This is a genomic window from Carboxylicivirga agarovorans, from assembly GCF_050589845.1.
Taxonomy (GTDB): Bacteria; Bacteroidota; Bacteroidia; order Bacteroidales; family Marinilabiliaceae; genus Carboxylicivirga; species Carboxylicivirga agarovorans.
Genome location: NZ_JBNGPA010000011.1, coordinates 1 through 115,343, shown reverse-complemented (window position 1 = coordinate 115,343; position 115,343 = coordinate 1). Strand labels below are relative to the sequence as shown.

Annotated in this window: 93 protein-coding genes and 1 other RNA gene (1 of these 94 running past the window's edge); 43 read left to right on the top strand and 51 right to left on the bottom strand. The window is 39.5% G+C overall.

Annotation, left to right across the window (positions count from 1 at the left end; translation table 11 throughout):
- Positions 1-259, top strand: partial view of a glutathione peroxidase gene (locus ACRD69_RS13220; protein WP_430815573.1) — the end only. It extends 278 nt beyond the left edge of the window; only the last 259 of its 537 coding nucleotides appear in the window; its start codon lies beyond the left edge, outside the window; its stop codon occupies positions 257-259.
- Positions 260-403: 144 nt separating this feature from the next.
- Here ACRD69_RS13220 and ACRD69_RS13215 read toward each other — a convergent pair whose 3' ends face one another.
- The 4 genes from ACRD69_RS13215 to ACRD69_RS13200 form a co-directional block, all read right to left on the bottom strand.
- On the bottom strand, positions 404-2,524 hold the full coding sequence (locus ACRD69_RS13215) for a M3 family metallopeptidase (protein ID WP_430815572.1): 2,121 nt from the start codon (positions 2,522-2,524) through the stop codon (positions 404-406).
- A 119-nt stretch (positions 2,525-2,643) separates the two neighbouring features.
- Positions 2,644-4,071 carry a chromosomal replication initiator protein DnaA gene (gene dnaA, locus ACRD69_RS13210; protein ID WP_430815571.1) on the bottom strand — a complete coding sequence of 476 codons (1,428 nt, stop codon included), beginning with the start codon at positions 4,069-4,071 and terminating at the stop codon, positions 2,644-2,646.
- Positions 4,072-4,383: 312 nt separating this feature from the next.
- The gene (locus tag ACRD69_RS13205) at positions 4,384-5,622 is read right to left on the bottom strand and encodes an MlaD family protein (protein WP_430815570.1); all 1,239 of its coding nucleotides are present in this window, start codon (positions 5,620-5,622) and stop codon (positions 4,384-4,386) included.
- An 80-nt stretch (positions 5,623-5,702) separates the two neighbouring features.
- Positions 5,703-6,812, bottom strand: coding sequence for an N-acetylmuramoyl-L-alanine amidase family protein (locus tag ACRD69_RS13200; protein WP_430815569.1), 1,110 nt, complete (start codon positions 6,810-6,812; stop codon positions 5,703-5,705).
- A gap of 201 nt (positions 6,813-7,013) precedes the next feature.
- On the opposite strand from ACRD69_RS13200, the gene ACRD69_RS13195 reads away from it, so the two are divergent.
- Together ACRD69_RS13195 and ACRD69_RS13190 are read left to right on the top strand one after the other, a co-directional pair.
- Positions 7,014-9,686 (top strand): putative LPS assembly protein LptD, encoded by a 2,673-nt coding sequence (locus ACRD69_RS13195; protein WP_430815568.1) that lies wholly within the window; start codon positions 7,014-7,016, stop codon positions 9,684-9,686.
- Positions 9,687-9,721: 35 nt separating this feature from the next.
- Entirely contained in the window at positions 9,722-10,099 is a 378-nt protein-coding gene (locus tag ACRD69_RS13190; RefSeq protein ID WP_430815567.1) for a RidA family protein, read from the top strand.
- A gap of 1,105 nt (positions 10,100-11,204) precedes the next feature.
- Here the strand turns inward: ACRD69_RS13190 and rplI are convergent.
- The 6 genes from rplI to ACRD69_RS13160 form a co-directional block, all read right to left on the bottom strand.
- Positions 11,205-11,648, bottom strand: a complete 444-nt coding sequence (gene rplI / locus ACRD69_RS13185; protein ID WP_430815566.1) for a 50S ribosomal protein L9 — start codon at positions 11,646-11,648, stop codon at positions 11,205-11,207.
- Positions 11,649-11,666: 18 nt separating this feature from the next.
- Positions 11,667-11,936, bottom strand: coding sequence for a 30S ribosomal protein S18 (rpsR, locus tag ACRD69_RS13180; RefSeq protein WP_143302667.1), 270 nt, complete (start codon positions 11,934-11,936; stop codon positions 11,667-11,669).
- A 3-nt stretch (positions 11,937-11,939) separates the two neighbouring features.
- Positions 11,940-12,287 (bottom strand): 30S ribosomal protein S6, encoded by a 348-nt coding sequence (gene rpsF / locus ACRD69_RS13175; protein ID WP_430815565.1) that lies wholly within the window; start codon positions 12,285-12,287, stop codon positions 11,940-11,942.
- Positions 12,288-12,444: 157 nt separating this feature from the next.
- Positions 12,445-13,437: a dihydroorotate dehydrogenase-like protein gene (locus ACRD69_RS13170; protein ID WP_430815564.1), complete on the bottom strand. Its 993-nt coding sequence runs from the start codon at positions 13,435-13,437 to the stop codon at positions 12,445-12,447.
- Between the two features lie 11 nt (positions 13,438-13,448).
- Positions 13,449-14,933: an NADPH-dependent glutamate synthase gene (gltA, locus tag ACRD69_RS13165; protein ID WP_430815563.1), complete on the bottom strand. Its 1,485-nt coding sequence runs from the start codon at positions 14,931-14,933 to the stop codon at positions 13,449-13,451.
- Positions 14,934-14,935: 2 nt separating this feature from the next.
- The gene (locus ACRD69_RS13160) at positions 14,936-15,769 is read right to left on the bottom strand and encodes a sulfide/dihydroorotate dehydrogenase-like FAD/NAD-binding protein (RefSeq protein ID WP_430815561.1); all 834 of its coding nucleotides are present in this window, start codon (positions 15,767-15,769) and stop codon (positions 14,936-14,938) included.
- Between the two features lie 267 nt (positions 15,770-16,036).
- Here ACRD69_RS13160 and ACRD69_RS13155 point away from each other — a divergent pair, with 267 nt between their 5' ends.
- Together ACRD69_RS13155 and rbr are read left to right on the top strand one after the other, a co-directional pair.
- Positions 16,037-16,738, top strand: coding sequence for a flavin reductase (locus ACRD69_RS13155; RefSeq protein WP_430815560.1), 702 nt, complete (start codon positions 16,037-16,039; stop codon positions 16,736-16,738).
- Between the two features lie 138 nt (positions 16,739-16,876).
- Positions 16,877-17,452: a rubrerythrin gene (gene rbr, locus ACRD69_RS13150; RefSeq protein WP_430815559.1), complete on the top strand. Its 576-nt coding sequence runs from the start codon at positions 16,877-16,879 to the stop codon at positions 17,450-17,452.
- 217 nt (positions 17,453-17,669) lie between these two features.
- On the opposite strand, the gene ACRD69_RS13145 is transcribed toward rbr, so the two are convergent.
- The gene (locus tag ACRD69_RS13145; RefSeq protein WP_430815558.1) at positions 17,670-18,137 is read right to left on the bottom strand and encodes a MaoC family dehydratase; all 468 of its coding nucleotides are present in this window, start codon (positions 18,135-18,137) and stop codon (positions 17,670-17,672) included.
- A gap of 447 nt (positions 18,138-18,584) precedes the next feature.
- On the opposite strand from ACRD69_RS13145, the gene ACRD69_RS13140 reads away from it, so the two are divergent.
- From ACRD69_RS13140 to trhA, 3 genes are all read left to right on the top strand, one after another.
- Entirely contained in the window at positions 18,585-21,008 is a 2,424-nt protein-coding gene (locus ACRD69_RS13140) for a glycoside hydrolase family 31 protein (protein WP_430815557.1), read from the top strand.
- A gap of 34 nt (positions 21,009-21,042) precedes the next feature.
- Positions 21,043-22,899, top strand: coding sequence for an alpha-amylase family protein (locus tag ACRD69_RS13135; RefSeq protein ID WP_430815556.1), 1,857 nt, complete (start codon positions 21,043-21,045; stop codon positions 22,897-22,899).
- Between the two features lie 182 nt (positions 22,900-23,081).
- Complete coding sequence (gene trhA, locus ACRD69_RS13130) at positions 23,082-23,711, top strand: PAQR family membrane homeostasis protein TrhA (protein WP_430815555.1); 630 nt, start codon at positions 23,082-23,084, stop codon at positions 23,709-23,711.
- 191 nt (positions 23,712-23,902) lie between these two features.
- Here trhA and ACRD69_RS13125 read toward each other — a convergent pair whose 3' ends face one another.
- From ACRD69_RS13125 to folP, 3 genes are read right to left on the bottom strand one after another with little or no spacing between them, the layout of a single operon-like run.
- Positions 23,903-24,787, bottom strand: coding sequence for a TIGR01777 family oxidoreductase (locus ACRD69_RS13125; RefSeq protein ID WP_430815554.1), 885 nt, complete (start codon positions 24,785-24,787; stop codon positions 23,903-23,905).
- 34 nt (positions 24,788-24,821) lie between these two features.
- Positions 24,822-25,589, bottom strand: coding sequence for a diadenylate cyclase CdaA (gene cdaA, locus ACRD69_RS13120; RefSeq protein ID WP_430815553.1), 768 nt, complete (start codon positions 25,587-25,589; stop codon positions 24,822-24,824).
- 7 nt (positions 25,590-25,596) lie between these two features.
- On the bottom strand, positions 25,597-26,430 hold the full coding sequence (gene folP / locus ACRD69_RS13115; RefSeq protein ID WP_430815552.1) for a dihydropteroate synthase: 834 nt from the start codon (positions 26,428-26,430) through the stop codon (positions 25,597-25,599).
- 433 nt (positions 26,431-26,863) lie between these two features.
- Here folP and mdh point away from each other — a divergent pair, with 433 nt between their 5' ends.
- Together mdh and ACRD69_RS13105 are read left to right on the top strand one after the other, a co-directional pair.
- Positions 26,864-27,790 carry a malate dehydrogenase gene (gene mdh / locus ACRD69_RS13110; RefSeq protein WP_430815551.1) on the top strand — a complete coding sequence of 309 codons (927 nt, stop codon included), beginning with the start codon at positions 26,864-26,866 and terminating at the stop codon, positions 27,788-27,790.
- Between the two features lie 267 nt (positions 27,791-28,057).
- On the top strand, positions 28,058-28,738 hold the full coding sequence (locus tag ACRD69_RS13105) for a hypothetical protein (protein WP_430815550.1): 681 nt from the start codon (positions 28,058-28,060) through the stop codon (positions 28,736-28,738).
- Between the two features lie 186 nt (positions 28,739-28,924).
- On the opposite strand, the gene ACRD69_RS13100 is transcribed toward ACRD69_RS13105, so the two are convergent.
- On the bottom strand, positions 28,925-29,518 hold the full coding sequence (locus ACRD69_RS13100; protein WP_430815549.1) for a hypothetical protein: 594 nt from the start codon (positions 29,516-29,518) through the stop codon (positions 28,925-28,927).
- A 167-nt stretch (positions 29,519-29,685) separates the two neighbouring features.
- Positions 29,686-30,084 carry a hypothetical protein gene (locus ACRD69_RS13095; protein ID WP_430815548.1) on the bottom strand — a complete coding sequence of 133 codons (399 nt, stop codon included), beginning with the start codon at positions 30,082-30,084 and terminating at the stop codon, positions 29,686-29,688.
- Positions 30,085-30,953: 869 nt separating this feature from the next.
- On the opposite strand from ACRD69_RS13095, the gene ACRD69_RS13090 reads away from it, so the two are divergent.
- The 4 genes from ACRD69_RS13090 to ACRD69_RS13075 all read left to right on the top strand — a co-directional run bounded on the left by ACRD69_RS13090 (position 30,954) and on the right by ACRD69_RS13075 (position 35,350).
- Positions 30,954-32,438 (top strand): alpha/beta fold hydrolase, encoded by a 1,485-nt coding sequence (locus tag ACRD69_RS13090; RefSeq protein ID WP_430815547.1) that lies wholly within the window; start codon positions 30,954-30,956, stop codon positions 32,436-32,438.
- A gap of 597 nt (positions 32,439-33,035) precedes the next feature.
- Positions 33,036-33,674, top strand: a complete 639-nt coding sequence (locus ACRD69_RS13085; protein WP_430815546.1) for an SRPBCC family protein — start codon at positions 33,036-33,038, stop codon at positions 33,672-33,674.
- Positions 33,675-33,702: 28 nt separating this feature from the next.
- Positions 33,703-34,512: an SDR family NAD(P)-dependent oxidoreductase gene (locus tag ACRD69_RS13080; RefSeq protein WP_430815545.1), complete on the top strand. Its 810-nt coding sequence runs from the start codon at positions 33,703-33,705 to the stop codon at positions 34,510-34,512.
- A gap of 10 nt (positions 34,513-34,522) precedes the next feature.
- On the top strand, positions 34,523-35,350 hold the full coding sequence (locus ACRD69_RS13075; protein ID WP_430815544.1) for an SDR family NAD(P)-dependent oxidoreductase: 828 nt from the start codon (positions 34,523-34,525) through the stop codon (positions 35,348-35,350).
- Here ACRD69_RS13075 and ACRD69_RS13070 read toward each other — a convergent pair.
- Positions 35,319-35,522, bottom strand: a complete 204-nt coding sequence (locus ACRD69_RS13070; RefSeq protein ID WP_430815543.1) for a hypothetical protein — start codon at positions 35,520-35,522, stop codon at positions 35,319-35,321. The two genes, ACRD69_RS13075 and ACRD69_RS13070, sit on opposite strands and share 32 nt — an antisense overlap.
- Before the next feature lie 36 nt (positions 35,523-35,558).
- Positions 35,559-36,437 (bottom strand): hypothetical protein, encoded by an 879-nt coding sequence (locus tag ACRD69_RS13065; RefSeq protein WP_430815542.1) that lies wholly within the window; start codon positions 36,435-36,437, stop codon positions 35,559-35,561.
- 865 nt (positions 36,438-37,302) lie between these two features.
- Here ACRD69_RS13065 and ACRD69_RS13060 point away from each other — a divergent pair.
- The 6 genes from ACRD69_RS13060 to ACRD69_RS13035 all read left to right on the top strand — a co-directional run bounded on the left by ACRD69_RS13060 (position 37,303) and on the right by ACRD69_RS13035 (position 42,653).
- Positions 37,303-38,877: a tetrathionate reductase family octaheme c-type cytochrome gene (locus ACRD69_RS13060; RefSeq protein ID WP_430815541.1), complete on the top strand. Its 1,575-nt coding sequence runs from the start codon at positions 37,303-37,305 to the stop codon at positions 38,875-38,877.
- A 7-nt stretch (positions 38,878-38,884) separates the two neighbouring features.
- A complete protein-coding gene (locus ACRD69_RS13055) occupies positions 38,885-39,544 on the top strand; it encodes a cytochrome b/b6 domain-containing protein (RefSeq protein ID WP_430815540.1) in 660 nt (219 codons plus the stop codon).
- Between the two features lie 20 nt (positions 39,545-39,564).
- The gene (locus ACRD69_RS13050) at positions 39,565-40,074 is read left to right on the top strand and encodes a YeeE/YedE thiosulfate transporter family protein (protein ID WP_430815539.1); all 510 of its coding nucleotides are present in this window, start codon (positions 39,565-39,567) and stop codon (positions 40,072-40,074) included.
- Positions 40,075-40,076: 2 nt separating this feature from the next.
- Complete coding sequence (locus ACRD69_RS13045; protein WP_430815538.1) at positions 40,077-41,273, top strand: rhodanese-like domain-containing protein; 1,197 nt, start codon at positions 40,077-40,079, stop codon at positions 41,271-41,273.
- A 160-nt stretch (positions 41,274-41,433) separates the two neighbouring features.
- Positions 41,434-41,793, top strand: a complete 360-nt coding sequence (locus ACRD69_RS13040) for a VOC family protein (protein WP_430815537.1) — start codon at positions 41,434-41,436, stop codon at positions 41,791-41,793.
- 50 nt (positions 41,794-41,843) lie between these two features.
- Positions 41,844-42,653 carry a DUF6597 domain-containing transcriptional factor gene (locus ACRD69_RS13035; protein WP_430815536.1) on the top strand — a complete coding sequence of 270 codons (810 nt, stop codon included), beginning with the start codon at positions 41,844-41,846 and terminating at the stop codon, positions 42,651-42,653.
- Between the two features lie 287 nt (positions 42,654-42,940).
- On the opposite strand, the gene ACRD69_RS13030 is transcribed toward ACRD69_RS13035, so the two are convergent.
- From ACRD69_RS13030 to ACRD69_RS13015, 4 genes are all read right to left on the bottom strand, one after another.
- Positions 42,941-45,067: a methyltransferase domain-containing protein gene (locus ACRD69_RS13030; RefSeq protein ID WP_430815535.1), complete on the bottom strand. Its 2,127-nt coding sequence runs from the start codon at positions 45,065-45,067 to the stop codon at positions 42,941-42,943.
- Positions 45,068-45,092: 25 nt separating this feature from the next.
- Entirely contained in the window at positions 45,093-46,034 is a 942-nt protein-coding gene (locus tag ACRD69_RS13025) for a diacylglycerol kinase catalytic domain-containing protein (protein ID WP_430815534.1), read from the bottom strand.
- On the bottom strand, positions 46,035-47,048 hold the full coding sequence (locus tag ACRD69_RS13020) for an SPFH domain-containing protein (RefSeq protein WP_430815533.1): 1,014 nt from the start codon (positions 47,046-47,048) through the stop codon (positions 46,035-46,037).
- Positions 47,049-47,226: 178 nt separating this feature from the next.
- A complete protein-coding gene (locus ACRD69_RS13015; RefSeq protein ID WP_430815532.1) occupies positions 47,227-47,928 on the bottom strand; it encodes an NUDIX hydrolase in 702 nt (233 codons plus the stop codon).
- 335 nt (positions 47,929-48,263) lie between these two features.
- On the opposite strand from ACRD69_RS13015, the gene ACRD69_RS13010 reads away from it, so the two are divergent.
- The 3 genes from ACRD69_RS13010 to ACRD69_RS13000 are packed head-to-tail and all read left to right on the top strand — an operon-like array spanning position 48,264 to position 51,921.
- Positions 48,264-48,653, top strand: coding sequence for a hypothetical protein (locus ACRD69_RS13010; protein ID WP_430815531.1), 390 nt, complete (start codon positions 48,264-48,266; stop codon positions 48,651-48,653).
- 2 nt (positions 48,654-48,655) lie between these two features.
- Entirely contained in the window at positions 48,656-51,226 is a 2,571-nt protein-coding gene (locus ACRD69_RS13005) for a DUF4132 domain-containing protein (protein ID WP_430815530.1), read from the top strand.
- Positions 51,223-51,921, top strand: coding sequence for a HesA/MoeB/ThiF family protein (locus ACRD69_RS13000; RefSeq protein WP_430815529.1), 699 nt, complete (start codon positions 51,223-51,225; stop codon positions 51,919-51,921). The genes ACRD69_RS13005 and ACRD69_RS13000 overlap by 4 nt, the downstream gene beginning before the upstream one ends.
- 122 nt (positions 51,922-52,043) lie before the next feature.
- Here the strand turns inward: ACRD69_RS13000 and ACRD69_RS12995 are convergent, their stop codons facing one another.
- Both ACRD69_RS12995 and ssrA read right to left on the bottom strand, forming a co-directional pair.
- Positions 52,044-52,853 (bottom strand): hypothetical protein, encoded by an 810-nt coding sequence (locus ACRD69_RS12995; protein ID WP_430815528.1) that lies wholly within the window; start codon positions 52,851-52,853, stop codon positions 52,044-52,046.
- Positions 52,854-53,266: 413 nt separating this feature from the next.
- Positions 53,267-53,667: a transfer-messenger RNA gene (gene ssrA / locus ACRD69_RS12990) on the bottom strand.
- A 271-nt stretch (positions 53,668-53,938) separates the two neighbouring features.
- On the opposite strand from ssrA, the gene ACRD69_RS12985 reads away from it, so the two are divergent.
- The 5 genes from ACRD69_RS12985 (at position 53,939) to ACRD69_RS12965 (ending at position 57,641) form a co-directional block, all read left to right on the top strand.
- On the top strand, positions 53,939-54,520 hold the full coding sequence (locus ACRD69_RS12985; RefSeq protein WP_430815527.1) for an FMN-binding protein: 582 nt from the start codon (positions 53,939-53,941) through the stop codon (positions 54,518-54,520).
- Between the two features lie 64 nt (positions 54,521-54,584).
- On the top strand, positions 54,585-55,013 hold the full coding sequence (locus tag ACRD69_RS12980; protein WP_430815526.1) for a hypothetical protein: 429 nt from the start codon (positions 54,585-54,587) through the stop codon (positions 55,011-55,013).
- A gap of 243 nt (positions 55,014-55,256) precedes the next feature.
- Complete coding sequence (locus tag ACRD69_RS12975; protein WP_430815525.1) at positions 55,257-55,934, top strand: cobalamin B12-binding domain-containing protein; 678 nt, start codon at positions 55,257-55,259, stop codon at positions 55,932-55,934.
- Between the two features lie 12 nt (positions 55,935-55,946).
- A complete protein-coding gene (locus ACRD69_RS12970) occupies positions 55,947-57,128 on the top strand; it encodes a sensor histidine kinase (protein ID WP_430815524.1) in 1,182 nt (393 codons plus the stop codon).
- A gap of 51 nt (positions 57,129-57,179) precedes the next feature.
- Positions 57,180-57,641 (top strand): hypothetical protein, encoded by a 462-nt coding sequence (locus ACRD69_RS12965; RefSeq protein WP_430815523.1) that lies wholly within the window; start codon positions 57,180-57,182, stop codon positions 57,639-57,641.
- Between the two features lie 60 nt (positions 57,642-57,701).
- Here ACRD69_RS12965 and ACRD69_RS12960 read toward each other — a convergent pair whose 3' ends face one another.
- The 4 genes from ACRD69_RS12960 to ACRD69_RS12945 form a co-directional block, all read right to left on the bottom strand.
- A complete protein-coding gene (locus ACRD69_RS12960) occupies positions 57,702-58,241 on the bottom strand; it encodes a YceI family protein (RefSeq protein ID WP_430815522.1) in 540 nt (179 codons plus the stop codon).
- A 258-nt stretch (positions 58,242-58,499) separates the two neighbouring features.
- Positions 58,500-59,063, bottom strand: a complete 564-nt coding sequence (locus ACRD69_RS12955; protein WP_430815521.1) for a hypothetical protein — start codon at positions 59,061-59,063, stop codon at positions 58,500-58,502.
- Complete coding sequence (locus ACRD69_RS12950; protein WP_430815520.1) at positions 59,050-59,544, bottom strand: RNA polymerase sigma factor; 495 nt, start codon at positions 59,542-59,544, stop codon at positions 59,050-59,052. Before ACRD69_RS12950 ends, ACRD69_RS12955 begins: the two co-directional genes overlap by 14 nt.
- A 2-nt stretch (positions 59,545-59,546) precedes the next feature.
- Entirely contained in the window at positions 59,547-60,389 is an 843-nt protein-coding gene (locus ACRD69_RS12945; protein WP_430815519.1) for an alpha/beta fold hydrolase, read from the bottom strand.
- A gap of 208 nt (positions 60,390-60,597) precedes the next feature.
- On the opposite strand from ACRD69_RS12945, the gene ACRD69_RS12940 reads away from it, so the two are divergent.
- Positions 60,598-61,041, top strand: a complete 444-nt coding sequence (locus ACRD69_RS12940) for a hypothetical protein (RefSeq protein WP_430815518.1) — start codon at positions 60,598-60,600, stop codon at positions 61,039-61,041.
- 214 nt (positions 61,042-61,255) lie between these two features.
- Entirely contained in the window at positions 61,256-63,145 is a 1,890-nt protein-coding gene (locus ACRD69_RS12935; RefSeq protein ID WP_430815517.1) for a sensor histidine kinase, read from the top strand.
- 76 nt (positions 63,146-63,221) lie between these two features.
- Here the strand turns inward: ACRD69_RS12935 and ACRD69_RS12930 are convergent, their stop codons facing one another.
- The 3 genes from ACRD69_RS12930 to ACRD69_RS12920 form a co-directional block, all read right to left on the bottom strand.
- A complete protein-coding gene (locus tag ACRD69_RS12930) occupies positions 63,222-64,004 on the bottom strand; it encodes a GNAT family N-acetyltransferase (protein ID WP_430815516.1) in 783 nt (260 codons plus the stop codon).
- Between the two features lie 133 nt (positions 64,005-64,137).
- Entirely contained in the window at positions 64,138-65,046 is a 909-nt protein-coding gene (locus tag ACRD69_RS12925; protein WP_430815515.1) for a hypothetical protein, read from the bottom strand.
- Positions 65,047-65,096: 50 nt separating this feature from the next.
- Positions 65,097-66,095, bottom strand: coding sequence for a DUF3179 domain-containing (seleno)protein (locus ACRD69_RS12920; protein WP_430815514.1), 999 nt, complete (start codon positions 66,093-66,095; stop codon positions 65,097-65,099).
- 246 nt (positions 66,096-66,341) lie between these two features.
- Here ACRD69_RS12920 and ACRD69_RS12915 point away from each other — a divergent pair, with 246 nt between their 5' ends.
- Positions 66,342-67,001: a hypothetical protein gene (locus ACRD69_RS12915; protein ID WP_430815513.1), complete on the top strand. Its 660-nt coding sequence runs from the start codon at positions 66,342-66,344 to the stop codon at positions 66,999-67,001.
- Positions 67,002-67,109: 108 nt separating this feature from the next.
- Here ACRD69_RS12915 and ACRD69_RS12910 read toward each other — a convergent pair whose 3' ends face one another.
- The 3 genes from ACRD69_RS12910 to ACRD69_RS12900 all read right to left on the bottom strand — a co-directional run bounded on the left by ACRD69_RS12910 (position 67,110) and on the right by ACRD69_RS12900 (position 69,382).
- Positions 67,110-67,934 (bottom strand): MBL fold metallo-hydrolase, encoded by an 825-nt coding sequence (locus tag ACRD69_RS12910; RefSeq protein WP_430815512.1) that lies wholly within the window; start codon positions 67,932-67,934, stop codon positions 67,110-67,112.
- A 65-nt stretch (positions 67,935-67,999) separates the two neighbouring features.
- The gene (locus ACRD69_RS12905) at positions 68,000-68,866 is read right to left on the bottom strand and encodes a helix-turn-helix domain-containing protein (RefSeq protein ID WP_430815511.1); all 867 of its coding nucleotides are present in this window, start codon (positions 68,864-68,866) and stop codon (positions 68,000-68,002) included.
- Between the two features lie 318 nt (positions 68,867-69,184).
- Positions 69,185-69,382: a hypothetical protein gene (locus tag ACRD69_RS12900; RefSeq protein ID WP_430815510.1), complete on the bottom strand. Its 198-nt coding sequence runs from the start codon at positions 69,380-69,382 to the stop codon at positions 69,185-69,187.
- 340 nt (positions 69,383-69,722) lie between these two features.
- On the opposite strand from ACRD69_RS12900, the gene ACRD69_RS12895 reads away from it, so the two are divergent.
- On the top strand, positions 69,723-70,169 hold the full coding sequence (locus ACRD69_RS12895; RefSeq protein WP_430815509.1) for a cold-shock protein: 447 nt from the start codon (positions 69,723-69,725) through the stop codon (positions 70,167-70,169).
- Between the two features lie 195 nt (positions 70,170-70,364).
- The gene (locus ACRD69_RS12890; RefSeq protein ID WP_430815508.1) at positions 70,365-71,639 is read left to right on the top strand and encodes a DEAD/DEAH box helicase; all 1,275 of its coding nucleotides are present in this window, start codon (positions 70,365-70,367) and stop codon (positions 71,637-71,639) included.
- Positions 71,640-71,871: 232 nt separating this feature from the next.
- On the opposite strand, the gene ACRD69_RS12885 is transcribed toward ACRD69_RS12890, so the two are convergent.
- Positions 71,872-72,447, bottom strand: a complete 576-nt coding sequence (locus ACRD69_RS12885) for a Crp/Fnr family transcriptional regulator (protein ID WP_430815507.1) — start codon at positions 72,445-72,447, stop codon at positions 71,872-71,874.
- Positions 72,448-72,555: 108 nt separating this feature from the next.
- Between ACRD69_RS12885 and ACRD69_RS12880 the strand changes: the two genes are divergently transcribed.
- Together ACRD69_RS12880 and ACRD69_RS12875 are read left to right on the top strand one after the other, a co-directional pair.
- Positions 72,556-73,962 carry an MATE family efflux transporter gene (locus ACRD69_RS12880; protein WP_430815506.1) on the top strand — a complete coding sequence of 469 codons (1,407 nt, stop codon included), beginning with the start codon at positions 72,556-72,558 and terminating at the stop codon, positions 73,960-73,962.
- A gap of 263 nt (positions 73,963-74,225) precedes the next feature.
- Positions 74,226-74,984 carry an energy transducer TonB gene (locus ACRD69_RS12875; protein WP_430815505.1) on the top strand — a complete coding sequence of 253 codons (759 nt, stop codon included), beginning with the start codon at positions 74,226-74,228 and terminating at the stop codon, positions 74,982-74,984.
- Between the two features lie 164 nt (positions 74,985-75,148).
- Here the strand turns inward: ACRD69_RS12875 and ACRD69_RS12870 are convergent, their stop codons facing one another.
- From ACRD69_RS12870 to def, 8 genes are all read right to left on the bottom strand, one after another.
- A complete protein-coding gene (locus tag ACRD69_RS12870; protein ID WP_430815504.1) occupies positions 75,149-76,030 on the bottom strand; it encodes a DUF6268 family outer membrane beta-barrel protein in 882 nt (293 codons plus the stop codon).
- 164 nt (positions 76,031-76,194) lie between these two features.
- Positions 76,195-77,271 carry a methyl-accepting chemotaxis protein gene (locus ACRD69_RS12865; protein WP_430815503.1) on the bottom strand — a complete coding sequence of 359 codons (1,077 nt, stop codon included), beginning with the start codon at positions 77,269-77,271 and terminating at the stop codon, positions 76,195-76,197.
- A 204-nt stretch (positions 77,272-77,475) separates the two neighbouring features.
- On the bottom strand, positions 77,476-78,276 hold the full coding sequence (locus ACRD69_RS12860; protein WP_430815502.1) for a LytR/AlgR family response regulator transcription factor: 801 nt from the start codon (positions 78,274-78,276) through the stop codon (positions 77,476-77,478).
- A gap of 1 nt (position 78,277) precedes the next feature.
- A complete protein-coding gene (locus tag ACRD69_RS12855; RefSeq protein WP_430815501.1) occupies positions 78,278-79,363 on the bottom strand; it encodes a sensor histidine kinase in 1,086 nt (361 codons plus the stop codon).
- A gap of 87 nt (positions 79,364-79,450) precedes the next feature.
- Entirely contained in the window at positions 79,451-80,815 is a 1,365-nt protein-coding gene (locus tag ACRD69_RS12850; RefSeq protein ID WP_430815500.1) for a TolC family protein, read from the bottom strand.
- A gap of 164 nt (positions 80,816-80,979) precedes the next feature.
- Positions 80,980-84,060, bottom strand: a complete 3,081-nt coding sequence (locus tag ACRD69_RS12845; RefSeq protein WP_430815499.1) for an efflux RND transporter permease subunit — start codon at positions 84,058-84,060, stop codon at positions 80,980-80,982.
- Positions 84,061-84,073: 13 nt separating this feature from the next.
- Positions 84,074-85,129 (bottom strand): efflux RND transporter periplasmic adaptor subunit, encoded by a 1,056-nt coding sequence (locus tag ACRD69_RS12840; RefSeq protein ID WP_430815498.1) that lies wholly within the window; start codon positions 85,127-85,129, stop codon positions 84,074-84,076.
- Between the two features lie 215 nt (positions 85,130-85,344).
- Positions 85,345-85,926 (bottom strand): peptide deformylase, encoded by a 582-nt coding sequence (def, locus tag ACRD69_RS12835; protein ID WP_430815497.1) that lies wholly within the window; start codon positions 85,924-85,926, stop codon positions 85,345-85,347.
- 403 nt (positions 85,927-86,329) lie between these two features.
- On the opposite strand from def, the gene ACRD69_RS12830 reads away from it, so the two are divergent.
- From ACRD69_RS12830 to ACRD69_RS12815, 4 genes are all read left to right on the top strand, one after another.
- On the top strand, positions 86,330-87,193 hold the full coding sequence (locus ACRD69_RS12830; RefSeq protein WP_430815496.1) for a helix-turn-helix domain-containing protein: 864 nt from the start codon (positions 86,330-86,332) through the stop codon (positions 87,191-87,193).
- Between the two features lie 158 nt (positions 87,194-87,351).
- A complete protein-coding gene (locus tag ACRD69_RS12825; protein ID WP_430815495.1) occupies positions 87,352-87,903 on the top strand; it encodes a carboxymuconolactone decarboxylase family protein in 552 nt (183 codons plus the stop codon).
- Between the two features lie 114 nt (positions 87,904-88,017).
- Positions 88,018-88,908: a hypothetical protein gene (locus ACRD69_RS12820; RefSeq protein WP_430815494.1), complete on the top strand. Its 891-nt coding sequence runs from the start codon at positions 88,018-88,020 to the stop codon at positions 88,906-88,908.
- A 238-nt stretch (positions 88,909-89,146) separates the two neighbouring features.
- Positions 89,147-90,427 carry a hypothetical protein gene (locus tag ACRD69_RS12815; RefSeq protein ID WP_430815493.1) on the top strand — a complete coding sequence of 427 codons (1,281 nt, stop codon included), beginning with the start codon at positions 89,147-89,149 and terminating at the stop codon, positions 90,425-90,427.
- 310 nt (positions 90,428-90,737) lie between these two features.
- Here the strand turns inward: ACRD69_RS12815 and ACRD69_RS12810 are convergent, their stop codons facing one another.
- From ACRD69_RS12810 to ACRD69_RS12790, 5 genes are all read right to left on the bottom strand, one after another.
- Positions 90,738-91,847, bottom strand: coding sequence for a proline and serine-rich protein 1 family protein (locus ACRD69_RS12810; protein WP_430815492.1), 1,110 nt, complete (start codon positions 91,845-91,847; stop codon positions 90,738-90,740).
- Positions 91,848-92,004: 157 nt separating this feature from the next.
- Positions 92,005-95,349, bottom strand: coding sequence for a two-component regulator propeller domain-containing protein (locus tag ACRD69_RS12805; RefSeq protein WP_430815491.1), 3,345 nt, complete (start codon positions 95,347-95,349; stop codon positions 92,005-92,007).
- Positions 95,350-95,543: 194 nt separating this feature from the next.
- Positions 95,544-96,332, bottom strand: coding sequence for a PhzF family phenazine biosynthesis protein (locus ACRD69_RS12800; RefSeq protein WP_430815490.1), 789 nt, complete (start codon positions 96,330-96,332; stop codon positions 95,544-95,546).
- Between the two features lie 20 nt (positions 96,333-96,352).
- Positions 96,353-96,853, bottom strand: coding sequence for a hypothetical protein (locus ACRD69_RS12795; RefSeq protein ID WP_430815489.1), 501 nt, complete (start codon positions 96,851-96,853; stop codon positions 96,353-96,355).
- Between the two features lie 39 nt (positions 96,854-96,892).
- Positions 96,893-99,142, bottom strand: a complete 2,250-nt coding sequence (locus tag ACRD69_RS12790) for a spermine/spermidine synthase domain-containing protein (RefSeq protein ID WP_430815488.1) — start codon at positions 99,140-99,142, stop codon at positions 96,893-96,895.
- A 281-nt stretch (positions 99,143-99,423) separates the two neighbouring features.
- On the opposite strand from ACRD69_RS12790, the gene ACRD69_RS12785 reads away from it, so the two are divergent.
- Together ACRD69_RS12785 and ACRD69_RS12780 are read left to right on the top strand one after the other, a co-directional pair.
- Positions 99,424-101,763, top strand: coding sequence for a S9 family peptidase (locus ACRD69_RS12785; protein WP_430815486.1), 2,340 nt, complete (start codon positions 99,424-99,426; stop codon positions 101,761-101,763).
- Positions 101,764-101,965: 202 nt separating this feature from the next.
- Positions 101,966-105,226, top strand: coding sequence for a VPS10 domain-containing protein (locus tag ACRD69_RS12780; protein ID WP_430815485.1), 3,261 nt, complete (start codon positions 101,966-101,968; stop codon positions 105,224-105,226).
- 81 nt (positions 105,227-105,307) lie between these two features.
- Here the strand turns inward: ACRD69_RS12780 and ACRD69_RS12775 are convergent, their stop codons facing one another.
- The gene (locus tag ACRD69_RS12775; protein ID WP_430815484.1) at positions 105,308-105,433 is read right to left on the bottom strand and encodes a hypothetical protein; all 126 of its coding nucleotides are present in this window, start codon (positions 105,431-105,433) and stop codon (positions 105,308-105,310) included.
- A gap of 865 nt (positions 105,434-106,298) precedes the next feature.
- Positions 106,299-108,137 (bottom strand): spermine/spermidine synthase domain-containing protein, encoded by a 1,839-nt coding sequence (locus ACRD69_RS12770; RefSeq protein ID WP_430815487.1) that lies wholly within the window; start codon positions 108,135-108,137, stop codon positions 106,299-106,301.
- A 281-nt stretch (positions 108,138-108,418) separates the two neighbouring features.
- Here ACRD69_RS12770 and ACRD69_RS12765 point away from each other — a divergent pair, with 281 nt between their 5' ends.
- On the top strand, positions 108,419-110,758 hold the full coding sequence (locus tag ACRD69_RS12765; protein WP_430815486.1) for a S9 family peptidase: 2,340 nt from the start codon (positions 108,419-108,421) through the stop codon (positions 110,756-110,758).
- Positions 110,759-110,960: 202 nt separating this feature from the next.
- On the top strand, positions 110,961-114,221 hold the full coding sequence (locus ACRD69_RS12760; protein ID WP_430815485.1) for a VPS10 domain-containing protein: 3,261 nt from the start codon (positions 110,961-110,963) through the stop codon (positions 114,219-114,221).
- Positions 114,222-114,302: 81 nt separating this feature from the next.
- On the opposite strand, the gene ACRD69_RS12755 is transcribed toward ACRD69_RS12760, so the two are convergent.
- Positions 114,303-114,428 (bottom strand): hypothetical protein, encoded by a 126-nt coding sequence (locus ACRD69_RS12755; protein WP_430815484.1) that lies wholly within the window; start codon positions 114,426-114,428, stop codon positions 114,303-114,305.
- Positions 114,429-115,343: the final 915 nt, after the last annotated feature.

The following is a 115,343-nucleotide window of genomic DNA, read 5'->3' as shown; positions in this document are numbered from 1 at the left end:
AGATGAGGAAATTGCAACATTCTGCGAGAAAAATTACGGCGTTACCTTTTTGATGATGAGTAAAATATCGGTTAAAGGCGACGACATTCACCCGCTCTACAAATGGCTGACAACAGGTTCACTTAACAACTTCGAAGACAGTAAGGTTAAATGGAACTTTCAAAAATACCTGATTAACGAAAAAGGTGAAATTGTAAAAGTAATATCTCCTAAAACCAAACCTGACGATAAGGAAATAATTGACTGGATTACATCATAAAAACTTGTATGATTGGGAAAGTTACCGGCTTCAGATCTCTACTATCTCAAATGCATTCTTTCTGTTATCCCGGTAGCTTTTCTTCAAAAACTAAAAAAGGTCGATGCGCATGCATCGACCTTTAATTTTATATTAAAACCAGGCTTAGTTTAAACCACGTTTATTTAATAAAGGCTGAAGTGAAGGATCCTGTCCCCTGAACTTACGGTACTGAACCATTCCTTCATCATCACCACACTCCGACAAGCAATGCTGACGGAACTTAGCAGCTAATTCTTTATTGAAAATATCACCACTTTGCTTAAAGGCATCAAAAGCATCCGAATCAAGAACAGCTGCCCAGATATACACATAATACCCAGCCGCATAGTAATCGCTGCTAAAGATATGACCAAAGTATGTTGAACGATATCTTGGAATAATTTCATCAATCAAACCAATATTATCCATCGCTTCTTTTTCAAAAGCAACCGTATTCTCAACTGTCTCCCCGGCTTTTAATTTATGCCAGTTAAGGTCAAGCAACGAAGCCGCCAGGTATTCAACCGTTGCAAACCCCTGGTTAAAGTGACCGCTTTTCTGAATTTTCTCAATTAAGTTATCAGGAATCACTTCACCGGTCTTGTAATGACGCGCATAATGGCGCATTACTGCTGGCTCAGCAGCCCAGTTTTCCATAATCTGCGATGGCAACTCAACATAGTCCTGAGGCACCACACCTGCTGTTCGGCTATATTCCCCAGCTGTGAATAAAGCATGTAATCCGTGTCCGAACTCATGGAACAGGGTACTCACTTCATCAAATGTTAATAATGCCGGCATATCACCCGTAGGTTTGGTAAAGTTACAAACCAATGACACCAAAGGTGAAATCTTCTTACCATCCTTTGTAATTGATTCACGGAAACTCGTTTGCCACGCACCAGGACGCTTACTGCTACGTGGATGATAATCAAGATATAACAAACCAATGTGCTTATCATCAGCCTCTTTGACTTCAAAAACCTCTACTTCAGGATTATAAATCTGAATATCATTGATTTTAGTAAATGTCACGCCATAAAGCTGATTAGCTACCCAGAACATTCCATCGCGCACATTCTCCAACTTAAAATATGGTGTAATTTCAGACTCATCAAGGTCATATTTCTCTTTTCTCAACTTTTCGGCATAATACCACCAGTCCCATGATTGCAATTCAAATTTTCCACCTTCACGGTCGATTATCTGCTGCATCTCTTTCAACTCTTGTTTAGCTACTTTTAGAGCTGGTTCCCAAAGCCCCATCAAAAACTCCTCTACATTTTCAGGTGTTTTAGCCATATTAACGTTAATGGCATAATCAGCATGCGTATCATAGCCCAATAACTTAACCCGCTCACTGCGCAACATTGCCATTTTACGGGCAATTTCCTTATTGTCAAATTCATTATCATTATTACCTCTCATGAAGTAACCACGATAGATCTTCTCACGCAGATCACGATTTTCCGCATACTGTAAAAATGGAATCCAACTAGGCTTCTGCAATGTAAACACCCACTTACCTTCCATATCATTTTCTTTAGCGGCTTCAGCAGCTGCCGATTTAACACCTTCCGGCAAGCCTGCCAGGTCAGCTTCATTATCAATGATTAATTTAAAGTTATTGTTTGTCTCATTAAGCTGGTTTTCACTAAATGAAAGCTGCAAATTCGACAACTCCTCATTTAGCTTCTTTAGCTTGGTCTGATCATCAGCCGATAATTCAGCACCATTGCGAACGAAGTCATTATAATATTTCTCTGTAACCCGCTTTTGTGCAGGCGTCAGATTCATTTCCTCACGCTGCTCATAAACTGCTTTAACCCTTTTAAAAAGCCCCATGTTCATGGAAATATTATCAGAGTGCTTGGTCAACAAAGGCGTAATTGTTCTTGCAATATTCTGTATCTCGTCATTATTGTCAGTACCCTGCACATTAAAAAACACAGCTCCGACTTTATCAAGCAATTCTCCTGAACGATCATAAGCCAGAATAGTATTTTCAAAATCAGGCGCAGCGGAGTTATTGACGATTGCATCAATTTCCTCAACCTGCTCCTGCATACCCTTTTCGAAAGCAGGCATATAGTGCTCAACCTTAATTATATCAAAAGGAGGTGTTTGAAACGGCGTTTCATACTCAGTAAAGAATGGATTCATACTTTCTGTAGTCTTTGTCTTGGTTTGACATGCACTTACCAGCACCAGTAAGGCCATCAAAACACTAAATAATTTATTCATTGTTACTAGATTTTGATTGGATTTCATTATAGCTTTCAATTAAGCTCGAAAGCCAAAAGTATAAAAAAAAGACATCCCTAAATGAGATGTCTTTATGTTTTGCAACTTATTAATTCGAGTTATGATTTCAATTGCGCCTCAATTTCTTTGATCTGTCCTTTGAAATCCTTATCAGTTTCAATCAGATTATTAATGGCCTTACAGGCATGCAGCACAGTGGCATGATCTTTCTTACCGATTTTTGCACCGATAGTTGACAGTGATGAGTTAGTTAAGCCCTTACTAAAGAACATGGCAATCTGACGGGCCTGCACTATTTCGCGCTTGCGCGTTTTGGATTGTAAAATATCCAGATCCAGACCAAAGTAATCACATACTGTCTGGGAAATAGAATCAATAGAAATCTCTTTAGTCGTCTTTTTAACCAGCTTATCAATGATCTGCTTAGCTGTTTCGAAGGTTATCTCTTTCTTGTTCAGCGTCGCCTGTGCTAATAAAGAGATCAATGCTCCCTCCAGTTCACGAACATTATTTACCACATTACTGGCAATATAATAGATCACCTCCTCCGGAACCGATAATCCATCTTTATATATCTTCTTGTTAAGAATAGAAACTCTTGTCTCAAAATCAGGAATCTGCAAGTCAGCAGACAAACCCCATTTAAAACGTGACAACAATCGGTCTTCCATTCCCTGAAGTTCAACCGGAGCCTTATCACATGTTAAAATCAATTGTTTACCTGATTGGTGCAAATGATTAAAAATGTGGAAGAAGGTATTTTGTGTTTTTGTCTTGCCTGCAAACTCCTGCACATCATCAATGATCAAAACATCAATCATCTGATAAAAATTGAGGAAGTCATTTTGAGAGTTATTTCTTACCGAGTCGGTAAACTGGGTTTGAAACTTGTTAGCATTAACATATAAAACGGTTTTCTCAGGCATATTACGCTTAACATCAATTCCAATTGACTGCGCCAGGTGAGTTTTACCTAAACCTGAGTTCCCATACAAGAACAAGGGGTTAAATGCTGTTTTACCAGGATTTTTAGCTACCGCTAAACTGGCACTACGCGCCAACCTGTTACATTCACCTTCAACAAAATTCTCGAAGTTATAATCACCATTAAGCTGCGGATCTACGCTTAATCGCTTAATTCCTGGTATTACAAAAGGATTACGAATATCGGGCTTTTCCTGATTATTAACACTCACAGGTCGATTACGAAGGTCTGTTTTGTTACTTGTCGGAAAATTTAAGGTATATGGACGTTGATTAGCCACATGTGCATTATCCATTACCACATTATATTCTAACTTGGCATTACTACCAAGTTCCTTTCTGAGCGTCTTGCTTAATAAGTCAATATACTGCTCTTCCAGGTACTCATAAAAGAAAAGACTAGGCACCTGTATCGTTAAAACGTCTTTATCGATTTTGACAGGTACAATAGGTTCAAACCAGGTTTGGTAACTAATCTGAGGTATATTATCCTTAATCACATTCAGGCAATTACCCCAAATTCTTTTGTAATCGACTTCCATTCTTTCTGTTTCCTTTATAGAATTATGTTTGCTAACTATCTCAAATGCGAAAACAAAAATTGTGAAAAAATAAATGAAAAAAAAACATACTAAAGCTTGACATTTTAAAATGGAAGATTTGGTGCCTAGAAATCAAGCAATTAAAACTAAATACAGCAAGCCGTTGATTTATTGACACTTATATTCTTCAGGAAACTTTTAGTTAACATACCAAATGCCCTGTTTTTAAACCTTTTGTGTGTTTATTGAAGATGCCTTGATTTTTTTTGAAAAAAAATTCAAGCCCCTACTACTTAACAGTATGAACATTTATTATCGCCTCTTTTTCAGGGCTTTTTTCAGGCTGATCGGCACGCCATCTTCCAACGCGACAATTTTAGATTCGTCATAGAATTGCTTCACTTCATCTAATATTTTTTGAGCTTCGTCAAAATCAGTTGTCTGTCCACAAGTATAAATATACTTCGATTTGCGATAATCTTCGTAGATTTTAATTCCACTATTTGGTATTTCATTACCCAATCCAAGAGGCTGTTTGGACTCTTTAATGACCACTTCAAAAACAATTCCTCCAACCCCATATGCCTGATCACTCACAACGACCTTTTTTCCCATATTTATGGCAGAAAAAGACACGTACCGGTTTGGATTATGCCGCACATCAATCAACAGGCGATTAAGGTTGTTACTGGCCTCTGATAAGGAAGCATACAACTCTTCATCATGCATAAGCTTACCCAGGGAACCTTTTCCGGCATTAATACTGTCGATTAACAGGTTCACACTTTGCAGGGTGGCACTTAACTGCCCTACCGTTTTGTCAATATTGGCAGCTTCCAACTGACTTGTAAACTTCTCAAGATTAGAGAAAGTAGAATCAATATGAGGACGCTGGGCAGATAGCATGGCTATGAGGGAATCCGTTCGCTGCAGCATGACAGTAACATCACCATCATCTTCCATCTTCTTAGCCAGGTTGCGACTTATTGACTCAAAGTTGCGCATAGAGCGCTCCAGGTTATACATACTGGAGCTAAAACGTCCCTTTTCCTGACCAAACATCTCACCAATATTTGTCAATACAGTATCCAGCTTAACAATCAAACGCTCTGTTTTGTCTTTTAAAGGCAATACTTCCATGCTCATTTTATCGGCCAGATCGCCCATTACCGATGTATTCATAGTATCTCCTACAGCCAACATATCCCGACTTGAGCCACCGATGAACTGCACACCTTTAGAACCCATTAAATCCAGGCTATAGATCTGCGCTTTTGAATCAGCAGGAATTGGAATCTCCTCAAATAAAGAAAATGTTACTAAAAATCGATTGGGCTGATAGGGATGAAATTCAATATCACGAACCGAACCAATTTTAAACCCTCTGAAAAAAACAGGGCTGGCCTTGGTAAGTCCGTCAATGCGATCATAAACGCCGTAATAAGACTTGCCAACTTCTATAATATTACGCCCCTTGAGAAAGTTAAATCCCCATACAACGATCAGAAAAGCAATAAATACTGTTACTCCTATCTTAACTTCTTTCTTCATTATTGAGTTATTTGGTTTCATTTGTAATGGATTGCCTTACCACAGCAATATACCAAAAATGCAAGTAAAATGACGGTTTCTTAGTTTTGTTCCTTCTGGTAGGCGCGAGCTTCTGTTAAACCGATCTTTGTATCACCCTTAAAGGCAATAATAAAAGCATCAGAAACCTGATCTCTTACTTCTTCAAGGGACTTTAAGATCGCAGAATAATCAGAACTGCACCGGGTAGTATATTTGTAGCGTTCACCATCTTTAAATTCCCACACATCATCAAACTTTTTATAGATATGTGTACCTTCTTTGATCTTCTTTTTAGATGAAGCCACCTGTATTCTGTAATTAACCTGCTGCGCTTCTTTTTCATCAGCCCTTCGTGCAATGTCTTCCATTGTACTTTTAGCGTCAAACTCCTCTTTATAGGCCCTAACTGCCCTAAATATAGCTGAAGCCATGTAGGTTTGTCCTTTTTCTGAAGCAATAAATTTCTCCTCGGTACTATTGGTTAAGAAACCAAGCTCTACCAGAACACTGGGCATGGTAGCCTTTCTTAAAACCAAAAAACCGGCTTGTTTAACACCCCGGTCACGACGTCCTACTCTTTCTTTAAATTGATTTTGAACCAAAGACGCCATTTGAATACTTTGATCAATGTGTATATTCTGCATCAACTCAAATATAATATATGACTCTGCCGAATTAGGATCAAAGCCTTCATAGGTTGTGGTATAATCTTCCTCCAACACAATTACCGCATTTTCCATTTTGGCAACCTCCAGGTTTTCTTTAGTCCTGTGAAGTCCAAGAACAAATGTTTCAGCACCATATATCTTTGGCGTTGAAATGGCATTGGCATGTATTGATATAAATAAATCCGCTTTGCTTTTATTGGCAATTTCAGCACGCTTATTTAATGGTACGAATACATCTTTGTCGCGGGTATACACCACCTTCACATCGGGTAAATATTCATTTATATATGAGCCAAGTTTTAAAGCAACATTTAAAACAATGTCTTTTTCCCTTGACGTTTTACCAACAGCTCCAGGATCTTTCCCTCCATGTCCGGCATCAATCACAACAGTCCTGAACTGCATAGCCTCCTGTCCCTCACTAACGAAAGTGTTAAAAAGAGCTAAAACACTTATACAGACAAAAAATTTCAGGCGTGTATTTAGTAAATAAATTGTCATACTTTTACATTATTACTGTTCAAAAATAGGAAAATTATACACACTTAAAAAAGCAATGCTTAAGGCATATTTTACAGAGAGAGCCTGCATGTGCGCAATTTTTGACTATTTTTGTGAACGCTTGAAAAAAATACCACTTTGACACTAATTAGACTTAAGGCATACAAGACGCTCAAAACTATCGCATTAACAGTTGCATTAATGAGTCTCTCCCACTTATACGCTTTTGTAAATGCACAAGAGAATAACCTACAGCGGGTTGATCAACAGCAACCAGAAGCTGCTGATACAACTAAAAAAGAATCCGGTTCATTTATAATTGATGCAGAAGTTCAATACAGCGCTAAGGATTCTATACGACTGGATAATGAGAATCAAAAAACATATATGTATGGCGATGCCCAGGTCAGTTACCAGGATGTTTTACTAAAAGCACATACCATTGTACTGGATATGGACAGCAGTACTGCACTGGCATACGGAACCGTTGACTCATTGGGCAATGAGATAGGATTACCAGTATTTACCGATCCCAGTGGCGAGTATACGATGCGCCGCATGAAATATAATTTCAAAACAGAAAAAGCCATTATTGAGCATATTGTAACCGAACAGGGCGAAGGGTTTGTTGTTGGTAACAAAGCAAAAAAAATAGAAGACAACTCCTATTGCATGAAGGATGCCAAGTACACAACCTGTGATCATCATGACCATCCTCACTTTTACCTCAATTTAACCAAGGCTAAGGTTATTCCGGGTAAGAAAACAGTTACAGGGCCCGCCTACCTGGTTGTTGAAGACGTCAAGCTTCCCATACTGGTTCCATTTGCAATCATACCAACAACCAGCTCCTATAGCTCCGGTTTCCTGTTTCCATCATACCGCGATGAGCAAGTGAGGGGATTTGGTTTGACCGATGGAGGATATTACTGGGCTGCCAGTGATTATTTCGACTTTATGGTTAAAGGTGATATTTTTACCAATGGCTCCTGGGCAATCAGAACTGGCACCAACTATAAAGTCCGGTATAAATACGGCGGACGTTTTAATTTCCAGTATATAACCAATATTTTTAGTGAGAAAGACCTGCCTGATTACAGCAAAACAAAGGACATGGCCATTAACTGGACGCACCGACAGGACGCCAAAGCCAATCCCTATCAAACGTTCTCGGCAAGTGTAAATTTCTCAACCAGTTCATTTGACCAGAATAACATCAACAACCTTTATAACCCGGCCAATAATAATATATCAACCAACACCAAGCGATCTAGTATTTCATACAGCAAAAGATGGGCGGGTAAACCCTATAACTTTTCTGCCAACTTGCTACACTCGCAAAACAGCAGGGATACAACTATTGACTTGACCATTCCTGATTTAACATTCACAGTTAACCGATTCTATCCTTTTAAAAAGAAAGATAAGGTCGGCACCAAGGAAAATATGCTGGAGAAGATCAGCCTTTCTTACACCGGTAACCTGAAAAACTACGTTCACGCGAAAGAATCTGAACTTGGCTTAGATGGCGAAAGTCTGGCCAATCAATGGCAAAACGGGGTCAGACACAGCATCCCTGTTGCCATGAACCTTAAATTTCTGAAGCATTTTACCGTAACGCCATCATTCAACTATACCGAACGCTGGTATTTGAAGAAAATAGAACAAGGTTACGACGAAGAATCTCAAAGCATTGTTAATACCGATACCATTAATGGTTTTAATCGTGTGTATGACTATAGCTTAAGTGCCGGAACTTCGACCAAGATATACACGTTCTTCAAACCATGGAGAAAACTATTTGGTGATAAGGTTGATGCCATCCGACACGTGGCCACACCATCTGTTTCCATGTCTTACCGTCCTGACTTTGGCGATTCACGCTACGGCTATTACGATTGGTTTGAATACTACGATGAAGAACGCGACGAAATTGTTCGACACGACTACTCGTACTATGAAGGCTCTTTATATGGAACGCCGGGACGGGGCAAATCAGGTTCAATGAGTGTTAGCTTAGGTAATACACTTGAAATGAAAGTAAAAAGCGACAAGGATACAACCGGTTTTAAGAAGTTAAAAATACTGGAAAGCTTAAACTTTAGTACCAGCTACAACTTCCTGGCCGATTCACTGAAATGGCAACCAGTTAACATGACCGGTCGAACAAAACTGTTTGGTACGAATGTCAACTTTGGGGCTCAATTTGATCCTTATGCTCTTGATACGCTCAACGGACAGGTGATCCGTGTTAATGAGTCAGTATTTTCGCAGCAAAAGAAGCTGTTTCGTATGACAAGTGCCAATCTGAGCTTTGGTCTTAACTTTGGTTCAGACACCTTTAAGAAGAAGGACAGGCAAGACGGCACCACTGATCCGAATGCAACCCAGGACGACCCCAACGACTTGCCACCCGATCCCTTAAACGACCAGGAGTTTGATCCGCGTGCCGCCTTCCAGGGAGCCAATGCGAGTTTTGTTGAGGGAGATGACGGTTATGCCAAATTTGAAATACCATGGAACATATCCATTAATTATTCGTTTCGACTGACCGAAGACAGGCAGAAGTTTGATCCTAAAAAGATGGCCTACGATTACAAGATCACTTCCGATATTAACCTGAACGGAAACCTGTCATTAACACCCAAGTGGAGGATCAACTTCGCATCGGGTTATAGTTTTGACCTAAAAGAGATAGCTCACACCAACATTGGTATCAGTCGCGATCTGCACTGTTGGAGCATGAATTTCAACCTCGTTCCGGTTGGCCGGTATAAATCATACTTCTTCACCATCAGGGTGAATTCAAGCATGCTGCAGGACCTTAAATACGAAAAACGCAATCACCCGCGTGATAACGATAGTTTCTATTAATAAGACATGATTAATCCTTAAATAAACTAATAAAAATGAAAAATGTAATTTCAACAACAAATGCTCCCGGAGCAATTGGCCCATACAGCCAGGCTATTGAAGCCAACGGTACTTTATACATATCTGGCCAGGTTCCTGTAGATCCGGCAACCGGTAAAGTTGTAAAAGGTGGCATCAAAGAACAAACAGAGCAGGTAATGAAAAACATTGCTGCTATTCTTGAGGAAGCTGGCTATTCTTTTGCCGATGTTGTAAAATCAACTTGCCTGCTTAGCGATATGAGCAACTTTGCAGCTATGAATGAAGTATATGGTTCTTACTACAAGGAGAACCCTCCTGCTCGCGCAGCTTTCGCTGTCAAAGAGCTACCATTGAGCGTAATGGTTGAGATTGAAACTATTGCAGTAAAATAAGCAGTATTTTAAATCATACAATAAGCGGATAACAAAATTGTTATTCGCTTTTTTTGTGCCTTATTTTTTAGCCGGATCAATAAGAAGTAAGAAGATGAGTCGAGAACCGGCAATGCACCCGGAAGAAGTTCTTCGGGATCAGAACCAAATTCTGGGTCCAGGCATAAATTTTACAAAGTCTGTAAAGAAAAAACTTCACATCTGACACACCTCTAAATTGGCTTCTGTTTTTATTATTTTAGGTTTAGGGTGATTAACTGAAATTTCAGTTTCTCCGTTGATGAAAAATTTAATAATATTATAGCTGCATGTCAGGCTGAAAGCCTGATACATCAAAACTTGGGGCAACGCCCCAAGCACATATATACAATGACAATCCAGGCTGTAGGTCTGGAACATTTATAATACGCTTATCCATAAACTATGGGACAATCATTATCACAACTTTATGTCCATCTGGCATTTGGCATAAAAGAAAGATACCCTTTTATTATCCAAATTAGTTCAAAACCAGAAACCATAAATAGATATATAATCAACCAATAAGAACATCATAAGCATTTATCCTATCAAGAGGAGCTTGAGATGTTTTTTAAGGAGTATAACCTGGAATATAAGCCTGAATATTATTAGCGATAGTTTCAGACTTACAGCCTGACAGTTAATCGATTAATCTTGCAAGGTGCGTTGCCCCTTGTTATGATGTTTTAGGCTTTCAGCCTAAGAAATATCTTAGATACAAGCTGGTGTATTATGCTTATAGAAAAAAGCTGATAACTTCCTTAATAAGCTCTTTAGTTTAATTCTAATTTACCACAAAATTAAACATTTTCAGATTAGACCCCACTTTTGCATATGATCCGTTCTTCGTTGTTCATGGCACATACAAAGCCCACATGCCTGCTTATTAAAATCCTCACGGAAACTTTTAATTATGCTCGCGGAAGCTATTAGAAATCCTCGCGGAAACTTTTACAACAGAACTCCGCATCATAAAAAAATGAATGGACCAGATAACAGGACACAAAAAAACCACCATGTCCCCATGGTGGTTTATGTCTGTTTGAAAAATGTTTTTTTAATCTATCCGAGATTAATAAAAGTGTTACTCGGCAACTACCTCAATTGAGATGTCTACCTTAACTTCACGGTGTAATTTTACAGTTGCATTGTAAGTACCTAATTCTTTAGCATCTTCTTTCATAGAAATGTTCTTACGCTCTACGTTAAAACCTTCCTTAGTTAAAGCTTCTGCAATTTGAATAGTGTTTACTGAACCGAAAATCTTACCGGTTGATGAAGCCTTAGCACCGATAGTAAATGACTTACCTTCAAGTGTCTTAGCGACTTCAAGAGCTTCATTTTTGATTTTCTCTTCTTTATGAGCTCTCTGACGCAAGTTTTCTGCGTGAACTTTCTTAGCCGAAGGAGTTGCCAAAATAGCAAGTCCCTGAGGGATTAAATAGTTACGTCCGTAACCATTCTTTACCGTCACAATGTCGTTCTTATGGCCAAGATTCTGAATATCTTCTTTTAAAATAATTTCCATCGTAAATCCTCCTTTTTCTTATTTCATCAAATCGGTTACGTATGGCAACAAGGCCAAGTGACGTGCACGCTTAACTGCTTGCGAAACTTTTCTTTGATACTTTAAAGATGTACCAGTCAGACGACGAGGTAAAATCTTACCTTGCTCGTTCAAGAATTTCTTTAAGAACTCAGGATCTTTGTAATCGATATACTTGATCTTGTTCTTTTTGAAACGACAGTACTTCTTTTTCTTAATCTCTACTGACGGAGGAGTCAAATACCTGATTTCTGATTGATTCTGTGCCATGGTCTAGTTCTCCTTTTGTTCTTTTTTAGTTGATCTTCTTTTCTCTGCATACGCCATTGCGTATTTGTCTAATCTGAATGACAAGAAACGTAGAACTCGCTCATCACGACGGAAAGCGGTTTCGAACTTGGCAATGAATTCAGGATTAGCGTCGAATTCGAACAACTGGTAAAATCCTGTTGACTTCTTTTGAATTGGGTAAGCAAGCTTACGAAGTCCCCAATTTTCTTCATTTACCATTTTACCTCCGGCCTCAACAATCAAACCTTTGAATTTGTCGACCGCTTCCTTCATCTGAGCATCAGACAAAACGGGAGTTAAAATGAAAACGGTTTCATAACGATTTAACATATCTTCTTAATTTTAGAAGGTTTAAATAATCAGGGCGCAAAGATAGAAATAAAAAAGTAAGAAACAAAGCAGTAAATTAGCGATTTAGTGAAAACACTGAAGGCAGAAGTTATCTTTCTAACTTCTGCCCTCTGCATTTATATCTTAATAGCCGAATTTAATGCTTATGACCTGAAAAATAGCGCATAAACTGCACACGCTCAAACACCTCTGGATTGGCCGATTTCCCTTGACTTAAGCGTCCTTTAAAATCAGCAATCGCATCAACATTGCGGCGCTCCATCCAGTTTTCCAACTCCTTCAACATGGCACCAATCACTTCAGCCCCTTCTTTATAAATGGCTGATACAATTTCAACCGACGATGCTCCTGCCAGCAACATTTTAACCAATGTACGATAGTCATGAACACCATTGGAAGCAATTAAATCACATCCTGCCTCTGACGATGATATGGATATCCATCGCAATGTATTAACATAGTCATCAGCTCCCGAATATACTTTTCCGGTTATTACCTGATCATTTTCAATATCGTAATCAACCGATGTGAATCTGTTAAACAGTATCAGACCATTGACACCGGTGTGCGACAAGCGATTAATAATATTACCCAGATTCGTAAAATATGGTGCCAGCTTAATACCAACAGGAATTGAAATGCGCTCTTCTATTTTTCTGACAATATCAAAATACACTTTTTCAATGTCAGCAGCTTCATCATGAATACCAAATGGTAATTTGAAAATATTCAGCTCAATGGCATCGGCTCCCGCATCTTCAATTTTATTGGCAAACGACACCCATTCACTGTAGCTACTGCAGTTAATACTGGCTATAATTGGAATATCAACCACTTCTTTGGCTTCACGAATCAAAGAAACATAGTTTTCGAGCACTTCATTTTTCACCTGGTAATCATAGTAATCGTAAAACTCCAGGTTGTTCTCATCCATCCCAAGTTGCTGCCCTACTGTCTGCTCTGCTTCAGCCTTAATCTCTTCTTCAAAAACAGACTTCAGAACAATAGCGGCCGCACCTGCATTGGCAAGCTTTTTAATACCACCAATAGTTGATGCTAGTCCTGAACTCCCCACCACAATCGGGTTTTTAATAGGAAGCCCTAAATATGTTGTTTTTAAATCTTTCATGGTAAGGGTATTTAAGCGTTTAGTTTATCCTGTAAATACTTATGCATGGCAGCTGCAGCATTGCGCCCATCGCCCATAGCCAGAATTACGGTTGCGCCACCGCGCACAATATCTCCTCCGGCAAACATTTCCGGAATAGAGGTCTGCAGCTTTTCCTCATCAACCACTATGGTTCCCCAACGGGTGGTTTCAAGCTGAGGCAATGAACTTGGAATTAGCGGGTTTGGCGACACACCAACACTCACCACCACCGTATCAACATCAATATCGTACTCAGAACCTTCCATTGGCACCGGACGGCGACGACCTGATGAGTCAGGCTCGCCCAACTCCATTTTCTGCACACGTACTTTATTAACGCGACCATTTTCATCGGCAAAGTACTCAACCGGGTTGGTTAAGTTCAAAAACTCTATACCTTCTTCCTGGGCATGCTTAACCTCCTCAACGCGGGCAGGCATCTCTTCCATTGATCGACGGTAAATGATCATGGCACGTTTAGCCCCCAAACGCTTGGCTGTACGCACAGAGTCCATGGCTGTATTACCACCGCCAATTACAGCTACATTTTTTCCACTGATGATAGGAGTATCTGTTCTCGGATTGGCTGCATCCATCAGGTTAATACGAGTCAGATACTCATTGGAACTCAAAATACCAATATAGTTCTCTCCCGGTATATTCATAAAGCGAGGTAAACCGGCTCCGCTACCTGTAAAGAAACCTTCAAATCCTTCCTCCTTCAGGTCATCAATAGTGGCTGTTCGTCCGACAATAAAGTTGTTTTCAAACTTAACCCCCATTTTCTCAAGGTTTTTGATCTCCACATCAACAATACTGTTGGGTAAACGAAACTCTGGAATACCATATTTCAATACTCCGCCAATTTCGTGTAAGGCCTCAAAAACAGTGACATCATAACCATTTTTTGCCATGTCACCGGCAAAAGTCAATCCAGCAGGGCCACTACCTATAACAGCAATTTTAATACCATTGGATGTAGCTACTTCAGGCACTGAAATCTGTCCTGACTCACGCTCATAATCAGCAGCAAAACGCTCCAGATGACCAATCGCCACCGGCTCTTTCTTCATTTTAAGCTGATAAAAACACTTGGCCTCGCATTGTTTTTCCTGCGGACATACACGACCGCAAACAGCCGGCAATGCACTGGTTTCCTTTAAGACCCTGGCAGCCTCTAAAAACTCCCCCTGTTCAATTCGTTTGACAAACTTTGGAATATTGATCTCAACCGGACACCCCGTTATACAAGTCGGGTCTGGACAATCCAGACAACGACGCGCTTCATTGATCGCTTCCTCCCGGGTAAGACCTGTATTAACCTCAATATTTGATTTGATACGTTCTGCCGGCTCAACTTCGCCCATATGAACACGTGTTAAACCGGTACGCTCTTTATTTTTTAGCAGTTTGCGGATATCAGCTCGCCATGCCTGCTCTCTTTCTTCTTTTAAATACTCTTTTGAAACAGCCATAACTACTTATTGTCTTTCGATTTTAGATATTCATTTTCTGCTCCTTTTTCAATTTCCTTGTAACCATTTAATCGAAGCAGCATCTCATCAAAGTCAACCTGGTGAGCATCAAACTCTGGTCCGTCAACACAAACGAACTTGGTTTTACCACCAACAGTAATACGACAGGCTCCACACATACCAGTGCCATCTACCATAATAGTGTTTAAACTGGCAACGGTTGGCACATTGTATTCTTTAGTAGTCAGAGCGGCAAATTTCATCATAATGGCAGGCCCGATAATGACCGACTGATCCACTTTTTCGCGCTCCATTACTTCCTTCATACCATCGGTTACCAATCCTTTTTTACCATATGATCCATCATCGGTCATCACTATAACTTCATCAGAATATTGACTGATCTGGTCTTCCAGGATAATCAAATCTTTAGTTCGTGCTGCCAATATAGTTATCACTTTGTTTCCTGCTTTTTTAAGAGCTTCCACAATTGGCAATAACGGAGCTACTCCTACTCCACCCCCACAGGCCAAAACGGTACCAACTTTTTCAATGTGAGTAGCCTCGCCTAAAGGTCCAACAAGGTCGGTTACTTCATCACCAACTTCCAGCTCGGTAATGCGGCGTGAAGAAACGCCTACTCGCTGAATAACAAGTGTGATGGTTCCCTTTTCAGGGTTAGAAGAGGCGATTGTCAGTGGTATACGTTCACCCGTATCACCAACTTTTACAATTACAAAATGTCCCGCTCTCCGGGCTTTTGCAATACGTGGAGCTTCAATTTCCAGACGAACTACATTCTCTGAAAAAAACTCCTTTTCAACAATTCTGTTCATTATTACAAACAATTACTTAGTTAAAGTACCTGAGACCAAAAGGTAGGCTGAGCGTTTAAACGCTTGCCGTTTTTAGAATTTCCAAAGGTAAATATACCGATTGAATAATCCTGAAATAATGATATTAGTTATTCATTTATTATTTACACCCATTCTAAATTAAAGCAATATTTCCACAAATCAAAAATTCACCCCTGCACGATTTCCATCTCGAATATGTTATTAGTAAATTGACTATCAGACAAAATAACAAACGAACCAACTCTTATGAATATTGAAGCCTTCTTTAAAATAACCTATGGCTTGTATATTATTGCCACAAAAAGTGGCGATAAACTTAACGGTTATGTGGCTAATACAGCTTTTCAGGTAACGGCTGAACCTGCCCAGATTGCCATTAGCTGCAGTAAAGACAACCACAGCTGCCAAATGATCAGGGACAGCAGAGTTTTTTCAATATCGATCTTAAGCCAGGATGCAAGATCTGAAACCATTGGGCTGTTTGGCTATAACAGTGGTGAGTCAGTAAATAAATTTGAAAGTATAACTTATTCTACAGCATCTACCGGTGCCCCGATCGTTACTGAAGATTGTATTGCCTGGTTCGATTGCAAAGTCAACAACATGCTTGATGTTGGCTCGCACATGTTGTTTATTGCAACTATCGAAGATGGTGATGTATTGAACAACGATGCCAACCCGCTTACATACGCCTACTACCAGGCGGTTAAAAAAGGAAAAGCGCCTAAAAACGCACCCACCTACATTGATGAAGCAAAGCTAACAAGCTCCCATGAAGATTCATCTCCCCATGAAAAACACAAGTGTTTAGCATGTGGATATATTTATGATCCTGCTGTGGGTGATCCTGATAATGGCATACCTCCCGGAACATTATTTGAAGACCTGCCCGATGATTGGACTTGTCCGACATGCAGCTCGCCCAAAGAGATGTTTGACAAGCTGTGATGAGACAGATATATATTTAGAAAGATCCTAAATTAGGACATACGCCTATAAAGAGTAATTGTTTAAAACTATGATCAATTATCTTTACGAGACCTAGCAAAAATGAATCGTATTATTAATCCTTAAAATGAACAAACAATGGCAAGCTTAAAAGGAACACAAACTGAGCAAAACTTACTTAAAGCGTTTGCAGGAGAATCGCAGGCGCGCAACCGCTATACATATTTCGCCAAACAGGCAAAGAAAGAAGGTTTAGAGCAAATTTCAGCTATCTTTCTTGAAACAGCCGAACAGGAAAGAGAGCATGCTAAACGCTTTTTCAAGTTTTTAGAAGGTGGAATGGTTGAGATAACAGCCAGCTATCCTGCAGGTATCATTGGCGATACCAAGGACAATCTTCAGGCAGCTGCCGATGGCGAAAAAGAAGAATGGGCTGAATTATACCCTGAATTTGCAAGAATAGCAGAAGAAGAAGGATTTAAAGAAGTTGCTGTTGCCTTTAAAATGATTGCTAAGGTCGAAGCTCACCATGAGTCGAGATACCGCAAATTATACAACAACCTGATGGAAGGCAAAGTATTTGAAAAAGATGGTAAAGTGACATGGATGTGCCGTAACTGTGGTTTTATTCACGAAGGAACAAAAGCACCTAACACATGTCCGGCGTGTTTACACTCACAAGCATATTTCGAAGTACACGAATGCAATTTCTAGACCGCAGAGTTAAGTAATGGCATTCCGGAGGGCATCGTTTCGTTGCCCTCTTTTTTTGATCTTGTAACAGGGCAAAAAAAGAGCCACCAGTCTTACAAGGCTTAAACTTTGTAAGACTGGTGGCTTTTATGTGTGTTGTGGTTATAAAATTACAAAACCTGGTGTATCAATTTTTGTTACCAGTATTGAATTTTATTACACCGAAACCGCTTTGCTATTAAGCATTAAAATGATACAAGAAAACAATCTCCCCTTCATATGCTGGTTTTCTGCTTCCTTCTATCTCTAGTTTAATACCAATGTTTGCACGTGTCACACCTCTTAAGTTGACAGCATTGTTAACTTTCGCATGCAAACGCACTTTACTTCCAACAATCACCGGGGCATTGAATTTTAGTTTTTCAATACCATAGTTAACCTGCATTTTAAGGTTCTGCACGTCAACAATCTGATTCCATAAATGAGGAAGAATTGAAACTGTCAGGTAACCATGAGCAATGGTATTACCGAAAGGTGATTCATTTTTTGCTTTCTCAACATCAGTATGAATCCACTGATGGTCTAAAGTTGCATCTGCAAAAAGGTTGATTTGCTCTTGAGTAAATTCATGATAATCAGAAATTCCAAGGTCACTACCGATTAATTTTTCTAATTCATCAAAACTCTTAATTACTACCTTACTCATAGTATATTCTTTAATTATTTGTCAAATATTTTGCGGCGCTAATATACAATAGTTCATTAGTTTTTATTCAGATGATGGGTGATAATTTCGTTTTTAACTCTCAGTACACTTAATACACTCCCTCTTTTACAGGCATATTAATCCCCATTGAACAAGATACTTAAACCACATCAAAGACCACCTCATCACCGAAAACGTTTGCAAATAAAGTTCATAAAAAAAACAATGGAAATTAAAACTTCCATTTACACCTGCTGAACTCATGCGCACCACCATTAAACACCTGTATATATGACTATTAACCATTTTAAAACTGCAAAAAACATAAAGTTACCAGTCACAAGAGCATCGCTTATACATTAATAAAACACTCCTATTTCGTAAATTGGCTAGTCAAAATTGCACCTCTACCTAAGTTTTAGGATATTATTATAAAATTTCATTTTTATGACCAATCGATTATCATCCATTCTGGCATTACTACTGCTGTTTATCAGCTTCCTGGTAGTTGCACAGAATGAAAATCGCCAATTTAACGCTGCTAACTTCAACAATAACAAACTAAGCATTGAGGTTTCTGACGGAACAATCGTTATTACACCCTACTCAGATTCAAACCTTGAAGTTCTTTTTCTCGCAGACACAATTCCCCCTTTTCCTGCCAATGCTATTATTGACAAACCATACGATGGAAAGGTAACTTTTAATGATGCAGATGAGCAAATTCGTCTGTCAACAGGCAAGCTTTCAGTTGTCATCGATAAGCAACCTTTTAAAATAAGCTATTTTCATATCGACAAATACCTCTTTTCTGAGGAAGAAGGTTACTTTGCCAATGATAGTATTTCTGGCTTCAGGTTTAACATTAATAAAACTGAACACCTGTTTGGAGCAGGTGAAAGAGCTTTGGGGATGAACCGTCGCGGGCATCGCCTGCAGCTTTACAACCGCGCTTCATATGGCTACCAGACATATGCTGAATTGATGTATTATTCCATGCCACTGCTTATCTCATCCGAAAAATACATGCTGGGATTCGACAATGGTGCGAGTGGCTGGCTCGATCTGGGCAAAACAGAACCGGACATCCTGCAGTTTGAATGTGTTGGTGGACGTAAGAGCTATTTTGTTGTGACATCAGACTCATGGCCGGGTCTGATGAGTAATTTTACCGAACTAACAGGACGCCAGCCCTTGTTGCCTCGCTGGGCCCTGGGCAATATCTCCTCACGCATGGGTTATCACTCACAGCAGGAAGTAGAGTCGATCATTGACAAATATGCCCAGGACAACATACCCCTGGACGGCATTGTACTTGACCTATATTGGTTTGGACCTGATGTACAGGGGCACATGGGTAACCTGGAGTGGGACCGCGACTCGTTCCCCGAGCCTGAATTAATGCTGCAACGTAACAAAGAAAAAGGTATCAAAACCGTATTGATAACCGAACCTTTTATACTCAAAAGCAGTGGCAAGTACAAAGAGTGCGCCGAACAAGGACTATTGGGCACAAGCGACGATGGTGAACCATATATCTTCGACTTCTTTTTTGGTACCACCGCATTACTGGATATATTCAAGCCCGAAGCTCGGGATTGGTTTTGGAATATCTATAAAAAGCACACGCTGAGTGGTGTGGACGGATGGTGGGGCGACCTGGGAGAACCCGAAGTGCACCCCGATGATTTGCTACATGTAAATGGTCGGGCCGATGAAGTTCATAATCTATATGGTCATGAGTGGGCCAAAGTAATCTATAAAGGTTTTAAAAAGGATTTCCCGGAACGACGCCCTGTCACATTGATGCGTGCAGGATTTATCGGCTCTCAGCGTTATGGTATGATCCCCTGGTCGGGCGATGTCAGTCGTTCATGGGGAGGTTTACAATCGCAAGTCGAAATATCATTGCAAATGGGTATGCAGGGCCTTGCCTATATGCATTCTGACCTGGGTGGATTCGCAGGTAATTACAGAGACGATGAGTTATATACGCGATGGTTACAATACGGTGTTTTTCAACCCGTTTACCGAACGCATGCACAGGAAGATGTACCACCCGAACCGGTATTCTGGCCTGACAGCACTAAAAACATAGTAAGGTATTTTATCAACCTGCGCTACCAGCTCCTGCCCTACAACTATACGCTAATGCATGAAAACAGCACAACAGGCATGCCTATGATGCGCCCCTTGTTTTTCTACGATAACAAACCTGAACTGCTGGACTATACAGATGCCTACACATGGGGGGAGTCTTTTCTTGTTTCTCCAGTCATAGAGAAGGGCATTAAAAAGCAAAGTGTATACCTACCTGCCGGCTACATATGGTACGATTTCTTTAATGGTAAAAGGTATGAAGGAGGGCAAACAATTGAAGCTAGTGTCGACATGGAGACCATTCCTGTTTTTGTACGTGCTGGCTCATTTATACCAATGATTCCCTTGATTCAGAATACCGAAGCATATAGCTCTGAAAAGTTAATACTGCACTACTATCATGATGATACTGTCCTTCATGGCAATGGCTATTTATATGACGATGACGGGAAAAGCAGAAAAGATCAACTATCCAGTCATTCGGAAACATTAACGTTTAATTGTATCAATGATGGTAAGCTTACCTTCAGGTTGACTCCGGAACAAGATCAATACGAAGGAATGCCTGAAGAGAGAGAGATCGAATTAGTCGTGCACAACTTCAAGCGCAGCACAAAACACATAAGCATTGGTGAAGCCAGGTACAAAATAGCTAACTCAACAACCAGGTTTAAAAAACTGGATGAAGGAGCTGCTTACTGTAAAGAGACAGGAGTGCTTCATGTTAAATTCAAACTAGGCAACACTGCCAAAACGATCATAGCGGAATAGATAAACAAATAACACACTTTAGATAATTAAATTCATGAGAAGATTCTTATCATTAACAGCAGTGCTGGTCGCTTTAATTGCCTGCCAGCAGCAAAAACCACAGGAGGTGGTAAGCCAAACAAAACAGAAGGCTGTCGTTTACCAGGTATTCACACGCCTGTTTGGAAACACCAACACGACCAACAAAGCCTGGGGAACCATTGAAGAAAATGGCGTAGGTAAATTTAATGACTTCAACGACAAAGCATTAACAGGAATAAAAGAGCTGGGTGTGACACACATTTGGTATACAGGTGTCCCTCACCATGCTGTTATCAATGATTATACACAATATGGTATTTCCAACGACGATCCGGATGTTGTAAAAGGGCGTGCAGGTTCGCCGTATGCCGTAAAGGATTATTACAATGTAAACCCTGATTTAGCAGTTGACCCGGCCAATCGTTTAGCTGAGTTTAAAGCGTTGGTGGAACGAACACATAAACATGGCATGAAGGTATTGATTGATATTGTGCCTAACCACGTTGCCCGTCATTACGAAGGCAAAAACAACCCGGAAGGCGTCGTTGACTTTGGTGCCAATGATGATACATCAGTTGAATATGCCATTAATAACAACTTCTATTATATTCCTGGAGAATCGTTTAAAGTACCAGCTCCTGAAAACAACTACAAACCACTGGGTGGAGAAGAGCACCCCTTAGCCGATGGTCAATTTGATGAAAACCCGGCTAAATGGACAGGTAACGGTTCCCGATTGGCCCAACCGGGCTTTTACGATTGGTATGAAACAGTAAAGATCAATTACGGTGTTCGTCCTGATGGTACAAAAGACTTTCCGGAATTACCGCAAGGTTATGACAAAATGGACTGGAAAGCTCATTTTGATTATTGGCAAGACAAAACATTACCCGACTCATGGATAAAATTTCGTGACATTGCCCTTTACTGGGTGGACTTTGGGGTTGACGGATTTCGCTTTGATATGGCAGAGATGGTACCTGTTGAATTCTGGAGTTTCATGAACTCATCGATCAAGAATGCCAATCCCGAAGCTTTCTTACTGGCTGAAGTATATAATCCAAGCTTATACCGCGATTATATTCACAAGGGTAAAATGGACTACCTGTATGATAAAGTGGAGCTTTATGATACCTTAAAACACATTATGCAAGGGCACGGATTGACCGATAACCTGCCGGCCATCCAGGAAGGACTAAAAGATATAGAACACCACATGCTTCACTTCCTTGAAAATCATGATGAGCAGCGAATTGCAAGCCCTGAGTTTGTTGGAGACGCGCAAAAAGGCAAACCGGCAATGGTCGTTTCAACAACCATCAGTACAGCTCCGACTATGATCTACTTTGGACAGGAAGTTGGTGAGCCGGGAGCTGAAGATGCCGGCTTTGGCAGCAACAGTCGCACAAGCATCTTTGACTACATCGGCGTACCTCATCATCAGCGATGGGTCAATAATGGGGCTTTTGATGGTGGTCAATTGTCAGCTGAAGAAAAAGAATTAAGGGATTTCTACAAGCGCTTATTAAACTTCTCGACAACAAGCTCAGCTTTGATGGGTGAATATGCCGAAATCCACAGTTTTAACAGGGCTAACACTGAAGGCTACAGTGATAAAGTATTCAGTTTTGTTCGCTGGAGCAATGACGAAAAACTAATTGTACTATCAAGCTTTAAGCCTGCTGATGTGGCTTCATTTGCTTTAAAAGTTCCAGCTGAAGTCATTCAGGCCTGGGGTTTAGCTGATGGTGAATATGCGCTTGAGGATGCCATGTATGGTTCATCCAATACCTTGATAGTAAAAGAAGGTACCGGATTCGTAAAAACGTCATTACAACCATTACAATCCTTTGTTTATCAAATAAAGTAAGCTTTACCGAACAGCAATCAAACACCTTACAGGTGGCGTGTTTGATTAATCACAATATTTTCGGGGAACATAATTCAAGGCTAAGGCTTCAAAAATGAAGTTTTAGCCTTTTATATTTTTGTTGAAAACACCACCATAAGCAGGCTGAATCAATATTATTAATTTACTTTTGAAAGAAAAAAATGCAGTTGAAACCTAACACCTACAGCCCAACTGAAGAAAAACTAAACATATACAGTCACCTTACAGGAATTCCTCTTGGCATTATTGCACTGATCTTTCTGCTCTTTAAGGCATCCGGCCCACTATCTTTTACGGTTTACCTCATTTATGGATTATGCATCATTGCCATGTTTACCGCATCTACTTTATATCATTCGGCTAAAGAAGAATCAAAAAGGGTTAAGCTGAAGGTTTTTGATCATTGCGCCATCTACCTGATGATCGCCGGTTCATATATACCTTTTTTAGCACTGGGAATTGGCAACAAACTAGCTTATTGGATGCTCGCGGCTGTTTGGTTTCTGGCTATCGCCGGCATCATCCTCAAACTATTCTTCACCGGACGTTTTAAGCTGGTATCAACCATCAGTTATGTATTACTTGGCTGGATAGTAGTTGTGGCCAGCAAATCGCTTATTGGCGCTCTGTCTTCATCAGCCTTACTTTGGCTATCAATTGGTGGTGCATTTTACACCCTGGGGGCTGTCCTTTACCAGATCAAACGTATACCTATGAATCATGCCATCTTTCACTTCTTTGTGCTGGCAGGCGCGTATGCGCATTTCCATGCGGTTTATTGGTATATTTAGGGATGTTAAGATGTGAGATGTTCGATGTGGGGATGTGAGGTGTTGAGATGTTGGGATGTTCAGTTCGACGATTCAACAATTAGATTGCCACTTACCCTCCAGTTGAAATTCAGGCTGACCTGAACAACAACCAAACAATAATAAAATGAATAAGTAATAACAGTGCCGCATTATCAATAATGTGAGAAAAACTATAAAAGAAGATCGTCCAGCACTGACTTAAAATCAGGAAAGGCAAAATGAAAGCCTTCCCTTTCCAGTCGCTTGGGCACTACTTTTTGTCCCACCAGTAAGATCTCTGCTCCCTCGCCATACAGCAACCTGAGGGCAGCTTTAGGCACTGATGGTAAAAGTGATTTACGCGTTCTTTTCTGCATTGCTTCAGTTATCTCCAGATTGGAAATCATCTGCGGGGCAACCAGGTTATAAATACCGTGCGATTCTTTTCGTTTGATCAGATACCAGAATGCACTTAATACATCGTTTAAATGAATAAAAGGAAATACCTGATGTCCGTCCCCCAGTTTGCATCCCAGGCCAAATTTAAAAGGTCTGGCCATGCGCGTGAAGGCTCCTCCTTCATTACCAAGAACAACACCCATCCTTACTATACACAAACGCACCTTATCCATCGTTTGAGCTCTAAACGCCCTTGCTTCCCATTGCTGACATACCTGTCCTAAAAAGTCATCGGCATAATTAGTCGAGAACTCATCATGCACCTCGTAACTATCATAAATTCCAACTGCTGAGCATGAGATGAATACATCGGGTTTCGTGGTCATATTATGAATGGCCTTCACCAATCGTTCCGTTGTGTGAATACGGCTGTTTAAAATCTCAGACTTGTAGGCACGGGTCCACTTCTTCGCTGCTACAGGGGCTCCGGCAAGATTAATGATTACAGAACAGTCAGCTATCAGGCGATCCAGTTGTCCACTACCCCTTCCAAAATGATGCCGCTTAAGTCGCACAACCTCAAAACCATTGCACTCCAAAAAATTAGACAATGCTGTCCCTATAAAACCTGTTGCTCCGCTTATCGCAACTTTATTATGTATAAGCCCTTGAGGCATAAGTATTGTACCTTTTATAATTCACACTCCAACATCAGGATTTATTCAATAGTTCCTGTAACTCTTCATCTGTCACACCCATTTCCATTTGCCCTTTACTAAAAAAAGAAATTCGTCCGGTTTCCTCAGAAACAACAATGGCGTGCGCGTCAGTGGACTCGGTAATACCCATGGCAGCGCGATGACGCAATCCAACACGCTTGGGCAGATCCGTATTTTGAGAAACTGGCAGAATACATCCTGCTGCTTTAATTTTATTCCCGGTTATTATCACAGCTCCATCATGCAAGGGACTGTTCTTAAAAAATATATTTTCCAATAGCTGGGTTGATATCACTCCGTTGATCAGCTCTCCTGTTTGCACATAATCAAGCAGTTCTGAATCTTTTGTAATAACAATCAACGCCCCTGTTTTGGTTTTTGCCAGAGAGACACAGGCCCTTACTACAGGCTTATTATAAATAGACATCATTCCTTTTGATTGCGACATAAAGACTTTATCCATTGAAAAGCGATTGGTCACATTATAGCGCGATCCCAGTAAGAGCAGAAATCGTCTGATCTCCTGCTGAAAAACCACGATAAAAGCAATAACTCCAACATTTACAATATGATCAAGGATGGTCGAAGACAGCTCCATCCCAAAGGTTTTGATCAAGACCCAGAAAATAACAAAGGCAAAGATACCCAGCATGATATACAGCGCCACCGTTCCTTTAATGAGCTTATAGACGCGAAACATCAGATAAGCCACCAAAACGATGTCGACTAAATCAATAAATCGTATATCCAGAAATGTCATTTAGTAATCAGGCTTTTTTAAGTTGACGCACTAAATTAATACATTCTACGGCTTCTTTGACATCATGCACCCTTAAAATATCAGCGCCATTCAATAAAGCAACCGTATTTAAGGCAGTAGTTCCGTTCAAGGCCTCTTTCGGAACAACATCGAGTAACCTATATATCATTGACTTACGCGACACACCAACCAACATGGGCAAGTCAAACAGATCAAATTGATTTAATTCGCGCAAAAGTTCATAATTATGTTCTAATGTTTTACCAAAACCAAAACCGAGGTCTAAAATGATGTCTTTGGCCCCATAGGCTCTCAGCTTTTTTAACTGTTCAGCAAAAAACAAACTGATATCACCAATCAGATTATTATATACCGGATTTTGTTGCATGTTCTGAGGAGTCCCCTGCATGTGCATTAAAACATATGGCACGCCCAGCCTGCCAATCATTTCAAACATGCGATCATCCATCATCCCCCCTGATATATCGTTGATTATATCAACTTCAAAGTCATTAACAACTAATTCGCTAACCGAAGCGCGAAAGGTATCAACCGATAAAATGGCATCAGGGTGTCGCTTTCGAATCCATGTTAAAGCCTGAGTGAGGCGCTGCACTTCTTCCTCTTCTGAAATATGGATGGCTCCAGGCCGTGATGAATAAGCACCAATATCAATAACTTTAGCGCCCTCAATCAATATTTGCTCACACCGTTCCTCTATATCTTTTTGTAACTGATATTTTCCTCCGTCAAAAAAAGAATCGGGAGTAATATTCAATATACCCATCGCTATGGGATCTGTTAATTCAACCAGCTTTCCTTTTATATTGATTGTATGCATTTTACTACTTTTTAGAAGCCCAGGCAAAAATTTATTTAAACATGATGTGCCTGAAATTGTTAATTCTCATACAAAGCTAAAACAAAATATTAGCTCAACACCAGACAAATAAATTTTGGTTGAAGATTCAACCGTATGTGAAATTAAGTATTAGTCAGATTTATTAACAATTATCGCTGTTTTTACTAAATAGAGAATTTTTTCATTAAATAGAATCAATTAGATGTTTTTAATATTCAGATACATACAACCTCAACCTCATTTACTAACAAACGTTAAAGCCCCAAATTTTCAATGTAGGGCTAAATAAAGTTTTATATTTGCGTGTGCAAAAAATTAAACACTAAACAGGGGAAGTGTTAAGTGTTGTCCACATGCACTTTATCTGGATTTATAGAAATTTGATATAACACTAAATTAATACCTTTTTATTATGAAAGTAACTGTAGTTGGAGCAGGTAATGTAGGTGCAACTTGTGCTGATGTTCTCGCTTATAGAGAAATTGCAAATGAAGTTGTACTAGTTGACATTAAAGAAGGCGTTGCTGAGGGAAAGGCGCTTGACATTTGGCAAAAAGCTCCGATTAACTTGTATGATACAAGAACAATTGGATCAACTAACGATTATGAGAAAACAGCTGGTTCTGATGTAGTAGTAATTACATCTGGTCTTCCACGTAAACCAGGGATGACTCGTGACGACCTGATCTCAACTAACGCAGGTATTGTTAAATCAGTAACTGAGCAGGTTGTAAAACATTCACCTGAAGCGATTATTATTATCGTATCAAACCCATTGGATGTAATGACTTACCAGGCTCATTTAACATCTAAATTTCCACGTACAAAAGTAATGGGTATGGCAGGTATTTTAGATACAGCCCGCTACCGCGCTTTCTTAGCTGAAGAGTTAAATGTATCTCCAAAAGATATTCAGGCAGTATTAATGGGTGGACACGGTGACACCATGGTACCGCTTCCACGTTACACTACTGTTGGTGGTATTCCTGTAACTGAACTTATCGATAGCGAAAAACTGGACGCAATCATCGAGCGCACTAAGTTTGGTGGTGGTGAGTTGGTTAAATTGATGGGTACTTCTGCATGGTATGCCCCTGGTTCTGCTGCTGCACAAATGGTTGAGGCTATTGTAAGGGATCAGAAGCGTGTATTCCCTGTGTGTATTAAATTAGAAGGTGAGTACGGTATCGATGACTGTTACCTTGGTGTTCCTGTAATTCTTGGTAAAAATGGTGTTGAGAAAGTGATTGAACTGGATCTTAATGCCGATGAGAAAGAATTGCTGGAAACAAGCCGTAAGCACGTTCTTGAAGTAATGAGCGTACTGGATAAAGCTTAATTATCTGCTAAGGAAGAATAAGACCGACGGCAGAAGTGAAGCTCTGTTCAACACGTTCTTATTTTAGCACTTATTAAGCTACAAAATATAAAGTTCTGTCATTGATTTGGCAGAACTTTTTTTGTTTGTTCGAATCCGAACAGCCTCTTGTTGCAATACCGTTCAAAATTTAGCAGATAAAAAACTCTTAAATACACCTATTAATCTATATATCTGTTACTTATAAAGTGTGGCACACATTCTGATATACCATTGACGTAACAAACAATGGAGGATTTAGAGATGAAAACTACAGTTAACCATAGCCACAAGAACTCAGTAATTAACTACCTGTTTTTCGGTATTGCAGCAAGCATTTTTACTTTGAGTATATTCTTTTCATATTTCCAGAAAGACGAAAACGTAAATCTTATTAAAGATATGTCATACGTGATTAATTCACGATTAACCAAGCCGGTAGCAACAGCGCCAATTACAGAAACATATGCAACAAACCTGAAAGAGTTATTTGCTGACACAGAAGCTCCTTTAGAAATTGAAGCCTGGATGACACAACCTTTTGAAGTAGCCTCAAGCACTTCAACAGAAGCTGCAGTTGCCACTACAACAGCAATGACTATACCAACTACATTCACTGAGAACCCTATCGTTGTTGAAGAATGGATGACCGATATAAACAGCTGGACTGTAGCTTCATCAAACACTTTTGAAGAAGAAGCTTTAAGAATTGAAAGCTGGATGTTAAACACAAGCGACTGGGCTGGATTAAACGACAACAGCGGATTTGCTTCTAACGAATTTGTTAACGAACAACTTCACATCGAAGCCTGGATGCTTAACCTGGACAGTTGGTCATCAGTATTCAATGATGCTGATTTTGACGAAGCTCCACTAGTAATTGAAAGCTGGATGCTTAGCACAGATGACTGGATGGCAAACGCTAAATAACCATTAATATACGTTCCTTCATTAAGCCGGACTTTATAGTTCGGCTTTTTTGTGTCTTAAATCTCATGATCAATGAAAGAGCCACTATCTCCCCTCACCCATCACTCCTTGTTTAAACATGGCACTGTATGTCCTATTTGTGCTGATATCCGTTTATTTACCTAAAGAATACCAATTAACAAGCATCTACACGGCACCAGACTTTCTTTTCTTCAGGTATACAAAGCCAAGGCACACCAGCACTATCAATAAGATTACGAAATATACACTTGTGGAAATGCTCTTGATCATTGAGAAACTACTTACCATAGCAACCGAAGAACTTGTTAAATCAGGATAGCTATTCAACATCGTTATTATTCCAATATTTTCTATATAATCTGAAATTCCCGCAATTAATGGAATCAGACATAAATACCGGAGTGGTGACTTAAGTGTGTTCAACTTCTTTAAGAAATAGCCCAAAAGCAAACAGTATGAAAGACCGAAAAGTACAGGGTAAATAAAATCGACCGGGATCTGTTTAGTCAGGTAAAACTCACGTCCTTCTTCACCAAGAGAACTGAACAATTCAACGACATAATCCATATCATACCCTCCAGGCATCATATCCAACAGTTTCAGACCGTTTGAATAGTCCATGGTTTTGGGAATTGTAACAGCCAACATAAAAACGTAAACAACATTTGTAAATAGGAATAGCCACAATACCTTTTTCCCTGTACTGTTCTTTTCAATAAAATTTGAGAATAGCTTCATGTCTTTTTGTATACGTGTCACTACAAGGCAAATTAAAACAAAGCAAAGATTGCTCTTTCTAAAATACATTCAACCGGACTGTCCTAAATAACAGCTCGCAAAGTACAGAATAACAAAACTATACTTTGCGGCCTTTTTTATTTCCTGGCGTCCTTTGCCTGGACTAATATCTGAATTAGCTCAATTGCTTACTCTGAGTAGTCGTTCTGAAAGTTCATTAACTTATCGGCATCTCTTTGAAATCTATCCAACAAGTCTTTGGAGAATGAATCAATTATTTTTGCTTCTCCTTCATTAATGCCTTCGCTTGCCTCTGCAATAATTTTCATCGCTTTAATAAATTCTTCATACTGAGGAGCAGGACCATAGCTATGACAAAAGTTTATTACCTTATTATAGATTTCATCAATAGGCATTGATTTTGACTCCTCGTATTCAAACGACCAAAGGACCTCCGATCCAAAACCGTGATTTTTAAATAATTCCTTAAGCTTTTCCTTTTCTTCCTCCTGTATAACCCCATCGGCTTTTGCAACAGCATAAAGCAGTTCTCCTAAAACTTCATAAAGTCTCTCTATTTTCTTCATGGTACTATTATATCAATTTTAAAACGTGTCTTTACCAACCACAATTGCTAAAAAACAATCAGTTTTTAAACTTAAGAATTTTAATCGTAAGGTGGTGCATTCTATAAAATCAAAACCTTACTACTTCTCGTAATAAATAACACAGCTTGCAGATAATTGAAGACATGGAATGCTGATTTAAAAAGTTCATACACATTTTCCAATGCAGTTAAATAACAATGAATCATTATCATCCTACTTTACAATAATGTATGTGTAAAGTAAGAAAAATGAGGATTCCATCAAAAAAAGCCCCCAAAGTGGCTTCGGTAATTCTTTGAGGTTTCTTCGGGGCCGCTTCGGTATTTGTTCGGTACCGCTTCGGATCAACCTCGCTGGCAGCGAGGTTGATCCCGAAGAAGGCCCGTGTTTGGCAGGAGACAGGCACTTTTATGACTGGAGGCTGTCTAGTGTGTTGACTTTCTATTATTTTGATAAATACAAACTAAAAATCAAGGCCTTGGATATCGTAATATATAAGCGATTTATATCATCCTGTATCATTTAAGTTACCTGGCATTAATTGAGGCTAAAATATCCGATGCTTTAATGGACCACCCTATTGTAGAGCCTGATGTGATTTTCGTTGATGCACAAAGTGGGTAAACCCACTTGACAGGACGATTATTACAGTTGTTGAATCCTGAAAACATGGTCTTGCCTCTCATTTATTAAAAAAGATCAAACAATCAACGTTTTTTTTTGTAACCGTTTGAATAACAATGCAGTCAAATACACAGCGGTTTATGTTTTTCTGATTGAAATGAATGACCATTCGTCCAGGACATTGATGATTAACAGTGACCAATAACCATATAATACAACCAGACATGAAAGAATTAAAATTATTAAGCATTGCTTTTGTCATATGCATTGCAATGGCTTGCTCAAGCAAAGAATCGGCTCCTTTTTTAGTTGAAGAAACATGCCCTATTGAGGTACCGGAAGACCTGATCGCCTCAGGAAAATTTAAGTATGGCTACGTTAAAGTTCCTGAGTTTCATAACAAGCCCAATGGCAGACAACTGGAATTAGCTGTGGCTGTGTTTAAATGCCTTGGCGATTCTGCAACTCACCCACCCTTTGTTTTAAATACCGGGGGGCCTGGTTTATCCAACATTGATAATTTCGTGCCTCTTTTTGCCGACGCCGGACAACTGTTTCTGAATAACAGGGACGTGGTGATCATTGAACTACGGGGTTTGAAATATTCAAAACCTTATTTAAATACACCTGAAATAGTAAACCTTCAAAACTACCTTGTTGATAAGCACCTGACGGCCGATGAAACATTGACATTGTATTGTGATAGCATTAAAAGCGCCTATCTGCGATTTAACAAACAGGGAATTAATCTATCAGCGTTCAATTACAAAGAAACAGTCAGTGATATCGTATATGTAATGAATCATTTAGATTATGACACATTCTCATTATTTGGTTCTTCAGCCGGGACAATCGTCGCACAACAATTAATGATGGATTATCCTGAAAAACTGGAAGCTGTCATGTTAAATGCAGTCGTAGATATGAATTTTGCCCTGAACGGGATGTATGCCAATACCATCAACATGCTGGAAAAGATCTTTGATGAAGTAGAAAACAACGAGCAGTATGCCTCTGCTTACCCCAACCTGAAACAGCGTTTTTTAGCAACACTTGAAAAGCTGAATACAGGGCCAGTCACAATTTTGACTAAACGGCCAGGAACAGAAGAGGAATGCAGAGTTGTAATCAACGGCGACAGAGTCAGCCTTTGGCTATTTATGGAAATGTACTGGAATACCCAATTACCATTATCCATGCATAAGATCATTGAGGGAGATTATTCTGAATTGATAAATAACCCAAGGGCATTTTTTCCTATTGAAGACTTTAGTAATGGATTATCATTTAGTTCAATAATAGCTGGCTGGCCAAAGGCGGATGATAGTCAGTTGTTTTTAGATAGCGAATACAGTGGCTTTATCAATGGCTTGAAAACATTAATGTTCGGCCCTTTATTTATGGATGAAATCCGTAAGTTCTGGCATGTTAATGATATATCAGAACAATACCAGACGATGGCAACCAATGTACCAACCCTAATACTTAACGGAAAATGCGATCATGTTTGCCCTTATGGCTATGCCGAAAAACTGGCATCACAATTTGAGCATGCTCAGTGCTTTGTTTTTGACGGAATTGCGCATTCCCCTGTTGATTACGGTGATTGTGGTATTATGCTGATAAAACAGTTTATTGACAATCCTTACAGCGAGTTGAATGGTGCCTGCGTGCAAGCTTTTAAAGCAGGTTATCAGTTACCTGAATAGATCGTCTGATTACTTAAGAACCATTACCCTGTATACAAACATAAACACCCATCAGTTTCACCTGTTCATTGACTTAGAGCAGGTGAAACGACTCAACCCGTAAAGAGGATACGGCCGTTGGGGCATGTTGCAGCCGGTCACAGCATCAAGCTATAACTAAAAAGAGATGCCGGTTAACAACAGGGCCGGTCAACTTCAAGACCATGTCGTTTTATCGTTAAATTTGGAGAAGGCAACTAAAATCGCTTCAGCAATTCATCATTAAACCTGCAAGGGTATCCTTCCTAAATTATCCATTGCAATTTTCTCTTTGAAACACTGGCATAATTCGCAACTTTTACCATTTCAGAACAACCTGCATTGTTATTCACTAAATAATTGCCTGCTCCCAACAGGCTTTATTCCTTTTTGCAAAAAAACAGTCCCCTATCCACATCAATAGGACTATTTACCACTAAGCATCCACATATGATATGCGAATGTATATAAATGCAAAAACGCTTCAACCGACTGATACATATCCATTCGTACTCCGCATAGACAGCACTTAACTTTACCATAGAATAGCAAAAGGTATAACACTTAAAACTCGGAAAAATGATCTTACTAGTCCTATTGGTTGTCAAATTGTTTTCTCTTAATCTGATCTTTGAGAAATCAATAGCTCCCTCGCTCCCAACCGCCAATGAGAGTGAGTGGGTCTGTGTTAAAAGAAGCAATGGCTTCAGGCTGTTTGAAAGATGGGTAAAAGTCAACGACACCCTCTTTGTACGAGAACGAAAAGGTGAAATTATTGCAGGATGTTCCTTAAGTGAGGCAGAACACTATTTAAGTGATTACACGATGATAAGTGACTGGATGAAAGGAATCAAATCAGTAAAAAACATTTCGGAAGATTCCAGTCAACTGGTGCATATTATTATTCATCTTCCCTGGCCATTCGCCAATCGTGACCTGATTGCACGCTATCATTTTTACAAACTGACTCCTGGAAAAAGCATTGTTCGCCTGCAAAGTGATGAACACATGGAGAACCCAGCCTCCAAATGCATACGCATTACTCACTATGAGGCTTCCTGGTCAATGGAACAAATAGGTGATGAACAAACTAAAATAGTCTTCATAACCCAATCCAACGAACCACCAATGTTCCCCGAATGGATACAGGAACCTGTTATTAAGAAACTTTTCACAAAAAACCTTTTACGTTTAAAGGAACGATTATCAGAGATATAAATCAGATCATCCGGCAAATAACCAAATCATGTGCAGTAAATTAGCCATAATAACAGGAGCCACAAGCGGATTAGGTAAAGCCTTTGCTTATCATCTGGCGAGAGAAGGATGGCACCTCATTCTTACCGGCCGCCGTATGAATTGTTTGCGCAGCATCCAATCAGATCTTGAGATCAGGTTCATGGTTCGTGTTCGTGTTTACGGTGTTGATTTTTTTAACTCCGAAGAGCTCAATGAGTTTACACAATATATTTCTCAACTCCCCCGGATTGATATGCTTATTAACAATGCCGGCTTTGGTAACCGAAAAGACTTTTATGAGGAATCCTTCGCTGACCAGAATAAGATGCTAAAAGTTCATATTACGGCTACCTCACAAATTATACATGAAGTTGTTCCGGTAATGAAGCGACAGAATAATGGCATCATTATCAACGTGTCGTCGCTTTGTGCATATCTTCCGGCTCCGCTTAGTTATTTCTATTGCGCCAGCAAAGCCTTTATCGTGAGTTTGTCTGAATGTATGCACATTGACTTAAAAAGATTCAATATCAAAGTGCAGGCCCTTTGTCCCGGATTTATCAAAACCGAATTCCACAAACGAATGGGATTATGCACACATAATTCCTGGTTGGAAGAAAAAATACTTTACATGGATAAAAGGGCGGTTGTCAATACCAGTCTCAAAATGTTGTCATCGAGCAGAGTGATATGCATTCCAGGTCTTGTGAATAAGTTTATCTATCAGATAGCCCAGGTGCTTCCGAAGACATTGTATTACAAATTAACGACTCTGCAGACCAACAAATATAAAAACAGAGAACTATTAAGCACCTAAACCACCTACCATGAAAACACTATTAAAATATGCACTTGTTACCGGTGCCGGCATGGGATTAGGAAAAGCCATGGCCATTCACCTGGCCTCCCTGGGGCATAACCTGCTTCTTATCGCCCGACATGGTGAAGGGCTGGTTCAGCTATGCGATAAGCTGTCGAGGCTCTATGAGATTAAAGTACATTGTATGGAGGCGGATTTTACCAATGAAAAAACCTTTGGGCGATTAGAACAGTGGCTTAAGAGCTATTCCGTCAATATTCTTGTTAATAATGCCGGTATTGGCGGGTCAAATTACTTTCTTGATGCCAAAATTGAAAGCATTGATGCCATTATAAAAGTCAATATCAGGGCAACTGTTTTACTAACCCGCCTTTTGATTGAAAACCTGCATAAAAATACACCTGCATATATCTTAAATATCGCGAGCATGGCCTCTTGTTGTCCAATTGCTTTTAAAACCGTTTATCCAGCCTCCAAATCATTTATCTACTCCTTTTCGAGAGGATTACATCAGGAACTAAAAAGTTTGAATATCCATATCAGCGTATTGATGCCCGGTCCTATTAAAACCAATATGGAAATTAGTTCTCGAATTGATAAACAAGGTTGGTGGGTGAAAGCCGGGTTACAGAAACCGCATGAAATAGCAGAAATAGCCATTAAAAAAATGTTTAAACAGCAAAGCGTCATTATCCCTGGATATATCAACAAAATTAACTGGCTACTCTTGAAATTATTACCCAAAAACGTCAGTATTCCAATGGTTTCGAATGCTATTAAAAACGAACTTCCGGAAGTGGCTGCTAAATTAAACGCTCATGCTTTAGCCAATTAATTGTCGCCATCAGCCCATCACTGAATGGCGTTGAAACATATCCAAGTTCCTTTGTGGCTTTCGCTATTGAAATATGCCAGTCAGAGAATAACTTTTGGATCAAGCCTATGGTCAACAATGGAGGTGACGACCCTAATCGGGCAAAACCCTGAGCATTACTATGATAGTCCATACCTTCATATAACCAATAAATTATCCTTTTAACGGATTATTTCAGCCCTTTTGATTTTCTCAGGTTTTCGACGGCCAGATATAATTTGTTAAAGAACCTGTTGCGCTCCTTTTCGCCTACCTGACTAATAAGGTTAGCTTTGGATATCAGAATTTTTTGAAACTCCTGTATATTTTTACAGAAAGTTTCATCAGTGGACTGCAGAAGTCCAAGTACATTATAGGTCATGAATACACTGCTCCTGTTATCCTGAATAACAGATATGGTGTTGTCATTCAATACAATTTCATTCTCATATAGGGTGTATGAATTTTCTATTCCATGAGGCTTATGACCATACAGATACTTGATTCCCAGCTCAGCTTGTTTCTTATTGTGATTGAGCCAGGTTTCAATACTATCAATAAGACTGATAAAATCAGTCTCACTCTCAAAATAGCCTGAAATCCAATAATATTCTATCTGCCTTAGTAATATTCTGAAAGTGTCCTCATTCCATATTTCAATCGTTGGAATTTGCAATGCACAGGATGATATAGCTTTACAGGTGGTAACTATTTCGGGCTCAAGCCAATCAACCCTAAACTTTTTCCCTTCCAAATCCCGTGCATGGAAAAGAGTTTTTTCCCAAAAGAAAAACTTAAAAGCGCTAATCTCCGAAAACTGAAGATACTGGAAAATCGGCGGATCCTTTGCAGCATAGATGATCTGCTTCTCTTTCGACTTGCTAATCTGCTGAAGCCTGGCATCAATAAAACTCAACCACAACTTTTTATCAAAAGCCCCCGGCCCTACATAAAAATGCTTGAACGTCATAAAGCGCTTGTCCTCATCCACCAGGTTATCCAAAGAACAATTGAAATGTTTGCACAACAGAAAAGCCTCGTCAATTGTCAGTGGCTTTTCATTTCTCATTCTTCTGTATGCACTGTCATAGCTAATCCCTAGCAACTCCGAAACTTCATGAACAAGTGACAGATTTGAAGGTAATTTTTCTTTTATCTGTTTAAAGAGGACTTCTTGTATACAATATTGGGCGTTCATACCTTAAAGTTAGCCCTATAACATCAATAAATCAACGAATAATTAACTCACTCAAAGACAAATAACCTATTCGTTGACAGTCAGATTTCTAATAAGTATGCAGGTTTGCATTCATAAGCAGCAACGATCAGGTCCCCGAACTTACTTGCCTATTTTTTTCAATACCTTCAATAGCACCTCTTGTGGTCATAATACCAAGGTCTGTATTACTACATCATGCGAGATGCTGTATTTTAACGGGCGTTGAATCCAGTTATATTAATTCATTATGCAAATCATATAAATCTGGAAATAAGTTGAGATTTAGACATTCAAGAAGTTTAATGGATTTTGCCTAAAAAACTGAAGTAAAACATTTTGAACTTCTTTATTTCAAGCTCTTTTACTTTCCGATGGAGCTGCGGGGCCTTGTAAAACATTTTAATTAAAAAAAATACGCAGGCGTATCAGAAGATGCCGTGGGTTGAATTGAAACGTTTCTGTGCTTTATTTTCCATGAAACCAGCAATCAGATATGAGAAGATTACATCTGATCAATTAGCTCATTCTTACAATCGACCTGGATTATTAATAAGACTCATTCTAAACTATCTAAATATCTACATACTTTTATGTCATATCTAATTATCTATATATTTTTGTTTCTGGATTATTCGATGTGAGAGGTATATTGATACACGATTAGGATTTCCACGTATTAATATGAATTAATTTAAGTCATTTAAAAAAAAGAAGAATGAATAAAACGATAACCTATTCTGTTTTATTAACGGTGATTGTTTTGTTACTGGTGAATTTCTTTCATCGTGATAAACCGCTTAATTTATCGCAATACGAGCTAAAGCAACAATACGCAAGTAAGCATGAACAAGCGGTTGATCACAGCCAGTTTAAAATTCTAAAACAAAACTTTGAAACGCCCCAAGATGTAACAGAGGCTTGTTTAACATGCCACAATCAACGGCATGAAGAAATAATGCAATCCAATCATTGGAACTGGGAACGTGTTGCCTACGTTGAAGGAAAAGGTATCTCTAAAATGGGTAAGAAAAATGTGTTGAATAATTTCTGTATCGGTGCCAGCACCAACGAACAGGCATGCGCTAAATGTCATATTGGTTTCGGCATGTCGCACAACACGTTTGATTTCAACAATGCCAGAAACGTGGATTGCATGGTATGCCACGATCAGAGTGAAGAATACATTAAAGGTGCCGCTTTAGCAGGTTATCCCGATAGAAATGTCAATCTGAATAAAGTGGCACAAAGCGTTGGACGTCCTAATAAAATCAACTGTGGAGCCTGTCATTTCTATAGTGGTGGTGGTAACAATGTGAAGCATGGTGATTTGGAAGAAGCCCTTCTTTCCTGCGACAGAGAAATGGATGTTCACATGGCAGCCAATGGCATTAACATGGACTGCGTTGACTGTCACACAGCAGATAAGCATCAAATAAAAGGTAAGCTATATTCGGTATCTTCAACCAATGTTAATCGTTTGCGATGCGAAGACTGCCATACAGCGAAGCCTCACCTGGATGATGTATTGAATCGTCACTTCTCCAAAGTTTCTTGTCAGACTTGTCACATTCCGACCTATGCCAAAGAAAATTCTACTAAAATGACATGGAAATGGTCAGAAGCGGGAAAAATGGACAGCAATGGACAACCCTATCATGAAGAAGATTCATTGGGTAACCACACTTACTTATCTATTAAAGGAGAGTTTGATTGGGCAAATAATATAGAGCCGGAATATAAATGGTTTAATGGTAATGCTCAGCATTATGCTCTGGGTGATACTGTTTCAATTGCTCCGGTGCAGGTGAATAAATTATTGGGCTCGGCCGGCGACATCAATTCTAAGATCTATCCTGTAAAAATTCACCGAGGCGATCAGATTTATGACCCCAATACGAAAATGCTCATACAGCCTAAGGTTTATTCTGCAACAAAAGGTGACAGCGCCTATTGGATGGATTTTGACTGGCACCTGGCAGCTGAAGCAGGTATGAAAGGTGTTGGATTGACATACAGTGGCGAATATGAGTTTATTGAAACAGAAATGTACTGGCCAATAAACCATATGGTCGCCCCTAAAGATAAAGCCTTATCATGCGATGAATGTCATGTGAGAGACAATGGTCGACTGGCTTCACTTAATGATTTCTATTTGCCGGGTCGTGATAAGAATGATTGGATTGACTTAATTGGCAGCATGCTACTATGGGGAGCCTTAGCTGGTGTTATTATCCACTCTTTAGCGCGAATAATCAACGCATATAAACGAAAAGAACTTGAATCAAAATAAATTAACAATGCGACAAGTATATATCTATAGAAAATTTGAGCGCTTCTGGCACTGGAGTCAGGCAGCTCTTATCCTGTTCCTGGCACTAACAGGATTCGAAATTCATGGTTCTTTTGCTTTGCTTGGATTTGAAAAGGCAGTCAGCTTTCATCGAATAGCATCCTACCTACTGTTAGCATTAATTGCATTTTCCATATTCTGGCACTTTACAACCGGAGAATGGAAACAATATATTCCAACCATTTCGAAACTAAAAGAGCAAATACAATACTATACAGCAGGCATCTTCAAAAATGCCCCTCACCCTACAATTAAGTCTGTACGTAAAAAACTAAATCCGTTGCAGGCCATCACATACCTGGGATTTAAAGTCCTGATGGCGCCGGTAATGATACTGACAGGTTTATTATACCTCTATTACAAAACGTTTGATGTTAACGACATTATTATTGTTAGTGACATTCCATTGGAATGGATAGCCTGGTTGCACACATTTGGAGCCTGGCTATTATTAGCATTTGTTATAGTACACGTTTATATGACAACAACAGGTCACACCATTACTTCTAACATAAAAGCAATGCTAACTGGTTGGGAATTGCTGGAGGAGGAAGATAAGACAAGTGAGAAGAAAGAAGGTGAGGAACAAAAAAAAGAATTACAATGAAAGAAGCACCTAAGAAATACATGAATCCGTATCTAGCCGGTTTTTTCCTGGGCTTTGTGTTATTAACAACAATCTATGTAACAGGACGTGGGCTGGGCGCCAGTGGCGCTATTAAGAGTTTTGTTGTTCAAACTGTAGAAACAGTCGCTCCGGAGCACGCAGCAACAACCGATTATTATATTACCCAAAAACAAAATAATCCTGGAGGACCTTTGAAGTCATGGCTGGTTTTCGAGGTAATAGGTGTCGTTATCGGCGCTTTCTTATCTGCGGTAATGTCGAACAGAGTAGCTGTGAAAATTGAAAAAGGTCCAGGCGTCCGTAATGGCGTTCGGATAGCAGCGGCCATTTTTGGAGGTGCCCTTTTTGGTTTTGGCAGCCAACTGGCCCGAGGTTGTACCAGTGGTGCGGCACTAAGTGGAATGGCCGTTATGTCATTTGGTGGAATTATAACCATGATGGCCATCTTCGGTATGGCCTATGCTATGGCATGGTTTTTCAGAAAATTATGGATTAATAAAGGAAATTAGTTATGGGACCATTAGTACCAGATATTATCAGTAATGAATTTAATTTTATAATCGCCATTATTGTAGGAATGGGATTTGGCTTTGCGCTTGAACAGGCCGGATTTGGCTCTACACGTAAACTGGTGGGACTATTTTACGGATATGACTTTACAGTTTTAAAGGTGTTTTTTACTGCCGGTGTAACGGCAATGGTAGGTATCAGCTTACTGAATCATCTAGAGCTATTAAATGTTGACATCATTTTTATTAATCCAACATTTTTGTGGGCTGCCATTATTGGCGGTGTCATAATGGGAGGTGGTTTCATTATCGGAGGCTTTTGTCCCGGAACCAGTGTCGTAGCTGCTGCCAGCGGTAAGGTTGATGGCTGGGCTTTTGTTTTCGGCGCAGGCATTGGAATTTTTGCTTTTGTGGAAGGATATCCTTTAATAAAAGACTTAATGATAGCAGAAAACTTAGGTGATCTGCTGGTTTTCGAATTGATGGGTATTTCGCGTGAAGTCTTTGCCCTTATGATGGTATTCGTAGCTACAGGTGCATTTATCGGCGTTACAATCATTGAAAACAAGGTGAATAATAAAGCCACCCAATGGCTTAAAAAAGATATCACCAAGTACAGTATAGGTATTGGCTTAGCAGCGCTCATCGTTGTGATAACCATGATAACGCCAACACGCAGTGAACTGATGACCCAACGTATCGATGCGAAACTCGCTTCGGGTAATTGCGAACTACAACAAATGGAAGGGGATAAACTGGCATATGAGCTAATGCACCAATATTATCAATTCAATGTTATTGATGTTCGTTCTGCTGAGGAATTTAATAAATTCCATATTCCAACAGCTATCAATATTCCATTGGACAAACTACACCAGCCCGAAAACAGGAGCCTGATTGTTCAAAACATTAAAACCAACGTTTTTTATGGTGCATCAACTAATGAAGCACAACGTGCCTGCCTTATTGCGCAATACCTTGGCAAAGCCAACAATTTTGCATTAGGCAGCTCTGCCGATGAATTTAATACAAACTTCTTTTTACTATCATCAGATACACCTGACAACAAGATAGATAACGAAGTTTATGTCTTTAGAAAAACTGCCGGCCAAAAATTAAAAGAGATTGGCGAAGCGGTTGCTAACCTAAGCAAACCTGTGGTTAAAAAAACCAAACGTGTACAAGGTGGATGTAGTTAATTACACATTCATATATTCCCAAAACACCCTGAAGGCTTTTTCTTTCGGGGTGTTTTTTTATATCCACCCGCCTTCCATCAATAATACAATGTCGCTTTTTTACAAGATATCGTTAGGTACATTCGATAGTTTTGCATCATCAACCTTTAAATAATAAATGATGAACAAACTTATTGCATGGGTAGAAATACCAGTATCAGACATGACGAAAGCCATAAGCTTTTACAATGCTGTATTCAACCTTTCCTTAAAAGCCCTGGACTTTGGTCATGAAGAAATGGCCCTTTTTCCAAATGATGAAGGCGCCTTATCGAAAGCTAAAAACTTTGCTTCTTCCACCAATGGCACTTTAGTCAGTTTAAATGCACCTGATAACATGGACGATACAATATCCAGAATTATCACTCATGGTGGTAAAATTGTTATTCCAAAGACTAAGATTGAAGCAGAAGGGCGGGGCTATTTTTCCACCTTTATCGACTGTGAAGGCAACCGAATTGGCCTATACAGTCACGCATAAATACCAAATACTCATTTGCAGGGGCATGTCCCCCTGCTTATCTTTACAAAGTGAATTTCAGAATCATACCTCCTTCACCACCCTTGTCCGGCATTGTAAAACATTACTGGATTATGGAATATTGCTATGCTAACAAGCAAAGTCATAGCCAACGCATTATTCCTACTGGTCTGCCTGAGTTAACGTTTTTCCTGGGGGATAAAGTGAGTTCTATAGATCCTGGAAGAAATTATAATTCCAACGCAGTCCTCTCCGGACAACAAAAAGGCTATTATGAACTCTCGGCTTCCGGGCATTTAAGACTTATCGCAGTAACATTTTTACCTCATGGACTGGCTTCTTTAGACAGGATTATACCTCCTGATCTATATAACTTTAGTGTGGATGCAAACCTGATATGGGGCAACGATATCAATATACTTTGCGAAGAGTTATACAATGAAAAAATGATTTACAACCAGATCAATCTAATCGAAAACTTTCTGGTTCGTCGTCTTTCTATCAATAAAGTAAACCACAATATTCAACGCATCGATCACATTATTCCGCAGATAAGTCCGGTACGTATTCAGTCCATTAATACACTATCACAAAAAGCTTGTTGGAGCCGAAAACAATTTGAACGTTCCTTTTCTGCAATGATTGGTTGCTCGCCCCGCCAGTTTATTAATACCATACGTTTCCAGTATGCAATTAACCTAAAAGCATTGCGCCCGGATAGCTCCCTACTGGACATCGCATTAGCTTCGGGCTATTATGACCAGGCACATATGGCGAATGATTTCGTGAAACATTCTGGCCTATCACCACGCGACTTTTTTAAGACCTGCCCTCCCACATCTGACTATTTCGGGTTGTAACATTAATAAATTTGGTAATCAGGAAAAGCCTGCTGTTGCAGATCGATCTTACATAAATATTACCAATCGCTAAATCGACCTTATCGCAACATTTAAAAGAATTAAAAGATGCCATAAAGGTTTTAGATAAAGTCAAAAACACCAGTATTAAAAAGTACCACTTTTAATCCCACTTTCTGCCCCTAAAAGTATATGGCCCCTGGTGTAACTGAACCTTAGTGCAAATTGTTGAATCTTGGTAATGATAAGGCTTTCGGAGGGGACGATATGAAAGAATTTCCGACAGTTTACATTAGCATGTGTTGTAAGCGATAAATCGCAATTAGCAAATGACCATCCTTAATTTGATTTGCATTGTTAATCAATTCCTCCACTTCAATCCAGTATAAGTCAGAAGTTGGATTATTAAGTGTTACAATGTGTGGATATACCTGTTCAGGACACACTCCAATACACGGTAAGTACTTTTCTCCCAATTTGGTGATAGCAACAACTTTGGTGTTAAAGAAATCTCTGTTAAGCACATATTCTTTCATCTCATCCTGGTTGCGAATATCCTTTGGCAAACGAAAGGCAGGAGCTGCCAGCAAGCAGCTGTTTCCTTCAATCAACTGGGGAACCGGTAGATTTCTTTTTTCAATACCAACATATATATGACCATTGTATCTATAAACAGGCAAGGTCACAATCGTATTTGAACTAAGTTGAGTTGGTTCAATATATTCCAGAACCTGCTCGCTTCCCTCCTTTGGATATTCATAGAATTTGGTGCGGCGATGTGTTAAGAAGTTGGCGCTCTTATCAGAAGGTACAAAAAGGTTCTCTATTACTTGATCTATCTTTTGAAATTCGCAACTGTCAATTTGTTCAAGTTCTTGAATGGTGCAGGATTCATTTAGCCATTTCTCCGGAGATCGATTCAGGCGTTGAAGTAATCGGTAGATACTTAATTCCAGACGTGCATCAGGGAGTGCTCCCACTTGTGCCGATTTGAGCAGTTGCAAGGCGTTATATGAGCGATAGCTACCAGAGTCGTTGAAGCCTGAATAATTACCTATTGCCTTTGGGAAGTTGATGAAATCTTTTAATTGAATATGGTAACTGTTGACCATCTCATTGACCCCACCAGGTGATGTATAGAAGCTCAGTTCATCAGATATTTCTCCAATTATCTCATTTGTAAAACCCAACCGCCCTACAAGCAATTGCTTAAGGGTATCATGGTCATTGTTTCCATTAATACCACTTGTAATACCTTCTATAATATATCCACTATAGCGTTTTCCATCGATCAGCTGTTTGTTTTGATGGATAATGGGACGAGGATAAGCATGCTTAGCCAAAATTCTGACTTGTTTTCCCTCCATTGTGAATGGCAGAACATCAATAACGCTTCCTGGTCGTTCTGCCACATCAAATACAGCATTATTGCCAGTATTGATGTATGACTTTATTTTAAGGAAGTTATCATCCATTAATGGCAATTGTCGTGCAGCCTTTAGTACTGTACCTTTAGTAGAAACTTTCTCCGCTGCAATTACAAAATTTGTCGGCGGACAATCTATAGGCTTACCATTGAGTTCAGTCAGGCTGAATTTGTTTTTGTATCGGTTGTTGATGATCCAGGCATTGTAGATAGGCTGTGAAACGATGGTACGCAGGCCTAAGCTTGTTAATACCGTTTCAAATTCCTTTTGGCTATAATAAGCGTATTCTTCCTGGAGTTCAATGTTCCAATCATTCAGATAGTCCTTTCTTCGAATGAATTCTACTGCGTCCGGATAATTAAGCTGATAGGCATTGTTACCATTAATTTCAACCCTTTTTATTGGAAAACCTTGTTCCTTTATTGGAGCCAGAGAGCGTGCCGTAAGTGCAAATTTCTCTAACAAAGCGGCATCATTTAGCCCTTGTTGGTCTTCTGGAAATTGAATGATAACATCCCTTTCTTCAGGCTTTACAAAGTCACGAATAACGATCACCCCTTCTTCACAAAGTAACTCAGCTTGTCTTTTCAAAGTGAGGTAGGCTTTATTCTGCGAATAGTTGTTAAAGGAAGTAATATGGTGTATAGATGAGCAGTTAAAGAAACCACTAATTTTCTCAGAACTTAAGGTGCCAAGGGTTTCACCATCATCTATACGAAACTCAAGATTAGGAAGAGAATAAGTCTTATTGGCAATCTCCACCATTTTCGGATTAATATCTACTCCAATTATTTTGGTGTTCGGAAACAACAGTGCCAGTATATACGAACTTGTGCCAGAAGCCATTCCTACATCCACAATAGCATAACCTTCTTTTTCATGAAAATAAGCACTGGCCGAGGCAACTTTTTCCACGATGATGGTGTCCATCCCGGCCAGGTACCTTTGATACTTCTCTTTATTTCCTCTGTCTTGATCTGCGTACATAGTGTGATTTTATTGTACGCTAAAATTACATTATTAAGTCACCTGTAAAAACTATATTGGCTTTTTCCTTGGCAATACCTATTTCTGCAATGGAACCTGCATTAAAGGCTAAATAATCATTCTCAAGCCCATCGCTGAATATCTTTCCATTCACAGGCATATGCGATTCTATTTTTAATGATTGTCCTTTGGGTATGATACCTGCAGAAAGCTGAATATTAGAATGTCTGCTTTTAAATGGTTCCCTGACGATGTATACAAGGTTATCATCATCCCACTCCATCTGCATTTCCATATCATGATGACTGTTGTCAAAAGCTCTGTTGATACGGTTCGCCATATTAAAAAGTGAGCTTAACCAGCCCGTTGAACCGGCTCCGGTAGAGACAATAATCCCGCTGGATGATTGAACTTCGGCCATCTTGTTGTACCATAATTTATAACGCGCAGATGTGTGAGTCGCAGGCCCGATAAACAAATCATTAAATGCCTGTAATTTCTGCCCATCTTTTAAAGTTGCTTCTGCCATCGTCACTTGTTTAAAAGCGCTGTTTTCATTCAAAAAGTTTAACAAGCCAGCCTGGAAATTATCGGAGTTAAATGGAAGTAAAACACCATCATTAAGGCTTGTGTCAGGATTAACAGGTAACATTGGTAAACCCTTGGCATATTTTGCCGTATTGGCCACCAGGCCATCTTGTCCCACAATAACAATACAGTCATTCTCGCTAAAAATAAAGTTAGGGAGAAAGGAGCGGTCAATGATCTTGAACTTCAGGTGTTGAGCAGTAATACGCTGAATCTTCTCAAGCGATTGGTAGAAACAATCGTGTTCTTGCTGGTAAGCGTTAAAGTCGCCACCCGAATGTTCGATGTAAAACCTGGCCTGAGCCTTGGTGTTGAATCGTTCGATCAACTGCTCAAGCCTGGTTTTATTTCTTACAATAATTGCGTTATCGGTAGTCATTTATGACTTCTTTTGCAATAAGGTTTGTAATAGATCCGGGCTGATATTCAGATTCTCAATTTTATCTGTGTTTTCAGCCAACTCACGAAATGCCAATGCTATATTATCCCTTGCATCCATGTTCTTCACATTCATAGCCATTAACATCTTCCAATCAAATGCCTGATATGGAGACAATGTTTTCTCTAACAGATAACCTTTGGCGTCTGCCTCTTTCTTCATATTGGCTGTCTGCATTTCTGTTAGCTGAGTTTTTGATTCTTCAATAGATAGATCAGCTTCCATCTTCTGCTCCCGGATTTCTCGTTCACTCTCTTGTTCTTTAAGCTTAATCTGTGATTTTTTCTCCAGGATTTCTTTTTCCTTTTCCTGAACAGCAATCTCAGTATTCAACTCGCTTTCTCTAATCCGTCTTTCTTGCTCAACAGCAAAATTCCGTCGTTCGTAAATAGCTTGATCAGCTTCCTTTTGAAGAGCCTCTCTTGTTTCTGTTTCCAGAGCCTTTGCCATCTCAGGACTAGGAGAAACGCCAATGACATCGATATTAATCACTTCAACACCTAAATGTGCAATGGCTTCCGAAGATCGCAAACCTTCATCGATGTATTCGCCAATCTCCTTCGCACTGCGAATAGCTGTTTTTAAATCCAATTGCTGAATGAATTTTGAAGTGGCTGCCTGCGCCTCATTGTTTAATCGCTGGTTGATTTTCTCAAAGTTATCCTCTTTATATTGGTGACGATTTATAAGTGTAAAATCCAATACCTCAGAGAGCTTCTTAGGGTCTTTTATGATATAGGTGATTTGTCCCTGGATTGCAATCTTCTGAAAATCGTTGGTTGTTTCACTAAATATAAACTGAATATCCTTGCTACCTAATGGTATTGCAGCGATAGAAGTGTTTGGTGAGTAGTAATAAAAGGATAAACCTTTCCCTTCTCTTTTGATCTTACCATTTGAGAATTGAATGACGTGAGTCATTGAGTCAAATTTTACAAAATTAATTCCAAACATAACGCACTATTTTAAAAGTGTTAAGAGCAATTATTTGCTCAAAAAATGATATAACAATCCCATTCAAAGACCTACAGGTCAATGTTAAAAGAGGGTAGCTAACCATTTAGCTGTATCTTGGTTTGTCAGACAAATACAGCTAAAGCCTGACTTGTGCTACAGGAACAAAAACATGTGATTAAATCTCAAAATTGAATCCCCGGCTTTTGAGTGCCTGATATTTTTCTCTGTCAAAACGGAATTGGCGTGCACCTTTGTGGCCAACTCCATCCATTTTATTTTCGATTGGTTCAAGTATATCCAGACTCATTATTTTGCGGTTGAAATTTCGTCGATCAACCTGTATCCCCAATATGGCTTCGTACAAACGTTGTAACTGTGGAATGGTAAACACCTCTTCCAATAATTCGAAGCCAATCGGTTCGTATTTGATCTTACCTTTTAAGCGATCGTGGGCTACACGCAAAATCCGATCGTGGTCGAATGCTAAAGATGGAACCTGATTAATGGGGAACCATTGTGCATCACTTGCATCATCACCTCCAATTAGCTTAAAGTCGGTTGACTTTATAAGTGCAAAGTAGGAAACGGTAATGACTCTGCCCCTGGGATCCCGATTTACATCACTAAAGGTATAGAGCTGCTCTAAAAATAATTCCTTTACTCCCGTTTCTTCCTCCAGTTCACGACGTGCACATTCCTCGGTTGTTTCGTCCATCTGAACAAAACCGCCAGGTAAGGCCCATTGACCTTTGAAAGGTTCAATACCGCGTTTAATCAGTAGAATTTGAAGGTCGATGCCATCGAACCCAAATATTGTACAGTCAGTTGTGACAGATGGCCTTGGGTATTCGTAGCAATATTTCTTTTTATCATCCATGCTTTAATCGTGTGTCATTGCGACACAAATATACAAACAGAATATTTACTAGCAAATATTTATGTGTCAAAATTACACATAAATATAACAGGGTACTTATTTTAAAAATGAATACACACTTTAAGGCACTGTGATATAGGTATATATTATTTCCGTTTAAGATTTATTGCTATAAATGATATTGAATGTATTGCCAGGCCATACTGTATGGTCTTGCCATAAGGTATGGTTTGACAATACTGTATGGTAGATCGCCAATTAATATTTATATTAACAGTCTATTATGATTGATAATAGTATACGCAAGTTCAAAATGCATTGTTTAAAATATAGACATGATATTAACCATAACTGACGAGACCTTTACTGGTGAGGTAATCCATAAACAGGAAATTGAATTTGAAACAGAAGTTGTTACAGTTCAGGAGATAATTGAGAAAAGGGTAATACAAGAAGTTGAGAAGTATAACAGCAAAGCACATGATAAATTCAAAGGGCTTGTTGAGCCAACGCAGACAGAAAAAACCTTAAATGCACGTCAACCTAAACAAAGAAAGCTGGTTGATTCTGAGAAGCAGGTTTATGTAGCGCTTGATGCTTTCAAGAAGAATGGTTTTTTTGTTTTGGTTGATAACCTGCAGGTTGATAGTTTGGAACAGCAAGTGCAGCTTAAAGCTCAAACCATAGTTAGCTTTGTAAAACTAACGCCACTTATTGGAGGATAGATATGGGCTTATTTGATCTCTTTAAGAAGGAAAAAGTATCAGAGAAGAGTACTGTTTCCGAATTTGAAAATGTGATTGTGAAAAGTTATAAAGAGCATGATCAAAAAGACGGTTATTTCTATGACATTAAGGCAAATCAATTATCAATATACAAGAATGAGGTATTAAGCTGGGATGACAGAAAAAAGATTGATTTTATTTTTTACCTGATTAAAACAGTGAATGAATATACCAAAAATCAAAACAATACTGCAAATCACCAACTTAGTGCTTATAATTCGATCAGACAAGCTTATGTAAGTCAGTTGTTCAAGATAAAAATTTCAATGTCACCTGATGTTATAAATTCTTTATTTAAAGCTTTCGTCACCAACAAAAGACATCATTGGCAAAGTGAACTTTCCTGGCCATGGGCACATTTTATTAATCAAATTGGCCGACAGTATCCGAAGGCTGATCGCGAAGTAAAGACCGTCCTGGAGGATATGCAGGCCTATTTTAAAAAGATTGATACCAATTATTACGAAAAAGAAATTGCCCGATTAATTGCTAAAGTAGAGGAGTTACTTTTTAAGTCTGCCAATGGCGAATTAAAAGTTAAACCGGTTCTTTTTACCGGCAAAGATGCTTTTACTTCTTATGCTAACGACATTTTAAATAAGGAAAGTGAGGAAGCATTAAACCACTGGTATCGTCTGCTGGCCATGACACAGAAAGCCAGTGGCTCAAAACCATCGGCCAAATATCTCAAAGAATGCAAAAATATTATTGAGGAGCTGGGACGCGACAATTTTACGCAACTAATAATCAATTGGTTTAGCTACATCATCGATCTAAAAGAGTCCGAAACGGTCAAAAGTTATAACTGGAACGGTCAAACACACCAATACTCAGAATATGATTTTCTTTCAGGTGTCAATTCCGATATGATTAAAGGATTGGTTTGGTGTTGTTCACATTTTCACAGTCAGGCTATAATTACCATTGTTTCGCGCCTTGCCGAGCGGTCGTTTAAAAAGATACCTGGTAAAGGTCCGGCAGCACAGGCCATAGGCAATGCATGCATTTTCGTTCTCTACAAATCAAAAGGTTTGGATGGAATAGGTCACCTGTCCAGGCTAAAATTAAAGGTCAAGCAAAGCAGCACCCAAAAATTAATTGAGAAATATCTGCATCAGGCAGCAGATGAAAAGGGTGTTACGATCCATGAAATTGAGGATCTGTCGGTGAATGCTTACGGTTTGACAAATGGTTCCAAAGAAGTTTCTTTTGACGATTACAAAGCGTTGTTAACAATCACAAGTGTGGGTAAAACAAGTATGCGGTGGTTTAAACCCGACGGTACTGAACAAAAGACCATACCAAAACAGGTTAAGGATAAACATGCGAAAAAACTAAAACAGCTTAAGGATAGTGTAAAGCAAATTAACCTGACTACCAGTGCTCAACGCGACAGGTTGGACAGGATGTTTCGATCAAACCGACAAATTACGATGGAAAACTTCGTAAAACTATACCTGGAGCACGGTTTGATGAGCTACCTGGCTAAAGGAATTATCTGGATATTTGATGATGGAAGTAAAAAGCAATCATGCATTTATCATTCCGATAATTGGTGTAATGTAAATGGTGAAGTCATTGAAATAAGCCATTCAAGCAATGTAAGCTTATGGCATCCGGCAACCAGTACAGTTGAAGAAGTGCAGCAATGGCGTGCATACCTTGTTGATAAGCAAATACAGCAACCACTAAAACAGGCCTTTAGAGAAGTATACCTGTTGACAGATGCTGAGCTCAAGACCAAAACATATAGTAATCGAATGGCTGCTCACATACTAAAGCAACATCAATTTAACTCGCTGGCGAAAGTCAGAGGCTGGAAGTTTGCATTAATGGGCGCCTTTGACAATGGCGTTTACAACGATGCTGCTGAAATTGAATTGAAAGAGCATGGACTGCAAGCAGAATATTGGGTGAATGAAGTGAATGCTGATGATGCGATGAATGATACGGGTATTTGGAATTACATTGCAACTGATCAAATTCGTTTTACCAAGTTGGACACTAAAGAGCTTATTGATCTAGTTGATGTACCACCACTTGTATTTTCTGAAGTATTTCGGGATGTTGACCTATTTGTTGGTGTAGCCAGTGTAGGTAATGATCCGGCCTGGTCAGATTCAGGTGGCCTTCCTGCTTACAGGGATTACTGGAACAGCTATTCATTTGGTGATTTATCTGAATTGGCAAAATCTCGTAAGGAAATATTGGAACGATTAATTCCTCGTTTGAAGATTAATAAAGTATCAGAAGTTAAAGAGCGTTTCCTTGTAGTTAAAGGCAAACTGCGTACTTATAAAATTCATATTGGCAGTACAAACATATTGATGGAGCCAAACGATCAGTATTTATGCATTGTTCCTGACAGAAGTAAGAAGGACAACACAAATGGCGTTTATTTGCCTTTCGAAGGTGATGCTGGCTTGTCGGTAATTTTATCAAAAGCTTTTCTATTGGCCGACGATGATAAAATAGCGGATACAACCATTACTTCTCAAATTAATAACAGGTGAGTAGATATCAACGGCAATTACTTGTAAAAGAGTTTGGAGAAAATACTCAGTCCCTCCTATCAAAGACATCGGTATTGATTGTTGGTGCAGGAGGATTGGGTTTTCCTACGGCAAGCTATCTCGCTGGAGCTGGTGTTGGCTTTATTGGTATTGTAGATAATGACCATGTTGAAGAAAGTAATTTAAACCGGCAATTAGCTTATTCGATAAGCGATTTGGGCAAAGATAAAGCCACTTTACTGGCCGAACGATTACAAAGGCAAAATGAACAGATTCAAGTTGAAGGTATCAAACTACGACTAGACGATCAAAATGCCCAGGATATAATTTCTGACTTTGATGTTGTTTGTGACTGTACGGATAATTTGACTAGCAGATTACAACTTGACAAGGCTTGTAGTGAATTGAAGCGACCTTTAGTTTATGCCGGTGTCAAAGACTGGGAAGGCATGATATCAGTTCTGCACTATAAACAGAATATCAGACTGCAAGATATATTTCCCGTTATAGAGAAAATAAACACAGATCAAAATAATGAAAACAGTGTTGTTAATACAAGCTGTGGGGTTGCTGGTAGTTTACAAGCCAATGAGGTCATTAAAATCATCACGAATTGTGATAGTGTACTGGATGGAAAGATTCTCTGTTTTAATACACACCGCCATGTTTATCGTACTTTTAAATTGATGAAATAACCTAGTATTTGGTATTTACTATATCGACAAGCAGTATCATAATGCCATACCATTGAATTTGTGAGGATACGATAATTCATAGATTGTTCGTAATTACACAAATGAAAATTTTAAGCATTCATTTATTGTTGGTTAATGGTTTGTGAAGGTATTATTATAATATTTCTTTTTCTATGGACTTTCATGTAATACTCATGTTCGACATCACTATTGGGGAAGGTATCATTTGAAATTTTATGTTTCTTCATAAATGCGTCCTTATAATTACCAAAAGCTTTCTTATAGATGTCAATTAGAGATACAATTTGACTTACGGTATTGTATTTGTTATATTCAATATAGTAGAAAAGCCCTCTCTTATATACGTAGCCAGATTGGAAACTTTTAGTTAAGTGGTTTATAGCTTCGCTGTAATTTACAATTTCACCATTGATTAAAACTCTTTTCAAAGAATCTTTCTGTATGAATACATATCTATTCTTAGCTATTTTTCGATAATGTTGTATTGAATCAAGTTCATTATAATATTCGTTGCGCCAAGGGAAGTGAAGTTGTAAATAGCATGAATCTTGTGGTGAATTTACTTTTAAATAGATACCTAACCTTAATCGAATGAATTGTAAATCTTCAACTAATGTATCTAAATATTGAAATGGATAATCTTTATCTAAAAATAATAGAATTTTTGGAGTTGGAGGACTTTCCATACAATCCAAAATACTAATCAAACTATCTTCAGATGAAATAACCTTATTATTATTGACTATTCCTTTTCTTGTTATATGTATTGTTGAAGAGTTTCCTTTATCAACTATTTTTCTGAAATGTACTGATTTTGGAAGTTCTGTTCTATTACTGCATCCTGTGTATGATATAAAAAGTAGTATTAACACAACCAACGAACAGATGGTGTTTTGTTTTTTAATTGACATACCAAAGGGATTTATAGGTTTGTAATCAATTTATATTTAAAATGTTAATATAAATATAGGTATCCATATTTTACTTAAAAAAATTGCATTGGTTGAACTTTGCAAGTTTGTTTTTAAGCTGCAATATTTTTAATGATAGTATTTTCCATTCCTTATGGTACAGCAATAGATTATGTATAGTCTCAATAACTGGTATAAATCATTTCTTGATTTGGCAATTTGTTAGAATTGTAGCCCTTTCTGAAAATGTAGCCTTCCCTGCATTTTCTGGTAAGGCTACACTGCCCCTAAAAGTATATGGCCCCTGGTGTAACTGAACCTTAGTGCAAATTGTTGAATCTTGGTAATGATAAGGCTTTCGGAGGGGTATAAACAAAAAACCACTCCTAAATGGGAGTGATTTAAAAGTTCATTTGTGGAGCTGCGGGGGATCGAACCCCGGTCCAGACAAGGAAGCCATATGCTTTCTACATGTTTAGCTTTGACTTAATTGTCGGGTAATAACTGGATCAAAGCCACCGATCATTACCTTAGTCTCTTAAATTTCGAAAATGGCGCGAGACAATCCATTTCCTAGTTCCGATTTTCCAGCATCTCCACATCAGGCCGCCTCAGAACAATAGCACCTGGGAAATGTCTTGTTTCAGCATCTTATGCCGAAATTGGGCTTATCTACTATACTTCGATTAAGCAGCAAGAGCGTAATTATTTTCGCCAATTAAAAAGTTTGAGATCCGGGATTTACGAGCCAGCATCACGACGCTCGACATGCTTACACACCACTTTGCCAAGCTGTCAAATCCACGTCAGCCCCGTAAAGAAATGCGAATGCAAAAATAATAAAATATGCGATATTATTACAATAGCGGAAGAAATTGAAGTGATTGAAGAGATAGAATCTTAGAATTTAGACGAATAGTTTTTTTTGCAGGAAGCATGGATAAATAAGATAATTGAGAATAACTATTCAGAATACCTGCAACTTAACTATACGATACTACTCTCTTAAATTCCTTGGAGTAAATACTATAGATATTTTACTACCTTTAACTGACTATTAAAACCAAACTTTTATCAAACATACTATGAAAAGATTGAGAAACCTGCTGGCTGTTATAAGCTTCACCCTGTTACTAGTTGCATTAAACAGTTGTTGTCAATCAAAAGATTCTCTTGATGACATTAAGGATTACAAACAAGGTGATAAATACTTTAAGGCTTCAATGGTAGGATTACATTTTATGATAGAAGCCCTACCAGCCTCTGAATCTGATTCTATTATGCGTCAGATGATCACTAATTACCAATTACCGGTTATGGCCAAAAATGCTGCCGATGGAACTTATACTGGTGAATCGCCATATGATGCCTTTGACTATAAACACATTGTAAAACTAACTATTAAAGATGGTAAGATTACAGCGATCGATTATAACGAAGTTCATAAAAATGGCATTGGCAAAGAAGAGAATGAGCAATATAACATTGAAATGAGTGCAAGCGGAGCAATGCCCTCTGATGCCTACCCAAAAATGGAGAAACAGCTATTAGCTGTGCAAAACATGTTGCAGGTTGACGCTGTAAGCGGGGCCACCTATTCATTGAATCGATTCCGCTATGCCATGCTTGTGGCATTGATGAAAGCCAATATGAAAGCAAAAACTTAACATTCAATATTCGATTGACCATGTAGTTTAAGCAACCATTATCAGTAGTTATCGTCTTATAGGTATGAAAGCACTAACAGCCACCTTAAGTGTTTATATGCTGCTATTTTTATCAGCATGTGACACTGATAAAGACAACACTACAATGCCTTGCGATGATGATGTCATTGTTAGTGCAGAAGCTTATATTACAGCTCATGATGACCACCTGAATATCAACAGCATCGAAATAATTGACGACTGCCTGGTGATTGACTTTGGTTCAAGCGGTTGTGACGGTAGCACGTGGGAGTTAAAACTTATTGATGCGGATGTTATCATGGAGTCTGATCCTCCACAAAGAAATGTGCGCCTGTCATTGAAAAACGATGAACTGTGCGATGCTTATTTTAGCAAGGTAATTTCGTTTGACATCAGCGCCTTGCAAGTTGATGGCAACAAGTTGCTCATTAACCTCAAAGGCCATAATGAGCCAATTTTATATAAGTATTGATGCCTGTTCAAAGTCACAACCTTAAGCTCCGGCATATATAATCCTTGTCTATCCGCCAATAACAAACTAACTGCACGTTGTGAATAATATGCATTACTTATTAAGTGAAATGAATGTTAATTCAATATGTCCTACATGTTATTTTATTGTTATCCCGTAAGAAACAAGGTACCTTGAGAACCATATCTGAACTTATTTTGTTATTATCACAGATCTTTTACTCAATTGCAACCGGGGAAACATATGTCTGAACTAAGCACTCATAATCAAACTGAGTTAGCCATACTGGCTAAGGCATATTTAAATGCCTTACTGGATAAAAACAGACACAAGGCTGAGCAGCTTGTAATGGATAGATTAAAACAAGGAGCTTCCATCAAAGATATTTACTTGCATGTATTTCAGGAATCGCAAAGAGAAATAGGTATACTATGGCAACACAATAAAATTTCGGTTGCCATGGAACACTTTTGCACGGCTGCTACCCAGCTCATTATGTCAAGACTTTATAGTTATATTTTTTCATACGAGCGTAATAAAAAAGGATTGAACCTTGTTTCGACAAGTGTTTCGGGTGAACTACATGAATTAGGTATCCGGATGGTGACCGACTTTTTTGAGATGGACGGATGGAACACCTATTACCTGGGTGCTAATACCCCAAAAGAGGGAGTATTGGATATGATAAAAGATTGCAAAGCCGATTTACTGGCTGTATCCGCCACTATCTATTTTAATATTCCACAGGTCGAAGAGTTGATTTCATATATTAAAAATGAGTATGGCAATGACCATTTAAAAATCATAGTAGGTGGTAACGCCTTTAATATGAAACCGGACTTATGGACTGAATTAAATGCTGATCTGTTTGCGCTGAATGCACAGGATGCCGTGCAGAAAGCCAATAATGCTTTTTTATAAATTATAGATGATATGCTGCAAGGAATCGTATTGGTTTGTAACCCTGAGTTTGGTATTGAAGAAGTTATATTCAATGGTTTTACCGAAGAAAATTTTCAGCAGCAGGCGACGCATATAAAAGATCTGTTCGATCCGGATGAAACAGTCAAAGTCGATAACTTTCTACAGCAATTAATAAGTGACTCGGTTATATTTAACACCGAACTCACAGTTCGTTTTTCGGAAGAATTTAAGCCCTTAAAGTTCTCAGGCAGTAAGTTCAATGGCAGTTATTTTTTATTCGGACTGGAAGCCAGCAACGACTTTCATTTTCTGTATGAAGAACTGATGCGTATCAATAACGACCAGTCGAACTATATTCGTAAAATACTCAAGGAACAGTTCATGACTGAGACAAAAGGAGACACTGATGCAGAGACCTTTGAAGAGCTTTCCAAACTCAATAACGAATTAGCTAACCTCCAACGTGAATTAGCCAAGAAGAACAGTGAACTGGAGAACCTCAACAATCTGAAGAACCGTTTTCTGGGAATGGCGGCCCATGATTTACGTAATCCACTTGGGGCCATCTATAATTTCATTGAACTCATTGAAGATGACGATGATAATAAACTCTCAGCTCAGCATAAATATTACCTTAAAACAATCCAGAAAATAACAATGTCAATGGCTGACATGGTCAATGATCTATTGGATTACTCGGTAATTGAAAGTGGGTATATCAATCTAAATTTTGAGTCTGTTAATTGTAATGAACTTGTATCTAAGTGTATTGAATTGCTAAAACCGTTTGCCGACAAGAAAAACATCACAATTGATATCGAACATCAATCATCTGAACCAATGATAAAGGTGGATGAAAGTAAGATAGCCCAGGTGCTGGGCAACTTAATTAGCAATGCTATAAAGTATTCAGAATCTGATAGCCGAATCAGTGTATTTATTAAAGATAATAAGGAATGGATTGAAATAATGGTAAAAGATGAAGGACAAGGATTAAGTGAAGAAGAATGCGCCTCTTTATTCAGAGCCTTTCAAAAAACCAGTGTAAGAACTACCGGTGGAGAAAGCAGTACCGGTCTTGGCTTATTTATCTCAAAACGCATTGTTGAGGCACATCAGGGAAAGATATGGGCACATAGCCAGAAAGGTGTTGGATCAGAATTTAGCTTTAGCATACCCCGCAATTATTAACTATTCTATCCGGTTTGGTATTGCCTTGCCGGAAGTAGAAAACCCTTACATATGGATAAAAACTACTTATTGACATCGGCCCGTCAATTAAAACAGGTGAGTGATAAAGCTGCTGCTGAATACAAAAGCAGATCTATCAATATGGTTGAAGCTCTAAATGCTGCCATGCTGGCACGTGAAGACCTGAAAAAGCTGATCGGTGATAACAACATACGTATGATGAAAGATAACCATGCCAATCATGCCCGTTTTATAGCTACCATCATTTCAAAATTCGATGCGCAGGTGTTTACCGAAACCATATTATGGGTATTCAACACTTATGTCAACCATGGTTTTTCATCCATTTACTGGGCAGCTCAACTGAATAAATGGATCGAACTACTTGAAAAAGAGCTATCAAAGCAGGCATTCGCCGAAATACTGCCTTATTATAACTGGATGCAAACCAACATACCTGTCTTTGTCCAACTATCCAATAAGGCAGATGCTTCATTTATAGAAAAGCATTAAATAGAAAGAGGCCGTCTTCAGTTACGAAAACGGCCTTATTTTTATCAGCTTTCTGCTTGATTATTCTAATGTACAAATAATCTTTACTTTGACCATTTGTCCGACCATAAAGGTACCACTATACTTTTCTGCGCCGACCCCGTAATCAAAACGGTCCACTTCTATCTCCCCCTCCAGTGTGCTGGAATCTCCAGCTGTTACAACCGTAAATGGAATTGAAACATCCTTTGTAACCCCATGCATGGTCATACTGCCATCGGCAATATAGCTTTCACCATCTTTTCTTATTAGTTTAGACTTAAAAGTGATCGTTTTATATTTCTCCACATGAAAAAAGTCTTCAGTATTTAAATGTTTATCACGCTTTTTACTACCTGTGTTAACGGTCGACGGATCAACAGATACATTAAAGTGTGATTCGGATAAATTATCCTTATCAAAAGACACTTCTCCCTGCATTCCTTTGAAAGTTCCTTTAACCTTATTCCATTTGAACTTAATTATACTAAACTCCACCACAGAGGCGTCACTGTTAATTGTTTGTGATTTAACCTGGCTAAAAGCGACTAAAAGGCTTAGTATTAAAATTATGTGTTTCATCTATTTTATATTTATTTAATATTCCATTATGCTTTGAACTTGAACAAAAGTACAGTACTATAATGCTCTATATACCGAATATCCTTTTGAGAAAACAGCAGGCATTCATTGATCATTTTTTTTGCCTTATTAGTCATAACAAATTAAAAGCGAAATGTATTAACGAAATAATAAAAAAATGACTGTACGAAGTAAACTTAACAAATCATTTATGTTCACAAAGAAGCTTCGTATTAAAATAAGGACACAAAATATTGTTTAATCAAGTAAACTGAGCACTCGTCTCAATTCAGAGAGTTCCCTGCGAGCATGGCGGATTAATAAATACGCACTAACCGGAATACCAATAATGAGAAAAACAAGAATATAAATGTAAAACCATTGTGGCAGGGTGGCTTTAAATACAGGAAGCATAATCAAAAAACCAACGATATACAGCAATACGCTCACAAAAGTTACGACAGTAACAAAGATCCGACGCTGCCTATAATAGGCTTTCAATTTTTGATGGTAAAGTTCAGTTTCAGCACTGATATCTATTGCTTTCATTTTATTATAGGAATATAGTTCAAATCCTATCCGAACGATAAGGGCTGAAAACATGATACTTAACCCGGCACTGACGGCATTCCCCAGGGGTGTCAACCACCAAAGTACCATTATGCCGGCACTAACAATGGTTAATATGATTATTGTATAAAGGTATTTTTTCAAGGCAGTAAGCTTTTGCATCTTAGCTTTTTCGTTTAGCTCCTCTGCACTTACCTTTGGTTGTCTGGCCTGGTTTTGCCAAATGTTTTGTATATCGTTAAAGTCGTTCATTTTCCATTAGTTTTTTCAGTTTATCTCTTGTTCGGTGCATACGAACTCTAAGGTTTGAGCGGGATAGTCCCAGGATATCAGCCATATCTTCATGTTCAACTCCTTCAAGCATGAGTAGCACAAGGTTTTTCTCATCCACTTTCAGGTGTTCCAGCGCACGGTAAACCTTTTTCAACATTTCATTCGCTTCTGAAGCCTCTTCAGGTGAATAAGCAATATCGGGTAAACTGTCAGCCGACTGTATGTCTTTGTTATTATCTTTCAGCCGCTTCATGCACGTATTAAAAGTAATTCGATAGATCCAGGCAGGGAGTGCCTTGGGATCTTTAAGACTTTTGAGCTTGCTCCAAACCGTGATAAATACCTCCTGAGCTACATCACTGGCCCATTCGTCCCGCCCTGAAGCATATCCAGCACATAAGCGGAATACTTTGGGATAGTAATCCCGGTATATTGTTTCAAAATTGTTTTGGTCAGGCATGCTTAATTTATAAAAGAAGTAATTTGCAAAGAAAGCCACTCTGGTTGATCAAACATGATAAAATGACCTGAGTTTTCGATATATTCAATTCTTTTATCGCCAATCAGGGCATACTGGTCAGCCATAATTTGTTTTGTCTGCTCAAGATTAAAGGGAACAGCTGCCAGAACCAAAACCGGTACCTTTATTGCTTCCACCTGCTTTCGCAAATCCAACTTAAGTATCTCGGTATATCCATACACATAGGTTTGTCTGTCGGCTTGCTTTATCCAATCAGCTATTATACTCTTCTTATCCTGTTTTAGAGTCATGTATCCCGCCATATTATTTGCCATCCCGGCAAATTGTTCATCATCCATGGCCATCATATTTTGATTATACGGCGAGTCGTAAGTGATATTCTCAAGTGCTACTCCAGGCATCATTACACTTGCCATACACGTAAGAGCATCAACCAAAATTAAGCGTTCATACACCTTACTGTCATCAATGGCCAGTTGCATAGCAAACAAGCCTCCAACACTATGACCAATTACAATTGGCTTCTCATGCAGCTCATTTGTAATGTACTCCTTTAAACTGTTAATCACCGTTTGATACCATAATGTGTCAGGTGCGGCAATACCATTAAAACCGGGATATGACACCAGGTGACATTCGTAATTATCTGTTAATGGCTTTGCTATTTCATGCCACACATCGCCAGGACATGTAAATCCGGGTAAAAAGACCACAGGTCTTCCCTGCCCCATTTTCTCGACTTTAATATTGAATTCGCCTGCTGATAAACTAACTGTTGCAATAAATAGAATCAGACTTAATGTTAATTGTTTCAATGTTCTCATTTCGTTTAGATTTAATTGATTCGATTTTCCTAAGGATTCAGAAACACTATGAGCGTTACAGAAAAGTTGATTTTTTTTTAAAAGAAAATGAATTGCAGGTCTAAAGCTCAGAGTGAACAAGCCAATCTTCCATATTAAACAGTATGCTATTACCCTTTGACATTACTACCAATTAAGTTGTAACTTTTATCTGAATAGTACATTTTATATGCTTTTAAAACGTCTGACATCCATACTGCTCTCGTTTTCTATACTCTTGTATAGTTGCTCAGGATATAAAGAGGTTACCTGCACAAACAAAGGTGTAGACAAAGCCAGATCGGTCTATTTGCATGTTGACAAGCGCTATTATGCTCTTGATTCTATCCAGGATTTTACCAGCTATTATTCAGCCAAAGCCACTTTAACTGAAAAAGAAGCAATAGGCAAAAAGAGTGTCACCATCTTTGCCAACAAGGTAGGCATTGAACAAACTGATCAGGAGTTCGTACATGTATTAATAGACAAAAGCGAGGTGGATCATTACTCAAAGACCGTGCGAAAATCAGAAAAACCACTTACGATCATTGGCTTGGCCGCCATTGCCATATTAATTGTTTGGGTAGCGATAGATCATGAAGAAAACCACATGAAAATACATGCTCACGAGTAGAGTATATTATTGAAAAAAAGCCCCATGCCCTGCCATAAGCTATGTTGAAAACTTTCATATTATTTTTATCAAATTTCTGAAACCTAATGACCTTTGATTATCGTATATCTCACCCTGTATTATTGAACTGCTTTTTAGGAACAATAAACATTGTATATGCCGATTTTAATCTGCATATTCGTTAAGGAATGTATGAAATAAAATAAGGGAAAGCTTGAAGTTTAAACCAAAATCTATAAAAAACAGTCTGACATTCACGATCGGTCTGTTTGCTACATTAACCATTTTGGCACTGGGATGGGTGCATCATTACGCAGTGCGTGGTGCCGTGATGAAACAGGTCTATAAAACACAGCTGATCACTGACTTGAAAGCCCACCAAAGCGAGCTACTGATTACACTTGAAAAGGCCATTGAAACATCTGAAGCATTGGCTGACGACCCGGCTTTAACTGAATGGTTCACAAGCGTAAAGGTAAATCCTAAAACTAAAGAAATTGCACTAAAAAAACTTGATTACATCCACAAAGAGCTGGGTTACCCTACTATTTTTGCTGTTAATAACTCAACAAATGAATACTGGTGCGAGAATTTTAAACTGCTTGACATCGTAACTGAAGAAGATCCGGATGACAGTTGGTTTTTCACCACAATCAGAAGTCAGCGAAAAAGCACGCTTAATTTTGACTCGAACAGTATTCTCAATCAAACCATGCTTTTTGTCAATGTACTAATGGGTAGTCCCGATGCCCCAATTGGTGTAGCTGGTGTTGGCATCAATCCATCCGTCCTGATAGAGCAGTTCAAAAAGAATAAACCCTCAGAAAATGCACACCTGTGGCTGGTTGACAACAAAGGTAAAATCCTTTTATCGGAAAGAACTAATGAGATCAATAAAAACCTTTATGCCTTATTTGATCAGGATGTTGTATCGGGATTATTATCAGGGTCAAGAGAACAGATAATAAGAGAGGTTAACTTCAGAAATGAAAAATACGAGCTGGCCAGCATGCTTATGGGTTCAACCGATTACAGGGTGGTAATGGTCATACCGCAAGATGATTTGCTTGGTATAGTTAATGTTATTGCAATTAACACCATTTGGCTGACGATACTGGTGTTTATATTAACCATCGTCATATCAACCCTTCTGGCCAAAAATATATCACGACCCATTGAACACCTGGCATTGCTAACCAAGCGAATAGCTGATTCGAAGCTTAACAGCCCGGTTAAAAACAAGCTCATTGAGCGGGATGATGAAATTGGTCACCTGGCTAAGGAGTTTGATAGTATGCAAAAGCAACTATCATTAACAATTAGCCGTCTTAACAAGGCCAATGCCGATCTTGAGAACGATAAGATTCAGCTCAAAAGTATTAACAAAGAGCTAAAAACAGCCATGGAAAAGGCGTCGGAAAGTGAAAAGCTGACTAAAGCTTTTATGGCCAATATCAGTCATGAGATAAGAACACCGATGAATAGCATAATGGGCTTTGCCCAGTTGCTGGAAAATGAATTACAAGATGATGAAATCCTTAAGAACTATTCGGGTATCATTATAGAAAATGGCAACCAACTGCTGGCCATATTAAACAGCATTATAGAAGTTGCGAAAATGGATTCAGGCATCACAAAGCCTCACCTGGTAAGATTCCCGGTTAACAAGGTTATCAGCGAATGTATGGGCTTTTTCTCATACAGTACCCGAAATAATGTTAACCTGGTTAATGCTTGTGAAAATAAAGAAGAGACCACTATCACCTCTGATATACTTTTGCTCAAACGCATACTAAACAACCTTATTTCAAACGCTATTAAATACACGAGCGAAGGTACAGTTGAAGTTAAATTCAGAATCGAAAACGATACTATTCTGTTTCAGGTATCTGACACTGGTATAGGCATCAGCACGAAAGATCAGGCATCAATATTTAAACCATTCTGGCAGGTTAGTAACGATAGCTCAATCAATGATGGAGCAGGACTGGGACTGGCCATTTCGAAGAAAATGGTGGAGATATTAGGCGGTGAGATATGGGTTGAAAGTGAACCGGGTGTAGGCTCTGACTTTTACTTTACTCTGCCGCATAAGAAGAGTTAAAATACAGAGAAACATGTGTGCGTAACGATGATTATCAAACCTGGCTTCAAAGCTGCCTCTCCCCGCTTGTGAAATATTAATTGATAATTTTATTCATTATATTTTCAAAGCGCTTATTACTTATCGGATGGTGACTAATAACCCGGCCATTGTATACTATACAAAATGTTCCAAAGGCACAGGGGCTTGCCTGTACTGCCATTGCATCTTTCATATCTACCAAACGGGCATTTAGCTTGTATTTTTGCTGAGCTGTTTCAATGATAGCGTTGACGTTCTTCTCGGTATAAGGACACTGGGCTGAACGAAGAATTGTTAATCCATTCTCATACTGCTTCACATTGTTAATTATTGATGCTTTAAAACCTGGATTGGGAAAACCGGGATCAAACTTGTAAACCAATAATTCAAAGTCAGGTTTAACAGAGTCTGCCAATGTAAATCCGTTCTTTAAAAATACCGACTTATCTGACATAAATGAGCCTTTACGTGTAACCACCGCCACACCTTTCTTTTTCTGAAGTTTCGCATCATTGATGCATTCTTCAATCAGTGCCGATGCATAGCCTTTTCCTTTGAACTCCTTATTAAAACCAACAAAGATACAATGTATAAACAGGTAATCGCTGGCGTTAACAGGTCTGTGAGCCAACTCTCCCGGCAGATACTCGAGCATTCCCTGGTAACTTCCGTTTTCTGAAATAAGTGCTTTTATCTTCAAACCCTTACTATGGTAGGTTTTAAACCACTCAATTTTATTTCGTAGCTCTTTGTGCTTCTTCACATCTTTGTAGCCACATACGCCATAATCTGCAATATTATCGGGTGTTAAATCTATAATTTGAATGGCATTGCTCATAATCATCTGCTTGGGTTATGAGCTCAATTTACCACTCCTTTCGATTCTACACAAAGATTTGTGCTTCTTAACTCAACCTTGGTCTGATGATGGCTTGGAAGATTGATGAACATTAAAAGCCTTTTCCAGGCCGCTAAAATCGCACTACATACTCAACACCTAATGAAAACTGACTTAGTCCATCAGGACGGTTTTCTCGGGCAATAACAGGCGCTCCCAAACTAAATTCCAAAGCTGTATTGGATGATAGGTGGTAATTAAAAAATACATTCAGATTCAAGGTTAAGCCCTTTGACTTTTCAATGGTAACTTCATTGCCGTCTCTATCTTGATAGCTATCATTACCGAGGTGGTATATGGGTAAAACACTTGAGAGCAGGGTCCACTTCTCCCCTATGGATGACCTGTGCGTAATCCGAAGCAATACATCTCCTTTTCTTTCATACCCATTGGTTGATATATAAGGGTCACTAAGTATTCCATCGGGATAATCATCAAAAAGAAAAGCATTGTCATTTTGTGTGAGTGGATGCTGCCAGGCTGCTGTTAAGGTCAGTTTCTTCATCCTCCAGCTTGCTCCGGTGATCAAATCATAGGTTCCCAAACTCGTTTGGTAAGACATGGGCAATGGCAGTCCTCCAGCTGCCTGGTCTGCCTTATTGAACGGAAGCTTGACTCCTCCCACCAGCTGCAGTTTTTCATTTAAGTTCCATGATGAAGTCAGAATAACATCAGCCAAACCACTTGTCGTACCCAGGTCACCACTCCTGATCCCCATCAGTAACTTAGCGCTCAATGCCACATGCCTGAAGTGATAGATATACTCCAGGTAAGGCGTAACAACAGACACATTATACTGTGCAGATCCGTATGAAACACCAGCCTTGAATGTATTATTCCTGCTTTTTAACGAATCACCTAACACAGGCTTTATGCTGTGAATGGTACAAAACCCGGCATCACTGCAGCCTTGGCTACAGGCAGAATGAAATGGCACTGTAAATAAAGTAAGAACAAAAAGAATGGTCAGATAATGTTTCATAGTTAAAAGATTATAGCTCGGTCTCTAATGCCTATAATGAGGTTTTCCAATCACGGTTCATCAATAAAGTTAAATGATTCGTAAATACCCTGCCACGCCCACCAGGATGCCAAAAATGACTCAGCCCCCTCGAGCTCTTGTCCCTTTCTGGTACCATCAACAGCACTACCAAATACATCCCAGTTATTACCTTCATTGTCACTTAAAACAACTGGAAATTGGTTGGTAACCGTAAACTGCAGGCTAGCTTCATTATAAAATGCAACGGTATAATTAAACTCCTCGCTAAATAGTAATATCTGATCACTTTCAACAAAAGCCTGTGTTCCGTTTAACTGATCAAGGTTTAAAACACTTACCCCATCTGCTTTGGGCGAATCGTGCTTGATCAGTCCGAATACCATGTCTCCACTTATATAATCACTTTTAAGTGAAGATTGGCTGGTCAGTGTTTTATCCATATCGTAATCAATTAGGCAATACCCTTCAGGAAAATAGTCTTTAACTGTTCCGAACTGCGTCCTGAATGAATTAATAAAAGAGGGAGATTGACGAATATAGACACCATGTACACACCTGAAATACATTTGTGACCAGAGACTTTCTGTCTCCAAATCGTAATAAACCAGATTATCGGCATACAACAGTCCTGAAGCTGCAAACCTATGTACCTTTTCATTAATCAACCTGTCTATCACATAGGTAGTTTTTGTTTTAGGGCAGTAGGTAACAGTGAAATATATGCCATTATAACTATCATTTATTACCTCAATACCTAATTTATTAAGAGGATAAACATATATTCTACCGGCTATTTTAAAAACCACTACTTCTTCATAATCAGGCATATCAGTTAATTCTGATACAAGTTCATACCTTATATTGGTAGCAAAAGGAAAAGGGTTTATAATGGTAGTACCTGTCATCTTTAAAGTATCAACCAGCCATTCCTGATCATTTGATTGATTCGCGTCTCTTAGCCTGTCCAAATCATCACTACCACACCCAATTAGCAAAATGGACAAAAGCAGATAAACTGATATTTTCATGGTTTTCTTTTTATAACATACCGGATTAGACGTGTCAAAACATCACTCCTGACAAACGGTTTCCTTTTAATAGAAATAAAAAAAACAAGGTACATGTTCATTGCTCCCGATAATTAAGAAACACAGTCACAAACCTGTATCTGAATTATTTATTGGTGATGATGCTTAAAGAAGTCCTGAAAAACCCTTTACAATTGCCTACTTAATTCAAAAATTGTAAACTTGCACAACAAATAAGTAGTCGATATGCTCCAGTGGAAAAGGGTTGGTAAGGACACCTATTCCTTCAAAAACCCATATAATTTCAGAAGTGATATTAATGCCCTGACCGAGGAAGAGATAACCTGGGCAGTTGATTACCACGTGGACACCAGGCGTAAACACTATCATTTTAAACGTGTGGCACACTGGCCAGTTCATGTGCTTGACAACCGTAACTGGCCTTATCACATAGCCATTAAAATGCTGGAGAGTATTGTTAATACCTTTGATGCAGGTAATATCAACTACGCTGCTACGCTTGAGTGTTTGAAAGCCATTGACAATAAGAAAAAGGATAAGAGCGACAATGAGCTGTACGACGATGAAACTTGTAATACCATGGCACAGCGCCTGGTACCGGTATTGAGCTGTTGTGCCTACAAGGAAGAAACCATCAGCTTTAAAAAGCTCGACTATGAAAGCGGCCTTGATATTGGGAAGAAAGTAGCCTACCCCTTAAAATACCTGCGCGAATATACCATGAAACACTACAAGATTGACCTTGCCTGTATTGTGACCACGCCCGATGGTTTTCCTGTGCGGTTTTACAGTCAGTTTCCGGCTCCAGAGTTAAAAGCAATGCGTCAAAAAGTATTTGAACACGACTGGATTACCCAACCTGTTGAAGTAAAATGGAACGGATAATATTAACAACCTGGTTTGTACAATGTCTTTCCTGGACTAAACAAACAAAAAAGCCATCAACCAACTTGTGGCAGTCAATGACTTTTTTTGCCCGGCTTATTGGTGCTATTATAAATTTATCACCTCTCCATTAGCCGGTACGAGTATATTCAAGTTGTTCTCACTGGCTACCGCAGTAACTTTATCGCGTGTGGTAGCGCAATGATCCAAAGCCTCCATGTGAACGGCTATAACAGTAGCTTCAGGTGCAGTCTGTGCAACTTTGGCGGTTTCATGCTCATCCATAAGTATGCGGCTCTGCCCCATAAAAACAGCACCTCCCGAATTGGTTATGATCACATCTGGCTGACTAGCTTTAATAGTCTGTTCTATTTCCTCTGTCCAAATACAATCGCCTACAATATAAAGTGTTGGATAGTTCTCTTTTTTCAATACAAAACCCGATACTTTGCCGAGCATCTCAAGTGTTTCCTCGGGTCCATGCTGACCACCTGTTCTGATAATCTGTATACCATCCAACTCTACCTTTTCATTTACTGGTATAACAGTTTTAAAACCGGCATCCTGCGCTGCCTTACTATCAAAAACCTGGGAGTAAACAGGAATGTTTTTATCAAGCACTTCCATGGCTTTGGTGTCAAAGTGATCGGGATGTACATGGGTAATTAAAAGCGCATCAACATCCTTTGTAATGTCTGCTATTGACACAGGTAAATCAACCGTTGGATTCAGATTTTTATCTGGCTCAACAAAGGACATAAAACTGTGCTTTTTGCCTAAAACAGGATCTACCAAAAAAGTTTTACCAGCATAGGTGATTTTTAGCGTAGCATTTCTGATCAACTGAACTTGTACATTTTCCATAGCAATTTCTTTTTGTGGCTTCAAACACGATGTTAGAAGCACTAATACCAATAATACGAGACTTTTCATTAATTAATTTTTATGATACAAAAGTCTTGTTTTTAGTAAAGATGATTACTACCAAAGATCACCGATTACCTACCATTTTGATAATTGAGGCGAAAATGGGCTGGTGATACGCCTTCTTTATTACGAAACAGGCGTGTCAGGTGGTTGGGTTCCGAAAAGTTAAATTCAGCGGCAATCTCAGCTATGGTCATGTGTGTATATATCAAACGCATCTTCACCTCAAATATAAGCTTGGACTTAATAAAATCGGAGGCGGTGACATTGAACTGAGCCTTTACTAATTTATTGAGCTGCACCCTGCTAATACCGATCAAGCGGGTATAATCTTCTATGCGCTGGTGAGTCTTAAGATGTTCCTCCACCAGTTTCCTGAACTCATAGGCAACGTTATCAAGGGCAATGGCTGAGCCAATACTATTAATATCTGAATATGTACGGTTGAGACGGATTAGAATATTATATATCAGCGAACGAATAAGGTGTGCACTATCATTCCTGGGACGAATAAGCTCTGCTTTAATTTCCTTAAGCTTGACCAGGTAATTAGCAAATACCGCTTTTACAAGCTGAAACTGCAGCGGGTATTGTGTCTGATAAAAATAAAGCAAACGGTAAGTAAAATACTTATCAGCAAAAAACTCATTCAGAAACTCCTCCTGGAAAATAAGGAAGCGGGCTTTAAAAACATCATTCGTTAGTTTCCACTGGTGTTTTTGGTGTTGTGAGATAAATATCACCGTATGATTTACAAGCTCAATCTCTTTGTCGTTGAGCATTAGCGTACCTTGCGCCTGTTCGATAAATACTATTTGAAAGAAATCGGTCGATTGCACTTCTTCCTGAAGCATATTGGCATCGCTCGAATGGAAGTCGAGAACATTGAGCAGAAAATCAACGCCACAAATGGTTTTATTGAATTTAATGTGTTTCAATACTTCTGTCTTATGGGTTCAAAACTAGGCAAAAATTCATATCACCACCAAATATTAAGCGGATGACCAATAACAACTGAATATGCTGTTAGTTGTTAAAAACAAGTGTTTAAATATACCTCAAAAGGCTGTTTTACATTAATAAAACAGCCTTGAGAGTCAATCGGAGTCATAACAACCGACTCAAGTACCACTCATTTATCACTACGTGTAACTTTCGACCAATTAATGAGCTTCAGTAAATCGAAGCAGCATCCAACGAGTCCGATGCCTTATATCTTTTGTCTCATGTCAGGTATCCGGCGTCTTCTGTCCAAACTATGGTTCTATAGGATTTTGTGTTCCAGGACGTTCAATGGGATTATCAGCTCCCGGTAAATCAGGATGTTCAATTTCAGGGCGTTCAATTGGGTGATCAACCTCAGGTGTTATGTACTTGTCATCACTACTACATGAGGTAATTCCTAATCCTGCTACCAATACTACTGCTGCTGTTAATACTTTTAAATTTTTCATGACTCAATGTTTTAATCAATAGTGTTTGTTAATTTTTACATTACAAAGGTGCAGGGTTTTAATGCGTGTTTTTATCCGCACTGGCTCATGTCTTACTCCCGATAGCTCAAAACATTGAAAGTATCACCCGACGAGTCCTATGTCTTTTATTTTTTACCTTTTGTTTATTTTTCAGCAATAAGTTAATATTCAGTTCATAATATGGCCGGACAGGGGAATAAACTTGCTCTTATTTGACACTCTTTTACAACTATTTGTCGAATAATATTGCATTTCAGTGTATTACTGAAAAAATATCCTTACTATTGCATTTTATTATCAGTGAAACAAAACATATTTAATGGCGAAATCGCAACAATCATTTAGTAAGAAAGAGAAAGAAACAAAACGTCTGAAAAAAAGACAAGAGAAACAAAAGAAGTTAGAAGAACGAAGAGCAAATGCCAAAAGTTCTTCGCTTGATGATATGATAGCCTACGTTGATGAATTTGGAAACATCACTGATACTCCTCCCGATCCGGCAAATAAGAAAAAGGTTAAAGCCGAAAACATCGATGTAAGTGTACCTAAAAAAGAAGCTGTTGAGTTTGATCCGGTGCGCAAAGGTAAGGTTGCCTTTTTTAATACTGCCAAAGGATTTGGATTTATTACCGAGCTTGAAACACAGGAGAAGTATTTCGTTCATGTTAACGGTTTAACTGAAGAAGTTAAAGAGAACGATAAGGTAAGCTTTGAACTTGAACAAGGTTTAAAGGGTTTAAATGCGGTCAGAGTTAAGAAAATATAAGACCAGTATACAACCCTGCATATATACAATATTACCTCACAATACATCCACTAATTTAACAGCTTAGAAAAGTAATGAGCAAATTAGATTCAGCTCGTTAAATTTTCAGGTTAATAATAACAGTGGTTTGCAGCCTTATGCATTACAACCTTTTGGTTTTGAAGCAATGGTACGGCAAGCTTTGATTTTAAACACATGCAATTCACCGAATTAAAATTAATCCCGCCCATATTAAAGGCACTAAGGGACGAGAACTATACCACCCCAACTGATATCCAGGCACAAGCCATACCGTATATTCTAAGTAGAAAAGATGTATTGGGAAGCGCACAAACAGGCACAGGAAAAACGGCCGCTTTTGCCATTCCTATTATACAGCACCTTACCCAGGAACAGTATGAAACGAAAGGTAAACGAAAGATAAAGGCTTTAATTGTCACCCCAACCCGTGAACTGGCTTTGCAAATTGGTGAGAGCTTTACAACTTATGGCAAATACACCAAAGTAAAGAACACTGTTATTTTTGGTGGTGTTACACAAAATGCACAAGTAAGAGCCTTAAAGGCAGGTGTTGATGTATTGGTGGCCACACCCGGTCGCCTGCTCGATTTAATGAGTCAGGGCTATATTAGCTTGAATCACATTAAGTATTTTGTGCTTGATGAAGCAGACAGAATGCTTGATATGGGCTTTATTCATGATATAAAAAAGCTTTTGGAAAAGTTACCGAGTAAGCGACAATCCTTATTCTTTTCGGCGACCATGCCACCAAAGATACTGAAGCTTTCACAACAGATATTGGTAAAACCCGAGAAAGTGGTGGTTAACCCGGTATCTTCAACAGCTGAAACCATACAGCAATACCTTTATACGACTAACAAGAGTGACAAAAAGGCATTGCTCCTGCATATTCTAAGAACCAATGAGATGGATCAGGTTCTCTTGTTTTCAAGAACCAAGCATGGAGCCGATCGCATAGTACGCAACCTAAGAAATAAGAAAATTGATTGTGCTGCTATTCATGGCGATAAAAGCCAGAACCAACGCCAGAAAGCACTCAAGCAGTTTAAAGGTGGCCAGATCAAATTGTTGGTAGCGACCGACATTGCTGCACGCGGCATTGACATTGATAAATTGCGCTATGTTATTAATTACGATATACCTAATGAAGCAGAAACCTATGTGCACCGGATAGGGCGCTGCGGTCGTGCCGGTGAAGAGGGCATAGCCATTTCTCTATGTGAGCCCGAGGAAAATGCTTATGTGAGGGATATTGAAAAACTAATTGATCGAAAGATTGACAGAGTAGAAGACAATCCTTTTCCTCAAACGGATAAACCGATGAATAACGAAGAGAAAAAGGAGTTTGAAAAGGAAAAACAGCGTAAACGACAGGAGTATTTTGCCAATCGTAATAAAAAGAGAGCGGATAAAAAGCCGGGATTCAGAAGACGGAAACGTAATTCATAACGTAGCGGGTAGCTCTATGTGAAATAAGGTTCTCCAAAAACAGAATCTGTTTCTATTTATAGTTACGATTCATCACTGTAATAAATTAATATCCCCATCCCCTTATCTGCAGTACGGTACTTCTCCATGCTCTCAAGAGCATAGGGAAGAGCCGGTTTATAAATTGAACTCTTTATCAACTTTGGTTTGATTATAGAAAAACCTCAATATCTTCATGAATATACCACAACCGCTAGTTCTCACCCAATTCGGTGCGAAGCCGGCTGATGGTAACCGGGGATACTCCAATGTAAGAAGCAAGATCTTTGAGCGGCACCCGTTCCTTAATATTTCTATTAGTGCGTATCAGATTGAGGTATTTCTCTTTGGCTGTTTGCGATTTAAACTCATCCAGCTCTTTTACAGTGTTAATGAATACACTTTCCATAAAACATCGGCCCCAATTGGCCCAATCACGGTATTTGTTGTAAAGGTCTTTTATATAGGCTATTTTAACTCTGTAAAATAAACTGTCTTCAAGCAATTCAGTCGTCTCATGTATATACGACATATTAATATAGGCATTTAACGAAAAACAGATGTCACCATCAAAGCCAAACCAAACCACTTTTTTATTTCCCTTTTCATCGATATAATGATTCTTTACCGCCCCATTTTCAATAAAGTACAAGTAGGGCGAGGGAATATTCTCATGAATCAGCACATCTCCTTTTTTCAGGCGAAATACTTCCAGCTCTTTAACTATAAGCTCTTTACCTTCGTCAGATAGCTTATAATACTTATCAATGGCCGCAATGGCATTTCTCATAGCAACAATTTTTGATTGAGACTTAACAAATGTAAAGTAAAATACAATTAGCCCGAAATACATTTGCAGCCGGAAAATCAATCAACAAATAATTTCAATCCTTAGCCAATGGCAATGAATAGTGAAATCACTGAATCTGTCATCCCAGCTAAACAGACTGAACAAGTATCAATACCTATGACAATCAATAAACTACACATAACAGAATACAGGAAAACCCTATCTCTCAGCATCCCTGTTATCATTGCCCAGGCTGGTCAGATCACTGTGGGACTTATTGATAATGTAATGATAGGGCAATTGGGTACAACATCATTTGCCGCGGCATCATTCACCAATACTCTTTTTAGCCTCGTGCTAATGTTCGGTATGGGCTATTCCTTTGCTTTAACACCATTGATCGGCAAAAACTTTGGTGAGAAGAAGTTTGACGCTATTGGCACATGGATCAGGAATGGAATCCTGGCCAATGCTTTCATGGGAGTTGCCTTATCTGTTTTACTATTCATCCTGTATTTGCTTATTCCTTATATGGGGCAGCCAGCATCAATCATCGATCAGTCGCAAAGCTACCTGGCCATATTAATTACATCGGTATTTCCAATGATGGTATTTTATGGCTTTAAACAATTTGCCGAAGGTATAGGCGACACTAAAACAGCTATGAAAATAATGCTATGGGCCAATGTTATAAATGTTATTGGCAACTACGTATTTATGTATGGTAAATTAGGGGCTCCTGAACTTGGTTTAATTGGCGCTGGTGTTGGTACACTGATGGCCCGCCTTTTTATGGCCATGGCCTTTATTGTACTCTTTTATAAAAAACAAAACTACCAGTTTTTCTTCCGGCTCTATAAGAAGAGTCTCTTCTCATGGTCCGGATTCTTCCAGGTAATAAAACTGGGTATTCCATTAGGAGGCCAGATCGTTATGGAAGCCAGTGCATTTGGCATTTGCTCAATTATGGTTGGGTGGATCAACGAAGTGGGCATAGCTGCTCACCAAATTGCCATAAGCCTCTCAACCCTTGGCTTTATGATTTACCAGGGTCTTGGAGCTGGCACTACCATACGCGTCAGCCATTACAAAGGGGAAGTCAATAAAGATGGTATTATTAAAGCAACTCAAACCGGCATGCACCTGATGTTTGTTTATTGTGCTTTTATTATCCTTGTATTTCTAGGAGGCCGTAACCTGTTGCCCTATCTTTTTACCAATAATGATACGGTCATCAAACTTGCTGCACAAATGCTGATTGTATGTAGCGTATTTCAGTTGGTTGATGGCATACAAATTATCCTGGCAGGCTCCTTACGAGGCTTTGCGGATGCCCGAATTCCGGCGGTATTTACATTTATCTCCTACTTTATCATATCCATACCCTTCAGCTATCTGTCGGCTTTTATATGGGGCTATGGTGCTGTTGGCATATGGTTTGGCTTTCCGGTGGGACTGCTTGTTTGTTCCTCCTTGTTCCAGTTGCGCTACAAGTTTATCCTTAAGCGCTTTTAATGAACCTGGCAATGGCTCTTAATAGAACGTAAATAGCTAATAACCAAAACCATTGACCAGCCACTTTTAACCTGTTTCATTACAAAAGATAAATAAAATCACATAAAGTGTTCATTAACGAACACTAACTTGTTCATTTAGGTACGATTCTACTTAATTAAAATTCGTGCCAAACTTCATTGATTCTTACCTCACTGTTTTTTAACTCATTTGGTTCAAATATTGGTGTGCTTTACAGGTGTTAATCATCAAAACAATGTGCCATGAAAAAAGTCACTTATGCATTGGTGTTATTAATGCTTACAGTAGGCATGGTAGCACAAGAATCAAAGGTAAAGCAGAAGTTTATTGAAGAAACAGTTGTTGAAGCTCCTGTATTCATTGGCCTTATTGATTCAGACAAAACCTCACAACAAGCGTTCACACAGCATTTACAAAACGAATTGGCATACCTCGCTGATTATGACTTCCTAAGCGATGAGGGTATTGTTGCTGTAGATTTTACTGTGGAGAAAGATGGCTCGGTTTCAAACCCGGTTGTTAGCAACTCCGTTTCAAAGATGCTCGATGAGGCAGTGCTCCAAATTATCACCGAAAGTGACAATATGTGGCAGGCTGGTAAAATTAATGGAGAAGCGGCCAGTATGGAAAAGACCGTATTTGTTAAGTTTGACATTGAAGGTAATGAAAGTCACAATGAATTAGCTGCGCAATACCTTAGCAATGCCATAAGACAATTATACGTCATCAATACCATTGAAGCCAGGTATTTGACTGCTGATAAAAAAATGAAAAAATGTCAGCGCAAGGCTAATACTGCCGAACGCTACCTGGCCAAAGCTGAACAGTATCGACCTCATGATTTATCAATCACTTTTTGGCAGGCCCGCACCTATGAAGTGCAGGGAAAAGAAGAGCTAAAACAACAAAAACTTGATAAATACCTTGAACTGGCCCGACACGATAACCTGGAGAAATCTCTTAATGACGATGTTCTTCTGGCGATAATAACTCTCAATTAAGATGTAAATGTTCTCAACAACTAAAACAGGCTGTTTAAAGCAATAATTAAATTGGATAGGAATTTTATAGTGTATCAATTGTTTTTGACAAGTTCGAATAATATGTTATGATGAATTTTAAACAGCCTGTTTTCTTCTTTCAATCAAAGAGCCGTCGACTGGCCTTATTTCAGGATATTTAACTCGACTTTAAAGTAGAACTTTTCTTTGGTGGAGATATCAAACTCTCTTGTTCCTCTCCCGTTTATGGATTCTAATCGATTGCGTACTGTTATACCTGTGCTCACATTTATATGAACATCTTTCCACAGCCTTGTTCTGAATTCAGGCCCTATATTAATGCGCGAATAGCCCAGTTTATCAAGTTCATAATCGCCCTTTATATCTGGTGTATAATTATATACATTACCATAGGTTGATAATGAGAATCCGACACGCGATTGATCAAAGTGATAATACTGCGATATGTATGCGGGTAGAAACATAAAGGTACCCCAGCGTTCATTTTTATAGGTCAGGCTTAATACCGGCACAAGTAATTCACGACCAAAACGTGTACTAAAGGCAGCACCAAATCCATATTCAAAAAAGGGACTGCTGCGTTTTGACAGAATAGCAGCGGATTGCACAATTAAATCTTCACTGCTTATTTCATTTTTAAAATCAGAGGCCAGCGTAGGTGTTACTGTAGCAACAAGTCTCCACCTGTTTTTTAAAACCTGGGTTAGCCCAAAGGTATAACCAAAAGCATAGAAAGCCTCCTTGTTAATTTCATCATCGATCTCAACCCTGTATGATAAACGATTAAGGTTAACCCGGTTGATCAGGTATGTTTTTTTCTTTTTGATCGGGAATGCAAACTGGAAGGTGGTATTGAACTCTTCCATATAAACATCACCTTTGCTTTCAGAAGCTGTAAATTCTGAGTTACTGTAATTGAAGTAACGGATCGACAAAAGTGGGAATTTTACAAGGCGCTTATAGCTGACAGTGTCTGTTGCGTTCTGAGCCCCGGCACCGCTGCATAAAATTAATAAAGCAGGCACCAGGTAATTTCTTAAAGATATACCAGTCAATTTTCAATAGATAAGAGTTCGGGCTCAAAGAACGTCTTTTACTATTACAGAAAAGGAGCTTTATGTATGAAACGTGATTATTAAATGATGAAGCAGGATGGATATCTCCCATTCTTCGCTTTCAAAAGCTTTGCCTAATTGGCTGTTTTATACAAATCCATGGTGGCATTTAACTCATTCATATAACTCGAAAACGAATGAAAAGTATTATTAATATCCTCAACTGTATTGTTCAGGTCAGACATGGCATTCATCAACTGATCTCCCTCTTCAAGATTTGATTGTGAAGCATACTCAATGGCAGCAAAAATTTCCTGAAACGCATTATTCTGTTCTAAACTTTCATCAAACTGACCACTTATTATCTCATTAACCTCTTCGGTTTTTTTAAGCTCATCATTCAAGGCGTTGAAAATATTCTCAACTTCGCTTACCGATGACGAAATGTTAACCGATAAGTCTCTTACCTCATTGGCCACAACAGCAAAACTACGCCCGTGAATACCCGCTTTGGCAGCCTCAATACCGGCATTCAGAGCCAATAAGTTTGTTTGAGTCGCTATTTCCTTGATCAGCATTACTATGCGGTTAATTTCCTCAGCATGCTTGCTGAGTTTTTCAACGGTCACCGAAAAGTTTTTAATACTTTTTGATGTGGTTTGCAAATTGGCTGTAGTGGCACGCAAAGAATTTTTACTGGTCGTTACTTTATCCTGGATCGTTCTGCTTTGCTCATTAGCATGATAAACCGATGATGTTACCTGCTTCAGTGTCGTATTTAACTTATCGATTGAACCGTCGCTATCCTGCTCATGTCCCGAAAGGTTACCTGCCGTTCCTGATATTACTTTTATCTCACTTACAAATTCGTTAAGCCGCTCAAAGGCCATATTAAAACCATTGGCAATATCGCCAACCGCATCATTGCTTTCAATCTCTATCTTTTGCGAAATATCTCTTTCTGAAATGCTGGCTGCAAGAGAGGACATTTTGAGCAGTTGTTTTATTAAAATCACTTTAACAAACCAGTAACTTACTACGCCAACCGTAATACCGGCCATTATACAGCCAATTAGAAAAAAAGGGAAAAATCCCTCTTTCCATTCAACAAAAAAATTGGCATACACCGGGAAAATGAATCCCATTGCTATGCCAAATCCCATCATATAAGTAAATAGCTTACGCAGTATACTTTTGTTATTTTCTTTCATAGAGTCAGATTTCTATAGCAAAATAACGAATAAGTATTTAGGAAAACAAGCAACTCTATTTCAGTAATTTACCCTCTTAATTACTGTTTTTTGGGGATTCTACAGACAAATAGGTTCATCACTAATGACGTCCTGACTCACTACCGGTATTGTAATCATGACCTTCAGACACCTCTGTTTCAACTATAAACTGCAATTATCACCTTAATGATTCATCCAATCTTTGAAAGCGCTAGCCTTGGCCCGGCTGATCATTATTTTATCATTGAGGTTATTGACAAGCTTCACCACCAGTTTCCCGCTAAAATAGCTCTCAAACTTCTCAATGGCATCAACATTAACAATGGTTTGACGATTGCTCCGGAAGAACATTTCAGGGTCCAGCTCCTCCTCCAGTTTATCCAGGGAAGTACTGAGTATATGTTGTCTTCCTTCATAGGTAACGGCAAAGGTAACGCGCGCATCAAAATAGAAATAAGCAATATCTTCTACACCCAGTTTAAAGAAAGCCTCTCGTTTGGAGATTAAGAATCGCTTACGATATCCACCTTGTGTTTTTGCAATGGAACGGGCCAGTTCCTGATAATCAATATCAGTTGACTTCTTCTTTTCTTCCTCCTCATGCATCTGTAAGGTAAGTTCAATAGCCATCTCAAACTTGCCAATAGCACGTTCAAGGTCTTCTTCTTTTATTGGCTTTAGAAGGTAGTCAATACTGTTAAGATTAAAAGCCTTAAGCGCGTGTTCGTTATAGGCGGTGGTAAATATAATGCCAGTCTCTTTAACCTCTACCTGATCGAAAATAGAAAAACAGTTACCATCGGCCAGTTCAATATCAAGAAATATAATGTGTGGATGCTCATTGGTTTGCAGCCATTCAACTGTTTCACTTACACTTTGCAACATGGTCAGGATATTCCAATCCGGACGCATATCAGCAATCATATCACGTAGCATTTCGCCACTGTGAATCTCATCCTCTACAATAATCACATTAATATCCATATCAATCGACATTATCTATTTGCTCTTTAATCTGCTTAATCAGTGGTAATTCAACCCTAAACTCTTTATCCGTATGTTCAATTACAATCTGCTTGTCTGTCAATAACTCATAGCGTTTCCGCAGGTTACTCAGTCCTGTATTGGTTGAATAGGTTGTTGACTTGGGGTTTATTGAATTCCATACCACAATATAATCATCTTTGGTATATACCTTAATGGTCAGAGGTGATCCTTTGGTCGCCACATTGTGCTTAACAGCATTTTCAATCAGCAATTGCATGCTTAACGGAGGTAGCTGCCAACTATAGTATTTATCATCAACATCAAACTCCCAGATCAATCCGTCTCTTAAACGTTCTTTATGCAAAGCTCCAAAGGCTTTCATAAAACTGATTTCTTCAGAAAGCTTAATAGACGTGTGTTTATTACTTTGTAATACATAGCGATAAACATCTGAGAAATTGATAGCGAAGCGGATGGCTGCATCCTTATCCTGTCTGATAATGGCAATAAGAGTACTCAGGTTGTTGAAGAGGAAATGAGGATTGATCTGATCCTGTAAAGCACGGTAATCCTGCTTTAGTTTATCTTGTTGCAGTCGTTCATTTTCAATCATTACCACCGAAAGACTCTGGTGATAATTAAAGGCAAACAGCAAGATCACATAAATGGTTACAAATAGTATGGAAATGATTATCGCCACATTATAAGCCATATCGGTTAATGGCTTGTCATCTTCCAGCCAGGGCTTGATATAATGTGACATGGCCACAGCAATAACAAACCATATGGCAGAGAAAATCAATAATATAATGATCCGTCCTTTTGTGTGTGTATGCCAGGGATGCTTACAGGCAATAATTTTATTAAAGGCGAAAATTCCTTCGGCAATAAAGAAAAACAACCATATTGAAAACACAAATCCCTTCCAGTCAAATGGTTCTTCTGCAAATAATGTTGATGTTAGTATTAAATAAAATACCGCTCCCATTGCGAATTCAAACAACAGTCGTGTTTTATAATTCACAAACAGAATCGGTTTCCCTTTAAGGAATTTATCATTATAGCAGGTATCGAATTTCTTCATGACAACTAATTAACCCCATTAAATAACGTGCTAAAGGTAATGACTCCTTTTAACTTTTTAAAACGAGTCACTACCTGTTGAGAAACACTATTGATTGTTGTTATTGGCCAGATCAACATTTAACTGACCAATTCCTTTATAGTAAGCTGTTTTAGCTACCTCGTAAGTAGCTAAAGCATTTAATAGTCCTGCGTGAGCCGATAACCAGGAAGCCTGTGCGTTCAATACATCGGTGGTCGTATTCAGGCCGGCTTCAAAACTGGCTGTTACCTCTTCCAGTGATTCAATGGCTTCATCCTTACTTCTTTTGGCAATCTGAATCGCTTCATATGATTCATTGACCTGAATAATATATTGCTGGACCTCCTGCTGAATCAATTCCCGTGTGTCATCCAATTGCAACTGTGCCTGCTGAACGCGCAGTCGAGCAGCATCCTTTTTATGTTTTTTCTCACGCCAGTGAACCAAAGGAATAGATAATTGAGCAGATGCCTGTGTCATTTCCTGTGCATCAACCAGGTTAGGTATCTCTGTATATCCATAACTGATCTGAGCACCTATTTGAGGACGATAAGCACTCATATCGGTCTTCTTCTGAAGTTCCGATATTTCAACCTGACCGCTCAGCATTTTCAGCTCATTACGGTTGCTCAAAGCCTGATTTACACTATTGCTCATCAAAAGCAGTTCTGGATTGGTATTTAGTGAATCACTCGCGTCAATATCAGTATTCAAATCAAGGCCTACGATCTGACACAAGTTCATTTTCATAATCTTCAAGGCATTTTCAGCTCTCATCAGCTGCAACTGTGCTTCATTTTTCTGAACTGTAACTATTAACTGCTCACTCCTGGGTGTCAAACCAAGCTCATACATATCTTTCATTTGCTGTTCGAGTGAATCCAGCATTTCGTAGTACTTATTGGCTACTTTCAGTTGCTCTTTAAAGGCCACCAGCTGCCAATACGCATTATCGGTATTGTATACCACCTGATCGGTTTCAAGCTTATAGTTCTGCCCGGCTATTTCTACACCTTTATCGGCCATTTTATTGGCGTATCTTATTTGACCACCGGCATAAACAGGCACTTGCATAGCCACCTGTCCATTATAGTATTTCAGCTTTTCCGTTTCGAGGCTCATGCCTGCAAAATCGACAGTATTACCGGTTTCTGAACCTCCGGCATCCATAACAGGAAAACTCATTGGCGGTATGCCTATATTATCCATGGAAGGCAGGTACATGGCTGTGGCACTACCATCAATATTAGGCAGGTAAGCAGTGCGTGCTTCTTTACGCTGGGCCTCTGCTTCATCAAATCTTAACTTGGCTGTCTTAAGTGTTTTATTGTACTCCAGGGCCATTTGACGGCTTTGCGAAAGGGACACCAATTGCTGTGCCGATGCTCCCATGCCAACCAGTAAGCCAAGTATTATTATATAGTGTTTCATTTCTTTATTTTTTTAGTAACAAGTATCAAAAACTAAGATGTATGTCGTTTTTCACTTTAAATTAAATGATCGTGCTTCTTTTGTCTGATTTAAAAAATGGAGCCAGCTCAACACCGTTGCACTCAACCGGCTCCACTACTAACCTATACATGAAAAAAAAACGTTTACTCTTCTATTGTTTTTGACTCCTGCTCATTGGCACAACTTAAACTCTTGGTATCAACCTTGTACATCACGGCATATGCCACCGGAACAACAATTAATGTAATAACAGTACCAACCAACAGACCCGACATAATGGCTACCGCCATTGTTTTAAACATTGGATCAAATGCCAGTGGCAGCATACCCAGTATAGTTGTTAACGAGGCCATCATTACCGGGCGGACCCTTGATAATGTCGAGTCAATAATCGCATTGAGTATTTCCTTGCCCTCTGCTATCTGCAGGTTGATCTCGTCCAGCAGTACCACTGCATTTTTTATCATCATACCCATTAAACCTAATGTTCCGATGATTGAGAAAAAGGAGAAGCTCATCTGTGTTATTAAAAAGCCAAATATCACCCCGATAAACGCCAGCGGCATGATCGATAAAATAATAACAGGCTGACGGAAATTATTGAACAATCCGATAATGATGATGATAATAAGCAATGCTGCCAAAGGTAAATTCTCACTTAGTCCTTCATTGGCTTCGTTGCTGTCTTTATATTCACCCAGCCATTCCAGCTTATAGCCCTCAGGCAATGGTATAGCTTCAACCTTATCTTTAAGCTTAAACAACAGCTCGTTTGGCACAACCCCTTCGACCGGATCACATTGTGCCTTAATAGCGCGCTGATTATCATAGCGACGGATCATACTACTCTCCCAGCCTATCGTAATGGAATCAACCAATTGTCCCAAGGCAACACTTTGCGGTAAGCCCGACCATACCGGTATGGATGACAACTGATCAACATCTTTCTCAATGGATTTGTCAAGCTTAAGCATGACAGGTAACTGGTAATCATTACTGTAATAAACACCAACCGGCAATCCTGTGGAAGCAATAGCCAAGGCATTGGAAACATCAGAACGATTCACCATTAACTCACGTGCCTTATCTTGCGAATAAACAGGCTCCAATACCTTTATGGTATTTTTCCAGTCATTTGTCACGAAGCTTGCTGTTGGCTCCTGTCGCATTATATCATTGGCCTGCTCAGCCAGTTGACGTAATACCTTATCATCAGGTCCGCTAAACTTAGCTTCTATTTTAAAGTCACCACCAATGGCGATGTATTCTCTTGAACGGGCAAAAGCTGATGGGTAATTCTCTTCTACATACTTCTGTATCTTTAACATCACCTCTTTGCGAAGATCTGTTTCTTTTGTCGTTACAATTAACTCACCATAGCTAAGGCTCAGTCCGTTCATTGGTCGCATCAGTGTATAACGAACAGGCGTACTGCCCAGGCTGGTTACCACTGATGAAACACCATCCCAACTGCTTAATTCAGCCTGAATAGCATCCAGGTCTTTTTCAACCTGACTAATATCTGAACCCTCAGGCAATCGGTACTCCAGTATGAACTGATCATACTCGGCTCCGGGGAAGAAGTTTTGCTTGACAAACTGGAATGACCAGAATGACATAACCAAAACAACGATTGTCGCTACAATAACGATACTCTTATGCCATAGTGCAAAGCGAATGAATTTTCCAAACACCTGGTAGAACTTACCTCCGTAAGGATCAACTTTCTCACCTTCGTTCCCTTTCTTATCGCGTTTCTTATAGAAATACTGTGCGTGGAAGGGAGTTTGAATCATTGCAAATACCCAACTCACAAATAAGGAGATAGCCAACACGTAGAATAAGGGACGCAGGAACTCACCTGCACCTGTACTGTTAAAGGCCAAAGGCATAAATGCCAGAATAGCTACTAATGTTGCCCCCAGTAATGGGAAAGCTGACTTTTTAGCTGTATTAACGAAAGCCTTTTTACGCTTCATACCTCTGTCCAGATCAACCAGTATACCGTCGGCTACCACTATGGCATTATCAACCAGCATTCCCATGGCAATAATAATGGCCGCAAGTGATACCCTGTGAATTTCTACACCAACAGGCCCCATTACAATAAATGTAGCCAGGATAGTGAATACCAGCCCACTGGCTATCAACAAGCCTGCACGCATGCCCATAGCAAGTAATAGAACAGCAATAACAATGACAACAGACTCTATGAGGTTGACAATAAAATTATCAATTGAATCAGTAACATAATTGTGTTGATAAAACACCTTGTTACACTCTATACCTACAGGCAGTTCGGCCTGTAGTTCAGCCACACGGGCTTCAACAGCCTCTCCCAGGGTAATAACATTACCACCTTTCTCCATTGACACGGCCAAACTAATGGCTTCTTTACCATTGAACTTTAGCTTCTGCAGTGTTGGTTCATAAAACTCTCGTTCAACTTTGGCCACCTGACCCAATCGATAACGACCACCATTAGGTAACTTAACTTCAAAATTGCGGATCTCATCCAGGCTTTGAAATTTGTTTCCGATACTGATACGAATACGTTCAGTGCCCGATACAAATGAACCAGGATTAACAATAGAGCCCTGATCATTAAATGCCTGGAAGATCATCATTGGATTGATCCCCAGCGAAGCGAAATATTCATTATCAAAAGTGATGTTAACAACCTCGGTGCGTTTGCCAAATACCTCTATCCGCTTTACGCCGTCAACCAGCATCAACTCCTGCTTGACCCAATCAACATAGTCCTGAAACTCATGGTAATCATAGCCATCGTTAGAGACTGCCAGAAATATTCCTGACACATCACCAAAGTCATCATTAATGATAGGCTCTCCTGCACCTGCCGGTAAACTTCCTTTTACATCATTTATTTTACGGCGCAGGTGATCCCACAACTGAGGCATTTCCTTGGTTTTGGTACCTGACTTAATAGTAATGGTAATTTCAGACATACCCGCGATTGAGCGTGATTCAAGAAAATCAATATTCTCTAATCGCTGAATGGCTTTTTCCAATACATCTGTAACTTCACGGTCCACCTCATCGGCAGAAGCTCCCGGATACTGCGTAATAACAACCGCAGCTTTTACCGGAATTTCAGGATCTTCGAGCTTTCCAATTGAGTCGAAAGAAAAAACTCCTCCTACAACAACTGCCACGAAAATAAAGCTCAAAAATGCTTTTTGAGATAATATCTTGTCTAACATGTTCTGAGCTTAATTATAAATTGTTATTGGTTAAAACTCTTACTTCTTGATTTTCAACCAGACTATGAACACCTGCGACTACAACTACCTCATTGCCATTTAATCCTGAAGTAACGGAAATTGAACCCAAATTCTCAATCATCTGCACCTTCACTTCCTGACTAACTACTTTACCAGATGACTGATCATAAACCCAAACGTATTTTTTTCCTTGCTTTTCAAACACTGATTCGACCGGTATGATCACGGTATGATTATTATTAGCTGCCATGGTAATACGCACCTTAACCGACATACCTGGTTTTAATTCTTTCATATCTGAATTATTCACTTTCAGACGAACATCAAACATATCGTTACCGTTGGCTTTCTCATTTACAGAAAGTACTTCCGCCGGCACACCATAGGCATTAGCATTGGCTACATCAACCAATATCTTACTGAAATTTTTGGCTTTATTGACCTTACTTTCTGGCAATCCAAAGCTAACTTCCAAATAGCTTACATCAAGCAAAGAAAATATTGGCTGACCTGGTGCTACATTCTCATAATTGCTTATTTGCTTACGGTAAACATATCCCTCAAACGGAGCCTTTAATTCAGTGTCATTTAAAGCATTCTGAGCAGCTTCATAAGCACTCTTTGCAGCTAAATAACCGGCTTCAAGTCGCTCAAGTGTATTAATTGGCAGCTTGTTTTTCTTATAAAGCTCCTGATACCTGGCGTACTCTCCTTCAACCTGCAGATACTGAGCCTTAGCCGACTGCAATTGAATTTTGTAATCACGAGGATCAATTCGCGCAATGACCTGGTTCTTTTTAACGTAGTCACCCTCATCTACAAGTACGTTATAGACCTGACCTCCTACTTTAAATGCCGCATTGACTTCCTTTTTTTCCTTAAGCTGGCCATGAAATACAAGTTCCTCTTCACTTTCTCTTGTTCCCAATTGCTCAACCTTCACATAGCGCGGGGCTATTTGTTTAGTTTCTTCTTTTGAACCACAACTAACCATACTTATTGCAACAACTATCAGTGCAATCAACAACGGTAATGTTTGTTTTCTCATGATTTAAATATCCTGTTAGTAATACTCTGTTTCAATGAATAATTTGTTTCCATTTGCAAAAGTATCGGATAAACAAGGACGAGTGGTTAGTATTTGCGTGAAGCTGCAATTACTCTGCACCAAGCGGTAAGTCTATTGCATTAAGCGATGGGTGCAGTAATGAAAATGGCCTTAATCATCTGTGATTAAGGCCATTTTTAGAAGTATAAATTCGTTTATTTAGCAAATCGCATTCGGTAGCGGGGTGATATTTTCCCCTCTGCAATCTTGTTTAATTTTCCTTTGATCAGTCGTTTGGCTATTCCTGATAAATGGTCTACATATAAAATACCTTCGGTATGATCGTATTCGTGTTGAATAACCCGGGCATTATACCCCGAAAAGGTTTTAGTATGCTTATTGAAATCTCTGTCGTAATACTCCATTTCAATGGACCATGGACGCTCCACCTCACCTGTAATATCAGGCAGACTGAGACAACCTTCATTATCAGCCCATACTTCTTCCGACTCTCCAATGATCTGAGCATTGATAAAGGTTTCTTTGATGGGAGCTTCATCTTCAAATAAGTCTTCCTTATCTTCATCATTCATTCCCTCATATACCTGCTCGGTATCAACTACGAACAATCGAATGGGCTTATTCACCTGCGGAGCTGCCAGGCCAACTCCATTGGTTTCATACATGGTTTCCCACATGCTGTCAATTAGTGTTGCCAAACCCTCATAATCCTTCGTTATTTCGTCACACACCTTGCGTAGCACTTTGGTGCCATATGCCGTAATTGCTAATGCCATTGTTTCAATTTTATTTTTTCAGCTGCAAAAATAGTCTTTTTAGCATAAACCAAAGTTTTGCCGAAAAGTTTATTTTTAAGGTGAGAGATTTGCCGTAATGCAGAATACCTGTTAAATAAACTGTTTATTCGTTTTAAGGCCTCAATGATTAATCCGTGACGCAACGTTCTTTATAGTGTATATGTCAAGCCCTAAACCTCTCATCGCTCATCTCTCATCTCTCACCGCTCACCGCTCATCTAAAACACCCCGTACAGCACTAAATCATGACCGCCTTAATATTTCTCACACTTAAACAGAGCAATTCACCGGAGATAATTGTTACATTTAAAAACATACATGAAATCGTTATTCCGCTTTCGAAAATGTTGTATATGGTATAACCAAACAATTAGATTAAACAATGAATCTGACCTTTAATGACAATATAAATGGATTGTTCTCTGTTTCGCATGCCGGTAAATGGCGGGACAGAAACATTGAAAGATCAATAAGTAACTATGTTATTCTAATGAACTTTGGAGAATCAATACATCTTCAGGTGGATTTTGAAAAACATGAGATAAGGAAGAACCAGCTCTGCTTTATTAATCCCGGTTCTTATATGGCTTCATTTGAGTTTAAAGATGATCAGCATTTTATCATCGAATTCAATTCGGCATTCTACTGTCTCGATCTGCATGATAAGGAAGTTTCATGCAATGGATTACTTTTTGGAGCCCTGCCAGCTTTTCCGGTTATTACGGCCACAGATGAGGAAGCCAATGATCAGCTTGTACTTATCAATACCATCAAAAAGGAATTTGACCTTCCTGACACCACGCAGGGCGATATGTTAAGATTACTGCTTAAACGCCTGATCATTATTTGTGTTAGAATTGCCCGCAGTCAGCTGTTCTCCAACTCAGCTCCCCTGACAGAGGATACCGATATGATCAGAAAGTTTCAGGCACTGGTCGAAAAAAACTTCAGGGATAAACATAAAGTGGCCGATTATGCTGAACTGATGTTCAAATCCCCCAAGACTCTATCCAATACCTTCAAAAAACTAAGCGGTGTTAATCCTCTGCAAATCATCCAGGAACGAATCATCCTTGAAGCCAAAAGGTTATTATTCTACACCGATAAAACCATCAAGGAAATCACCTTTGAACTTGGCTTTGAAGAACCCGCTCACTTCAGCCGTTTATTTAAGAAGCTGACGGGAGAAAGTCCATCGCAATTTCAGGCAGATCTTACTAAAGGGTCAATCGCAAACACCGAATAGAGAGGGCTCCTTTTTGTAAAAAAAGGATCAATAAAAGGGTACTTTTCATCACTAAAGGAAATATTGGTAAGCAGGCAGGAAAAATCATTAACGCTCCTTCCTGCCGCCTGCCGCATCTTTGCATTGTAAGTTTTAATAACCATTAAAAATTAAATACGATGACAAAGATTAATGTACCAACACGCGAGCAAGTCGATACGAAAGCTCAATCAATTTTTGATGTATTGCAGAAGAACCTGGGCATGGTGCCTAATCTCTATGCTACCATTGCTTATTCATCTGATACACTGGAAGCATACCTAAGCTATTCAGGGGCTATTGGAAATTCAAGTTTTTCGAAGAAAGAAACAGAGGCCATTAAACTGGCTGTTTCACAAGAAAACGAATGTGAGTATTGTACTGCTGCCCATACGGCGATTGCAAAGATGAATGGATTCACAGAAGAAGAAACCATCTCCATCCGCTCAGGGAAAGTAGCTGACCTTAAATTAAACGTACTGGTAAATACAGCCATTGAAACAGCCAGGGAAAGAGGCCGACTTAGTGACGAAACGAAAGAAGCCTTTTTTGCTCAGGGATTTGACAACAAAGCACTGATTGACCTGATTGCTGTTGTGAATGTGGTAAGTTTTACCAATTTCATTCACAATGCAACCAAAGTAGAAGTAGACTTTCCGGCTGTTCCTGCATTAAACAAACAAGTTGCATAATTAAACCTCTTTATATCACACCCATGAAACGAACCATGAGAAAATTATCTCTGACAAGGATATGATTAAGATGGTGAGTTCCATGTGACCATTAAACTTTAAAATTTAAGACACATGAAATCATTAAAAATTCTCTTTATGGCACTTTTAGGGATCACATTGATCACCGCGTGCGACGACGATGATAACTCATCAGGCAATGGCAATTTAAACTTAAATATCAGCGGTCTTGAAGATTTAGGTGCTGATTACATATACGAAGGTTGGATAATAGTTGACGGACAAGCATTAACAACCGGTACGTTCAGGGTCGATGCCGGCGGTAAATTGTCGCAAAGCTCTTTTTCTTTAGACCGCGAAGATCTGGAAAACTCAAGTGCATTTGTACTGACTATAGAGCCGTTTCCTGATTCTGACCCGGCACCTAGTAAAGTTCATATTCTTGCCGGTGATATTTCTTCCGGAAAAGCAACTTTAAGTGTCGATCATGGTGCAGCCCTGGGCACTGATTTTACATCAGCCATGGGTAAATACATTTTAGCAACCCCTACAGATGGCATGAACAATAACGAAAACAGTGGTGTATGGTTCTTAGATCCTTCGTCTGGTGCACCTGCTGCGGGATTAAGCTTACCGGCTTTACCTGAAGGCTGGATTTATGAGGGTTGGGCAGTTATTGACGGGCAACCGGTTACAACGGGTAAATTCAGCTCTGTGAGCGCTGCCGATAATGCTGCTCCATTCAGCGGTTCACAGCAAGGCCCTCCTTTCCCGGGAGAAGATTTTGTTGAAAATGCCCCTGATGGTCTGATATTTCCGACAGATCTGGCCGGTGGTAAGGCTGTTATATCTGTCGAGCCTGTTCCTGACAATAGTGAGGCTCCGTTTCTATTAAAACCATTACTGGGTGATATTCCGCAGGATGCTGCTGATCATACCGTATACTCTTTAGCTAATATAGCAGGTGACACTAATCCTGCCGGTAGCGTTAATATTTCTCTTTAATAATTAAACTATATACGTTCCACCACGCAAGGAGGCTGTCTAAAGTTTGAGTTTCTCGCAAAGTGCGATAGTTATCACACTTTGCGAGAAATAGTTTTATTTTGGACAGCCTCTTTTTTATATCCCTGACTCCTGTCATGCACCAAAAGCACTTACGAAAATTGTTACATCATGAGAATTGACCTGTAGAAAGTCTATATTTGCCGCTGAAAATCAAAGAACCTGTTAACTTAAACACATGAAACATATTATCAGCGTTATTCTCATGGCAACACTCTATTGCAGTGCCTATTGCCAGGATTTAAACACGGAGAGTCAGCAAATTATTGAGGCATTTATCGAACACATTAAAACTGATGATGTCGAGGTATTAAAAACGAAAATTGCCTATCCTCTAAAAAGAGAATATCCTTTGCCGCATATTAACAATACCGCTGAATTTCAAAAATACTATCACATCCTTTTTGATACTTCTTTGAAAGACCGGATTGTCAGCTCTGATATTCAGAAAGACTGGTCTGTTGTGGGAAGCGAGGGCATCATGTTTGGTAATGGACTGCTTTGGCTTAATCATAAAGGACAAGTGATCGCTCTTAACTATCAATCGGAAGAAGAAGCTGGTATCAAAGATGAAATAATAAATAAAAACCGGCTTAACATCCATGAAAGCCTGAGAGACTTTGCCAATCCTGCCTATACACTTACAACCAAAAAGTTCATCGTTAGGATTGACAAGATGGCTGATGGACAATACCGCTATGCCTCATGGACCGCCAACTCTGACATGACTCAAAAGCCTGACCTGGTTCTTTTCAACGGAAAAATGAGTTATGATGGCAGTGGTGGCAATCATTCATATCAGTTTAAAAATGGCATCTATACTTACGAAGTATATGTATTTGTTATTGGCACTGAAGATAGTCACGATGCGGAATTAAACGTTTATAAAAATAGCGACAGAATAGTTAATCAGCCTTCTATCAGCAAAAAGACCCAATTACCCTTTACATCTGATCAATTATTAATCAGTACTAAGCAGGCAGGGATCTTTAAGATTGGTGATCAGATACCCGGCACTGATTCTTTGGATAAACAACTGTCTGTTCGCAAGGAAAACCAGATCAGGTACACTGAAGATGGTGAAGTGGAAGAGCCTTTTTATATCTATTCATACAATGGTATTGACCTGCTAAAGCTAAAGCCGGCTTACGACTACAATATAGCAGAATATACCAACACCATTGGCCAGATCTATGTACTATCAGATGAATTTACAACCAGTAAAGGCGTTGGTGTTGGCACCACTATCCGTACTTTTATCTCAAAATACCCCGACTATTCTCTTTGGTACACATACATTAGTGGTATGTATGTTATCGATAGTAATGAACTGAAAGCGCAGTTCTTACTTGATGAAAATGATCTGATCGGTTCGCCGGAAATCAAAGGAGATATGACCATACTTAAGCCATCTGATTTTAAAGAAGGTGCACAGGTAAAGACAATTCGTTTGTTTTAACAGATATAATGGACTTTTATTACCAGGTTTGTGGGTCTGTGGATTTAAAATAACAAAGGCAGAGACACAAAGGCGCAGAGGACTATGGTTTCCGGTATACAACAAGAGGCTGTCCAAATTTTAAGTTTCACGCTAAGGCCGCTAAGAATTACGCCAAGACAACAAAGTATATGATGTTATTTTTCAACACTTTGCGTGCTCTGCGTTTTTCTTTGTTTGCGTTCTTTGCGAGCCATATCCTTCATTTTGGACATCCTCGTCATTTTCTTACTGAAAAGCAATTAACAATAGTTGCATTAATCACTAGAATCTACTCCTGCATCTCAAGAAATTCCTCCAGTGCCTGCTTGTTTTTAGTATAGGAAAGTTTGGCAACAACCATGTGGTACTTTACCTTATCTGAAACATAAGGGTAAGCCATCTTGGCAAATTTTAGTTTAGCGCCATCCAGGTTAAATACTGACATCACATCAATAACCTGTGCTGTGCTGATATGGCCTTTTTCCATTAAAAACTCATTGGCCATTTCAACAGCTTTGCCACCTGTATTCATTTCCTGTTCAATATCCTTTTTCAGGGTAACAACATCGCTATAGCTTAATTCTGCAACTTTCGCTGTTTCTTTCGTTGCTTTGGCTTCAACAGTCTTTACCGAATCTTTAGCTGCCTTTGGCTCAACATATGATGTGCTTTTTATGTCTATCGTATCAAACACAAGTGACTGTAGCGTTAATACATGCAGAACATTGGTAAAATCAAGGCTTACTTCTTCTCCGTTGGGTTTAATATTAATTGAAAACGAATAGGATTTACCAGGCATTATTACATCACCTTTTTTAACCACTTCCGCTTCTCCCCCGCTTACATTCAGTTTGCTAAGGTCAACTTGCCCAACTTTGTCCGATGCCCCGTTAAATAAGCATTTAACGTTGACATAAACCCTGTCGGGGTAGGTATTATACTCCATTATCTTCAGTGCAAAGGCATCAACGGTTTTGATGGCCTTTTCGCTGACAATAAATGGATCAACATCTAAAGGTTTAGCCGGCATAGCATAACTAAATCCATTTAAACTGAGCTTCAGAAAGTCACTGTTGGCCTGCACAGGAGGTTTTACCCTGAACTGGTTAAAGATCGTCTTCGCTTCTGTTGGTCTTAATACATATTCGGATGACGCAGGTTTTATCTGCCCTTTATTCTGCTCAAGGCTGGCCTGACTCCTGTCAATAAACAATATGCCATCACCCTGGTTCTTTACCTTGTAGTTGATGTAGTAATTAGTACTTGACGAACTTACTTTTTCGAAGGTTATATTAACCGACTCCTTGTTAATTTCCCCTGGTAAATTGTAAGTTACCTTTTGTGCGTTTACGATGCCGGCCAACAAGACCACCACCATCAGCAGCATGTTTCTTTTCATACAGTTGTTGTTAGTATACAATTGCAATTGTATTTGTTAGTAGGGCGGCAAATATACTAATATTACTAAATGAAACGACAAGGTATTGAAGTGCCGGATGCTCCTGATTTATTGTATCTGACAGATCGTGCGACATCTATAAAAAAAAGAAACATTATTAAAGCACTTTCTTCACGGTAAACCAAAACTCAGACCCTTTTCCAGACTCACTGACAACGCCAATTTCACCGCCATTCTTTTCGGCAAATTCCTTACAGATAATCAGCCCCAACCCTGTACCTTTTTCTCCTTCAGTACCATCGGTTTTTAATTTTTTATCAATGCAGAATAAGCGATCCTGATCTTCAGGAGCAATGCCAACACCGGTGTCTCGTATACTGATTTTCAGCATGCCATCGCTGTCTGCAACACTATAAAATACCTTACCTCCTGAAGATGTAAACTTAAGCGCATTACCCGAAATATTTCGAATGATCGTATTGATGGTATTACGGTCGCCCCTGGCCATCAACTCTTCAGGAAACTCATTTACCAGGCTTATCTGCTTTTTGCCGGCAGCCGGTGTATACAGGTTGATATTCTCATTAATAAGAGCACTTAGATTAAATGGCTTTGTTTCAAACTCTATTTTTCCCCTTTGTGAACGCGACCAGGTCAGCAGATTCTCCAATAACAGGTATATACTTTTAACGGAATGATTAATGCGGGTAACGGCATCACGCTTATCTTCGTCATCTGCAATTTCGTAACTATCATTCAACATGTTGCTGATTGACATTAGACTGGTAAAGGGATTTTTCAGGTCATGCGAAATAATGGAGAAAAACTTATCCTTGGTAATATTCATTTGTCGCAGGTTATCCTGCGATAACTTCAATTGCTGATTGGTATGCCTGATCTTTTCATTTTGCGCTTTCAACAGTTTGTTCATCCTCACTTTCAGCAGGAAGCGATAAATAAATACTATAATAACCAATACGACTATCAATTCTAAGATCAGAAACCAGGTGGTTTGCCAAAATGGCGGTTTGATTGTTATTCCCAACCGGGCCATTCTATCGCTCCAAATTCCGTCGCTATTGGTATTGATAATCCTGAACTCATAATTACCGGGTTTAACATTGGCAAAAGAAACATAGTTACGAAGCCCGGCTTTGTTCCATTTTTTATCCATTGGTGACAACTGGAAAGCATACTGTGTTTTACCTGGAAATAAATGATTTAATCCGGAGTACTCAATAGCAAAAAAGCGCTGCGAATAATCCAGCTCAATATGATCCATATAACTAATGTTACGTGCAATCACAAATTGACTGTCTGATTCTACAACCGCTCTTTCAGCATCGATTAAGGGCGACACTTTTACTTCATTACCCAATATTTCCAGGCGCGTGATTACAGCTTGTGAAACATGCTCATTTGTTTTTATCAATCCTGGATTTAGCACATTCAATCCGTAAACACCACCAAAATACATCTTCCCTGATGCTCCCTTATGAAATGCGCCTCCGTTGAACTCGTTACTTTGCAAACCATCACTGACATCAAAATTACGGCACTTCAGTGTCGTTGGATTGATACAACAAATACCATGGTTCGTACTTAACCACAGGTCTCCTCTCTCATCAGGAAGTATGCTGTAAATAACTTCATTGGGTAAACCATCTTTCATTCCCAACACCTTAACATCACCAGTTTGCGGATGTAAAACATTCAGACCTTCGTTGGTCCCTACCCATATTCGTCCTTTGTTATCCTGATGCAAGCTGAATACGATATTATTACTCAAACGCTTTCCATCTTCAGCCTGGCTTGTGTAATGAGTAAATTCAAATGAGTCAGGATCCAGCTTGTTAAGGCCTCCCCCATAAGTTCCAATCCAGAGTTGACCTTCCTTATCTTCAATAATACTGGCATATACAAAGTTATTCGATAAGGAATTGGGATTACCGGCCTCATAATAAAATTGCCTGAAAGTTCCCTTTTGCTTATCAAACAGGTTTAAACCGTTTTGCGTTCCTACCCATAATTGTCCCCGGCTATCTTCAAATACAACACGAACTGAATTATCTGAGATGGATGCATCATCTCCTTTATTGACCATATATTTGGTGAAACTAGATTCGGATGGATCGTATCGATTTAATCCTCCGCCGTTGGTACCTACCCATATCGTACCATCGCTGTCTTCAAAAACTTCTCTTACCGTATTATGAGACAAAGATTTATCATCATCTGGGATATTGGAAAAAGTGACGAAGGAATTGGATTTAGGGCAATAACGGCAAAGCCCCTTATCATTGGTTCCAATCCATAAACAACTGTCTTGTGCCTCAAATACAGACCAGATAAAGTTACTGGGCAAACTGTTTGCATTAAGTGGATTATGCTTTATCAAATCAAATTTATTGGCTGCCGGATGAAATATATTAATTCCGGCCCCATAGGTTCCCAACCATATATTACCACTGTTTTCGTCTTCATAAATACAGTTGAACGCATTCTGATTAATACTCTCATTATCGGTTGGGTTATGGATACACTTTGTAAGCTCCAGGTGTTTATTAATGACAAACAAACCATCGCCATGCGTTGCATACCAAACGGTATTAGTAGCATCAATTAATAGTGATTTGCCTGTGTTTATGGCCAGGCTGTTGGTTGTATTGTCTGTACCCGCCATCTTTTTAAGCCACCCTTTATCAACGTGCTTGCACCATAATCCCTCTCGGGCATTGATCCATAGATGACTATTTTGATCCAGAGCAATACTTTCGATGCCCTTAACACGCGCAATTATATCCTGACCATTTGTTTCAGACGCTGAAATATCGACTACCCTGACATATTTCATTGATGCCACATAGAGTTTGGGGTAATCTACTGCCACATTTAAACAAAACTGATCCATTATTTTCTCAAGATGCATATCAGATTTGAGCAGAAAAAGGCCATTGGAAGCGGCTATTAACAGGTCTTCTCCGTACGGCACAATGGCATTCACCTCATCTACAGTCGAATAGTTCAGACAGGCTAAGGATTTATTATCAAACAGTGACAAGCCATTTTTAGTACCTGCCACCATTGACGAATTATAGGCCTGTAAACAGGTAATTGTATCGTTATTGATTGAATTATCCTGGTTGGTCCTGAAGTTGGTAAATACTTCGCTGGCCGGATTAAAATGTGATAATCCATTACGTGAGCCAAACCACAGCTGGCCATCGGCATCTTCTTCAATATGCTCGATCCATTTGTAACAGATACTATTGGGATTCTTTACATCGGTGCGGTAGATGGTAAAGTGATAACCGTCATAACGATTTAAACCATCTTCGGTTCCAAACCACATAAAACCCTTGCTGTCTTTTTTAATACAATAAACAGAACTGAGGGACAGGCCATCATTAATGGTGATACTCTGAAAGCGCATCGGCGAATCCTGCGCAAAGCACAAACCTGTACTTAGCGCAAAGAGAATTATAAAACAGACTTTGTTCATAAATAACTGGGTTAGTCGCATAAATTTACTCATTCATTCGCTGGAAACCAAGAGATTATTCATTGACATGAACGGTCGAACTGCTCAATTGTCGAACTGCTCAACTGTCGAATTGTCGAACTGATCAATAGTCGAACTGTCGAATTGAACATCGAACATCCAAACATCCCCACATCCTAACTTCCTAACATCCCCTAGTCTACCCAGATATGCCCCACCATAAATGTCCGGGCCTTACCACTTATCAAAACACGTTCACCCTTATCCTGGCAATACAGCGTACCTCTCCTGTCAGACAATTGAACAGCTGTCATATCACTCTTATTAAGTCGTTTACTCCAGTAAGGAATCAATGAACAATGGGCCGAACCGGTTACAGGATCTTCAAGAATAGTTGCCTGAGGTGTGAAAAAGCGCGATACAAAATCACTTTGCCTGCCTTTGGCAGTGGCAATCACTCCCCCCGTGCCCAGATCAATTTGATCAAATGTATGGCGATCAATCTGCAGATTAGCTACCATGCTTTCTGATGGATAAACCAGTACATAATCGCGGGCAACCAAGACAGCATCGGGCTGGGTGCTGATGGCATCCTTTATTACTTTAGGCAGATCGGCTCTTATGGGCTCCCGCGCCGGAAAATCAAGGGTTAAGAGATCGGCGTGGCACTCAACCTTTAATTCACCACTCAGAGTATCGAAAACCATAACATCCGGTTCATAATCCATATGTACCTTCAGGACATAGGCAGTTGCAAGGGTCGCATGACCACATAGGTCCATTTCAAGGTCAGGTGTGAACCAGCGCAGGTGCACACTGTCTTTCCCCCTGACAAAAAAGGCGGTTTCCGCAACAGCATTTTCTTTTGCTATCTTCAAAAGCACCTCATCGGGCAACCAATCCTGTAATGGCACAACACAAGCGGGATTTCCACCGTATATCTCTTCTGTAAAAGCATCTATCTGGTAAATGGGTAATTTCATAAACTCTCTTTCAATTTTGGCTATGCTTTAGCCATGCTTAATAAATATTTGCTTTTAGGTGCATAGTAAAATAATACCTTATCGCCGTCATGGCAAGTATTAAATAGTTGCTTATCCACCCTGTAAACCGTGTTATCGATAATAAAATCGTAACGCGTGAATGATTTCATGCTTCGCTTATGAGGCATTGTTGTGGCATTGCCGCTACCTGCCTCAAAATCCTTTTTACGCACCTTTCGTTCCAGCACTTTAGTCTGTGCTATTTTATAATTATTGCTGATATCTCCATAGTACTTATGATTCATATAATAGCTCACCAGCACAGCTATCAGTGCTACAACAGTAACCAGCAAAGCATTGGTGCCGTAATCAAAAGCGGCAGCCTGATTTATATGGATTTCAAAAAGGGTTATCACGATGGCTGACCCTACTATTGATATAAAGAAGGGGATAATGTATCCCATTCTGCACTGATAACGCAATTCTTTAATATCTTCTCGTGTTAAGGCTCTTTGTTTCATACGTTCTCTATTTTATTCTTTACTTAAAGAAAAGCTTATTTACTTAGAATTGAAAGTAAATGACCTGCCAAGTAACCACCATGCCAACAGGTAAAATAAGCCGGCCATTAACAAACCATAGTTAAATCCCCAGAGGAAAACAGGTAGTAACACAAGGGTACTGCCAATAACCGATGCCGCACCATTAATGGCAAAGCCCCAGTCAACCAATTCTCCCGATCTGGCACTTCCCTTAACAAAAGGCATTCCCATGAAAAAACCCAGGGGACCAACCATGATGCATGTGATTGCTATTCGCCAGAAAAGGCTTAATCCACCGAAAACGGAAACCACCAATGAAAAGAATACGACATTGAATAACAGCCAGGCTGCAATAAAAATAAATGGCGTATTGCTTTTAAAACGCTTACTGAAAAAACTACCCAGTCCAGAGCTTGCCAGCAACACAAACAGCAATGTCATAAAGGTGTAAGACGATGAGCCGATAAACAATGTATACTGCTGGATCAATATCACCTCAACGGCCATAAAACCCACTCCAATGGCAAAGAAGTATAACCAGCCGGCAGCCTTGAACTTAATACCCGACTTTAAATACGGTAAAAAGTTAAGTGGGAGCACTATTACCGTCACTATAGCCAAAATCACCAATACTATAACGATGGATAAGGGAAAGCCCTGAAACTCGTATGGCATCAGTTTCTTTTTAATGCGTTCCATTGAGAAGTTCTTCATCAAGCCTAACTGCCCGGTAAATGGTCTGTTATCGTTGCAAGGTGATAAGTTGGTCGATGCTGTTAACTGTGCTTCTTGCCAGCCATTTTCAATGATCTGATTAATCCGGTTGCCTTTAACCGAATCGGCAGCGGGATATAACTGCCTGAAGAAAGCGTAATTCTCAGCATTGGTTTCATGTACAGCAGTGGCGATGGTCGCATCATCCAGTGGCTTTTTAGCCAATAATATCAGATGACGTCGCATGGTTGGTAAATGATAGACTGCAATGTGTGCCTTAGGATTTTTAACCCCCTCCTTTTCCAAAGCTTCTAATATTTCTGACACCATACGTGGCACATAAAACTGGTGCTCCATTAACAAATAACCATCACCCGACAAGGCTTTATAATAATCCTGAAAGGCTTCAGTGGTAAATAAATAATTCTCTGCCAGCGCAAATGAACCTGAAGCCAGGGCCGCAAAACTATTGGAGCTTAATGAATAAATAACATCAAAATAATTCTCAAACCGCCTTACATAAGCCCTGGCGTCTTCACTCACCACCCTTACCCTGTCATCATTGTATATATCGCCTGAAAATTCCTGCAGGAAACCATCTGTCATCATCTTGTTGATGGATGGATTCACCTCAACGGCATGAACTTCTGTTGCCCCATCTTGTAAAGCCATTAAAACATCACCGCCACCGCCGGCTCCAAGTGATAAAAAGCGACAATTATCAAAACGATCAGTCAGCTTTGTCGCAGGGATTGAAAAAGGGATCTTTAAAGAATCGGGCCGGTCAAAATCACCATCAAAAGCTATAACAGGCGAATTGGCGGCGTTATCGATGTTTAATCCCCAATAATCGTCACTATACTTGTAAACTTTTAAACGCGCCATGGCATCCCAATGTGAATAAATCACTTCAGCCCGGTCTTTCTTTGCACTTTTCAAAATAACTGAACTCTTTGGCAACACCACAAAGCTGGATAGAAGTAATAACAGCGGAATCAATCTGAACCAGTTAGTGAATGAAAGCAGTGATGCTGCAAAAACAGGGAAGGCAACCAGTAAAGCTGCCTTATCAGTACCTATGGTATTCATTAACAATACTGCGAATACCACACCCAGTGCAGCTCCTATTAAATCGCCCATATACAATTGTGGCATTGATTCATGCGATTTTCTGAAAATACCACTTATGACCATTCCTCCGGTAAAGAATGAACTACCCAATATAACAATAGCAGCCAATAGATTAAGTAACATCATGTGATTACTTAACAACTGGGAGAAATCCAATTGCAGGTACAAGACAGCTGGTGGACCCACCAGCATTAACAAGCCTGTCAAGCTTAACAAACAGCCAAAACTTTCTTTGGCGGCGAGGCGCTTGCTTAACCTTACGCTTAAAGCACCCAAGCCCAATCCTAAAATACTAATGCTAAGAACCAAAAATGCAAATGTGTAGAAGTACTCTGCTGAAAACACTCTGGACCAGATTATTTCCATTGATATGAGAGACAGGGACACAAGAAAGACAATGATCGTTTGTTTGGTTAATTTCATAATGTTTAGGTTTTACTTGGAATTGCGCCTATTTAAGCAACAAGTATACCTATTTCGTTATAAATATAATATTCAGCAATTTATATCTGAAAACAGACTTATTACCGGGTCTTCTTCGTTCGGATTGGGGCAATATCATGTCCGGTATCGAACACCCATTATCAGTTTAAAAAGAGGGTTTTATTAAAAATATAAGCCCATCAAAAGGAAACGAAAGAAATATCATAAATGAATACAAAAAGAATCTGTATTTTCGTCATTCACGCATTAATCAGAATCATATGAAGAAACACTTATTATTGTTATTGGGCATTTTACTAATAGCAACATTTTCAACAACTGCACAAAAGGCCAACTTTGAACTGGCCAATAAATTCACCAAAAGTAATGTGCAGAAATACATCGGCTCAAGCCGGGTAAATCCTAACTGGATTGAAAACAGCCACTTGTTTTGGTACAGTTATAAAACTTCCGACGGTAACTTTTATTGGTTTGTTGATCCTGACAAGCGATCGAAGCAACCACTTTTTGACAATAATGATTTGGCCTCCAAAGTAACGGCCATTACTCATAAACCTTACAATGTAAACAACTTACCCATTAAAAAGATAGAGTTTGAGAAGAACAGCAAATCGAGCTTTACCTTTGAAATGGACAATTTGAAGTTTAAATACAATATGCAGACCAAATGGGTGAGTAAAATCGATACCGTTAAAAAGGAAACCAAACACAATTGGAAGAGCTACTCGCCCGACAGTACTTACATCGTTTTTGCACGTCAGCACAACTTATATATGATGCGTGCCGATGACAAAGACAGTACAGAGACACAACTAACCACTGATGGTGAGCGCTGGTTCAGCTATCAGAGCAAAGGTGGCGACACCACATCTGACAAACGCCTGAAAGCATGGGTATACTGGTTTAAAGATGAGAAGAAATTTTACACGGTTCGATACGATACGCGCAAAGTAAAGGAGATGGCTGTTATTAACTCTGTAGCCAATCCACGCCCGACTGTTGAAACTTATAAATATGCTATGCCCGGAGATGAGCACATTGGCATTCCGCACCTGGCAATATACGATATCGCATCAACGGAATGGACAAAACCGGATTTGAGTAAATGGAAAGATCAAAGCATCCGTACATACCGTCCGTCAAAAAAATCGGATAACTTATTTGTGATACGTAAAAAACGGACATGCGATGAACTGGAGGTAGTTAAAGTCAATACCAATACAGGTGAGGTTAAATCCTTGTTCAGTGAGAAATCAAAGCCTTACTTCAACGACCAGATGAACCAGTTGCATGTCATAGACGAAGGTCGTGAACTGATCTGGTGGTCAGAGCGCACAGGTTGGGGACAACTATACCGTTACGATGCCGATGGTAACCTTAAAAACCAGATTACCAAAGGCAACTATGTGGTGGGACAGGTTGCACGTATAGATACGGTTGCCAACACAATCTACTACCCTGCCTATGGTAAAGAAAAAGGATTTGACCCGTATTATAACATATACTACAGCATCAACTTTGATGGCAGCAACGGACGCATCATAACACCCGAAGAGGCCAATCATCATTTTAGCATGCCTAAAACCGATAAGCATGCCAATTACTTTGTAAATAACTACTCGCGCGTAGACCTGGCACCCAAAGCTGTTGTCCGCGATAAAAGCGGTGCGGTGATCATGGAACTGGAAACAATGGATCTGGCACGTGTTAAAGAGCTGGGCTGGCATTTCCCTGAGAAATTCATTGTGAAAGCAGATGATGGTGTTACCAATCTTCATGGCGTTATCTGGAAACCATTTGATTTTGATTCCACTAAAAAATACCCGGTCATTTCGTATGTATACCCCGGACCGCAAACCGAAGCGGTGGTAAGAGATTTTACTGTCACAGCGCGCTATAATACCGCACTGGCCCAACTGGGTTTTGTGGTGGTATCGGTTGGTCACCGCGGCGGAAGCCCCAAACGCCATAAATACTACCATACCTATGGCTATGATAACCTCCGCGACTATGCTTTAAAAGATGATATGTTTGCACTGCAGCAACTGGCTAACCGCTACGATTACATAGATATCAATCGTGTTGGTATTTTTGGTCACAGTGGCGGTGGTTTTATGTCAACAGCAGCCATGTTTGCTTATCCTGATTTTTATAAAGCTGCCGTATCATCAGCCGGTAACCATGATAACAACATTTATAACAAATGGTGGGGTGAAACACACCATGGCGTCAAAGAAGTAAAGAAGAAGATAAAAAAGAAAGAAGAGGTAAAAGATTCTGTTAAGGTTGATAATCCGGAAGATGAATACGAAATAACCTTCAAGAGTAAAATACCTACGAATCCTTCTATTGCCAGGAACCTAAAAGGTCACTTAATGCTTGTTCACGGAGAGATTGACAACAATGTGCATCCCGCTAATACCATGCGCGTTGTGCAGGCATTAATGGACGCCCGTAAGCGTTTCGACTTTATGATTATCCCCAATGTGCGACATGGTTTTTCACAATATTCGCCTTATTTTGAAAAGATGATCTGGTATCATTTCTCGGAACACCTGTTAGGCGATTATCGTAATAATGTAGATTTAGATTTACCGTAAGTTTGTGTATAAATAGACTGGTTCGAAACTTAATATCGAACTCAGGTCAATAGTTAAACGCCCCGCTTCATGTTATTGAATGCGGGGCTTTTTTTATGCACCCGGGCATTACAAATTGAACTTATCATTCTCAAGCCACTGTTTATCAATTAAATTTAAACTATATTTACTATACTTTATCACTCACATACAATACACAACCATGAAAAGAATTAGAAAAAAAGGATTCGTCCTGCCTTTCATGCTGTTAATTCTCACCTGCTCGCTAACAGCACAAACCTTATTAAATGACACAACATTTGAAGGACTTAAACTTCGTAGCATAGGTCCGGCTTTAATGTCAGGACGCATAGCCGATGTTGTAATCCATCCCCAAAAAGAAAACACCTGGTATGTAGCTGTTGGTTCAGGTGGCGTTTGGAAAACTGAAAATGCCGGTACTACCTGGCAACCAATTTTTGACAATCAAAAAGTATATTCAACCGGATGCATTACCATCGATCCGAATAATCACCATACCATCTGGTTGGGCACCGGCGAGAATGTTGGCGGACGTCATGTTGGTTTTGGTGATGGCATATACAAAAGTGACGATGACGGGGCCAGCTGGACCAATATGGGCCTTCATGAATCGCAACACATCAGTAAAATCATTGTACATCCTAATGACTCAAGAGTTATATGGGTGGCAGCTCAGGGACCGCTTTGGAACAAAGGTGGCGAACGTGGTATTTACAAATCCACAGATGGTGGTCAGACCTGGCAACAAACCTTAGGTAATAATGAGTGGGTTGGCGCCACTGATCTGTTAATTGATCCCCGTAACCCCAATGTCCTGTATGCCGCGACCTGGCAACATCACAGAAATGTAGCAGCTTATATGGGTGGAGGTCCCGGAACGGCCATCTATCGGTCCGATGATGGTGGTGTTAATTGGAAAAAACTTTCTAAGGGACTGCCATCCGGTAACATGGCAAAAATAGGAATGGCCATATCACCACAACAGCCCGATGTGGTGTATGCCGCCATCGAGCTGAATCATCGCAATGGTGGTGTATTCCGCTCAAGCAACAAGGGCGAATCATGGGTAAAAATGTCCAATGCTGTTTCGGGTGCTACCGGACCTCATTATTATCAGGAGTTATATGCTTGTCCGCATCAATTTGATAAACTTTACCTGGTCGATGTGAGAATGCAAATATCAAGCGATGGAGGTAAAACCTTTAAACGCATGAGTGAAGAACATAAGCACTCCGACAATCATGCCATTGCTTTTAAGAAAAACGACCCCGATTATTTGCTGGTAGGTACAGATGGAGGTCTTTATGAAACATTTGATGCAACCCGCAACTGGAAATATGTTTCTAATCTGCCAGTTACGCAATTTTACAAAGTAGCAGTCGACGATGCCGAACCGTTTTATCACATCTATGGTGGTACGCAAGATAATAATACGCAAGGAGGTCCGTCGCGCACCGATAAAGCCAATGGTATTACCAACGCCGACTGGTATCTAACCTTGTTTGCCGATGGACACCAGCCTGCAACAGAACCCGGTAATCCCAACATTATTTATAACGAATGGCAGGAAGGTAACCTGGTACGTGTTGATAAAACGACCGGAGAAATTGTACATATCCAACCCCAGGCTCTCGAAAACGATCCTTTTGAGCGATACAATTGGGATGCCCCCATACTCGTCAGTCCACATCAGTCAACCCGTTTATATTTTGCATCTCAACGAATATGGCGTTCCGATGATCGTGGCGATAGCTGGAAGGTGATATCTGGTGATTTGACCAGGAACGAAGAACGTTTGAGCTTACCAATAATGGGCAGCACACAAAGTTGGGATAATGCCTGGGACTTTTATGCGATGTCGACCTATAATACAATAACCTCCTTAGCTGAATCTCCTCTGCAGGAAGGCCTCATTTATGCAGGTACCGACGATGGCCAAATAAGTATAACTGAAGATGGCGGCGCAAACTGGCGCACTATTTCGGTTGGTAAATTACCTGATGTACCAGAAACGGCCTTTGTAAATGATATTAAAGCTGACTTGCATGATGTCAATACTGTATATATTTCGCTCGACAACCACAAATTTGGAGATTTTAAACCCTACCTTTTAAAAAGTACAAATAAAGGACAATCATGGAAAGCAATAACGGGGAACCTTCCTCAAAAGACTTTGGTTTGGCGATTTGTTCAGGATCATGTTAATGCTAACTTATGCTTTATTGGTACTGAATTTGGCCTTTACTTTACCATTGACGGTGGTTCCAACTGGATACGACTAAAAGGAGGGGTTCCGACTATATCCTTCAGAGACTTAGCCATACAACGACGTGAAAATGATTTGGTGGCAGCATCATTTGGTCGTGGCTTTTTTGTTTTGGATGACTATTCGGCATTGCGAAACATTAGTGAAGAGCAGCTGAATTCAGAAGCGACCCTCTTCCCTGCCCGCAAAGCATTAAAGTACATTCCTCGTCCAGGTATGACCATGAGAGGCAAAGGCTCGCAAGGAGCTGGATTCTTCTCATCCCCCAACCCTGATTTTGGTGCCGTTTTCACTTACTATCTAAAGGATGATTATTTGTTAATGAGTCAATTGCGACAAAAGGAAGAAAAGAACGCCATTGAAAATGGTGAAGCCGTAACATTCCCTGGTTGGGAACAGCTGGAAAAAGAGCACAGGCAAGACACCATTAAAATATGGCTGACCATCAAGGATGAAAAAGGTGATGTAATCAGGCGATTAAGCGCACAAACGGGTAAGGGTTTTCATCGTCTGGCCTGGGATCTGCGTTATGCACCCGTTAACACCATCACTCCGGGTCATAAAAACAATGGTAACAGTCTGGGTTACCTGGTACCTTCAGGCACATATAAAGCTTCGCTAAATAAAGAGGAAAATGGAATGATCAGTCAATTAACAGCTGATATCAACTTTGAAGTGGTGCCGCTCTATAAAGGCTATCTGAAACCTCAATCTGAAAACGAAATTGATGATTATATTACGGTCTTACAAAAGACGCAAAAGGAAATAAGTGCGGTAAATAGCAGCATCAATACGGCATTCAAACAAATTAAAGCCTTCGAGTTATCACTTCAAAACTCAAAACTGACTGCTGGTGAACTGGACAACAGGCTGTATAACCTGAAGCAGGAATTATTTGATTTGGATAAAAAGATGAATGGTAATGCCGCTAAAAACCTGATTGGTGAAAAAACGTCACCAACCATCACCAGTCGCATACAGGCTGCTTCAATAAACATTGCTAACAATACCTATGGACCAACAGCTACCCAGAAACAAAACCTGGCTTATGCCCAAAACGCTTTGGCAGAGGTAAAAGACAGGGTTAAGCAAATGGTAGAATCTGATTTTAAACAAATAATGCAACTGTTATTGGCAAATGATGGCCCTTGGGTTGAAGGCATGCCATTACCATAAATTTCATGAAACTTCAGGGACTGTTAACTACCAATAGTCCCTGAGTTTGTTCTAAACTTCATAAACACTCCCCAATTATCACTAATCAAAGTAATCGACTACCTCTACAATCGAAATATCATTGGGTGGCATTTCAAAGGTCAGCTCCTCTACCAGTTGTTGTTCAACTGAGAACATTAAGCTCAAAATGGATAAGAATAATATCATGGCGTTAGTTTTTGATTATATGCAAACATACACCTGCCAACAGTGCTATACTATTCCCCATAGCTCATTAGTTACTCTTTATAGTTCAAGTCATTCACAGTGGTACAATGAACCTTGCCTGAAATTGAATGAGAAGTATTAATGGCAAATTCTGAAATTGCTATACACCATGCTAAGGATACTTTTAGCGATAATCGGATATAGCATCGCTGATTTTCAATTCACGTATTATATACTGGATGAATTAGCAGGTTGAAGACCCGCACCCTCCTTTCCTATTTATCAAAATAGTAACGAAATAGCGCACCTACCCCTTCCCAGCCAAAAAAGGCCCCGCTCACTAGCAAACAGGGACCTTCTTCGGATCAACCTCGCTGCCAGCGAGGTTGATCCGAAGCGGTTCCGAAGAAATACCGAAGCGGCCCCGAGGAAGTACCGAAGGATTACCGAAGCCTTTTTCTGTCAAATAATTGCTAATTGCCTCATATTGCTCACTCACAGGGTGCATTATTGTAAAATAGAACCTCTGCTGCCGCACGACTAATATCAGTCAGTTGAAACTCTTCAATCTGCATAAAGACTGAAGGTCTTAAACATCAAAAAAAGGGGGCGTCGCCCACGAGTATGTTCGAAAAGAGATGCATCGTCAAACAGAATACCAATATTTACAGCCCGTTATAAACACCTCACCTCTGTCCTCTCCTCCAGGAGAGGATGTGTGACCATTTGAACTGATCTGCTTCTGTTAAGGGATGAGAACTGCCAGGTTCAGCAGCTCCTTCTCCTTCAAGCTACTCTTTATACGCATTATTGTTAAACACATATTTGACTAATGCAATTAGTTAATGCACTATGATTCAATAAATTAAACCGTCTTAATATTGTAAGACGATGAGCCGATAAACAATGTATACTGCTGGATCAATATCACCTCAACGGCCATAAAACCCACTCCAATGGCAAAGAAGTATAACCAGCCGGCAGCCTTGAACTTAATACCCGACTTTAAATACGGTAAAAAGTTAAGTGGGAGCACTATTACCGTCACTATAGCCAAAATCACCAATACTATAACGATGGATAAGGGAAAGCCCTGAAACTCGTATGGCATCAGTTTCTTTTTAATGCGTTCCATTGAGAAGTTCTTCATCAAGCCTAACTGCCCGGTAAATGGTCTGTTATCGTTGCAAGGTGATAAGTTGGTCGATGCTGTTAACTGTGCTTCTTGCCAGCCATTTTCAATGATCTGATTAATCCGGTTGCCTTTAACCGAATCGGCAGCGGGATATAACTGCCTGAAGAAAGCGTAATTCTCAGCATTGGTTTCATGTACAGCAGTGGCGATGGTCGCATCATCCAGTGGCTTTTTAGCCAATAATATCAGATGACGTCGCATGGTTGGTAAATGATAGACTGCAATGTGTGCCTTAGGATTTTTAACCCCCTCCTTTTCCAAAGCTTCTAATATTTCTGACACCATACGTGGCACATAAAACTGGTGCTCCATTAACAAATAACCATCACCCGACAAGGCTTTATAATAATCCTGAAAGGCTTCAGTGGTAAATAAATAATTCTCTGCCAGCGCAAATGAACCTGAAGCCAGGGCCGCAAAACTATTGGAGCTTAATGAATAAATAACATCAAAATAATTCTCAAACCGCCTTACATAAGCCCTGGCGTCTTCACTCACCACCCTTACCCTGTCATCATTGTATATATCGCCTGAAAATTCCTGCAGGAAACCATCTGTCATCATCTTGTTGATGGATGGATTCACCTCAACGGCATGAACTTCTGTTGCCCCATCTTGTAAAGCCATTAAAACATCACCGCCACCGCCGGCTCCAAGTGATAAAAAGCGACAATTATCAAAACGATCAGTCAGCTTTGTCGCAGGGATTGAAAAAGGGATCTTTAAAGAATCGGGCCGGTCAAAATCACCATCAAAAGCTATAACAGGCGAATTGGCGGCGTTATCGATGTTTAATCCCCAATAATCGTCACTATACTTGTAAACTTTTAAACGCGCCATGGCATCCCAATGTGAATAAATCACTTCAGCCCGGTCTTTCTTTGCACTTTTCAAAATAACTGAACTCTTTGGCAACACCACAAAGCTGGATAGAAGTAATAACAGCGGAATCAATCTGAACCAGTTAGTGAATGAAAGCAGTGATGCTGCAAAAACAGGGAAGGCAACCAGTAAAGCTGCCTTATCAGTACCTATGGTATTCATTAACAATACTGCGAATACCACACCCAGTGCAGCTCCTATTAAATCGCCCATATACAATTGTGGCATTGATTCATGCGATTTTCTGAAAATACCACTTATGACCATTCCTCCGGTAAAGAATGAACTACCCAATATAACAATAGCAGCCAATAGATTAAGTAACATCATGTGATTACTTAACAACTGGGAGAAATCCAATTGCAGGTACAAGACAGCTGGTGGACCCACCAGCATTAACAAGCCTGTCAAGCTTAACAAACAGCCAAAACTTTCTTTGGCGGCGAGGCGCTTGCTTAACCTTACGCTTAAAGCACCCAAGCCCAATCCTAAAATACTAATGCTAAGAACCAAAAATGCAAATGTGTAGAAGTACTCTGCTGAAAACACTCTGGACCAGATTATTTCCATTGATATGAGAGACAGGGACACAAGAAAGACAATGATCGTTTGTTTGGTTAATTTCATAATGTTTAGGTTTTACTTGGAATTGCGCCTATTTAAGCAACAAGTATACCTATTTCGTTATAAATATAATATTCAGCAATTTATATCTGAAAACAGACTTATTACCGGGTCTTCTTCGTTCGGATTGGGGCAATATCATGTCCGGTATCGAACACCCATTATCAGTTTAAAAAGAGGGTTTTATTAAAAATATAAGCCCATCAAAAGGAAACGAAAGAAATATCATAAATGAATACAAAAAGAATCTGTATTTTCGTCATTCACGCATTAATCAGAATCATATGAAGAAACACTTATTATTGTTATTGGGCATTTTACTAATAGCAACATTTTCAACAACTGCACAAAAGGCCAACTTTGAACTGGCCAATAAATTCACCAAAAGTAATGTGCAGAAATACATCGGCTCAAGCCGGGTAAATCCTAACTGGATTGAAAACAGCCACTTGTTTTGGTACAGTTATAAAACTTCCGACGGTAACTTTTATTGGTTTGTTGATCCTGACAAGCGATCGAAGCAACCACTTTTTGACAATAATGATTTGGCCTCCAAAGTAACGGCCATTACTCATAAACCTTACAATGTAAACAACTTACCCATTAAAAAGATAGAGTTTGAGAAGAACAGCAAATCGAGCTTTACCTTTGAAATGGACAATTTGAAGTTTAAATACAATATGCAGACCAAATGGGTGAGTAAAATCGATACCGTTAAAAAGGAAACCAAACACAATTGGAAGAGCTACTCGCCCGACAGTACTTACATCGTTTTTGCACGTCAGCACAACTTATATATGATGCGTGCCGATGACAAAGACAGTACAGAGACACAACTAACCACTGATGGTGAGCGCTGGTTCAGCTATCAGAGCAAAGGTGGCGACACCACATCTGACAAACGCCTGAAAGCATGGGTATACTGGTTTAAAGATGAGAAGAAATTTTACACGGTTCGATACGATACGCGCAAAGTAAAGGAGATGGCTGTTATTAACTCTGTAGCCAATCCACGCCCGACTGTTGAAACTTATAAATATGCTATGCCCGGAGATGAGCACATTGGCATTCCGCACCTGGCAATATACGATATCGCATCAACGGAATGGACAAAACCGGATTTGAGTAAATGGAAAGATCAAAGCATCCGTACATACCGTCCGTCAAAAAAATCGGATAACTTATTTGTGATACGTAAAAAACGGACATGCGATGAACTGGAGGTAGTTAAAGTCAATACCAATACAGGTGAGGTTAAATCCTTGTTCAGTGAGAAATCAAAGCCTTACTTCAACGACCAGATGAACCAGTTGCATGTCATAGACGAAGGTCGTGAACTGATCTGGTGGTCAGAGCGCACAGGTTGGGGACAACTATACCGTTACGATGCCGATGGTAACCTTAAAAACCAGATTACCAAAGGCAACTATGTGGTGGGACAGGTTGCACGTATAGATACGGTTGCCAACACAATCTACTACCCTGCCTATGGTAAAGAAAAAGGATTTGACCCGTATTATAACATATACTACAGCATCAACTTTGATGGCAGCAACGGACGCATCATAACACCCGAAGAGGCCAATCATCATTTTAGCATGCCTAAAACCGATAAGCATGCCAATTACTTTGTAAATAACTACTCGCGCGTAGACCTGGCACCCAAAGCTGTTGTCCGCGATAAAAGCGGTGCGGTGATCATGGAACTGGAAACAATGGATCTGGCACGTGTTAAAGAGCTGGGCTGGCATTTCCCTGAGAAATTCATTGTGAAAGCAGATGATGGTGTTACCAATCTTCATGGCGTTATCTGGAAACCATTTGATTTTGATTCCACTAAAAAATACCCGGTCATTTCGTATGTATACCCCGGACCGCAAACCGAAGCGGTGGTAAGAGATTTTACTGTCACAGCGCGCTATAATACCGCACTGGCCCAACTGGGTTTTGTGGTGGTATCGGTTGGTCACCGCGGCGGAAGCCCCAAACGCCATAAATACTACCATACCTATGGCTATGATAACCTCCGCGACTATGCTTTAAAAGATGATATGTTTGCACTGCAGCAACTGGCTAACCGCTACGATTACATAGATATCAATCGTGTTGGTATTTTTGGTCACAGTGGCGGTGGTTTTATGTCAACAGCAGCCATGTTTGCTTATCCTGATTTTTATAAAGCTGCCGTATCATCAGCCGGTAACCATGATAACAACATTTATAACAAATGGTGGGGTGAAACACACCATGGCGTCAAAGAAGTAAAGAAGAAGATAAAAAAGAAAGAAGAGGTAAAAGATTCTGTTAAGGTTGATAATCCGGAAGATGAATACGAAATAACCTTCAAGAGTAAAATACCTACGAATCCTTCTATTGCCAGGAACCTAAAAGGTCACTTAATGCTTGTTCACGGAGAGATTGACAACAATGTGCATCCCGCTAATACCATGCGCGTTGTGCAGGCATTAATGGACGCCCGTAAGCGTTTCGACTTTATGATTATCCCCAATGTGCGACATGGTTTTTCACAATATTCGCCTTATTTTGAAAAGATGATCTGGTATCATTTCTCGGAACACCTGTTAGGCGATTATCGTAATAATGTAGATTTAGATTTACCGTAAGTTTGTGTATAAATAGACTGGTTCGAAACTTAATATCGAACTCAGGTCAATAGTTAAACGCCCCGCTTCATGTTATTGAATGCGGGGCTTTTTTTATGCACCCGGGCATTACAAATTGAACTTATCATTCTCAAGCCACTGTTTATCAATTAAATTTAAACTATATTTACTATACTTTATCACTCACATACAATACACAACCATGAAAAGAATTAGAAAAAAAGGATTCGTCCTGCCTTTCATGCTGTTAATTCTCACCTGCTCGCTAACAGCACAAACCTTATTAAATGACACAACATTTGAAGGACTTAAACTTCGTAGCATAGGTCCGGCTTTAATGTCAGGACGCATAGCCGATGTTGTAATCCATCCCCAAAAAGAAAACACCTGGTATGTAGCTGTTGGTTCAGGTGGCGTTTGGAAAACTGAAAATGCCGGTACTACCTGGCAACCAATTTTTGACAATCAAAAAGTATATTCAACCGGATGCATTACCATCGATCCGAATAATCACCATACCATCTGGTTGGGCACCGGCGAGAATGTTGGCGGACGTCATGTTGGTTTTGGTGATGGCATATACAAAAGTGACGATGACGGGGCCAGCTGGACCAATATGGGCCTTCATGAATCGCAACACATCAGTAAAATCATTGTACATCCTAATGACTCAAGAGTTATATGGGTGGCAGCTCAGGGACCGCTTTGGAACAAAGGTGGCGAACGTGGTATTTACAAATCCACAGATGGTGGTCAGACCTGGCAACAAACCTTAGGTAATAATGAGTGGGTTGGCGCCACTGATCTGTTAATTGATCCCCGTAACCCCAATGTCCTGTATGCCGCGACCTGGCAACATCACAGAAATGTAGCAGCTTATATGGGTGGAGGTCCCGGAACGGCCATCTATCGGTCCGATGATGGTGGTGTTAATTGGAAAAAACTTTCTAAGGGACTGCCATCCGGTAACATGGCAAAAATAGGAATGGCCATATCACCACAACAGCCCGATGTGGTGTATGCCGCCATCGAGCTGAATCATCGCAATGGTGGTGTATTCCGCTCAAGCAACAAGGGCGAATCATGGGTAAAAATGTCCAATGCTGTTTCGGGTGCTACCGGACCTCATTATTATCAGGAGTTATATGCTTGTCCGCATCAATTTGATAAACTTTACCTGGTCGATGTGAGAATGCAAATATCAAGCGATGGAGGTAAAACCTTTAAACGCATGAGTGAAGAACATAAGCACTCCGACAATCATGCCATTGCTTTTAAGAAAAACGACCCCGATTATTTGCTGGTAGGTACAGATGGAGGTCTTTATGAAACATTTGATGCAACCCGCAACTGGAAATATGTTTCTAATCTGCCAGTTACGCAATTTTACAAAGTAGCAGTCGACGATGCCGAACCGTTTTATCACATCTATGGTGGTACGCAAGATAATAATACGCAAGGAGGTCCGTCGCGCACCGATAAAGCCAATGGTATTACCAACGCCGACTGGTATCTAACCTTGTTTGCCGATGGACACCAGCCTGCAACAGAACCCGGTAATCCCAACATTATTTATAACGAATGGCAGGAAGGTAACCTGGTACGTGTTGATAAAACGACCGGAGAAATTGTACATATCCAACCCCAGGCTCTCGAAAACGATCCTTTTGAGCGATACAATTGGGATGCCCCCATACTCGTCAGTCCACATCAGTCAACCCGTTTATATTTTGCATCTCAACGAATATGGCGTTCCGATGATCGTGGCGATAGCTGGAAGGTGATATCTGGTGATTTGACCAGGAACGAAGAACGTTTGAGCTTACCAATAATGGGCAGCACACAAAGTTGGGATAATGCCTGGGACTTTTATGCGATGTCGACCTATAATACAATAACCTCCTTAGCTGAATCTCCTCTGCAGGAAGGCCTCATTTATGCAGGTACCGACGATGGCCAAATAAGTATAACTGAAGATGGCGGCGCAAACTGGCGCACTATTTCGGTTGGTAAATTACCTGATGTACCAGAAACGGCCTTTGTAAATGATATTAAAGCTGACTTGCATGATGTCAATACTGTATATATTTCGCTCGACAACCACAAATTTGGAGATTTTAAACCCTACCTTTTAAAAAGTACAAATAAAGGACAATCATGGAAAGCAATAACGGGGAACCTTCCTCAAAAGACTTTGGTTTGGCGATTTGTTCAGGATCATGTTAATGCTAACTTATGCTTTATTGGTACTGAATTTGGCCTTTACTTTACCATTGACGGTGGTTCCAACTGGATACGACTAAAAGGAGGGGTTCCGACTATATCCTTCAGAGACTTAGCCATACAACGACGTGAAAATGATTTGGTGGCAGCATCATTTGGTCGTGGCTTTTTTGTTTTGGATGACTATTCGGCATTGCGAAACATTAGTGAAGAGCAGCTGAATTCAGAAGCGACCCTCTTCCCTGCCCGCAAAGCATTAAAGTACATTCCTCGTCCAGGTATGACCATGAGAGGCAAAGGCTCGCAAGGAGCTGGATTCTTCTCATCCCCCAACCCTGATTTTGGTGCCGTTTTCACTTACTATCTAAAGGATGATTATTTGTTAATGAGTCAATTGCGACAAAAGGAAGAAAAGAACGCCATTGAAAATGGTGAAGCCGTAACATTCCCTGGTTGGGAACAGCTGGAAAAAGAGCACAGGCAAGACACCATTAAAATATGGCTGACCATCAAGGATGAAAAAGGTGATGTAATCAGGCGATTAAGCGCACAAACGGGTAAGGGTTTTCATCGTCTGGCCTGGGATCTGCGTTATGCACCCGTTAACACCATCACTCCGGGTCATAAAAACAATGGTAACAGTCTGGGTTACCTGGTACCTTCAGGCACATATAAAGCTTCGCTAAATAAAGAGGAAAATGGAATGATCAGTCAATTAACAGCTGATATCAACTTTGAAGTGGTGCCGCTCTATAAAGGCTATCTGAAACCTCAATCTGAAAACGAAATTGATGATTATATTACGGTCTTACAAAAGACGCAAAAGGAAATAAGTGCGGTAAATAGCAGCATCAATACGGCATTCAAACAAATTAAAGCCTTCGAGTTATCACTTCAAAACTCAAAACTGACTGCTGGTGAACTGGACAACAGGCTGTATAACCTGAAGCAGGAATTATTTGATTTGGATAAAAAGATGAATGGTAATGCCGCTAAAAACCTGATTGGTGAAAAAACGTCACCAACCATCACCAGTCGCATACAGGCTGCTTCAATAAACATTGCTAACAATACCTATGGACCAACAGCTACCCAGAAACAAAACCTGGCTTATGCCCAAAACGCTTTGGCAGAGGTAAAAGACAGGGTTAAGCAAATGGTAGAATCTGATTTTAAACAAATAATGCAACTGTTATTGGCAAATGATGGCCCTTGGGTTGAAGGCATGCCATTACCATAAATTTCATGAAACTTCAGGGACTGTTAACTACCAATAGTCCCTGAGTTTGTTCTAAACTTCATAAACACTCCCCAATTATCACTAATCAAAGTAATCGACTACCTCTACAATCGAAATATCATTGGGTGGCATTTCAAAGGTCAGCTCCTCTACCAGTTGTTGTTCAACTGAGAACATTAAGCTCAAAATGGATAAGAATAATATCATGGCGTTAGTTTTTGATTATATGCAAACATACACCTGCCAACAGTGCTATACTATTCCCCATAGCTCATTAGTTACTCTTTATAGTTCAAGTCATTCACAGTGGTACAATGAACCTTGCCTGAAATTGAATGAGAAGTATTAATGGCAAATTCTGAAATTGCTATACACCATGCTAAGGATACTTTTAGCGATAATCGGATATAGCATCGCTGATTTTCAATTCACGTATTATATACTGGATGAATTAGCAGGTTGAAGACCCGCACCCTCCTTTCCTATTTATCAAAATAGTAACGAAATAGCGCACCTACCCCTTCCCAGCCAAAAAAGGCCCCGCTCACTAGCAAACAGGGACCTTCTTCGGATCAACCTCGCTGCCAGCGAGGTTGATCCGAAGCGGTTCCGAAGAAATACCGAAGCGGCCCCGAGGAAGTACCGAAGGATTACCGAAGCCTTTTTCTGTCAAATAATTGCTAATTGCCTCATATTGCTCACTCACAGGGTGCATTATTGTAAAATAGAACCTCTGCTGCCGCACGACTAATATCAGTCAGTTGAAACTCTTCAATCTGCATAAAGACTGAAGGTCTTAAACATCAAAAAAAGGGGGCGTCGCCCACGAGTATGTTCGAAAAGAGATGCATCGTCAAACAGAATACCAATATTTACAGCCCGTTATAAACACCTCACCTCTGTCCTCTCCTCCAGGAGAGGATGTGTGACCATTTGAACTGATCTGCTTCTGTTAAGGGATGAGAACTGCCAGGTTCAGCAGCTCCTTCTCCTTCAAGCTACTCTTTATACGCATTATTGTTAAACACATATTTGACTAATGCAATTAGTTAATGCACTATGATTCAATAAATTAAACCGTCTTAATATTTCATATGTATAATTATATTTAGTATCTTTAGT

Coding starts and splice junctions, on each gene's coding strand:
- ACRD69_RS13195 (WP_430815568.1), top strand. CDS start 7,014: ATGAGTCTCTCCCACTTATACGCTTTTGTAAATGCACAAGAGAATAAC.
- ACRD69_RS12865 (WP_430815503.1), bottom strand. CDS start 77,271: ATGAAAGAAAATAACAAAAGTATACTGCGTAAGCTATTTACTTATATG.
- rbr (WP_430815559.1), top strand. CDS start 16,877: ATGGCAAGCTTAAAAGGAACACAAACTGAGCAAAACTTACTTAAAGCG.
- trhA (WP_430815555.1), top strand. CDS start 23,082: ATGCAGTTGAAACCTAACACCTACAGCCCAACTGAAGAAAAACTAAAC.
- ACRD69_RS13095 (WP_430815548.1), bottom strand. CDS start 30,084: ATGAAGAAAATAGAGAGACTTTATGAAGTTTTAGGAGAACTGCTTTAT.
- ACRD69_RS12885 (WP_430815507.1), bottom strand. CDS start 72,447: ATGAGAAATGCCATTGCGGCCATTGATAAGTATTATAAGCTATCTGAC.
- ACRD69_RS13075 (WP_430815544.1), top strand. CDS start 34,523: ATGAAAACACTATTAAAATATGCACTTGTTACCGGTGCCGGCATGGGA.
- mdh (WP_430815551.1), top strand. CDS start 26,864: ATGAAAGTAACTGTAGTTGGAGCAGGTAATGTAGGTGCAACTTGTGCT.
- folP (WP_430815552.1), bottom strand. CDS start 26,430: ATGCATACAATCAATATAAAAGGAAAGCTGGTTGAATTAACAGATCCC.
- ACRD69_RS13205 (WP_430815570.1), bottom strand. CDS start 5,622: ATGAAGAAAGAAGTTAAGATAGGAGTAACAGTATTTATTGCTTTTCTG.
- ACRD69_RS13140 (WP_430815557.1), top strand. CDS start 18,585: ATGACCAATCGATTATCATCCATTCTGGCATTACTACTGCTGTTTATC.
- ACRD69_RS13065 (WP_430815542.1), bottom strand. CDS start 36,437: ATGAGAAATGAAAAGCCACTGACAATTGACGAGGCTTTTCTGTTGTGC.
- ACRD69_RS13200 (WP_430815569.1), bottom strand. CDS start 6,812: ATGACAATTTATTTACTAAATACACGCCTGAAATTTTTTGTCTGTATA.
- ACRD69_RS13060 (WP_430815541.1), top strand. CDS start 37,303: ATGAATAAAACGATAACCTATTCTGTTTTATTAACGGTGATTGTTTTG.
- ACRD69_RS13025 (WP_430815534.1), bottom strand. CDS start 46,034: ATGACTACCGATAACGCAATTATTGTAAGAAATAAAACCAGGCTTGAG.
- ACRD69_RS12890 (WP_430815508.1), top strand. CDS start 70,365: ATGCAATTCACCGAATTAAAATTAATCCCGCCCATATTAAAGGCACTA.
- ACRD69_RS13010 (WP_430815531.1), top strand. CDS start 48,264: ATGATATTAACCATAACTGACGAGACCTTTACTGGTGAGGTAATCCAT.
- ACRD69_RS12755 (WP_430815484.1), bottom strand. CDS start 114,428: ATGATATTATTCTTATCCATTTTGAGCTTAATGTTCTCAGTTGAACAA.
- ACRD69_RS13070 (WP_430815543.1), bottom strand. CDS start 35,522: ATGGACTATCATAGTAATGCTCAGGGTTTTGCCCGATTAGGGTCGTCA.
- ACRD69_RS13005 (WP_430815530.1), top strand. CDS start 48,656: ATGGGCTTATTTGATCTCTTTAAGAAGGAAAAAGTATCAGAGAAGAGT.
- ACRD69_RS12950 (WP_430815520.1), bottom strand. CDS start 59,544: ATGCCTGACCAAAACAATTTTGAAACAATATACCGGGATTACTATCCC.
- ACRD69_RS12875 (WP_430815505.1), top strand. CDS start 74,226: ATGAAAAAAGTCACTTATGCATTGGTGTTATTAATGCTTACAGTAGGC.
- ACRD69_RS12825 (WP_430815495.1), top strand. CDS start 87,352: ATGACAAAGATTAATGTACCAACACGCGAGCAAGTCGATACGAAAGCT.
- def (WP_430815497.1), bottom strand. CDS start 85,926: ATGGCATTAGCAATTACGGCATATGGCACCAAAGTGCTACGCAAGGTG.
- ACRD69_RS12775 (WP_430815484.1), bottom strand. CDS start 105,433: ATGATATTATTCTTATCCATTTTGAGCTTAATGTTCTCAGTTGAACAA.
- dnaA (WP_430815571.1), bottom strand. CDS start 4,071: ATGGAAGTCGATTACAAAAGAATTTGGGGTAATTGCCTGAATGTGATT.
- ACRD69_RS13045 (WP_430815538.1), top strand. CDS start 40,077: ATGGGACCATTAGTACCAGATATTATCAGTAATGAATTTAATTTTATA.
- ACRD69_RS12780 (WP_430815485.1), top strand. CDS start 101,966: ATGAAAAGAATTAGAAAAAAAGGATTCGTCCTGCCTTTCATGCTGTTA.
- ACRD69_RS13190 (WP_430815567.1), top strand. CDS start 9,722: ATGAAAAATGTAATTTCAACAACAAATGCTCCCGGAGCAATTGGCCCA.
- ACRD69_RS12850 (WP_430815500.1), bottom strand. CDS start 80,815: ATGAAACACTATATAATAATACTTGGCTTACTGGTTGGCATGGGAGCA.
- ACRD69_RS12900 (WP_430815510.1), bottom strand. CDS start 69,382: ATGAAAAATTTAAAAGTATTAACAGCAGCAGTAGTATTGGTAGCAGGA.
- rpsF (WP_430815565.1), bottom strand. CDS start 12,287: ATGTTAAATCGTTATGAAACCGTTTTCATTTTAACTCCCGTTTTGTCT.
- ACRD69_RS13080 (WP_430815545.1), top strand. CDS start 33,703: ATGTGCAGTAAATTAGCCATAATAACAGGAGCCACAAGCGGATTAGGT.
- ACRD69_RS12795 (WP_430815489.1), bottom strand. CDS start 96,853: ATGAAACAAAGAGCCTTAACACGAGAAGATATTAAAGAATTGCGTTAT.
- ACRD69_RS13090 (WP_430815547.1), top strand. CDS start 30,954: ATGAAAGAATTAAAATTATTAAGCATTGCTTTTGTCATATGCATTGCA.
- gltA (WP_430815563.1), bottom strand. CDS start 14,933: ATGGCTGTTTCAAAAGAGTATTTAAAAGAAGAAAGAGAGCAGGCATGG.
- ACRD69_RS12980 (WP_430815526.1), top strand. CDS start 54,585: ATGAAAGCACTAACAGCCACCTTAAGTGTTTATATGCTGCTATTTTTA.
- ACRD69_RS13125 (WP_430815554.1), bottom strand. CDS start 24,787: ATGCCTCAAGGGCTTATACATAATAAAGTTGCGATAAGCGGAGCAACA.
- ACRD69_RS12815 (WP_430815493.1), top strand. CDS start 89,147: ATGAAACATATTATCAGCGTTATTCTCATGGCAACACTCTATTGCAGT.
- ACRD69_RS12945 (WP_430815519.1), bottom strand. CDS start 60,389: ATGAGAACATTGAAACAATTAACATTAAGTCTGATTCTATTTATTGCA.
- ACRD69_RS12855 (WP_430815501.1), bottom strand. CDS start 79,363: ATGAAGAAATTCGATACCTGCTATAATGATAAATTCCTTAAAGGGAAA.
- ACRD69_RS13135 (WP_430815556.1), top strand. CDS start 21,043: ATGAGAAGATTCTTATCATTAACAGCAGTGCTGGTCGCTTTAATTGCC.
- ACRD69_RS13105 (WP_430815550.1), top strand. CDS start 28,058: ATGGAGGATTTAGAGATGAAAACTACAGTTAACCATAGCCACAAGAAC.
- ACRD69_RS12820 (WP_430815494.1), top strand. CDS start 88,018: ATGAAATCATTAAAAATTCTCTTTATGGCACTTTTAGGGATCACATTG.
- ACRD69_RS12765 (WP_430815486.1), top strand. CDS start 108,419: ATGAAGAAACACTTATTATTGTTATTGGGCATTTTACTAATAGCAACA.
- ACRD69_RS13160 (WP_430815561.1), bottom strand. CDS start 15,769: ATGAACAGAATTGTTGAAAAGGAGTTTTTTTCAGAGAATGTAGTTCGT.
- ACRD69_RS12790 (WP_430815488.1), bottom strand. CDS start 99,142: ATGAAATTAACCAAACAAACGATCATTGTCTTTCTTGTGTCCCTGTCT.
- ACRD69_RS12760 (WP_430815485.1), top strand. CDS start 110,961: ATGAAAAGAATTAGAAAAAAAGGATTCGTCCTGCCTTTCATGCTGTTA.
- ACRD69_RS13020 (WP_430815533.1), bottom strand. CDS start 47,048: ATGTTTGGAATTAATTTTGTAAAATTTGACTCAATGACTCACGTCATT.
- ACRD69_RS12860 (WP_430815502.1), bottom strand. CDS start 78,276: ATGGATATTAATGTGATTATTGTAGAGGATGAGATTCACAGTGGCGAA.
- ACRD69_RS12995 (WP_430815528.1), bottom strand. CDS start 52,853: ATGTCAATTAAAAAACAAAACACCATCTGTTCGTTGGTTGTGTTAATA.
- ACRD69_RS12810 (WP_430815492.1), bottom strand. CDS start 91,847: ATGAAAAGAAACATGCTGCTGATGGTGGTGGTCTTGTTGGCCGGCATC.
- ACRD69_RS12805 (WP_430815491.1), bottom strand. CDS start 95,349: ATGAACAAAGTCTGTTTTATAATTCTCTTTGCGCTAAGTACAGGTTTG.
- ACRD69_RS12940 (WP_430815518.1), top strand. CDS start 60,598: ATGCTTTTAAAACGTCTGACATCCATACTGCTCTCGTTTTCTATACTC.
- ACRD69_RS12920 (WP_430815514.1), bottom strand. CDS start 66,095: ATGAAAATATCAGTTTATCTGCTTTTGTCCATTTTGCTAATTGGGTGT.
- ACRD69_RS13030 (WP_430815535.1), bottom strand. CDS start 45,067: ATGTACGCAGATCAAGACAGAGGAAATAAAGAGAAGTATCAAAGGTAC.
- ACRD69_RS13215 (WP_430815572.1), bottom strand. CDS start 2,524: ATGAATAAATTATTTAGTGTTTTGATGGCCTTACTGGTGCTGGTAAGT.
- ACRD69_RS12895 (WP_430815509.1), top strand. CDS start 69,723: ATGGCGAAATCGCAACAATCATTTAGTAAGAAAGAGAAAGAAACAAAA.
- ACRD69_RS13015 (WP_430815532.1), bottom strand. CDS start 47,928: ATGGATGATAAAAAGAAATATTGCTACGAATACCCAAGGCCATCTGTC.
- ACRD69_RS13085 (WP_430815546.1), top strand. CDS start 33,036: ATGATCTTACTAGTCCTATTGGTTGTCAAATTGTTTTCTCTTAATCTG.
- ACRD69_RS13170 (WP_430815564.1), bottom strand. CDS start 13,437: ATGAAAGATTTAAAAACAACATATTTAGGGCTTCCTATTAAAAACCCG.
- ACRD69_RS12830 (WP_430815496.1), top strand. CDS start 86,330: ATGAATCTGACCTTTAATGACAATATAAATGGATTGTTCTCTGTTTCG.
- ACRD69_RS12970 (WP_430815524.1), top strand. CDS start 55,947: ATGCTGCAAGGAATCGTATTGGTTTGTAACCCTGAGTTTGGTATTGAA.
- rplI (WP_430815566.1), bottom strand. CDS start 11,648: ATGGAAATTATTTTAAAAGAAGATATTCAGAATCTTGGCCATAAGAAC.
- ACRD69_RS12965 (WP_430815523.1), top strand. CDS start 57,180: ATGGATAAAAACTACTTATTGACATCGGCCCGTCAATTAAAACAGGTG.
- ACRD69_RS12910 (WP_430815512.1), bottom strand. CDS start 67,934: ATGAAAAGTCTCGTATTATTGGTATTAGTGCTTCTAACATCGTGTTTG.
- ACRD69_RS12960 (WP_430815522.1), bottom strand. CDS start 58,241: ATGAAACACATAATTTTAATACTAAGCCTTTTAGTCGCTTTTAGCCAG.
- ACRD69_RS12975 (WP_430815525.1), top strand. CDS start 55,257: ATGTCTGAACTAAGCACTCATAATCAAACTGAGTTAGCCATACTGGCT.
- ACRD69_RS13145 (WP_430815558.1), bottom strand. CDS start 18,137: ATGAGTAAGGTAGTAATTAAGAGTTTTGATGAATTAGAAAAATTAATC.
- ACRD69_RS12800 (WP_430815490.1), bottom strand. CDS start 96,332: ATGAAATTACCCATTTACCAGATAGATGCTTTTACAGAAGAGATATAC.
- ACRD69_RS13155 (WP_430815560.1), top strand. CDS start 16,037: ATGAATATTGAAGCCTTCTTTAAAATAACCTATGGCTTGTATATTATT.
- ACRD69_RS12930 (WP_430815516.1), bottom strand. CDS start 64,004: ATGAGCAATGCCATTCAAATTATAGATTTAACACCCGATAATATTGCA.
- ACRD69_RS12845 (WP_430815499.1), bottom strand. CDS start 84,060: ATGTTAGACAAGATATTATCTCAAAAAGCATTTTTGAGCTTTATTTTC.
- ACRD69_RS13055 (WP_430815540.1), top strand. CDS start 38,885: ATGCGACAAGTATATATCTATAGAAAATTTGAGCGCTTCTGGCACTGG.
- ACRD69_RS13040 (WP_430815537.1), top strand. CDS start 41,434: ATGAACAAACTTATTGCATGGGTAGAAATACCAGTATCAGACATGACG.
- ACRD69_RS12925 (WP_430815515.1), bottom strand. CDS start 65,046: ATGAAACATTATCTGACCATTCTTTTTGTTCTTACTTTATTTACAGTG.
- ACRD69_RS12955 (WP_430815521.1), bottom strand. CDS start 59,063: ATGAACGACTTTAACGATATACAAAACATTTGGCAAAACCAGGCCAGA.
- ACRD69_RS12880 (WP_430815506.1), top strand. CDS start 72,556: ATGGCAATGAATAGTGAAATCACTGAATCTGTCATCCCAGCTAAACAG.
- cdaA (WP_430815553.1), bottom strand. CDS start 25,589: ATGACATTTCTGGATATACGATTTATTGATTTAGTCGACATCGTTTTG.
- rpsR (WP_143302667.1), bottom strand. CDS start 11,936: ATGGCACAGAATCAATCAGAAATCAGGTATTTGACTCCTCCGTCAGTA.
- ACRD69_RS12770 (WP_430815487.1), bottom strand. CDS start 108,137: ATGAAATTAACCAAACAAACGATCATTGTCTTTCTTGTGTCCCTGTCT.
- ACRD69_RS12985 (WP_430815527.1), top strand. CDS start 53,939: ATGAAAAGATTGAGAAACCTGCTGGCTGTTATAAGCTTCACCCTGTTA.
- ACRD69_RS12915 (WP_430815513.1), top strand. CDS start 66,342: ATGCTCCAGTGGAAAAGGGTTGGTAAGGACACCTATTCCTTCAAAAAC.
- ACRD69_RS12840 (WP_430815498.1), bottom strand. CDS start 85,129: ATGAGAAAACAAACATTACCGTTGTTGATTGCACTGATAGTTGTTGCA.
- ACRD69_RS13050 (WP_430815539.1), top strand. CDS start 39,565: ATGAATCCGTATCTAGCCGGTTTTTTCCTGGGCTTTGTGTTATTAACA.
- ACRD69_RS12785 (WP_430815486.1), top strand. CDS start 99,424: ATGAAGAAACACTTATTATTGTTATTGGGCATTTTACTAATAGCAACA.